This is a genomic window from Haladaptatus sp. CMSO5 (assembly GCF_036689885.1).
GTDB lineage: Archaea > Halobacteriota > Halobacteria > Halobacteriales > Halococcaceae > QDMS2.
In genome coordinates, this window is sequence record NZ_JBAHVW010000001.1 from 2,491,478 (window position 1) to 2,597,515 (window position 106,038).

A 106,038-nucleotide genomic window follows, 5' to 3' on the forward strand; every position below is an offset into this window, starting at 1 on the left:
GGAGGGTGAGCGTGTACGCGCGCATGCCCGCCGAATCCTCTGAGATGCCAACGAGACGGCCGGGAACTTGCCGGAGGAATTTCTCGCGGCAGGCGAAGATGCCGAGACCCATGCCGTAACTCGTTGGGATGCCGAGCGTCGAAGCGTCGCCCACCACGACGTCTGCGCCGACAGCGGACGGCTTTTCGAGCAGGGAGAGCGCGACTGGGTCGCTGCCGAGGGTGAAAATCGCGTCGTGATCGTGGGCGAGTTTGCCAAGTTTTGTGAGGCCTTCTTCGATGGTTCCCCGGACGGTTGGATTCTCCGCGTAAATCATGACCACGTCGTCATCGATAATCTCTGCGAGGGCGTCTAGGTCTGCGTTGCCGTCTGCCATCGCGTAGGATTCGACGACCATCTCAGAGCCGCCGACGTAGTTTTCGAGCACGTCGCGGCGTCCCGCAGCGATGACCTCGGGGACGAGCACGCGGTGGCCAGAGGTCTGGCGCAGGCGGTTTGCGAGGGTGGCCGCCTCACCGAGCGCGGTGGCCGCGTCGTACATCGAACAGTTGGCGATTTCGAGGCCCGTGAGTTCAACCAGCATCGACTGGTATTCGAACAGCACCTGCAGGAAGCCCTGTGCGACTTCGGGTTGGTACTGGGTGTACGAGGTCAGGAACTCAGAGCGAATCGAGAGGTTGTCGACGAGCGACGGGATGTAGTGGCTGTAGTGACCCCGGCCGAGGAACTCGGTGAGCGAGGCGTTGCGATTTAGCATCTTTTCTGCGCGTGCGCGAACGTTCTGTTCACTGCGCTGTTGGATGCCAAAGTTGCCGTCGAATTTGATGTCGTCTGGAATGTCGAACAGTTCCTCTTCGCTCGCGACGGAGAGTACGTCGAGCATCGCCTGCGTCTCTGCTGGCGTATGCGGAGCGAACGGACTGCCTGGGGTTGCTGAGTCACTCATAGTTTGCAAAGAAACGCTGTTGTCCGGTTTGTGGCCGCACGATGGTTGGGTGTTACAGACAATGGCATATGATTGCGTCGATTATCACGACAGTGTGTATCGACTGTGAGCGAGCGCGTCCGCGATACATGTCTGTGCATTGGGTCACGGCACCGGGCCACACGAAAAAGCGGTCGCGTCGTTACGCGATTTGGTCTGCGTACGCTTCGGGGGTGAGCAGGGAGTCGAGTTCGCTCTCGTCTGCGAGTTCGAGTTCGAGCATCCAGCCGTCGCCGTACGGGTCGTCGTTTACGAGTTCAGGCGCGTCGAACACCTGCTCGTTGACGGCCGTGACCGTGCCCGAAACCGGAGCATAGAGGTCGGAGACGGCTTTGATGGATTCGACCACGCCGAACTCCGCGCCCTGACTCACGTCGTCGCCAACGGCGGGGAGTTCAACGAACACGATGTCGCCGAGTTCGTCCTGAGCGAAGTCGGTGATGCCGATTTTTGCGGTGCTACCGGCTTGGCGCACCCACTCGTGTGATTCCTGATACTTGAGGTCGTCTGGGATTTCGAATGTCATTGGTTGAAGGGGAGTGATTTGATGACTGCTTTCTTTGGTTTGCCGCGGACGAGGACGTGAATCGTCGTCTCTGGCTCTGCGTATGAAACGGGAACGTACCCAAGCCCGATGGGTTCGCCCAGCGTTGGGCTCATCGTCCCGCTCGTCACTGTGCCGATATGCTCCTCATCCGTGTTAGTAATATCGTAGCCGTGTCGGGGCACGCCGCGTTCGACGAGCTGGAAGCCAACGAACTTCTCGGCTACGCCCTCTGCCTGTTGGGCTTCGAGCGTGTCGCGGCCGATGAAGTCCGTATCGAGTTTGACGGTGAAGCTGAGGCCGGTTTCGTACGGCGTCCGTGGGTTTTCGTCGGGATGGAAGTCCTGTCCCGAGAGGAGAAAGCCCATCTCCATGCGGAGGGTGTCGCGGGCGCCAAGTCCGCAGGGTTGGACATCGAACAGCGACCACACCGCTTCGGCGTCGTCCCACGGCGCGAGAATTTCGAAGCCGTCTTCGCCCGTGTAGCCGGTGCGCGCGACGATGCACTGTGCGCCGTCCAACTCGACGGTCGCCGCCGTGAACTTCCGGAGGTCCTGGACGACGGTTGGCTCTGCTGGCGCATGGTCATCGACCGCGGCCATGAGCAGGTCTTCTGCCTCTGGGCCTTGTAGGGCGAACATCGCCCAGTCGGTCGTGACGTTTTCGACGGCGGCATCGAGGTCCCACTCGTCGCGGTACTGCTTCCAACGCCGTTCCATCTGTTCGTCGTGGCCCGCGTTCGGGATGAACAGATAGTCACCGTCTACGTCCTCGGGCAGGCGGTAGACGACGGTGTCGTCTAAGATGATGCCGTCGTCGTTCGTAATCATCGAATACTGTGCGTCGCCCGGAGAGAGCGCCGTCACATCGTTCGAGGTGAGCCGTTGCATGAGCGTCTCGGCGTCGGGGCCGGAGACGGTGATTTCGCCCATGTGACTCACGTCGAAGATGCCGGCGGCCTCCCGAACGCTGTCGTGTTCGGTTCGAATGGAGTCGAACTCGACGGGCATATCCCAGCCGCCGAACTCGGTAAACTTCGCACCGCGGGCGTCGTGGACGCCGTGCAGTGGTGGTTGCAGAAGGCCCATACCTGTCCGGTCGCACCGCCGCCAAGTAACGTTTTGGAGTTGCGTGTGCGGGCTGTTGCCACGGCACCGAACTGTTGAAGTTGTGTACTTTTCACAATACTGGTGTTTTGAACGGTTACGCCGATGATTTCGATCACCGGCAAAATCACATGCATGAGAGTCGCACACACCATTATGGACGGGGTAAGTTTCCAGTTTCACGGCCTTACTCAGCCTATAATAATGGGGGTTGTCTTTGTACGGCGAAACTGACGATGACGAACCGAAACACGACCCGCCGACGCTTCATTCAAGTGTCTGGTGTGGCCGCGCTCGCCGGACTCGCTGGCTGTTCGAGCAGCGGCAACTCAGACACGACGACAGCAGCGGGTACGACCGAGAACGAGACGACGACCACGGCACAGACCACCACCGAGCAGGCGAAGGTGACGGTCGAAACCGACGCCGATGGTCGCCTCGCGTTCGATGGGCCGACCAACGAGATGGAGCTTCCGGAAGACTCCACTCCAGAAGACGGCTACCCACCCGAATTCGACATGCAGCTCGAAGACGTCGAAATCGACGACTCGCGGTGGGAGTTAAATACCATCGACGGCACCGAAATTACGCTCGTTCCGTTCGACGTTGCGTACTACTGGTACGTCCGCGGCGAGGCACGGTTCTTAGACGCCCGCAGTCAGTCTGAGTACAACGTTTCGCACATCTACGGCGCGGTCGTCAGCCCCGCAAAGAGCGACATGGAGAACGACCCGGTCGCAAGCTGGCCAAAGGAAGACAAAATCGTCGCCTACTGTGACTGCCCACACCACCTCTCCTCGATTCGCGCCGCCGCGCTGAAAGAGGAAGGCTACGAAAACGTGTACGTCGTCTACGAGGGCTACGGCGCGTGGCGCTCTGCGGGCTACCCGATGAAAGGGAGCAGCCCAAAGGACGCACCGAAGACGTGGACGGTCACCGGCAAAGTTGACGCCGAGTACGCCGGTGAGGCCGCGTGGGCCTACTACCAAGACCAGAAAGAAGCGACCGAAATCGCAGACGACGGCAGCTACGAGCTCAACATCCGGTTCGTCAACGTCTCCGCCGACACCGAAGTGACCATCGAGACGCCCGCCTACGAACTGCAGGCGACGCTCGGTGCGCTCACCGAAGGCTCCGTCACCACCGACGGAACCGTCGAATAACGCAGTCGCATCCCGACTGCACCGGCCTGCCACACCCCATGGCTCGCCACAGCTCACATGTGTCTGTCATCCACCGGCACGTGTCTGTCATCCCGTCCTCGTGGGACCAAATCCCACGCGGGACACCCGCTCCTCGTCCCCGTCGCCCCCACCGGCGTGGGACACCCCTCACGGGCTGCTCCCGTGCGGAATCCACACTCACCGTGTCCGCGCGACCCCCCTTCGCGGGACACGCCGTTTTACCCCAAATTCAGCATACCTGACGGGTTTGGCAATCGCCACCACTTTTAATCTACCGGCCGTAGCAGAGCCATGTCCGGTCTGACAGAAGACGCGTTCGGTGACCGTGACGAACCCAAAGTGGGGTTGTTCGTCGATGGACCGAACATGCTGCGCGACGAGTTTAGTGTTGACTTAGACGATGTCCGTGAGGCGGGAATGGAGGCGGGGTGGCTTGCGACGCGACGACTCTATCTCGACGAACACGCGACGCCTGCGCTCATTCAAGCCGCAGAAGCCCGCGGCTTCGAGGTCATCATCACGAGCGGCGACGTGGACGTGAAACTCGCCGTCGACGCGACCGAGTTCATCGTCACCGAATCGATTGACGTCCTCGCAATCGCCTCTCGGGATACGGATTTCAAACCATTGCTCGAAATGGCCTCGCGCCACGGCGTGCGCACACTCGCCATCGCACCGGGCGAACACGGTCGCTCTGACGCGTTGCGCAACGCCGCCCACGATTCCGTCACCATCGAGTAAGACCTTTTTTCGTGCGCGCCCCGCACTCAGCTATGCCCGACACCCCGATTCTCGACAATCATATGCACCTTGACCCGGTGTACGGTCGAAACGAGGAAGCCGTCAAAGACTTCGCGCGCGCCGGTGGCACCCACCTGCTCGTCGTCAACAAGCCGTCGTGGCACCTGCTCGACCGCGAGGTCGATGGCCCAGCCGATTTCCGCGAGGTGTTCGAGTTGACCGTCGGCGCGGTCGAGCAGGCGACGGAACTTCTGGATGGGCGCGCGTGGGCCGTCCTCGGCGTCCACCCGGCGCTCATCTCGCGGCTGGTTGGCGAACGCGACTGCTCCCCTGCAGAAGCGCGCGACTTGATGCAGACCGGCCTCGACGTGGCAGCCGAGTTCGTCGACGACGGGCGTGCGCTCGCGCTCAAGTCCGGGCGGCCGCACTACGAGGTTGCAGATGCTGTGTGGGAGGCGTCGAACGACGTGATGAAACACGCATTCGCGCTCGGCGCGGAGCACGACTGCGCGGTGCAACTCCACACCGAGACGAGCGAGGATTTGTCTGAAGTGGCGGAGTGGGCCGAAGCCCGGGGGCTTCCCGAACACAAGGTTGTCAAGCACTATTCAGGAGGCAAACTCGCCGGTCCAACGCCGAGCGTGCTTGCCGATAAAGACCGGCTCGAACTCGCGCTCACCGAAGACAAGCCGTTCTTGATGGAGACGGATTTCATCGACGACCCCGACCGGCCGGGTGCGGTGTTGGGGCCGAAAACGGTTCCACGGCGGGTGAACTGGCTGCTCGAATCGGGCCACGAAGAGGCCGTGCGGGTCGCACACGTCGAGACGCCGAAGGCCGTGTATGACATTGACACGATAGATTACTGAACACAGGGCTTATCACGTATCACCCGTTTCTCCACGGTATGAGCACGCCCCCTGGAGAGTTCTACACTGAGGATCGGTGGCAGAACTGGTTAGACCGGATTCAACAAGAAGAAATCGACCCAGAAGACGAAGACTCAGCGCGCCTGTTGCTCAACTTGCAGGACGATACGGCCATCGCGATTGTGAAGGTCGTCACTAGCCACTCAGACGGTGACATCGACACGGAAGCCGCCCAAGAAGAGCTTGCGAAGATTCGAGAAATCGTCCTCGCGGACGTCGAGTTCGAAGACGAGGAGAAAGCAATGCTCGTTGACGGCGTCCAGACCTCGCTGCTGTGTGTGTTCTACGCCGCAGAACAATACATCCTCGATGGGGTGGCCGAGGATGCGAGCGTCGAAGAGTACATCGTCGCCGCGGGGGACGCGGAAGCAGAGGACGACTTAGACGCCGCGCTTGGCTACTGCGTGCAGGCCGGGACGCGCATCATCGGCGGCAACGACTTAGACCTCGCCGTCGCAGAGGAACTCGAATATGGACTCGTCACCGAGTGGGTGAACGGCCTCGACAGCCTCCACAACGCGATGAGCGACCCCGAAGTCGTCGAAGAAGACGACGAATAAGCCACAATACAGGATAGTCAGTTGGCAGAGACTTTTTATTGACTCCCTGCTGATATAGCCCATGCGACTGTGGGGCGACAAACGGGGGCAAGCAATCCAGATTGGAGCCGTGCTCCTGTTTGCAACGTTGATTATCGCACTGTCATTATATCAGGCGACTGTCGTTCCACAGAACAACAAGGAAGTCGAATTTAACCACAACCTTCAGGTGCAAGACCAGCTGGTGGACATGCGAAACGCCATCATCAGAACCGCGGGCACGGGGACAGAGCAGCCCGCGTCGGTCACGCTTGGCACCCAATATGCAGAGCGCGTGTTCAGCGTGAATCCGGGTCGCCCCGGCGGGACGCTCGAAACCGTATCTCTCGGGACGATTTCGATAGAAAATGCGGCTACAGTCGGGGATAATCCGTACTGGGAAACGGTCGCCAGCCACGAGTTCGAGACGAAGGGCCTCCAGTACCGCCCGAACTACAACGAGTACCGGAACGCTCCGACGACCAGCTACGAACACTCGATTCTGTTCAATCAGTTCGAGGATTCGTCGAACCGAGTCCTCGCAGACCAGAGCATCGTCAACGGACGGCAGATAACCCTCATCACGCTCGATGGGAAGTACCAAGAATCGACCACCGGGAGTGTTACGCTAAATGCGCGACCCGTGAGCGTCTCCGCTGAGACGGTTGCGATTACGAACACTTCGACCGGACCGGTTCGCATCACGCTCCCGACGCGGATGAGCGAAGAACAGTGGCTCGAAACTCTCGAAGATCAGTCGGTGGCCGATGGCGGTTTCGTTGATCTCGACGAGACTACCTACACCCCGGGCAGTCCAAACACGATTACCCTCGTCTTGAAAGGCGACGAAACGTACAACCTCAGGCTAGCAAAAGTCGGCGTCGGCACACAAGTCGAATCGGAGCGCGCGACGTACATCACGACGGACAAACCCAATCAGACGGTCACTCCTGGTGCGAGCGAACGGTTTACAGTGACAGTCAAAGACCGGTACAACAACCCGGTGAGTGGGGTCGTCGTAAATTCGTCCAATGAAACGAAATTCGTCCCGATATCAAACACAACCGACCAGAACGGGAAGTTCGAGTTTAGGTACACGGCCCCGACTTCGGAGCAATCGGACACGGTGGTTGCCTCCATCCTGGGCAATTCGACTAACTACGAACGAGTGGATTTCACCATTGAAGTGAGTGAAGAGTCCGGAAACGGTGACGAGGGGAATGAGATTAATCCGGCAGAGGTGGGAGATATTCGGTTGACGAATTCAAGCATTGCTGGTGGCAGTGGAAAAAATGGTCAGACGGTTTCCTTCGTTTTAGAAAATACCGGAGATCAAGCAAATATAACATCTGCACGTATCAGTTTCTATTACGAAGCAGGAACTGGGAGTGGTTCGGCTGACAATGCCGTCATCCGTGAAACTGGGACGTCTAATTCAGCCACTCTCGATATTGGAGGAGAATTCAAGACACTGAACCCAGAAATTACCTTACCTGGAAGTGGGGCAACGACGACAGTAGATCTTGAGTTCTGGAAAAATGCGAAGCAGGGAACAAATGATGATTTCCAAGTCAAGAGTGGGGATTTCGTGGTCATTACAGTCACATTTGATAGCGGTGAATCAGCAACATACTTTATCGCACCGTAATGTCTCGTGCCACTAAAATTTGAAAGGAAACACCTAATTCTCGTAATGATCCCCAACCAGTCAGGGCGCGACGCCATGCCACTGGGTGGCGTAATTTTCGACACCTGTCGATAGTCCAGACGACAAACACATATACTTGGTCTACACAGGATACAGCCATGACAAAAGTCGGAATTGACGCCGTTGAGATTCATACAGGGAAGCTCAAAATGGACCTCGCAGAGGTGTTCGCCCCGGAGATGGGCGACGACCCAGAGAAGTATACGAAAGGCCTCGGCCTCCACGCGAGTTCTTTCCCAGACGTGTACGAAGACATCGTGACGATGGGCGCGAACGCCGCCTACAAGCTGATGGAGCGAAAGGGCCTCACGCCAGAGGACATCGGCCGTATCGACGTAGCCACAGAGAGCGCGTTCGACAACTCAAAGCCCGTCTCGACGTACATCGCCGGTTGTCTCGAACAGGTGTACGACGGCGACTTCCACCACGCCAACAAAGGCGAGCGCAAGTTCGCCTGTGTCGCGGGCACGCAGTCGATTGACGACGCCTACAACTGGATACGTGCAGGACGGCATCGTGGCCGCGCCGCGCTCGTGATTGCGACGGACACCGCCCTCTACGCCCGTGGCGACCCCGGAGAGGCGACCCAAGGGGCCGGTGCGGTTGCCATGCTCATCAGCGAAGACCCATCGCTCGTCACGCTCAGCACCGAACAGGGCTTTGGCAGCGCAGACGAGACGGACTTCCTCAAGCCAAACCAGCAGTTCCCAAGCGTCGACGGCAAGCGCTCAGTGCAGGTGTACCTCGCCCGGATGCGCGAGGCGCTCGAAGACTACGAATCGGTCGCGGGCAAGGTCGAACTCGACGACGTAAACCTCGCGCCGTTCCACACGCCGTTCCCCGGCATGGTTCGCAAGGCCGCACTCCTCGGCTTCCGTCACATCATCCGCGACACCGACGTCGAAGACGAACTCGAACCGGAGATTGGCCGCCAGCCACGCGAAGCCGAGTTCGACTCAGAGGAGAACTACACCGAAGCCATCCGCGCGTACATGGACGACCTCAAACGCACCGATGCCTACCAAGAGTGGTACGCGAACACGGTCGACCCGACGCTCTATCTCGCACGCCACGTCGGCAACTGGTACACCGGCTCCGTCCACGTCGCCCGCGTGAGCGGCCTCATCAAGGCGTACGAAGCAGGCGAGGACATGACCGGCGAGCAGCTCCTCGTTGGCTCCTACGGCAGTGGTGCACAGGCGGAAGTCCACTCGGAAATCGTCCAGGAAGGCTGGAAAGAGGAGATTGAGGCCATCGACATCCTTGACCACCTCGACGACCGCTACGAGATTAGCTTCGACGACTACGAGCACATCCACGACGTACACAACCACGAGAAAGACGTGGACGTAGAGGAGTTCACGGTCCCGCAAAGCGAGTTCGTCTTCGACGGCTGGGGCCGCATGGACGAACGCAAGTACCGGTTCGTCGAGTAAGGCAAAGTTCCGACTTTTTCCTGTTTTGGTGCAGATTTTGTGAGCGGAGCGAACAATAGGTGCGAGTGCAAGTACCGGTTCGTCGAGTAAGGCAAAGTTCCGGCTTTTGCGGTCGTTTTGGTGGATTGAACGGCGTTTGTGGTCTCTCACGCTGAGAATCGTCCGGATAGTTAACTATCTGCCCCCCGTAGAGACAGGTGTGACGGGTGGTCAGCAATGCCAGCGCCGTCAATTGAGGGTACTACGATGAACAAACACGTCAAAATCGGTGGGAAGGATTTCGTAACGGTCAGAAAAGACACACTCGTCGCGCGAGTCGAGGAGTTAATGGACCAGTTCGACGTCGACCAAGCGATTGTCATGGAAGGTGACGACGCGATCGGAACCATCACCTACGAGACAATCGTGAACGCACCCGACCATCCAGACGAGACGGCGATGACGAGCCACGAACTCATCGCAGAGGACGTGATGGTCGAAATCGAAGAGATAAGCGAGGAGATGCAACGGCTCATCGACCAGGGGTTGGACGCCGCGCCGTAAGTCAGGGTAGCTGTCGAAGCGCGTCTAGCATCTCTTCTAAGTCTTTGTTCGTCACCGCGAGCGAGAAGCCATCAATGCGAGCGAGCGCCGGGGCGTGCTCCCAGAGGTCGTCTTCGGTGAGGCCGTGGAGGACGACGGCGTTCGGCGTGGGCGTGACGACGCGCATGGCGACGAGCGGCGATTCGCCGCGAGTGACGTGCGTGAACACGAGCGCACGGTTTGTACTCTGTCCATAAAGGCGGTAGAACTCCTCACTCGATAAGCGCGTGATGGCTTCGATGCTGTTTACGACGGTGTGCCCGGCGATGGTAGACTGGTTTCCGGAGGCGACTTCGGTGGCGTCGATGGCGTCGTAGAACCGAGAGAGGGGGATGGTCGTCGAATACTCGCGGAGGTCTTGGACGATGTCGCTTTCGAACCCCGCAGAGAGGACGCGGGCGTACTGGCGAATCCGGCCGCCACCGCGGTGTTCGTCGATGGCGAGCAGGGCTTCGACAATGCGTCGGATGACGCCGATACCCGGACTCTTTCGGCGCCCGCTTTCGTAGTCTGAGATGACGGACGACGAGACGTCGAGTTGGGTTGCGAGGTCGGTCTGTGAGATGTCGAAGTCGGTGCGCCACTTTCTGAGCGTCGCCCCGGGGTCTGTGCTGAGCGTAATCTCGCCCGCGATTTTCTCTGCGAGGTCACGACGTGCGCCGCGGTCGGTCATTGCGCAAGGGTTCGTCGTTCATCGTAAAATGGTTTCGACGTTTTTCCCGAAATGCTCAGGGCGACACATGTGGTAGATGTTGGCATGCCCTCAACCGTTGTCCACGTCGCGCTCGCCGGGCTGCTCGCCGCGGGGTTGCTCGGTGACGCCTTCGACAAGCGGTCGCTCGCCCTCGTTCTCGGGGTGACCATCATCCCCGACCTCGACGTGTTTGCTGGTTTTTTCATCGCCGGTGGCCACCGCTCTGTGTTGCACACGTTGCTCATCCCACTTCTCGCTGCCGTGCTGGTGTACGCAGATAGCCACAGAGAGCCGTCGTGGCTCCGGGAGCGATGGGGCACACGCGGCCTACGGATTGCGTGGGTGAGCATCGTCGCTTTCGCCGTCGCGGGCATCGGACTTGACCTCTTTACGGCGGGCGCGAACGTGTTCTATCCCATCCACGACCAGTTCTACCGCGTTTCTGGTGAACTGCTCTACTCCACGAATCGTGGTATCGTCCAGACGTTCGTTGACTTCTCGACGGGCAGTAGCCCAAACCTCGGTGCAATTGGCTCCTCACAAGAGGTGCACATCAACAGTGGCATCGACCCGAATCCGGGGAGGGAACCACCGGAAGTGGACAGAATCTTCCCCGTTGCCCAATCGGGCTGGCAACTGCTGCTCATCCTGACGAGCCTTGTGGTCATCTGGGGACGACTCCGTGTGACACGCAAACCTTGACTTTCCGGGTGTGAAAGCACACGCATGATTCGACCGTACGACCCGGAGACAGACCGCGAAGGGCTGTGGGAACTGAAAACGCGATTTGAATTGGGCCTCGGCAGTGAGACCGGCGGCGATGAAAAACAGGAGAAGTACGAGGCGAAACTCACCGACGACTACCGCGAGCGGTATCTGGCGTGGGTGGCGCGGTGTGGTGACTCTGACGAACGCTGCATGACGGTGGCCGTAGAGGAGGGCGAACTGGTCGGCTACGTGTTCGTGCTGCCAGAAACCATGTCGATGATTTGGGATGCGGCCGTGTTAAACGAGATTTTCGTCGCAGCAGAGTATCGCGGCACCGGCGTCGCAGACGAGTTGATGGAGGGTGCGCTCGAGCTCGCCCGTGACCAGAACCTCCCGCTCGACCGTATTGTCCTCGACGTGGACGGCGACAACGCGCGGGCGATGGCGTTCTACGACCGCCACGAGTTCGCTCACTGGGGCGAACTCGTCTGTCGGGAGCTGTAGAACGAGACGAGCACGCCGCCGAGCGCCCCGAAAATCAGCGGGTAGAGCAGTCCTGCGACGAGAATTGCGGTGATGAAATCTGGGCCAGCCGTCGAGTTGCCGAGGTCAAGACGGAACAGCTGTGCGCCAACCAGTGCAGGGAGGACGTAGCCGAGGACGACGGTGGCTCCGGCTTTTGCCGACGACGACGTGCTCGTGTCTGACTGGCTGCGCGCGGCGAGTGCGCCCGCACCGACGAGCAAGAGAACGGGAAGGAAGAACAGCAGCGTTGCACTGCCGTCGTCGCTTTCTACGAGAAAGTTCACCATGTCAGACCCCGTGAGACGTGGGACGATTGTGGAGACGAAATGCTCGTTGTAGAACAACCAGCCGGTGAGCTTCCAGACGGGATTTTCACCCGTGAAGAACTCGAACGCTTGCACCGCAAACAAGTCGTCAATCCGGGGAGCGGCCAAGAGGTAGGTGACGAGATAGCCGAAAAGGTACGCCGCGAGTCCGGCGAGTGTGCCGCGAACGACGGGAATCGAATTTTGCTGTGCCATATGCACCTCGAAGCAATGAAGGTAATATGAATATTCTGGCTATTTGACTATCCGAATCGTTGCCAGTTCGTCGCTGACGTTCTCGCGCCACTGGGCCTGCGAGATGCTGTAGGTGTCTAAATCGCGCGGCCCGCCTTCGTCACCGGGCGGCAGCCAGTTTCTGAGCGTGGCATCCCGCCTGCCGCCGTACGCCTCGACGTACTTCTCGATGGCGCGTTTTGACTGCTCGTTGTCGGGTTCGTGGCCGACGTTCACGTACTCGAGGTCAAGGTAATCGAACGCGATGGCGAGCATCACCCCGGCGCGCTCGCCCGAGTAGCCATGCCCCCAGTGTGGTTCTCGAATCCACGTCCCGAACGATGTCACGCGCTTTTCCCACTCCATCCACAGTTCTGCGACGCCGACGAACTCGTCGGCGTCGCGTCGGGTGATGGCGTAGGTCGCCCGCGAACCCGATTCCCACCCCTTTTTCGCCGCTTCCATCTCGTCCATCGACTTCTTTGGCGTGGCGTGGGGCTTCTCGCCAAGCGGTTGCATCACGGCATCCATCTCGCCGGTTCGGTGGTACTCGTACAGGTCGAGGGCGTCCAGCACCTCGTGGAGTGGTTCATAGCGCAGGCGCTCGCTCTCGACGCGCTCGGGGAACAGACTACTCGGCATGGTCGATAACCTCCGTGAACGCAGCCTTCGGTCTGCCGTCCACAGCTTCGCGCCACTGGGACTGGCTCACCGAGTGGTAGACTTGGTCTGAAACGTGGTTTTCGTAGGGCAACCAGTTTCTGAGCGTGGCGTCGCGCTGGCCGCCATGAGCCTCGATGTACTTCTCGATAGCCCGTTTCGATTTCTCGTTCTCGGTGTGGTGGGTGACTTTGACGTACTCCAAGTCAAGGCGATCGAAGGCGAGTTGCATGAGCGCAGCGGCGCGTTCGCCCGAGTAGCCCCGCCCCCAGTAGGCTTTGCGAAGCCACGTCCCGAGGCCGCCAACGCGGTGTTCCCAGTCGCAGTGGAGCGTGGCAGTGCCTGCAAACTCGCCCGCACCGCTCTCGCCAGCTTTTGGAACCATGAAATACGCGGCTTCCTCACCGTCGTCCCACAGCTTTTCGCGGTGTTCGAAGAACTCCTGAGTTGGCTTCATCGTCGCGTGCGGCTTCCACGGCATGTACTTCGTGACCTCCTCCATCTCCGGCGAGGGTTTGCAGATGTCGTAGAACTCACGCACAGAGAGGTTCTCCGTCGAGAGTCGTCTGAGCACCAGTCGGTCGGTCTCGATTTGTTCGGGGAACAGGTCACTCATTTACTCGACTCCCACTCGGCCTGTGAGATGGTGTAGCGGAGCGCGTCGTGTGGCTCGTCGTCGATGACGATGTGGTTGCGGATGATGCCGTCGAGACGGCCGCCGTGGGCGTCTACGTACTTCTCGATGGCGCGTTTCGACTGCTCGTTTTCGACGACATGTTCGACGGCGACGAGTTCCAAGTCGAGGCGCTCGAAGGCGATTTCCATGAGTTTGGCCGCACGCTCACCCGAGTAGCCCCGCCCCCAGAATTTTTTCCGAAGCCAAATCCCGAAACGGGCGGTGCGCTTGTCCCAGTCACAATGCAGGCCAGTCGTGCCCGCGAACTCGCCTGCGCCCGGTTCGCCGTCTTTCGGGTAGATGGCGTAGACTGCGCCGTTGCCGGCTTCAACCGCCTCGCCCACCTGTTTGACGAAGTCCCACGTGTCTTTGAGCGTCCGGTGGGGGTTCCACGACATATACTGCGTCGCCTCCTCGATACCCGCTTCAGACGAGTGATAGGGATAGACTGAAACCGGGTCGAGCGTGTCGAGTGACACCTGCTCGAAGCGCAGGCGGCCGGTCTCGAATTCCTCGGGGAACATATGCTGAGAGGCGCGGAGTAATGCGAAAAAGGTGTCGCTGAGCTACGGAACCGATCTACCCTCGACGGAGTATCGTTGGGTGAGAGAGCATCAAATCGAACCCAACCGCCGGACTGGAAATCGTCTCCCAGTCGCCAGTACGAGTGAGACACTCGAATCCATCTTCGGTAACGAGCCACGTATCCTCGCTTTTCGCACCCTGTACAGTCGGGTTCCACGCGAACGCCATCGGTAGTTTCACTTCAGTATCGAGGGTTGGCGTGGCAATCCACGTTCTCCCTGCATACCCCGCGGCCCCACCCTGGTGGTGACGTTCCCATTCGTCTGGATACCCCATCTCGGCGTAAGCACTTTGAATTGCGGAAAACACGTCACTTGCGGTGCCGTCGGCCCGGCCAGTAGCCTGGGTTGCAGCCAGCGCAGTCGACTGTATCTGTGAGGCAACGCGATGGCGTTTGGCCAGCCATTCCGGTTCGGCAAAAGAAACAGTTCGAGTCATACTCGCGTACAACCCGTCTCGGGTTGCAGTCACAGAAACGAGTGCATATCTGCCGAGTTCCGTTTCCGTTGGTGTATAGTGACGGTGGTCGGTCACGCGTGCGTCACTCCCGACGAGAACGACCGACGTGTCGATGCCGTGGGCGGCGAGTTTATGGCGCAGTCGCGCAGCAACGACTCGTTCGCTCTCACTCGGAGTCGCTTCGAAACACACCGTCTCTACCGCTTTCGCAACGAGAGACCCCAATTCACGGTACTGTTCGACGCTGGATTCGCTGAGAGGATGGTACCGTAGATTCTGTTCGATCGATTTGAGTCCAGGAACCGAGAAATCTGCTGCAGCAGGCGTGTCTGTCGTAGCTGCAACCATCTGCGCGAGCGACCCCTCGTACCACGGGAATTCGATTAGTTGAACGTCGGCACTCAATTCTTCGGTCGCCAATCGATCTGCCTCAATGTTGTCGGTGACGACCGCAACTCGGTCACCGTCGTATCCTGCAGCAGCGACGCCGATAGGTGCATGCCTGTCAACGAAGTTGTCACCACCAGTCAACCACGCAAACGAGGTGGGTCGGGCGAACCAAACGGCAGCGAGGCCCCGGTCTTCGAGATAGGTATCCAATCGTGCACGGGGTTCCATACGAAAGCCGACCAGAGTCACTCCCTTCAATGATGGGGCCATCTCAAGAAATATAGCACCATCAAATATTTAATTAATGAATTTGCCTGTAGTAACTATAGTGCACATGCGATAATAAATAATAGTAGTAGCCGTGGTAAGCGCGATTATAATTTTTTTACAACTATTGTAGTAAACGGTCATAAATTATATATCGGGTTGTCACATTTTGCCTAACGACCATGGCAAAAGATAGCGAAAAGCAGTGGCGAAATCCATTCTCACGACGTCAGTTCGTGAAGCTCACGGGTGCAGCCGCAGCGACCACCGGTCTCGCAGGGTGTATCACGAGCAGTCCAAGTGGTAGTTCAGACGGAAGCAGTTCGAAAGGTAGCGACACGGCCACCCCAATCGCCAGCGAGGCACCCTCAGAAGAAATGACGATTCAGTGGGCAGCCGATTCGCGAATGAAAGAGAGCGCGGCCGAGGTGAAAGAAGCCTTGCATAACGCCGGGCTTCCGGACAATATCTCGGTCGAAATTCTCGCAGGTTCGCAGGTCACAGACCAGCGCCAATCACAATATCAACAGTGGCTAAGCTCCGAACAGCCGGAGCCGGACCTGCTCATGATGGACAGTGGCTGGACGATTCCATTCATCGCTCGGGGGCAACTACAGAACCTCTCTGCATCTCTTCCAGCCGAGATGATAGACCCCGTCGAAAACGAATACCTCCCGCGAATGGTCGAATCCGCCAAGATGGACGGCGACATTTACGGTATACCACTGTTCCCCGACGTTGCGACCATTCTGTACCGGAAAGACCTCGTTGAGCAAGCTGGCTTCGACCCCGAAAGTGAGAACTGGGCAACGGAAGGGATGACGTGGAAGAAGTTCTCCGAAGTCATCGCAAAAACGAAAGCAGAGACTGGAAAGAGTTACGGCTTCACCTTCCAAGGTGACGTCTACGAAGGCCTCGCTTGCTGTACGTTCCCCGAGTTCATGCACAGTTGGGGCGGGTCGTACTTTGGTGGGACGGACAATCTCTTTGGGCCGGTAAACGACCGCCCGATTACAATCGACGAACAACCAGTCCAAGACGCGCTCTCGATGGTTCGTACGTTCATCCACGGGAGCGAGGACGAATACGCACTCGACGGCTACAAAGGCGGTATTGCGCCGAACGCCATCCTGCAGTGGACCGAGGAACCGTCTCGCAAACCGTTCACCAACGGAAAAGCGATCGCACACCGGAATTGGTCATACGCGATCGACATCAACGGTGCAGAGGACGTATTCGGTGAGGATCTCGGAGTGATGCCAGTCCCTTACAGCGTCACCGAGGAAGAGTCCGAGTACGAGAATATCGGCGGTATCAGCTCAGCACTCGGTGGCTGGCACGTCTCGATGAACCCCCACTCGAAGAAGAAGGCGGGCTCACTACAGGTGTTGAAGGCGCTCATGTCTGAGGAGTTCAGGTTAAACTTACTGGAAATCATGGGCCTGCTCCCTCCGATCCCATCGCTGTTCAACTCAGAGAAGGCAAAGCAAGTGCCGGTGATGGGGCGATATATGGAGACGCTCAAAATCGCCGCCGAGAATTCGATTCCTCGTCCGACGACCGTCGTCTGGCCACAGCAAAAGGGGAAGATTGCAGATTCGGTGAACGCGTGTCTGGCCGGCGATGTGTCGCCAAAAGATGCTACATCCTCCATCAAAAGCGCCCTCGAACAGACCGAATCGAAGGGCAAGAGTGCCTGAGGAGAGCGAAGTATTCATTTGCTCATGGCTACAGGACACGATTCACACGACACCCCGCGTGACAGCTCCCGGAGCGGCCCGTACGTCGCGTTCATTCGGTGGATGGAGGGACTTAGCGAAACGCAGTTTGCCTACCTGCTGCTCACGCCAGCATTGCTCTTGCTCGGAGTTATCGCACTTTGGCCACTGCTCAGTACCTTCAGGATGTCACTGTTCGCAGACAGTCTGACTGGTACCTCGGGACTCGGAAACTTCGTTGGCATACAGAACTACGTCGAACTGTTCACTGGGCAAAAGACGTACGCGATGCCCGCTCCGTTCGTTCCGCAGTTCGACGGAACGCTCAACAGCATCGTCGCAAGTGCTCTCGGCGCGACGCTCGTCTTCACCGTCGTCAGTGTCTTCTTTGAAACCGTCATCGGCTTCGGACAGGCGTTGGTGTTAGACCAAGAGTTCTACGGCCGACGGTGGGTGCGCGTCGCGATCATCATCCCGTGGGCCGTTCCGGTGGTCATCCAGGGTATGATATTCTTCCTGCTGTTCCAACCAAACGTCGGTTTCTTGGTCGGCAGTGAGAATCCGACGATTCTCCAACAGCTCGGTATCTTCAGCGAAACGCCGCTTGCGAGCGCCACCGAGTCAATGCTCATCATCATCGTCGCAGACATCTGGAAAACGTCTGCGTTCATGGCATTACTCATCCTCGCAGGCTTACAGAGTATCGACCGGAACCTGTACGACGTCGCACGAGTCGCTGGCGCGTCAAAATGGCAGCAGTTCAAGATGATTACGCTTCCATTGGTCTTACCGACCGTACTCATTGCGATGCTGTTTCGGACCATCGCCGCGATGCGGGTGTACGGCATCATCGATACCGTATCGAGCTGTCAGACAGTGCCGTCACTTTCCTGTATGGTAGTTTCCGGTTTCAGTCAGCGGCAGTTCGGGACTGCCGCGACGGTTGCATTCGTCACCGCCGCAATCATCGGTGTCGTCGTGTCGGTGTACATCGCGAAGTTTGCGAGCAGTTCGATGGGAGGCGATAGCTGATGAGTCAGGAATCAAACGCCGAGACCGAGACTGCAGAACTGAAACGAGGGCCGATCGAGAGTTGGGCCAAAGCGTGGATTGCGAATCCTGAACGCGCCTATAAGGCGATGTTCTACGTCGTGACGGTGTTTTTCGTCGTGACGACACTGTTCCCGTTCTACTGGCTCGTCGTTCTCGCACTTACGCCGAACAACCAGATTTACGACATGGGATTGCTTCCGAAAGGGTTCAACCCGGCCGCCTTCATCGAGGTGTTCACGAAGATACCGTTCCATCGGTACATGCTGAACAGCCTGATTATCGCCACCATCACGACGATCATCGTCCTGGTACTGGCGAGTCTGGCAGGATACGTGTTCGGTCGCCTCGAATTCCCCGGCAAGAAACCGCTCATGCTCGGCATTCTCGCCATCTCGTATTTCCCCCCGGCAGCATTCTTGCTCCCGCTTTTCGACTTGCTCACCGGAAATAAGGTGTTCAATTTCCTGTTCTTCGGGGTGCAAAGTCCGGATCTGTTCAACACACCGTGGCCGATGGTAATGCCGTTCAGCGCGCTGTTTTTGCCGCTGTCGATCTTCATCCTCACGACGTTTTACGGACAGATTCCAGATGGGCTTGAAGACGCTGCTCGCGTCGAAGGAACGACGCGGCTTGGCGCTCTCTTCCGCGTCATCATGCCGCTTTCGGCACCAGGCGTTGCGACGGCTGGAGTGCTCACGTTCATCGCGGTGTACAACGAGTACTTCTTCTCGTCCATCATGAACAACGGGGCGTGGCAGAACTGGGCACCCATCGTGAAGGGGATTCTCGCCTATCAAGGCCACCACCTGACGCCGTTCAACCTTATGGCAGCGGCGAGCATTTTCGGGGTGCTACCGGTCGCCATTCTCGTCGTTATCGCACAGGAAAAAATCGTCAGCGGACTCACCGCGGGTGCGCTAAAGGAGTGATTCAACAATGGGTAATGTCAAACTCGAAAACGTAGAGAAGCGGTATAGCGACGTCGTCGCTGTCGATGATATGAATCTGGACATCAAAGACGGCGAGTTCGTCACACTCGTCGGTCCGTCCGGGTGTGGAAAATCGACGACGTTAGAGACAATTTCTGGACTTACGATGCCCACCGATGGGACGATCTCCATCGCCGGTCACGAAGTCACGAACCTCCCGCCGAAAGACCGGGGCATCGCGATGGTGTTCCAGAACATCGCGTTGTTCCCGCACATGGACGTGTACGACAACATCTCGTTCGGACTTCGGTTGCGAAAATACGACGATGCAGAGATCGACCGTCGAGTCGAACACGCAGCAGAGGTCGTCCAACTCGAAGGGATGCTAGACCGAATGCCGGACGAGATGTCCGGCGGTCAGCGCCAGCGGGTGGCCATCGCCCGCGCCATCGTGCGTGAGCCGTCCGTCTTCCTGATGGACGAACCGCTTGCAAACCTGGACGCGAAGCTGCGAGTTCACATGCGAACGGAGCTCCAGCGGTTGCACAAGGAACTCGATACCACCATCATCTACGTCACCCACGACCAGGCAGAAGCGATGACGATGTCAGACCGCATCGCGGTGATAAACGATGGGGAGCTTCAACAGTGTGCACCGCCTCTCGAATGCTACAACCGACCGGCAAATCGGTTCGTCGCCGGCTTCATCGGGTCGCCGAGCATGAACTTTTTCGAAGGGACGGTCGAAGCAGGGACGCTCAAGACGGGCGTCTTCGATATCGACGTCAGTACGGTGTCAGAGACTGTAAGTGACGGAGACCGGCTCACCTTTGGTGTCCGTCCCGAAGACGTCTATCTCGCCGAGACGGCAGACGACATCACACACGCGACAGCTCCCGTTCGAATGCAGACAGACGTACTCGAACCGATGGGTGACGAAATATTCGTCTATCTTACGCCGGAAGGTGATTCGGTAGAGGGGATGGAGGCAGACACACAGCTCTTGATGAGCGTCGACCCGGACACGACCCTCTCACAAGACGAGTATGTAGATGTCGTCATCGACCGGACGCGCGCACACTTGTTCGAAGTCGGATCCGGTGACGCCATCATCCACGGATTGGACGGCGAAGAAAGCGAGTGGTTCAGGAATCAACAGGAGGAACACTGACCATGGTGACGACCGCTGGCTGGGTCTACCTTGCTGGAGGGACGCTTCTGTTTTTCTTCTGGGCGTACGGTTTCGTCTCGTTCGCCAGCGACGTGAAAAACCGGTTCCTCCCCGCGCTTCGTCAACTTCGTGCTCGCAGAAAGCAACAGCGGGACGCAGAAGAGGAAGCAGCACAGCGAGAGGACCGAAAACAGCAGCTGTACTGAGACGACTAACCACACCGAAATTTATCGAAAATCATCAATGAGCGAACACACAAACCCTCCCGTCAACGTCGGTATCGTCGGGCTCGGCGGCATCGGAAATCACCACGCGGAACGGATCGTCGACCTCGGCCACACTGTCGTCGCAGGTATCGATGTAAATGAGACCGCAAGAGCCGCGTTCGCAGAGGAGTACGACGCCGAAGTCGGCACGAGTTTCGACGACCTCGTCGAAGCCGACGTGGATGCAGTCATCATCACGACGCCGAACAAATATCACGAACAGACTGCGATTGCAGCGCTCGATGCCGGCTACGACGTGTTGCTCGAAAAGCCACTCGCTCACACGCTCGAGAGCGCAGAACGAATTGCTGGGGCGGCGGCCCGAGCAGATGGGTTCTGCATGGTCGGGTTCAACAACCGTTTTGCACCCGGTGTAGAGGTGTTCAAATCGTACCAACGGGCCGGCCGATTTGGCGAGGTTACCCACGTTGAAGCGAATTACGTTCGAAGACGCGGTGTGCCCGGTCGCGGGTCGTGGTTCACGACCAAAGCAGTAGCGGGCGGCGGTGCGCTCATCGATATCGGCGTCCACGCAATCGACCTCGCCATGTACTTCCTCGACTTCCCCGAGGTGGTCGAAGTGGCCGGGACGACTCATTCGACGTTCGGGTCACGAGACGACTACGCCTACCTCGAAATGTGGGGCGACGACGCCGGACCGAGCGGCTTCGATGTCGAAGACGCCGCCACCGCCTTCATTCGCTGTGCCGACGGCAAGACCGTCTCGCTCGAAGTCGCGTGGGCGACGAATCGACGGCCGAATCACGGATTCCACATCGACGGAACGGGCGCTGGCGCCCATTTCGATCGAGAATCTGGCGACCTGGAACTCTTCGAGACTGGGCACGATGGCGTCGATCACTTCTCTGACTCAACCATTGAAACGCGGGACATCGACCTCCACAAAGCAGAAGACCGGAGCTTCCTCGAAGCGGTGCAGAGCGGTGATCCGCCGCAGCGAAACACCGTCGAGCAGGCACTCGCAGTTCAGCGAATCATCGACGCCATTTATCGCTCGGACGAGGAGGGGCGAGCGATCCGCCTCGACTGACGAACCGACAGACGACCACCCACATCTCACAATCATGGACATCGGCGTACTCACCGTTCCATTCGGTAACGAATCACTCGCAAAGACTCTCGAATACTTAGACGGAATCGGCGTGCAAGCCGTAGAACTCGGCTGTGGTGGCAATCCCGGCGACGACCACCTAAACCGCGCGACGTACCTCGATGACGAGGATATGCAGGCCGAACTCCACAGCCTGCTCGAAGCATACGACATGCGAGTGAGCGCACTCGCCACACACAACAATCCACTTCACCCCGACGATGCGCACGCAGCGAAGTCGGACGACGAACTCCGCGAAGCAATCGACCTCGCCGCCCAATTCGGTGTCGAGACCGTCACGTGTTTCTCCGGCCTGCCCGCCGGTGGCCCGAACGACGAGGTTCCGAACTGGGTGACGGCACCGTGGCCGACCGACCATACTGAAGCCCACGAGTATCAGTGGGATGTCGCCATCGACTACTGGAGCGACCTCGCAGACTACGCAGACGACAAGGGCGTCGACGTGGCAATCGAGATGCACCCAAACATGCTCGTCTACGAGCCCCACGGGATGCGGAAACTCCGCGATGCGACCAACGAACGCATCGGTGCGAACTTCGACCCATCGCATCTCTACTGGCAGGGTATCGACGTTACAGAGGCCATCCGCTACCTCGGCGAAGACGACGCGATCCACCACTTCCACGCGAAGGACACCAAAGTTTACGAGGCGAACGCCCGGACGAAGGGCGTCTTCGACATGACGCCGTACGACGAGCAGACAGAACGTTCGTGGCTGTTTCGATCGGTCGGCTACGGCCACGGCGAAGAACACTGGAAAGATGTCGTGAGCACGCTCCGAATGGTCGGCTACGACGGCGCGCTCAGTATCGAACACGAAGACGCGCTCACGAGTTCCCGTGAAGGGCTCGAGAAGGCCGTCGATCTACTCCAGCGTGCCGTCTTCCAGACGCAACCCGGTGAGGCATACTGGGCAGAATAATGACGCTCAAAGTCGGCATCCTCGGTTATCGGTTCATGGGCAAGGCCCACGCGAACGCCCTCGCCCGCCTGCCGATGTTCTTCCCGGACGCCCCCGACATCGAACGCGACGCCCTCGTTGGGCGTGACAAGCAGGCCCTCGCGGAAGCCGCAGACCGCTTCGGGTTCGCCCGCACCGCCACCGATTGGCGCAACGTGGTCGAGGACGTAGACGTGTTCTACAACCTCGGGCCGAACCACCTACACGCAGAACCGTCGATTGCCGCGCTCGAAGCGGGGACGCACGTGTTCTGTGAGAAGCCACTCGCCGCGACGACGGCGGCCGCGAAGTCGATGGCGACAGCCGCCTCCGACAGCGACGCCCTCGCTGGGTGTGCGTTCAACTACCGGTTCGTCCCCGCCATCAAGTACGCGAAACGGCTCATCGAGGCGGGTGAACTCGGCGAAATCCACCACTTCCGGGGGACGTACCTGCAAGACTGGCTCGCAGACCCAGAGGCTCCGTGGTCGTGGCGCAACGACGCGGAACTCGCCGGAAGCGGCGCGCTCGGTGACCTCGGCGCGCACACGGTGGACCTCGCGCACTTCCTCGTCGGCGAAGTCGAATCGGTGAGCGGGCAGTTGAAGACCTTCGTCGGAGAGCGGCCCGTCGACGGAAGCGACGAGACCCGTCCCGTCACCGTAGACGACGCCTACACCGCACACGCAAGGTTCGAAAATGGGGCAATGGGAACGTTCGAAGCCTCCCGATTCGCGACTGGACACAAGAATGACCACAGTATCGAGATTCACGGTTCGGACGGCAGCCTCCGCTTCTCGCTCGAACGGTTGAACGAACTCGAAGTCTTCCGCGAGGGTAATCGTGGCTACGAAACCATGCTCGTCACCGACGAATCCGACCCCTACATCGACGCCTGGTGGCCACCGGGTCACGTCATCGGCTGGGAACACACCTTCGTCCACGAGAACTACGAATTCCTCTCTGCGGTGGCCAACGATGGCGAGTTTGCCCCGAGTTTCGCAGACGGGTTCGCCGTCCAGCGCGTTCTCGACGCCATCGAACAGAGTGATGCGCGTGGCGAACGAGTGACCCTCTAAACAGATGGTCGCTCCAGAGATCCTCATCGCAGGCGAGACGCTCATCGACTTCATCCCCGACCGACCGGGGCCGCTCGGCACAGTCGAGTCGTTCAGCCGTCGAGCTGGCGGTGCGCCGGCGAACGTCGCCATCGCGCTGTCGAGACTCGACGAGACGCCGTACTTCCTCACGAACCTCTCGACAGACCCATTTGGGGAGTTTTTGGCCCAGACGCTCACAAAGAACGGCGTTCCAGAGCAGTTCGTCACGCGCGATGAGGAACGAAAGACCACGCTCGCGTTCGTCAGTCACGACGCGGACGCAGACCGGAGCTTCTCCTTCTACCGGGAGAACACCGCAGACACCGTCCTCCACGAGGGGTGCGTTCCTGACGATGTGCTGGCGGCAGTCTCATGGGTGTACGTCGGGGGCGTGTTGCTGTCGAAAGAGCCCGCTCGGTCTGCCACCTTCGCGTTGGTCGAACGGGCACGCGAACACGGCTGTTCCATCGCCCTTGATCCGAACTACCGCCCAGAACTCTGGGAGCGTGACGAAGAGTTCGCAGCGACAATTGAGCGGGTGGTGTCGCTCGCAGACGTGGTGAACGCGTCAATCGAGGACTTCGCCGTGACCGAGTTCGCAGACGAAAATCCAGAGAGACTGGCTGAAAATCTCCTCGAAGCAGGTCCTCACACAGTGTTTCTGACGCTCGGGGACGCAGGTTCCCACGTCGTCGCTTCCGCGGACGCGCCGTGGGGAACTACACAGGAAACGCACCCCGGTTTTCCTGTCGAACCAACTGATACAACCGGTGCGGGCGACGCGTTCGTCGCGGGCGTCTTGGCACAGATTGCGAGCGGGAACCAGTCACCAACTGAAGCCCTCGCCTTCGCAAACGCTGTCGCCGCGGTCACGACGACGGCACCCGGCGCGATAACGTCGTTACCGACGCGTTCGGAGGTCCGCACCTTCCGCGGTCGACACGCCTGACGACCCGGCCCATAATTTTTACTCGTTTGAGAGTTGTATAATTTGTATGCCTGCGATGGAGTACACGACGCTCGGCAACACTGGCCTCGAAGTCTCGAAACTGTGTCTTGGCTGTATGAACTTCGGCTCTGGTCAGCCGTGGATGATAAACGACCACGAACAGAGCCACGAGGTCATCGATCGGGCACTCGACTGCGGCATCAATTTCCTCGACACGGCGAACGTCTACTCCCACGGCGAGAGCGAAGAAATCGTTGGCGAGGCGCTCTCCGGGCGTCGTGACGAGGTGGTGCTCGCGACGAAAGTGTTCGGGAAGATGGCCGACAGGCCGAACGGACATGGCCTCTCGCGACGCCACATCTTAGAACAGGTAGAGGCCAGTCTCGACCGCCTCGGAACCGACTATATCGACCTCTACCAGATTCACCGCTGGGACGACGAGACGCCAATCACGGAGACGCTTTCGGCGCTCGATACGCTCGTCAACCAAGGGAAGGTCAGGTACGTCGGCGCGAGTACGATGCCCGCTTGGAAGTTCACGAAAGCACTCTACGAGAGCGACCTGAACAACGTAGAACGATTCGTCTCGATGCAGGCAGAGTACAATCTCGTGGACCGCCACGAGGAGTCGAACGTCCTCCCGGCCTGTCGCAGTGAAGGCGTCGGCGTCATCCCGTGGTCACCGCTTGCCGGCGGATTCCTCACTGGAAAGTACGAACGAGGCGAGACGGTCACCGAAGGACGGGCCGCTGGCGACGAGTTCATGCAAAAGCGATTCACCGAGGAAAACTGGAACGTGTTAGACGAGGTGCGAACCGTCGCAGACGAAAAGGACGTTACACCTGCACAGGTCAGTCTCGCGTGGCTGCTGCACAAGGACGTCGTCGACGCGCCAATCATCGGGCCGCGAACCGTCCAGCACTTAGAAGAGAGCGTCGGCGCACTCGACGTCTCCCTGAGCGACGAGGAAGTAGAACGACTCGAAGCCCCGAAAACTCCCGTCTGGAACCCCGAAATCGGCGACGTCTGAGTCAACGAGCGATGTCGGTCGAACCGGATTCAATGACTCGTTGCACTTCTTCGCGCCTGATGGTCGCGAGATCTCCCGCAATCGTTCGCTTGAGCGCCGCGGCCGCCGCGCCGAACGCGAGTGCGTCGGCGAGCGGGCCACCCTCGACGAGCCGAGTCAAGAGGCCGCCAACGAATGCATCGCCCGTCCCGATTGGGTCATGCGTGTCTGCGTCGTAGGCTGATTGTGTGACGGTTTCGCCGTTCGCGCGGGCCAGTGCGCCCTGTTCGCCACGGGTCACGACAACCGTCTCGAAGTCGAACGAGTCGTGCAGTTCTTGTGCGATTGCTTCTGCGTCCCCATCCATGTCGAGAACCGTCTTCGCGTCGCGCTTGGCGACGATGAGAACGTCCACGAGTGCGAGGAGATCCGTAATCGTTTCCCGTGCTTCGGCCGGCGACCAGAGTTTCGACCGGTAGTTGCAGTCGAAGGCTGTCGTCGTGCCCGCCGCGTGGGCCGTTTCGAGCAGTTCTTGGGTGGTCTCTCGAAGCGTCTCCGAGAGCGCGGGTGTGATGCCGCTCGTGTAGAACACGGTCGCATCGCGGATTCGATTCAAGTCAAGGTCGTTCGCGGTCACACGAGTCACGGCGGCGTCTTCGCGGTCGTAGATGACGTCCGTTCCCCGGGGCGACCCGCCGGGTTCTGTGAAGTAGAGGCCCTGTCTCCTGTTTTTGTCCCAGACCACGTCCACGGAGACGCCATGTTGTCGAAGGGCTGTGACGACACGCCGACCCAGTGGCGAGTCGGGAAGTGCTGACAGCCACGTTGCCTCGAGACCGAGTCGCTGGGCGGTCACGGCGACGTTGCTCTCCGCACCGCCCACCCGAAGGTCGAGGGAGTGGGTGGTTTCGAGGCGGTCACCGGGAGCAGACGACAGGCGGAGCATCGTCTCGCCGAACGTCACGAGGTCGCTCATGCTTCGTCGAACAGCGTCTCACCCTCAACCATGTGCTTCTCGACGGCGTCCATGTCGAGGGTGAGGCCGAGCCCGGGACGTTCTGGAATCTCGATGCGGCCGTTCTCGATGACCGTCTCCTCTACGAGGTCCGACCACCAGCCGAGTTGGTAGGAGTGGAACTCAACGGCCAGTGAGTTCGGAATAGCTGCGCCGACGTGGGCGCTCGCCATCGTCGCGACGGGCGAGGCGACATTGTGCATGGCGACGGGGACGTAGTAGGTGTCGGCCATGTCCGCAATCTTCCGGGTTTCACGCATCCCGCCGACTTTCGGCAGGTCGGGTGCGATGATGTCGACGGCCTGATTCTCGAGGAGGCGACGCTGGCCGTGTTTGCGGTAGACGTTCTCACCGACGGCGATTGGCGTGGTCGTAGATTGGGTGACCTCGCGCTGGACGTCGTGGTTCTCCGGTGGGACGGGGTCTTCGAGCCACCACACGTCGTAGTCCTCGATGGCTCGAGCGAGGCGTTTTGCGCTCCCGCCGGAGAAGGTCCAGTGGCAGTCGAACGCCACGTCAGCACGGTCACCGACGCGCTCGGTTACAGCGCGGACGATTTCGGCCTTGTGCTCGATTTCCGGCCCTCGGAGGTGGCGGTTCGCACGGTCTTTCTCGTGGCCGCTTTCGACGTCTAAGTCGAACTTGAGGGCGTCGTAACCGAGTTCATCTACCACGCGCTCGGCTTCGTCTGCGTTACTCTCAGGTTCACTCTCGTCGCCCGCGTGGCAGTCACAGTAGACGCGCACTTCGTCGCGGTACTTGCCGCCGAGCAGTTGGTAGGCGGGCAGGCTGAGAATTTTTCCGGCGAGGTCGTGGAGAGCGATTTCGATTCCGGAGATGGCCGTCACGGTGACGCCGCCGAGCGAGCCTTCACCGGACATTCGCTGGACGAGGTGTTCGTAAAGTCGGTCGATGTCGAGTGGGTTCTCGCCGACGACGAACGGTTTCATCCGCTCTATAAGTTCTGGGACGCCCGCACCCCAGTAGGCTTCACCCGTGCCCACGATGCCGGCGTCGGTGTAAACGCGAACGAGCGTCCACGGGAAGTTGCCGTCCACCATCGTCGTCTGGACGTCGGTGATTTTCAGGTCGCGAGGACCGCGTGAATTGTCGAGACCCATCGTCTCAGCAGAGAGGTCTCGCATCGTGTATTCGGCGTTCGGGTCGTGCAGTGTCGCGTAGTTTCGTGGCATTGGATTAGTGAAGTTCGAGCGAGGAGAGGGTGTTTTCGAGCGTTGCCTGTTGGTCTGCGTCCATGCGTCTCAGCGGCGAGCGAAGCGGTCCGGCGTCGAAGTCACGCAGTTCGAGTGCGGATTTCACCCCAGCCATGTACGGCCCTTCTTTGAGTGCCCCGCGCACGCGGAACACCGTACTCTGGAGGTCCTTCGCGCGGTCTCGGTCGCCTGCCTCGAAGGCGTCGTACAGGTCCACTACGAGTTCGGGATAGACGTTCGCCACCGCGCTCACCATGCCCCGACAGCCAACCGAGAGCCCCGAGAACAGTAGCGAGTCAGAGCCGACGAGGAAGGTCAGGTCGGGCTGGGCGTCTACGGCCTGTGAGAGCCACGGGACGTCCTTACTGGAATCTTTGAGTCCGACGACGTTGTCGATGGCGGCGAGATCGGAGAGGGTGTCGAGTGAGAGCGCGTTGCCGGTTCGACTCGGGATGTGGTAGATGTACACCGGGAGGTCAACGGCCTCTGCGACGCGCGTGTAGTGGGTCACCGCGCTCTCGTGGTCTAGGGGGAAGTAAAATGGCGTGACGACGACGAGGCCATCGACGCCGATGTCCTGTGCTGTGGCCGCATTTCGGATGGTTTCACGCGTACTCGGCGCACCGACCCCGGCGATGACCGGCACCTCGCCGCCGACTTCGGCGACGACAGCTTCGAGAACCTCTTCGCGTTCTTCGCTGGTGAGCAACGGAAACTCGCCGTTCGTGCCGAGCGGGAACACACCGTGGACGCCGCGGTCGACGACGAAGCGGGCGTGGGCGGCGGTCGTTTCGAGGTCGAGTGATTCGTCCTCGTGGAAGGCCGTCACCGTCGGTGGGACGACACCGTGGAGGTCGAGCGGATCGATCGAAGCGGGGGTTGTTTCGTCTGTCATTGGTTGTGAGTCGTCTCTGCAAGTCGGTTGAGTGCGTGGACGATCCAAAGAATATCTCCTGCGACACCTTCTGTAAACACGAAGTCGTCGGTTCTGCGAACGTGATCGAGGACACGCTTCGAGGCGTGTTCCGGAGCTGCTGCGATGCCACAGTCGTTCTCACGGACCCACTCCATGACGCGCAGGTCGCTTTTGCTGTCGCCCATCACGAGGGCGAACGGCTCATCGAGCCCAAGAACGTCCAGGGCAGCGCGTACACCAGTCACTTTATTCAACTCGCGACTCGCAATTTCGACTGCGTCCCCTTCATAGTAGCCAACGTCGATGCGTTCGAGGACATCGCAGAGGGCCGCTGGTGCTTGCTCTGGGTCGTTCGTTGGGAGGGCATCGCGGGCTGCTAAGACCTCGCGAATTTCAGGGTCTGCATCGGCGTAGAAGGCTCGCGTCCACGCCGCGCCATCCTCGCAATCAATCGCATCGCCCAACAGGTCGAGGAGGTAGACGAGTGCCTTGTCGATAATCTCAACTGCAGGGTCGCTCCCGATGTCGTAGTTCGGTTTCAGTGTGACGTTGAACTCGTTACCCTGGAGGTGACAGCCACGACGGAGTGCTGGTGGTGCTTCGGGGAGCACTCTCGAAAGTACCTCGTCGAAGATGCTCCTGATGGACTCATCTAGCTCCTCGTAGAGCAATTGTTTCGTATCCGCACCGTGGCCCGGTGTGAACACACCCGTCCCACCTTCGTAGACGATGCTGAAGTCACCTGAGTGGACGAGTTCGTTGCCGAGCCCTTGAATCATGAACCCCTTTACGTTCTCTAAGGTTTGGCCAGTACATATGATGATGGGGACGCCTCGTTCGTGGAACTCGGTCAGGACGTGGAGCGTCTCACGAGGGATTTCGTTGTCCGTCTCACCAGCACTTCGAAGCGTCTCATCTACGTCGAGTACGAGGACGTTCACGCCGCGTTCGTACTTGTTGTACAGGTCGAGCGCGGTGAAGGCTTGTTCTCGTTTCGCGTAGGCGGCAATCTCTGCGAGAATGTCCCCCTCGACAAACGAGGAGCGAATCGAATTCTTTCGTTCGGTGAGTTCCTCCTGGGCTTCTTCCCAGTACTCTAATGCGACCATGGAATCGACCATCGGAAATAAGTCGACAAATTCCTGATACGACCGCAAAGAATCTGTATCGACGCGTTCGTAGAGGCTGTATAACCGGTCGTAGCGATCCATGTATGAATCTGATGTGTTGGGTCGGGAGTCAGTCATAGTGCGAACCGTGATGACGAACGACGGCACTGGTCACCTTTGTGGCGTGCCGTAAATAACTTACTCAGAACAGAATAAATATTTTATCCCGGGCGGTCTTACGCGTTGGTATGCAGGCGATCGCCGTACGAAAAGGCGAGGAACAACCGAGGTTGGTGGAGCTCCCGAAACCGGAAGTAGAACCCGGTGAGGCGCTCGTCAGAACCCTACGGGTGGGGGTCGACGGAACCGACCACGAAGTACTCTCAGGCGGTCATGGAGGGTTCCCAGAGGGGGAGGAGCAACTCGTACTTGGCCACGAAGCGGTTGGTGTCGTCGAATCTGCGCCAACAGAGTCGTCCCTCTCACGTGGTGACGTCGTCGTCCCGACGGTTCGGCGGCCACCAGAAGGGGTGACGAACGACTACTTCGAGCGGAAAGAGCCCGACATGGCCCCACCAGGACAGTACGTAGAGCGGGGTATCGACGGCGGGCACGGGTTCATGGCCGAGTACTTTACCAGCCCGGTCGAATACCTCGTTCCAATCCCAGACAATCTCGCAGAGATTGGTTTTCTCGTAGAGCCGATCAGCATCACCGAGAAGGCACTCGAACTCGCATACGCGTCCCGGTCGTCGTTCGACTGGACCCCGACGCGTGCGCTCGTTCTTGGCAACGGTTCGCTCGGATTGTTGACCCTCGCGATGCTCGATGGATACGAAGAAGTGTACTGTCTCGGCCGCCGTGACCGGCCAGATCCGTCGATAGATATCATCGAGAAATTAGGGGCGACGTACATCGATTCGCGCGAAACACCAGTTTCAGAGATTCCACACGCGTACGAACCGATGGATCTCGTATACGAAGCGACTGGCTACGCGAAACACGCCTTCGAGAGCATCGAGGCACTCGCGCCAAACGGGGTCGCCGCGCTCCTTGGCGTCCCCGCGCGAGGATGGCGTTTCGAGGTGGCTGGCAGCGACCTCCACCGCGAGTTCGTCCTCAACAACAAGGCACTCGTGGGGAGCGTAAACTCCGGACACGAGCATTTTGAAGCCGCAATCGACACACTGTCTGCACTCGACGAGTCTTTTCTTGATGCGCTCGTGACCGGCGTGTACGACCTCGACTCGTTCGGAACGGCGTTCGAGACCGACGACCGAACCATCAAAACCGCAATCGAATTCCACAGTCTATGAAAAATATCGACGACCTCATCGAAAGCGCTGCAGAACTGACCGCAAGCGGACAATCGAAAGGAGAGATTGCAGACGAGCTAAACGTCTCGAAGCGAACCGCGAGCTGGCTCGTGAGTCGGAGCCAAGAGGCGAATGGTAACTCACCGACTGCGACCGACACGAGTGACATACACGTCGATTGGAGTACGATTGGGAAGAGCCACACTAGTTTGTTTCACGTGGGCAAGGCAATGGCAGGCGTCTTGGAAGAGACCACAGACGACGTTACTGTCACTGTCGGAATCGAGAAAGCGGGCGTTCCACTCGCAACCAACGTGGCCCAGCAACTTGAAACGAGTCTCGCTGCCTATGCCCCGGCCAAACATCAGTGGAATGACGAGGGTGGCGACGCAACCGCCGGTGCGTTTTCACGGAACTTCGGGTCCATCGCAGACGAGCCTTGCGTCATCGTAGACGATACGATTACGAGCGGGACGACGATGCGCGAGACCGTAGAAGCGATTCGCAATGAAGGTGGAAACCCAGTCGCTGGAATCGTTCTCGTGGACAAAGAGGGTGTAGACGAGATCGAAGGTGTGCCGGTGTATTCGCTCGTAGAGGTGATTCCCGTTGGTGAGCGCTGAGAAGCAGCGGCTGGTTTCACAGGTATGAACACACTGATTTGCCAGAAAATGGAACTGAAAATCACATGACCTCGGATCTTTATCGATCACTCGAGTCCCTTTCCTCGCGCTTCGCTCTTGGTGAGTACGAGACGAAAGCCTACCTCACCATCCTCGAACACGGTGAAGTCACGGCTTCTGAGATCTCCGAGTACACGGACATTCCCCAGCCTCGAGTGTACGACACCGTCCGCACGTTGGGTGACCACGGTTTGGTCGAGTTACAAGAGACCAGACCGCTTCGCGTCCTCGCCATCGACCCAGAGGAGGCGTTTACTGACTTTCGCAAATCACTCGACGACGTTGTGACCGACTTAGAACAGTTGTACACCGCTCCAACCAGACAAACTGAGGCTGCGTCGCTCGTCAAATCGAGTGCGACCATCAACCGATATCTGGCCGACGTCATCGACACCGCAGAGTACGAACTGATTCTCTCGCTCACTCCCGAGCTACTCGCGGAATTCGAGGATTCGCTCGCTGCGAAAGTCGAAGCCGGCGTGACTATCGACTTGCTCCTCTCGCCTGCAGTAGACCTTCCCAGCGTCGAGGAGTACGACTATCTCTCGGTCGGGACGACGGTTCGCTCACGGCGTGGTATCACAACACCGATAATCGCCGTCGCGGATGGTAACTACTCTGTGTACGCGCCCCGAGAAGCAATCGCTGAAAAACAAGGAACAGACCGGTTCGGCGTTATCTTCAATCGGTCTGCGCTTGGCTTTCTGGTATCGGGCTTTTTCAACACACTCCTCTGGACGACCTCGACCGACGTTGCGACCCGTGAGGATGACCGTCCGTTCCCCCGCCGATATGCGACCATTCGTCGCTGTGTAAGCGATTTACAGGGGCGCGAGGAGACGTTCTTTGCTACGATTCGTGGTCGGGATATCACCACCGGACAGAGCCGACTCGTTGAAGGACGGATCGTGAATACATCCGTTGGCAACGGCCGGAAAACAGCACGCGTGTCGGTGGAAACAACAGACGGAGTCGTCGAAGTCGGCGGTCAGGTCGCCGCACTCGAAGACGTAGAAGCCCACGAGATTCACATCGACCAAGAACAACCGCCACGCGCGTAATCGCAAAGACACGATCGATTTACTGAGGAGACACGAAACGGGCGGAAACGAGTTAGAGTGGGTCAGTGTCGATTTCGAATCGCGGCGGCTGGCGTCCGTCCGTATCCGTGAACCCGTACTCGCGGGCGAGGTCGCCAACCGCGAATATGCCGCCCGTTTTCTCGAACACGTCCGAATCTGTCGCCAACGCGACGACCGCACGCCCGACGTACTCGGGTGAGTGCGTTTCCTCGGGTGGGTCCTCGCCCATCTCATCGAACGCCTGTTCCACGCGCTCGGTGCGGGTGAATCCCGGGTAGAGGATGAGTGAGGAAATTTCGTCGTCTCTCAATTCGTGGGCCATCGCCTTCCCGAGCCTATCGACCGCGGTTTTCGCCACGTCGTAGGGCGTACTGCCGCGGAACTTCTCGCCGTCACCCCACGAAATGCCAACGATGAGGCCGTGTCCCTGCTCGCGCATCATCGGTGCGGCGAGGCGGCTGGCCGTGAAATGGGCGCGAGCGCCCACGTCGAACATCCGGTCCCACCGGTCGAGCGGCTGTTCCCAAAATGGGTCGTCGAACGTGTCGTCGTACTCCTCGTAGCCGCCCCAGACGTTGTTTACGAGCAGGTCGAGGCGACCGTGGTCGCGTTCGATTTGTTCGAACAGGGCTTCGACGTCCGCATCGACAGCGTGGTCACAGCGAACCGCGATGCCGGTGCCGCCCGCCTCGTCCACAAGCGTGGCCGTCTCTGTGACGGTTCCGGGCAGGTCTTCGGTTACGTCTCCCGCGACGCTTCTCCCGGTGACGTAGACGGTCGCGCCCGTCGCGCCGAGTTCGCGGGCGATACCCCGACCAACGCCCCGGCTCGCGCCGGTGACGAGTGCGACAGTGTCTGTGAGGGTGGGCATTGAGAGAGCTACGGAGGGCGCAAAGAAAATCCCGCGTATCACGACGGCTCCGCAACCACTAAACGCCGCTCGCGCCTACCGTGTGCCAATGGATTGGACGGAGAAGTACCGCCCGACGACGCTTTCTGAGGTACGCGGCAACGACAAGGCCCGCACCGCCCTCAAAGAGTGGGCACAGAGCTGGGATTCCCATCGAAAAGCCGCCATCGTCCACGGCAGTCCCGGCGTCGGCAAGACGTCCGCCGTCCACGCGTTGGCGAACGATTTTGGCTGGAACACCATCGAACTCAACGCCTCAGACCAGCGCACCGCGAGCGTCATCGAGCGCGTGGCGGGCGAGGCAGCCAAAAGCGGTACGCTGACCCAAACGGGCACGGCAGAGCGACGGCTCATCATCTTAGACGAGGCGGACAACATCCACGGCAACGCAGACCGCGGCGGCTCGCGGGCGCTCACGCGACTCGTGAAGGAAGCGAGTCAGCCAATGGTGCTCATCGCAAACGAGTTCTACGACATGTCGAACTCGCTGCGCAACGCGTGTGAGGCAATCGAGTTTCGCGACGTTCGGATGCGTTCGATTGTCCCCGTGCTCCGCGACCTCTGTCGGAAAGAGGGCGTCGAGTACGAGGAAGACGCCTTAGAGAAAATCGCGGAAGCCAACAAGGGCGACCTTCGAGGGGCGGTAAACGACCTCCAAGCGCTCGCCGAATCGACCGACCGACTGACCGCAGACCACGTCATCACGGGCGAGCGCGACCGCTCGACCGGCATCTTCGACTACCTCGATGATGTCATCAAGAAACTCGACGCAGAGGAAGCGCTCAAACAGTCCTACGACGTAGACGAGACGCCCGACGACCTCATCAACTGGATAGAGGACAACATGCCCAAAGACTTCGAGGGCGAGGAGTTGGCCGACGCCTACGACCACCTTGGGAAGGCTGACATCTGGCTCGGGCGCGTGCGCAAGACGCAGAACTACTCCTACTGGCGGTATGCGGGCGACAACATGACCGCAGGTGTGGCCGCCTCGCGCAACGGCACGAAAGGCGGGTGGACGCGCTACGGGCCGCCGAGCTACTGGTCGAAACTCGGGCGCTCGAAGGCAACCCGCAACAAGCGCGACTACATTGCCCAGAAAATCGCAGAGGCAAGCGGCGTGTCGATGGGAAGCGCACGACGCGACATCCTCCCGTATCTCGCCGGGATGACCTACCACTGCAAGAATCGTGACCTGACGGTGGCGGTGGCCGCCCGCTACGACTTAGACGCAGACCACCTCGCGTTTCTCACGGGCAGCGGGAAGGACACAAACAAGGTACAGCGCATCGTCGAAGACGCAGACGAGTTAAAGGAGAAAGCGGCCGTCGAGCACTCGGGCGGTGCGTTCGAGGGCGCACACCGCACGTCGATGGACGTTGACGACGAGGCTGACGAGTCAGAAGCGAGCGATGACGCAGAAGCCGCGTCGGACGAATCGAACGAAGAGACGGAAAGCGGCGATTCGCAATCTGGCCTCAGCGACTTCATGTGACGCGGTTTTCTGATTGCTAAAAAAGAGGGTTGTCAGTGGGTTCTGCCGGTTACGTGCCCGAGGCCGGGGATGGAGACGGCCTGCTCGATGCGGTTCATGAGCTTCGAAGCAGAGAGCACGAGCGCGAGATAGATGAGCGCCGCGAGGGTGTACACCACGGTAATCTGATAGCCCACGGTAGCGAGTTCCTGTGAGGTGAAAAACAGCTCGGGGACGGTGATGAACGCCGCGAGTGAGGAGTACTTGATGAGGTAGACGAACTCGTTTGACCAGCCGGGAATCGCGTAGCGCAGCCCCTGTGGGAGCACGACGTAGCGAATCGCCTCGAGTTTCGAGAGGCCGACTGCGCGCGCGGCGGTGAGCTGTCCCTCTTCTACGGACAACAGCGCAGAGCGGATGTATTCGGCTTGATACGCCGCGCTGTTGATCGTGAAACCGATGATGGCCACCCAGATGAACTGGTCTGGAATGATGCTCTGGCCAACACCGGGGAACTCGCGGATGAACGAGGAGAGACCCGTCCCGAAGTGTAGGACGAACAGCTGGGCGAGCAACGGCGTCCCGCGAATGAGTTCGATGTAGCCGAGTGCGATGCTCCGGGAGACGGTGCCACCGTACACCCGCGCAACCGAGAGCGGAACGGCGATAATGAGCCCGAGGCCGAGGCCGAGTACGGTGAGCACGATGGTGAGCCAAACGGCTCCGGCAAGCTGTGGAAGCCCATTTGGGGTCTGTGCGGCGTAGAGGAACAAATCGCCAGTCAGGTTTACCGGCCCGCCAAGCGGCCCGAGGAGGGACGCGGTTGCGGTGAGCGTCTCTGCGATACCGCCGAAAATCGATGGGGAGACGAACGGCTCGTTTGGCCCGATACCGGTTATTCCGGAGAACAGCCACGCATTCAGCCACCGGGCGATGAGCCACCCCCAGAAGAGCAGGCCAACGAGGAGGCCAACGAGCGCGCCGGTACGACCGAGCAATGCCCGACGGTCTCGACTGGTGGCCGTCTCGCTCATCCGTGGTTCTCCGTGGTCGAAAGGCGGCTCAAGAACTGTCGCGTCCGGTCGTGTTGTGGGTTCGTGAACAGTTGCTCAGGCGGGCCGCGTTCGACGAGCGACCCGTCTGCGAGAAACGAGATGCCCGAGGCGACTTCCCGCGCGAAGCTCATCTCGTGGGTGACGACGAGCATCGTCATGCCGTCGTCTGCGAGGGCGCGCATCACCGAGAGCACCTCTCCGATGAGTTCGGGGTCCAGCGCGCTCGTTGGCTCGTCGAACAGCATGAGCTTCGGGTCCATCGCAAGCGCACGAGCGATGCCGACGCGCTGTTTTTGCCCGCCAGACAGCTCTGCGGGGTAGGAGTCAGCCTGGTCTGCGAGGCCGACCTGTTCGAGGTGTTCCATCGCCCGCTCGTTCGCCTCGGCTTTGCCCATGCCGCGAACCTTTCGCAGGCCGAGCGTGATGTTCTCGCGGGCTTTGAGGTGGGCGAACAGGTTGAAGTCCTGGAACACCATGCCGACCTCACGGCGGAGGTCGTTTACGTCGTAGCTCGGCGCGGTGACGTTCTCGCCATCGAGATAGATGGCACCCGAGTCGATTTCAGTGAGGCGGTTCACGCAACGAAGCATCGTGGACTTCCCGCTGCCAGAGGGGCCGATGAGCACTTCGACGTCACCGGGTTCCATCTCGAAACTGATGTCGTGGAGCACCTCTTCTGCGCCGTAGGACTTTGAGACGTTCTCGACGCGGAGCAGCGGGTCAGTCATGTGTCGTTTCCTCCGGGAATAGCATAGTAATCGTTGAGTAAGTCGAGGCTGCGGTTGGTCACGAACGTGAGCACGAAGTAGATGGCGCTGATGAGCAAGAACACTTCGAGGACGGCCGAGCCGCCCCGTGGCTGTAAGTAGAGGTCGTTGCCTCTCGTGAGCAACTCAGAGAGGCCGACGACGAGCGCCACACTCGTGTCTTTCAGCACGATAGTGAACTCGTTTTGAAAGCCCGGCACACTGCGCCGAAGTGCCTGTGGCACGCTCACGTAGCGAATCGCCTGCAAGCGCGTGAGGCCAATCGAGCGTGCGGCTTCCATCTGCCCGCCGGAGACACTCTGGAACGCCCCACGGAAAATCTGTGACTGATAGGCGCCCCCGCGAAGTCCGAGGCCGAGCGTTGCCGCCCAGAACGGGTCGTTCGTCACCGAGAGGACGAAAAAGACGTACACGAGGATGACGACGATGGGGATGCCGCGAATGATGACTCCCGCCGTCTCGACGGCCCACTTCACGGGGCCGCGCCCGTACACTTCGATTGCGCCCGCCGGGAAGCCGATGAAAAATCCGAGCAGGATGCTCGCTATCGTGAGTTTAATCGTGACCCACAGCCCGGCGACGAGGAACTCAGCGTTCTCTGCGATAAACGCCCAGTCACCCGCCTGTATGATTGGGGCTGAGAGGGTCATTTACGTGTTTATTCTTGGCCGAACCACTTGTTAACGATTTCCTCGTACGTGCCGTCTTCTTTGACGGCGGCGAGGCCCTCGTTGAGCGCGTCGATGAACTCCGAATCCTGACGCATGCCGAGGCCGTACTTCTCGCCCGTCTCTTCGACGAACGCGACTTCGACAGCACTCTGTGAGGCGAAGTTTTCGGCGACCGGCTTGTCGAGCACGACGGCATCGACGTTGCCGTTCTCAAGGTCGCGCACGGCGAGGACGTAGTTGTCGTAGGCGCGGTAGGTCGCGTCCGGGACTTGTTCTTGGACAATCGACTCGCCCGTCGTCCCCTTCTGTGCCCCGACCGGGTGGCCGTTCAGATCATCGAGCGACCCCGGCGAGAACTCGCCGTCCGTGCGGACGAGGACGGACTGGTCTGCCTCGTAGTAGGGGTCTGAAAACGAGATGGTCTGCTTGCGTTCGTCGTTGATGGTCATCGCCGCAGCGATGAGGTCGATGTTCTCGCTCGTGAGCGCCGGGATGAGCGAGGAGAACTCGAACTCCTTCCACTCGCCGAGTTCGTAGCCCTCCATGTTCTCGACGACCGCGGTGGTCAGGTCGATGTCGAAGCCGACGAGTTCGTCGCCTTCTTTGAACTCGAACGGCGCGAAGCCGGGCGCGGTACCGGGGACGATTTCGGTGACTTCCATGTCGGTGGTCTCCCCACCTTCGGTGCCGGTCTCTCCGCCTTCGGTCGTGGTCGTTTCGCCGTCACCGCCATCGCCGCCTCCGAGGCAGCCTGCGGTTCCCATCATTCCGACTGCGCCACCGGCTCCAACGAGCTTCAGGTAGGAGCGGCGGTCTATGTCACTCTCGAACTTGCGATCCATGCCCTAAAAAGGACACGTCAGAGGTAATAACGTTTCGTCATGTGTTAGTCGTCCGCAGGCGTCGAACTGTGAGACCGGGAAGTCGTGGCCTCACTCCGCGCGGCCGAATACGCCCACGCCGTCGTGGCAACCGTTGCCGCGAAGATAATCATGGCCGTCGCGTGGTGAGCCAGCACGACGAGGTGCTGGATGCTCCCGAACCAGATGTAGCCCTTCACGGTGACCGCGCCGAGCAGAATCTGGGTTGGGAGGAACACGGCCGCGATGGCCGTCGCCTTCTTCAGGCGCGGGTCACGGTTGTGTTTCCACGCGCCGTAGGCCGTTCCGAGGATGAAAAAGCCGGTTATCATCGCAACGAGGCGGTGGGTCCATTCAATCCAGCCAGCCGCCGTCTGCGGCAGAACGCCGCCGTCACAGAGCGGCCACTGTAGGCTACACGATGCTCCTGCGCCCATCAAACTCGTGTACACACCGAGCAGGATGAGGATGTACGTCAGCCCCGCGGTTACGGCGGCAAGGTGCCGGTAACGGAGGTTCATTGGTCGGAACTCAGTCCCGATGGTATTTAGATGTGTCCGAGTTGGATGCTGTCCGTTTGAGGGGTACCTTCTTACCTGTGGCCGTCGCATGGTCTAGTTGACATGTCGTGGTATGCAATAGAAGACATCGAGGATGCGTTGACCGCGACGCGACAGTTCCTCTTTCCGTTTGACATGCGAAAATGGCTGAAACTCGCCATCATCGTCTTTTTCATCGGTGGTGTCGGCGGCGGCGGCGGTGGTACCAACTTCACAGTGCCGTCGGGTGACACACCAAGCGACTTCCCGCCGATTCAAGAGCCAGCCAACGTCGTTGTGCTCATACTGGTCGTGGTCGCCGTCTTGCTCCTCATCGGGCTGTTGTTCGCCATCGCGAGTTCCGTCTTCCAGTTCGTGTTCGTAGACGCGGTGCGCAGCGAGGAAGTGCACATCCGCGCTCCGTTCCGCCGCTGGTTTGGCAAAGGCGTACGCCTGTTCGTGTTCAGCTTCTTGCTGTTCTTGCTCATCCTCGCGCCGATTTTCGGGGTTGGTGCCGTCTTCCTCTTCGCAGTCACGCCGCTACTCTTGCTCTTTTTATTGCCCTTCCTGTTCATCGTGGCGATTTTACTAGCAATTACGCTCAGCCTGACCACCGACTTCGTCGTCCCAGTGATGATGCACGAAAACCTCGGCGTCCTTGCCGGGTGGCGACGGTTCTGGCCAGTGCTCCGCGAGCAATGGAAACAGTACGGCGTCTATGTCGTGCTTCGCTGGCTGCTCGGCATCGCCGGAGGCATCCTCGTCGCAATCGCCCTTGCGGTCGTGTTCGTGCCAGTGCTCGGCATCGGAGCCCTGTTGGGCTTCGGGCTGTTCGCAGGCGCAGGCGGGGTGACGAACGCCGTCATTGCCTTCCTCGTCGTGCTCGCCATTCCGATTGGCCTGCTCTTGCTCATCTACGCGCTGTTCGTGCAAGTGCCGGTGGCGACGTTCTTCCGGTACTACGCGCTATTCGTCCTCGGTGACTCAGCGCCAGAGTTCGACCTCATCCCCGACCAACGCCGAACGGTGCGCGCAGACGGCGAGGGCGACCCAACGGAACTGAGCGAGGACGCAGCCGAAGACACAGACGAACCGACAGACGACGACCGGTAATCGTTGCCGGAGAACCACAGATTTTCGACGTGTGTCGAATTGTGACTTCGCATATCTTTTTACGGAACCCTGTGGGAGTACACCCATGGGACTTGATGAAGATTCTCTCGCATACCACAAGCGCGACCCGCCCGGCAAAATTGAGATTTCGACGACGAAACCGACAAACACCCAGCGCGACCTGAGTCTGGCGTACTCGCCGGGCGTGGCCGCGCCGTGTCTCGCAATCGAAGAAAACCCGGACGACGCCTACACCTACACCGCGAAAGGCAACATGGTGGGCGTCATCTCGAATGGGTCTGCGGTGCTCGGCCTCGGCGACATCGGCGCACAGGCCTCGAAACCCGTGATGGAAGGAAAGGGCGTCCTGTTCAAACGCTTTGCCGACATCGACGTCTTCGACATCGAACTCGACCTCGACGACCCGGAAGCCATCATCGCGTCGGTGAAGGCCATGGAACCAACCTTCGGGGGCATCAACTTAGAGGACATCAAGGCCCCCGAGTGTTTCACCATCGAAGAGCGACTCCGAGAGCAGATGAACATCCCCGTGTTCCACGACGACCAACACGGCACCGCCATCATCTCCGGGGCCGCCCTGCTCAATGCCTCAGACGTCGTTGACAAAGACCTCGACGAACTCGACATCGTGTTCTCGGGTGCCGGGGCAAGCGCCATCGCAACCGCCCGCTTTTACGTCTCGCTCGGCGCGAAACGCGAGAACATCACGATGTGTGACTCCTCGGGCATCATCACGAAACAGCGCGCAGACGAAGGCGACGTCAACAAATACAAACAGCAGTTCGCCCGCGACGTGCCGGAAGGCGACCTCGCAGACGCGATGGAAGGCGCGGACGTGTTCGCAGGCCTCTCCATCGGCGGTATCGTGAGCCAGGAGATGGTTCAGTCGATGGCGTCAGACCCGGTCATCTTCGCCATGGCGAACCCCGACCCCGAAATCACCTACGAAGACGCGAAAAGCGCCCGCGACGACATGGTTATCATGGCGACGGGGCGCTCTGACTACCCGAATCAGGTGAACAACGTCCTCGGCTTCCCGTTCATCTTCCGGGGCGCACTCGACGTGCGCGCAAGCGAGATTAACGAGGAGATGAAGATTGCCGCCGCAAAGGCGCTCGCCCGTCTCGCGCGCCAAGACGTGCCTGATGCGGTTGTCAAAGCGTACGGAGACCAGCCGATTCAGTTCGGTCCCGACTATATCATCCCGAAACCGGTCGACCCGCGCGTCCTGTTCGAAGTCGCCCCGGCCGTTGCGAAGGCAGCCATCGACTCCGGTGCCTCGCGTATCGAACTCGACATCGACCACTACGTCGAAAAGCTCGAAGCGCGCCTCGGGAAATCCCGCGAGATGATGCGCGTCGTCCTCAACAAGGCAAAGCTCGACCCAAAGCGCGTCGTGCTCGCAGAAGGCGACGACGAGAAGATGGTGCGCGCGGCCTACCAACTCATAGAACAGGGCATCGCAGAGCCCATCTTGATTGGCGACCGCGACCGTATCTGGGAGACCTCCCAGCGCCTCGGCCTCGAATTCGAGCCGGAAATCGTCGACCCAAACAAGAGCAACTTAGACGCCTACGCAGACCGGCTGTACGAACTCAGACGGCGCAAAGGCGTCACCCGCCGCGAGGCTGACGAACTCATCACCGACGGCAACTACCTCGGCAGCGTGCTCGTGGAGATGGGTGACGCAGACGCGATGCTCACGGGCCTCACGCACCACTATCCCTCGGCCCTGCGCCCGCCCCTGCAGGTCATCGGCACCGCAGAGGACGCGAACTACGCTGCGGGTGTGTACATGCTCACCTTCAAAAACCGCGTCATCTTCTGCGTGGACACGACGGTGAATCTCGACCCGACCGAGGAGGTGCTCGCAGAGATTACGAAACACACCGCGACCCTCGCCCGCCGGTTCAACGTCGAGCCACGCGCCGCGTTGCTCTCCTACTCGAACTTCGGGTCGGTGGACAACGAAGGAACCGCGAAGGTTCGACGTGCCGCCCGCACGTTGCGGACTGACCCGGCTGCGGACTTCCCCGTTGACGGCGAGATGCAGGCGGACACCGCCGTCGTCAAGAGCATCCTCGACGGCACCTACGAGTTCTCCGACCTGAAGAAATCGGCGAACGTGCTCGTGTTCCCGAACCTTGAGGCGGGGAACATCGCGTACAAACTCCTCCAGCGCCTCGGCGGCGCAGAGGCGATTGGGCCGATGCTCGTTGGCATGGACAAACCCGTCCACGTCCTCCAGCGCGGCGACGAGGTCAAGGACATCGTGAATCTTGCGTCCGTCGCGGTCGTCGACGCCCAAGAGAACAACTAATTCGGCTCGTAGTTCTTTTCGCCCGCTTCGATGGGCACCTGGAGCCAGTTTTCACCCGGCGGCAGCGGGCATTCGTAGGCTTCTGAGTACGCACAGTACGGGTTGTACGCGAGGTTGAAATCGAGTATCCACGCCTCGCCCTCGCGGTCTGTCTCCTCTAAGTCGAGATAGCGGCCGCCGCCGTAAGTTTCAGACCCGCTGGTTCGGTCGCGGAAGGGGATGAACAGCCGCAGCTCGTGTTCGTCGGCGCGGTACGCCTGAATTACGACTTGCTCGCTGTCGATTTCGATGCGGAACTCGCCCCACCGGAGATACTGCCGAACCCCTTCGGTACTCGTTTCGAGGAGGAGCTCCTCCTTCTCCGCGTGTTCGGAAAGCGGGATGACAAACCGCAAGTCGGGGTTCGGGTCGTAGTACGACAGACCACGAAACCCCTCGCGTTGGTCGTAGGGAATCGGCGAATGCGGATGGTTCTTGAAAAACTCGTCTTTGCGGGTGCGCTGTTCGGCGAGGTCTTCTACGGTACTCATTGGTTAGTCACCAGCGTGGCGGTCTGCACGCGACGGCGGCGGGACGCCCGTCTCGCTCGGTGACTGTGGCACGTCGAACGGTTGTGGAAGCACACACCGCGCCCGCTCGCGGTTTACGTGACTGTACTGGTCTGGCGCGTTCGCAAGCGAGTGAGCCGGATTCTCTCCCGAGGAAATCTGTGCAGCTCTGAGCTCTGCGAACCCGCAGATACGGGCGCGAATCCCGCGCCAGTGGTGTTCTGCGTTCGCCGGAATAGTGAACTGATGGTTCGGGAGCCAGTCTGTATCCTGCGCCAGAATGGTCGCCGTGTTCACGTTCGCCGCGAGGTTCTCGTGGTCGATGAGGACGCCAACGCGCGCGGTCGGTGGTGCGCGTGCGGCGAGCACGTCGAGACCGAGGTGTAACGCCCGGTACTCTGCGACGTTGTTATCGGGTGGCGAATCCGGCACTGAAAGCCGAGCCACGCGTTCACCGTCGTGCGTTTCAATGACGACGCCCAACCCGCCACCGGACTCCCGGTACGACCCATCCGTCGCTACGTAAAAATGGCGATGGTGAGTGCGAGGGGGGTGTGCGATGTGCGGGGTGGGCGAATCGTCGAACAGGTTACGAAGGGTGCGTCGGCCGTACACGGCCATGTAACCCGATATGTTCCCAGATGATTTAAATGTGTGTCTTAGTATAGCAAACTGGAACGTCTGGGCACCGTAACCACTACCCCCTCGGATGACGTGTGGTCAGCTATGGCACTCCTCGCGCGCGATATCATGACCACGCCCGTCGAAACCGTCTCACCCGACGACGAGGTGAGCGACGTACTGACCCGACTGGCGCGGGCTTCATTCAACGGCTTTCCCGTCGTCGATGACGAGAATCACGTCGTGGGCATCGTCACTCAAGGCGACCTCGTTCACATCTTCCAGCCGTCGGACAGGACGCTCTGGATTCCGATTGGCCTGCCGCCGTTTATCGAAAGCCAGACCTACGGCTTCGACCTCTCGTGGAAAGACGTGGACGTGAACATTGACCTCGCAAAGAACGCGCGAAAACCCATCAAAGACGTGATGACCAAAGACGTGGTGACGGTCACCCCGGACGACGACTTGGCCACGATTCTTGACCTCGTGACCGACGAGGAGCGCGACATCAATCGCTTACCCGTCGTCGAAGCCGACGTGCTCGTCGGCATCATCACCCGCGACGACATCCTCGCTGCGCTTCGCGGCGAACGCGTTGCCTAACGAAAGGTTGAGGCTCGCTGACACGCCATTCCCGATGTGCGCTATCGGAATCTACTCCTGTTCGTGTTCCTCGCCGCCATCTGGGGGTCTGCGTTCATGGCCATCAAAGCAGGGCTGGAATTCTTCCCGCCCGTGCTGTTCGCCGCCCTCCGCTACGACATCGCGGCGGTGTTCATGCTCGCCTACGCCGTCTACGTGACCGACCACTGGCTGCCCCGCACGCGAAGCGAATGGTGGCTCGTCACCGTCGGGGCTGTCTTGATGATTGCTGGCTACCATATCTTCCTGTTCGTCGGTGAAACCCAGACGACGAGCGCGGCGGCCGCCGTCATCATCAGCCTCTCGCCAATTTTGACCACGACGTTCGCCCGCGCGCTGTTGCCCAGCCAACGACTCACCGCCGCCGGCGTCGCGGGCATGGTCATCGCCCTCCTCGGCGTCGCCATCCTCGCCCGCCCCGACCCCGCGAACCTCCTCACCGAAGACGTGGTCGCAAAGGGACTGGTATTCCTCGCCGCGCTCTCGTTTTCGTTCGGGAGCGTGCTCACCCGCCGCATCGACGCCCGCCTGCCAATCGAAACGATGGAGGCGTGGTCGATGCTCGGCGGGGCGGTGCTCATGCACGGCGTGAGCCTCGCCCTCCCGAACGAGTCGCTCGGAGACATCGTCTGGACGAACGAGGGGCTGCTCGCGCTTGCCTACCTCTCGGTCGTGGCGAGTGCGATTGGCTTTCTCATCTACTTCGACCTGCTAGAACGCCTCGGCCCCGTCGAAATCAACCTCGTCTCCTACGTCGCGCCCATCTTCGCGGCGCTCAGCGGCTTCCTGTTCTTACAGGAAGGGCTTGACCAGTACACCGTCGCTGGCTTCCTCGTCATCTTCACCGGCTTTCTCCTGCTCAAAGGCCGTGACATTCGCACGGAACTGTTGGGGACTGCCCAGAGCGACGGCTCGCCTGATTAATCGCGCCGTCGCAGAGTGCGGCTGAGCAGCAGTCCAATGGCAATCCCGAGAAGAATGGTTCTCGCGGTGTGTTTTCGGTCGCTGAATCGAATGAATCGCGTGTCCGTGTCGGTGATTTCGACGACGCCAATGGGCATCGCCGCGACGCCCCCGCCAAATCCAGCACCTTCGCCATCTGCCTCGCTTGCTGTGGTCTCCGTACTGGTCGCTCCGTCCGTTCTCCCCTCGCTGTCTATTGACGCTTCGTCGTCTCCCGCTCTTATGTCACTGTCAATCGCTCCGGTCGCACTGTCGCTCTGCCCGTACCCGCCACCGAAGCCGTAGGCGATGCGCGCGACCGGAATCACCGTCTTATCCGCGTGTTCGACTGGGTCGCCGTAGACGGCGGTCACGCTCGCAGACGAGCGCAGTTGCTCGACCAGTGTTTGAATCGGTTGTGCGTCCATTTTCTCGCAGAACAGTTGGGTGGGAAACAGGATAACCGTTATTTCGCGTTCGCCAGCCGCTCGAACTGGTCGCGCGACAGCGCAAGGTCGGTTGCGGCGAGGTTCTCTTCTAGCTGTTCGACCGTCCGCGCGCCGATAATCGGAGCCGTCACCGCGTCGTGGTGGAGCAGCCACGAGAGGCTCACGGCGGCGGGCGACGCGCCGACTTCGCGGGAGACCTCCTCTACCTCCTCCATCACGTCGAAGTTCGCGCTGGTGAGGTAGGTGTCTGCGAACTGCGAATCGGTCGCACCGCGCGTTCCCGCAGGCGGTTCCTCGGTGCGTTTGTACTTCCCCGAGAGGAAGCCACCGGCGAGGGGACTCCACGGCACGACGGCGAGGTCGTAGTGACTCGCCATCTCCAGATAGTTGCCTTCGATTTCGCGGTTGACGAGGTTGTAGCGTGGCTGGGCGACGGTGAACGGTTCGTAGCCGCGACGGTCTGCAATCTCGTTCGCGCGGGTGACTTTCCACGCGTTCGGCTCGAACGTCGAGGTGCCGAGGTGGTTCACCTTCCCGGCCTCGACGAGGCCGTTCAGGGTTCGCATGAACTGCTCTGGCGGGGTGTCGTCGTCCCAGCGGTGGATGTACAGAATGTCGACGAAACTGGTGCCGAGTCGTTCTAAGATGCGGTCGATTTCCTTCCTGAGGTGCTTGCGGTTCAGTCCGCGGCCGTTCGGGTCGTCGCGCGTTGGCCAGTACACCTTCGAAGCGATGACGAACTCCTCGCGGTCGCGCCCGGCGAGCCAGTCACCGATGTACTCCTCTGCGCGGCCGTCGCCGTAGATGTCTGCAGTGTCGATGAAGCGACCGCCGTGTGCTTCGTAGGCGTCTAAAAGTTCGTGTGCACGGTCTGCGTCAACTTCGATGTCGCCCTGGTCGTTCTCGCGGCCGAACCGCCAGGTGCCAAAGGCGAGTTCAGAGACTTGGAGACCAGTGCGGCCAAGCGGGACGAAATCGAGAGCCATATCCGAACTAGCTCCCGAAACAGAATAAATCCTCAGCGTTCGCTCTCGTGGTGGGAGTGACCCACGACGAGGGCGATCACGTTGAGTGCGAGCAGTGAGACGAACGCGACCTGTTCTGCGGTCGTGGTGAGGCCGGCGAGGAGCAATGGCACATGGAGGAAGGGCAGTGCGATTGCAGACCAGAAGGCAGCGGCTTCAAACGAGCGGACAAGCTCGTCTCGGTAGTTCGCAGCGACGGTTGCGAGCGATGCAGTCGGGTCTCCAGAGTCGCCCGCATCGCGGCGGGCGGCGAGAGAGGACCTGTTTTCATTCATGGCGGATTCGTTCATGGCGGACACCCCATTTACCTCACACATCTCTACGACAGGGGATAGCATATAATGGGTGGAGCGTTTGGACAGTTTTCGCCCATTTCACGATTCAAGAACAATCTGAAAACGTTTCATGAGTGCCTAAAATCTGGCCTTATTCTTCAAAGCCCGCGCAAAAGTCGTCATTTCGAAAGTCCAGATTCACCTCCAAGAACTTTCACATCGACCGTGTGCTGGCCGTGCCTACCAACGAGCGTGACTGTCTCTTTGAGCCGACTCAAGACGTCCGTGCGCCACGCATCAACGGCTGCGCGATGGCGCTCGTAGTGTTCTTCGACCGTGTACTGTGTCTCGCTTTCTGCCCGAAGTGTCGTTTCCGTATCTTCTGCGTGCGGGTACGGCGGGGCGGCGTCGATGAGCGCCTCCGGATCGATGTGAAGGGGTGCTGGTTCGGGTGGTTGGTAGGCATCGCCTTCCCGGACGAGATGCAGTCTTGCACGCATCCGCCCGTTGAACGGCGGGGTGAGCCGAATCACCGCTCGCTGGTCGCGGCGTGATTGGTTTGCCTCGTGGGCCATCACGACATCGCTCGCGGTCACGGCAATCGACCGGACGACGCGATAATCGTCAGGGTGCGAGGGCATGAACGAGGGTACGGCGAGGAGACTAAAGAGCGTGCCGCGCTTTCGAGGGGCTTAGGTTAGTCACCCCCTATGCAGCGCTATGAGCTGGGCAGAAGGCACACCGATTGGCGACAAACGCGAATGGCGACGCGATGACGACTACGCGACCATCAGTCTGCGCCAGACGCGGGGTGGCAACTGGGCCGTCTCGTTCGACCGACTGATTCAGGCCCCAGAAGGCGAGGCGTACAAACACGAACTCGTCGAAACGGAACGCGAGGCGCTCGAACTCGTCGGTCAGTGGCAATCGATGTACGATGTATAAGAGTAAACGCGGGAGAAGGGGGGGGAAGGGTTGTTAGTGGGGTAAGTATAACAAGTGAATCTCCCGCGCCAAGTTTCTAATCAGTACATAGCGTAATAAAGATATCCAGAGCTGTAACACAATCATCATTAATTCTACGGCCGACATGTGGTGGTTAGCGGCGAAATAGTATCGGTAGTGTGCAGGTCGTGACTGCGCGACAGCGACGCACCGCACCTAAGCGGGCCAGCTTACGACGCAAGTGCGCGTTTCAGGTCAGCTGCCGGAAGCTGGTCGAGCGAGCGCGGGGGTTCCGGGGTGTCGCTCGGTTCGCTGAGTCTGAGCTTCCACCATTCAACGTCGTTCCAGCGACCGTGTTTGTAGCCCGCCTCCGTGATGACGCCAACGCGCTCGAAGCCGAACGCCTCGTGGAGGGCGACGCTCGGCTCGTTCGGGACGGTGATGATGGCGAACGCAGAGATGAATCCTTGCTCGTGGAGAACGGCAAACAGCGCCTCGTAGAGCCTGCGGCCAAGCCCCTGACCGCGAACGTCCTTGTGGATATAGACGGAGACGTTCACCGTCCACTGATAGGCGTCGCGGTAGTTGTGCGTACCCGCGTAGGCGTAGCCGAGAATAGAGCCGTCTTCGCCCTCACAGACGAGCCACGGATGGCTCGGCAGTGTCTCCTCGATTCGGTCGCTGAGTTCTGCTTCCGTGGGCGGCTCCGTCTCGAACGAGACCGTCGTCTCGCGTACCATGGGCGCGTAGATGGCGCGAATCCCCGGCGCGTCATCCGGCGTGGCGAGGCGTATGTGCATGCTCTCAAGGGACACGTGCGAGGTAGAAAAATCGCGGGTTTCGGCGAGTGTTTCTCAGAACCTCCGTTCAGGGAGGGTGCACGGATTTAGAGTTTTCCTGACTCATTCGAATTCCTCGGCTCGTTTGACGAGATTGCCACACAGATTGGTTCGAACAAGAGTCAATCATCTGTCAATTTTCGCAGAATATTCCCTTAAAATCCCACTTGAGTGGCTACAAAACCCCACTAATGTAAATCACAAAGATAAGTCCAACAATCAGTCCTGCAAAGGCAACTCTTTCGCCCGTTTTTCCGTATCCAGCCTCTGAGATTCCGCTAACAAACGTACTCGTTGTTTGAATACCCATACACAAGAAGAAAATAGTGAGAAAGTTGATTGGTTTGCTTATTCCAATATTGTTGCCCAAAGCGATAGATGTAGAGGTTGTAAATGCACCAAATATTGAAAAGAAGGAGATCCCTACAAGCAGAGGGTGTATTAGGATGGTAAAATGCTCGTCACGTTGGGTAGTAGTCACATCATCGCGTGTCCACTCGATATCTGATTTAACATAACGAAGTGTTGCCAACCACAATGGAAGAACGACTAAACTGGCTTGCATTATCGAAACTGCAACTGCACTGTCGTCCATACAACTTCCTCAATCCCATTATATGTAAAACTATCTGACTTTTCAAAGAGTATAGGCGCGTGAATAGCCGTGATTACAATAGGAACCACGGGTTCGCTTCGCTCACAGAGTGAGCGACGGAATCAAAATGTATGCCCGTGGAGAGCTGCCGAACCACGGTCACTTCCGCTCCCTGCATCACGTTCGCTTCGCTCACGTGATACCTACGGGTTCTCCGCGTCTACCGGCCAGCTTTTCACGGAGTTGCGACTCACGGGAGTGAGTCGCGTAAGTGAAAAATGCCCGGGGAGGGCTCCGAACCCTCGATCTCCGCATGTCCCAGGTTAGAGGCTCGGCAAAGCCTCCGGAACATGTCGGGAGCTTCCAAGGCTCCGCACCGAATCTCGTAACCCTATGAGTGCGGCGCTATGTCCAGCTAAGCCACCCGGGCTCATTTTTTGGTAGCAGGAGGGACTTCTTTAAGCTTCTCATCTTCACCCGAGTCATCATGCGGTTTTATACTTGTTCCGTGGAATGAAGTACCATGAATCTGCCAGACCTCGTCAACCAACACCTCGGGGACGAGCAGGCCGCGGCCAGCGTTCACCTCGGTGGTGACGACCGCGTCTACATCACCCCGACCCGGACGCTCGTCTACCGCGCGGAGGGGCTTTTGAGCGACGAAACGGTCGAGGAGTTCAGCCACAACGTCGAACGGCTCTCGATTGCGAGCGGCCGGCGCAAGGATAAGTTCGAACTGGAGTACATCGACGGCAAGGAGACGTTCACCGTCCCGGGCAAACGCACGGACGACATTTTGCAGTCGCTCATGGCGGGCATCCTCTCGGTCTCGGGCGTCATGGACGGCGACGAGACGCTCGCGGCGGTGTATCGCTTCAGCGAACTCACCTTCGTCGTCACGAGCAAGCGCGTGGTGAAACACGTCGGGCAGGCCGTCTGGGACGCCGATTTCGAGGAGTATCCCTTTGCCGACATCACCGGCCTCTCGTTTGAGGACGGCAGCGTCGCCACGTCCATCGTCATCGAGCGAAACGGGCGACCAGAGCGCATCAAGTGCCCGAACGAGCAAGCCCGCGTGGTCCGACAGACGCTTGAAAAAGAGCTGTTCGACTTCTACGACGTGGCTTCGCTCGCGGAGTTCAACACGGTCGTCGCCCCCGACGAGGAGGAGGATGCAGAGACGGAACGCGCAGATACCAACTTCGAGCAGAGCGGGCTGAAACCGCTCGGAAGTGGGAGCGCGAGCCAGTCTCCGCCAGACCCGACTCCCGACCCGACGCCCGAGGAATCACAGGCGACGAACGGCACAACGGCCACGTCGATGTTCGAAGAGACGGAAGCAGAGCCGATTCAGGAGCCAGCCGCCGCGCCCACGGAGGTGGCAAGCGCAGACAGTGCGGATGTTCAGGCCCAACTCGCAGACTTGACGGCTGTCGTCGAACAGCAAAGCGCGCTCTTAGAACAACAACAGGTGCTCTTAGAACAGCTCATCGACGAACTCAGTCGCGGCCGGTAACCTTCCGGATACACGAGGAGCCAAACGGCCCCAGTTCGCCGGAATCCATCTTGATGAAGTAGCCCGTTGTGATTGCCGCGTTACAGCGCCGACAGGTGAACTCGCCTTCTTTCGTGATGACTTCGCTCTCGAATTTGATGTAGTCGCCACCTTGGGGTTTGAGCAGCGTTCCCTCGCGCTCGATGACGCCGCGTTTCTCTGCGACGTCGAGAATTTCGCGGGTGGTCGCCGGATTCGTCGTGATGGTCTCGATACGGTCGAGTGCTTCGGCCAGCGTCAGCTCCTCGAATTCGAGTTTCGAGAGGAGTTCGACGCCGAGTTCGACCGTATCGCGTTCTGGCACAGTTGCAGTTCGAGAGAGAGGCTGAAAAAGAAAACGGTGAGCCGCAACTGGTTTACGCGACTCCGGCGGAGAACGGCACATGGAGCGGGCGACGCGACGACAACTGGTGGGACTCGCCCTCGTGGGGAGCTTTTTCGTCGTCGTCTCGCTCGTGATTTCGCCGCGCGAGGTGTTCGCCCGCTTCCAGCACCTCGCTGCAGACCCCGTCGCCTTCGGGGGCGTGCTCGCGCTCGTCTACCTCCTGCGGCCGCTCGTCGCGTGGCCAGTCACGCCCATCTCCGTCGTGGTTGGCTACGTCTACGGCATCAAAGTCGGCCTGCCCATCGCGCTCGTCGGCATCGTCGTCACGGCGATTCCGCCCTTCTTGCTCGCCCGTCACTTCCCCGACAGCGGCCTGTTCGGGAAAGCCCGCGATGTCGGCTCGCGGTTTTTCACTGCCACGGGCGAGACGCGCGGGGTCATCGCCTCGCGGCTGGTGCCCATTCCAACGGATGTCATCTCCTACAGCGCCGGGCTTTCGGGCGTGCGTCTCTGGCCGTTCGCCGTCGGGACGCTCGTCGGAGAGTTGCCGTGGACGGTCGCAGGGGTCGTTGCGGGGAGTTCGATGGAGTCGCTTGCCACAGAGGGTGTGGCGGGCATCGGGCTTCCCCTACTCCTCGGCGCGGTTGCGGTCGCCGCGGCGCTCCTCGTGGGGCCACTCTATCGCCAGTTCGTCGCAAAACAGTAACGCAGTCACCAGAAGGTGTCCGCGCAGTCGTAGATGACGCCGTGGTTCGGGCAGACGTACTTACAGTGGCGGTGGTACATCGGCTCCTCACAGAGCGGGCACGGCCGACCACCTGCGTTTGCCATATAGGTCGTCTTGTTGCCAGTTGGTTTGAGCCTTGTGCCACGAACCTTGGCCCAATTCTAGAATAACTTTGTCCGGAGTTTGAAAAATTGGTATTTTATCCCGAGGACTTTGCTCACCTGAATCATGCGAAAACTCGTAGCTTCAGTGGCAGTTGTCCTCGTTGCCCTCGCGCTCGCAATCGGCGCGGGTGCGGCGGCCCCGGACGCTGGGTTCGCCCAAGAAGACAACATGACTGACGACAACATGACCGACGACGGCATGGACGATGGAATGGACGACGGCATGTCGGACGACAACATGAGCGACGACTCAATGTCAGATGACAATATGTCCGACGACGATATGTCGGATGATGACATGTCTGATGACAACATGAGCGATGACCAGATGACCGACGAGGAGATGGCAGACGACTCTTCGGGTGACGACATGGGCGAGGAATCCGGCGCACTCGGTGGCCTGCTCTCGCCAACGGCGGCAATCGGCGTCGCCATCGTCGCCCTCATCGGCATTGCCTTAGTCATCGCTCGGGTACGGAGCTAAGCGATGAACCTGCTCCCACAATCTCAGCGCGTTCGCGTCGGTGCTGTCAGAGCGGTACTCGCAGGCGTCGCAGCCATCGCTGGCTCCTACGCCGCCGCCGGGTTCACGACTGGATTCGTGGGAGCGCCCCTCGAAGCGATGCTCTCACGAGCGGCCCCCGCGTCGCTCGTGACGTTCGCCATCGTCGTCCTCGGTGACATCGGCCAGAAACTGAACCTGCTCGCCGCCATAACCCTCGCAGTCCTCCTCATTGCGTGCCTCTCAGCCGCAGCACTGGCGACTGGGTGGCGACAGCGAAGCGGGCTCGTCTCGGTGACGGTGGCGCTCGGACTGACGTGGGCGGCCGTGACCCTCCTCACCGGCGAACCCGTGTTGGCCCTCGCCGCGGCGGTTCCCGCGAGCGCCGTCATTGCTCTCACCGGCCCTGGCGTCCCACCGAGTGAAGTGGACGCTACCGCACGTCGTCGCGTGCTCACGGCCATCGCAGGCGTCGCGGGCTTCTCGGTGCTCTCGTACATCGTTGGTGGCAACCGCGGCGACGACACGAGCGACCAACCGCTCGGCCTCACCGCAGCACAGCACCAAGAAATCGAGACGATGCTGGCAGAAGCAGAAGCGAAATCGCTTCCCGTGTCGGGACTCGAACCCCTCGTCAGCACGTCGTTTTACGAGGTTGACATCGCCGCGGTGAACCCGAACACGGCCCCTGAAAACTGGACGCTCTCGCTTACGGGAGCCGTCTCCGAGGACGCAACGTTCACCTACGACGACATCCGCGCGCTCCCGGTAGAACAGCGCTTCATCACGCTCCGGTGTGTCGGTGACTCGCTCAACGGCACGAAGATGGACAACGCACTCTGGACGGGGACGCCCCTCGCCCCACTGCTCGACGAGGTCACCACCGATTCGGGCTGTGAGTGTGCCATGCTCCGGGCGGGCGACGGCTACTACGTCCAGTTCCCCATCGCGGCGCTCAGACGCGGCTTCCTCGCCTACGGGATGAACGGCAGACCGCTGCCCCGCTCGCACGGCGCGCCCGTCCGGGTGCTCATTCCGGGCCACTGGGGCGAAATCAACGTCAAATGGCTCACCGAAATCGAGTTCCTCGATGAGGCAGTCGATGGCTACTGGGAAGAGCGCGGCTGGCACGGCACCGGCCCCGTCAACATCGTCGCAAAGCTCTGGGTGGAAACCCAGAACGATGACGGCACAGTGACGGTCGCTGGCCACGCCTACGCTGGACTCATGGACGTCTCTGCGGTCGAGGTCAATACTGGAGATGGCTGGCAGGAAGCCACGCTCTCAGAGCCGCTTCCGGGCGAGGACGTGTGGCGACAGTGGTCGTACACCTACGAGCACCCCGGTTCCCAACACCGGGTGCGAGTGCGCGCCATCACGGGCGACGGGACGGTGCAGGCAAATGAAGAACTGCCCGCGTTCCCGAACGGACCAAGTGGCTGGGTTTCGAGAACCGTCCAATGAGAGAGACTTTTGCCGTTGCCGACAAGTGAACTCGATACAGACAACCGATGGAAAAGGTGTTGTGGTACTTGTTCGTGGGCATGCGAGGGGGCGCAAACCGCGTCCGCATCATCAGAGCCCTCGCTGAGCGCCCGCACAACGCGAATCAGCTCTCGACGGAGCTTGACGTGGACTACAACACTATCCGTCATCATCTCGATATGCTCATCGAACACGGGATTGTCGAGCCGGGCGGCGAGGGTTACGGCGCACTGTACTTCCTCACCGACCAATTCGAACACCACTGGGATGCGTTCGAGCGCATCACCGACCAAATGGAGTGACTCACAATGGCAATGGGAACTGAACTACTAATCGCAAGCACCCTCGCGGGACTCAACATCATCCTGCTCGCGGCGCTCACCTTCGTCTGGGCGCGCAACTACCGGACGTTCCGGACGAACACCATCCTCGGCCTCATCGCCTTCGGCACGGTGATGCTCGTAGAGAACGCTGTCGCGCTCTATTTTTTCTTTACCATGCAGATGTTCTACGGCTCAGACCCGACCGTCCAAGGCGCAGTCGCCGTCCTGCGCGCGCTGCAGTTCGTCGCGCTCGTGTTCCTGACGTGGGTCACGGTGAAGTGAGGTCCCTGTTTTCCGCAGTTCCCACTTGCGAGCAATTCTAGAACAACTCGGTGTGAATCTTGAAAAATCGCTATCCCCCCGTTCTGCGTCGAGTCGTAGTGAGGTGATGAAATGACCACACAGACACCGCTACCGACTGTGACCCGCAGACGCATCCTCAGAACGACGGCCCTCCTCAGCGCTAGCCTCGCACTCAGTGCGGGAAGCGCGGCGGCCAACCCCGGCAAACCGAACTTCGGCCCATCGCTCTACGGCGACGGCAAGACCTGGGGCACGAAAGGCGCGGCCGCGATTCCCGGCCCGAACGGCAAGAATGACCACTCCTTCGACAAGCTGTTCGCCTTCACGAACGGCGCGACCGGCCAGCTTCCCGTCGCGGAGGCCGCGCCCGGCAACCCCGCGTTCAACGGCGGGCGCTGGTACACCCACACTGCCACGTGGACGGCTGCCGGGCTGGCCGCACACAATCCGCTCCCGGTGTTGACATCCTCCGACGACGTTCACGCGGAGTACGAGGCTGGACACCTGTCCATCACGCCCGGGTCACCGAACCCCGGCGACCCGCCGAACTTCTTCGAATGCCCGCTCTTGCCAGTCAAGCAGTGAGAAAAAATCGAAAATCGCTAGTTTTTGTTTAGCTGCACTCAGACCAGCCACAGGACTCGCAGGTCTTGCAGCCTTCAGAGAAGTAGAGCGTCATCGACCCGCAGTCGGGACACTCTGGGCTCTCGCCCGCGTCGATGAGCGACTGGGTTGCGTCGTCGTCGCTTTCTGCGTCCACCTCATCTGCGTCCGCTGCAGGCGCGCTCTCCTCTGCAATCTCCGCGAGGTTGCGCTGTTGTGGGTAGGCCTTGTCGATTTCGCCGTCGAGATACCGGCGCATCGCCGTGCCGATTGCGTCCGGGATGGACTGAATCTGCTCGCCCTTGTCCCACGCAATCTTCGGTGAGCGGATGCCTTTCAGTTCGCCCGCAATCTCCTCTGGGTCGACACCCGACCGGAGCGCGGTCGAGACGGTCTTTGCGAGCGACTCGGTGAAGCTCGCGGTGAACCCACCGGAGTTACCGATGTTCGCGAACAGCTCGAATGGCCGGCCCTGCTCGTCTTCGTTGATGTTGACGTACAGCTTGCCGTAGCCCGTCGAGATGCGCTGGGTGACGCCGTAGAGCACGTCCGGTCGCGCGCGCTTCTCGGCGTAGAGGTTGCCGTTCGCCGCGGCCGTGGCGATGGAGTCGAGTTGCGCGTTGAGCGCCGCCTTGACTTCCTCGTGGTCTAGGAACTCGTCCATCGAGCCGAACACGTCGGTGATCTGCTCGACGATGGCTTCTGCGGCCTCGTCGTCGTCGGCGAAGTCTGCGTTCTTCGCACGCGTCGTGAGCACCTGCTTGCTGCGGGTGCCGTCGCGGTAGACGGTGACGCCCTTCCCGCCGTGGTCGTAGATGTAGCGGTACACCTCGTCCATGTCCGCTTTGCTCGCGGAGTTCGGGAAGTTGCAGGTCTTCGAGATGGCGGAGTCCACGCCGGCCTGTGCGGCGCACTGGACGCCCGCGTGGTCGAGGCCTGCGAGGTCTGCGGTGACGACGAACAGTTCGCCAATCGCGTCAGGCACCGTCGAGAGCGACGTGACGCCCTCGAAGGCGTTGTTCTGCATCTGTTCTACGGCTTCGGCTTGGACGGCGTCTACGTCGATGTCGTTCGCCTCAAGCACGCGCAGGAAGTAGTCGTCGAACTCAACGAGCATCTCGTCGCCCTGCACGTCATCTGAGACGTTCTTGAAGTAGGCGACGTTGTAGATTGGCTCGATGCCGCCCGTGGTGTTGCCGACCATCGAGGTCGTGCCCGTTGGCGCGACGGTCGTCGTGTTGTGGTTGCGAATCGAGAAACCGTCGGCCCACTCGTCGGCCGAGAGGCCGGTGTGGTGCTCGAACCAGTCGCGGTATTCGACGGGGTCTGCGTACTTTGAGTCGCCCCAGTCGTTGAACGCGCCACGGTCCTCGGCGAGTTCGTGGGAAGCCCACTTCGACCCGTGGTTGATGTGCATCATGAGCTGGCGGACGAGTTCGTTGCCCTCCTCAGAGCCGTAGCGGATGCCGAGCTGGATGTAGAGTTGCGCGAGGCCCATGACGCCGAGGCCGATTTTGCGCATGTTGCGGACTTTCTCCTCGATTTTCGGCACCGGGAAGTCCGACATGGTGACGACGTTCTCTAAGAAGCGTGTCCCCCACTCGATGCGGTGGTCGAACTCGTCCCAGTCGATAGCGTCCGCGAGGAACGCGTCCATGGCTTCCTCGGTCGAGTCGAAGTTCTCGCCGTTTGCTTCGTGCCAGACGCGCCAGTCGGGGGCGTCGAACTCGGCAATCGTAGAGAGGTTGATGTGGCCGAGGTTGCACGCTTCGTACTCCTCCAGTGGCTGTTCGCCACACGGGTTGGTGGCGAGAATCCGGTGGTCTGGGTGCTTGTCGACGTCGAAGGAGTGCTCCTTGTTGACCCGTTCGAGATAGATGACTCCGGGTTCGCCGTTCTCCCACGAGCCGTCGATGATGTGGTCCCAGATTTCGACCGCGGGAATCTTGAGCACTTCGCCGGGGGTGACGTAGTGACCGAGGTCGTAGCGGTCGTACATCTCCTTGGTCTCCTCGGTGGCGATGTGTGGCTCTTCTGTGCGTGGGTTCGTGAAGACAAAGTCCTCCTCGTTGTAGAGGGCCTCCATGAAGCCGTCCGTGACGCCCACGGAGATATTGAAGTTAGAGAGGTGGCCCTCGACGGCGTTGCGGAGGTGCTTTGGCACGCGGCCTTCCTCGTCGATGAGCGAGCGGGCCTCTTCGAGCGCCTCGTTGAAGCTCGTGTACGTGTAGTCGTCCGGGTCGTTCAGGCGGAGCGTGACCGCGAGCGAGACGTCCTTGTTCTTCGCGTGGAGGAACTCGATGACGTCCGGGTGCGAGACGCGCATGACGCCCATCTGGGCACCGCGACGGGTGCCACCCTGCGCGATGGTCTCGCACATCTGGTCGAACGTGCGCATGAACGTGATTGGCCCGGAGGCGATTCCTCCCGTGGAGCCAACCGCGTCACCGTACGGACGAAGCTGCCAGAAGGCGTAGCCCATGCCACCGCCCGACTGGAAGACCTCTGCGGCCTCCATGGCGGTTTTGTGGATGTCGGTGAGGTCGTCTGCGGGCGAGTCGACGAAACACGCAGAGAGCTGCTGGAGTTCGTCGCCCGCGTTCATGAGCGTCGGGGAGTTCGGGATGAAGCTGAGTTGCTCCATCAGGTCTTGGAACTCGGCGCGTACCGACTCTACTTTCTCCTGTACGCCTGCTGGAAGTTCGGGGACGACGGTGTCGTAGTCGAACTTGTTGACGTTGAACTCGGTGAGTTGCGTTTCGACGTCGTCGTCGGCGGTGGTTCCCTCGCCGAACACTTCTGCGGCGAGTTCGTCGCGGCGTGGGTGGCGTGGTTTCAGTTGCTCGGGGCGAACCGTCAGTTCGAGGCCGAGGTTGTCTGCCTCGTAGACGGCTTCTGCGAGCGCGATGTTCTTCGCAACGCGGACGAACAGGTCTTCTTGGGTCTCGATAAGCTCCCCGTTCGCGTCTTTGCGGAGATATCGAGCCGGAAGAATGTTGTTATACGCGTTTGTGGTCATCCGGTCTGCGAGGGTCTCCCCATCCGTGCGCTTGATGGGCAGGGTAATCTCGTCGGCGGAGAGGTTCGCGCGGCTCATAGTTCCCCTCGACAGCCGGCAGGCGTTCTCTGCCGGGCGATACGACTTTCAGAGTGTGGCGTCATACACGACATTTGTAACGGCGATTTTGTACTGAGTCCACCCAAATAACCCTTTGGCATTCGCGATTTTCAGGCTACCTGGAAAGTTGTAACTCAGCTGTTTAGTTTACATCCCCAGCAAGGGCGATGTTGCTGATTCTACGGTCAAATACTGGTAAGCGAGAGAGACTAATAACACTGTCCAGACCGGAGTGAAAGTGGAAGCGATGCAGAAAAACCGGCCGAGTGAGGCGGCGGTTCAGCAGAAACAATGGGGGGTTCAGGCCGGGTTCCTCGAGGTGTCACATCGCGCTGAGCGAGCGACCGCCACATCGCGGCGTCGCCCAATACGATTAACCGTCGCCATCTCATAATTCACGATATGCAACCGTTCCTCGTCGAAGGACTCACCTCGCCGCCGGCGATTCTAATAACGCTTGTCTTGCTCGCGGCAATCGTTCTCGTCGGGCGCATCCTGCTCCACGTCGCGTGGAAACTCATTCTCATCGCAATCGCCATCATCGGCGCGCTCTGGATTGTCGGTATCTTCCTCTAAATCGCGGCGAGAAAGTTCCGGATAACGTCGTGGCCGTGTTCGGTGAGCACGCTTTCTGGGTGAAATTGGACGCATTCGAGCGGGTAGTCTTCGTGGCGCACGCCCATGACCAGATCGTCGTCTGAGCGGGCGGTCACCGTCAAACAGTCAGGCACTGACGTGGCCACGAGCGAGTGGTAGCGGCCAGCGCGAAACGCCTGTGGCAGTCCCGAGAACACGCCCTGTCCGTCGTGAGTGATGGCAGAGGCTTTGCCGTGGACGGGGAACGGCGCGCGGCCAATCTCACCGCCGTATTCGTACACCGCGGCTTCGAGGCCGAGACAGACGCCGAGCGTCGGTATGTCGGGACTCATCTCACGGAGTACGTCGCGGGTCACGCCCACGTCGCGGTCGTTTTTCGGGTGACCCGGCCCCGGACTCAAGACGATTGCGTCGGGGTCTGCGGCGCGAATCTCCGCAAGCGACGCGGTGTTTTTCACGACTTTGGTGTCCGCGTTCGTGCTCACATACTCGACTAAATTGTAGGTAAAGGAATCGAAGTTATCGACGAACAGTACGTCGGTCATGGCTTCACCTCCGCGGGTTCGAGCCGCTCTATCGCGGCGAGGACGCCACCCATCTTCTTTTCGGTCTCCTCGAACTCGCTTGCGGGGTCTGAGTCAGCGACGATACCCGCACCGGCCTGAATCGTCAACCGGTCTGTGTCGCCGTGTTCGATGGTCGCAGTCCGGATGACGATGGCGAAGTCGGTGTCGCCCGTCCACGAGTAGTAGCCGACGCCGCCGCCGTAGAGGCCGCGTGGCCCGGCTTCTAAGTCGTGGATAATCTCCATCGCTCGCACCTTCGGCGCGCCAGACAGTGTTCCGGCGGGGAATGACGTGCGCGTCGCGTCGAAGGCGTCGAACTCGGGCGCGAGCGTCCCCGTGACCGTGCTCTCGATGTGCTGGACGTGGGAGTACTTGAGGACGTTCATGAACTCTTCTACGCGAACCGAGCCGGGTTCTGCGACTCGGCGAACGTCGTTGCGCGCCAAATCGACGAGCATCGTGTGTTCGGCGCGTTCCTTGTCGTCTGCGAGCATCTCACCGGCGAGCCGGCGGTCTTCGCCGGGGCTGCCCCCGCGCCCGCACGTCCCCGCGATGGGGTTGCTCACGACGGTGTCGCCGCTCACCGAGACGAGGGTTTCTGGGCTCGCACCGACGATGCTCAGGTCGTCTGCGCGCAAGAGGTACATGTACGGCGACGGGTTGACCTCGCGCAACGAGGCGTAGAGCGTCTTCGGGTCGAACTCGCCTTCGAGTTCGCGCTTTCGCGAGATGACGCCCTGGTAGATGTCGCCATCGAGGACGTGCTCTTTTGCCTTGGCGACGGCGGCCTCGTACTCATCGCGCGGGCCAGCGTGCTCTGCGCGGCAGACGAAGTTGCCCGTCTCGACCGGGGTTGCGTTTTGCAGGCGCGATTCTACGGCACTCGCTTCGGCGGCGAGCGCGTCGTAGAGGTCTCCGGCGTCGGCGTCGGGAGTAACAACCGGCGTGAACACAAGTGACACGGAGTCGTCTGCGTGGTCGAATACGACCGTTTTCGTCGTCAAGACGAACTGTGCGTCCGGAAGCGAGCTTTCGGGGCGGGAGACGCCCACCTCGTCCAGCCAGAGGTCATACACCGCATCATACGATAGAAAACCGACGAGACCGCCCTGCAGGTGTTGGCGTCCCGCTTTCGGGAACCCCTTGAGCGGGAGGTCTGGAAGCGTCTCGCGCAGCGAATCGAGCACGTCGCCCTCACCGGGGGCTGCGAGCGTTGCGAGCGCGTTTTCGAACTGTTCGACCTCGGCTCCCTCCGGGCCAATCGACACGACGCCGTCGGGGTCATAGCCGACGAACGAATACCGTGCGTGGCGGTCGCCTGTCTCGGGCGAGAACGCCCCGGCCGGGTCGCTTGAGGCGACCTTCTCTGCGCTTTCGAGCAAGAACGAATGGGAGCCGTCTGCGAGTTCCGCGTAGGCAGCGAGCGGGTCGAGCGAACAGTCGAGGGAGACCGCAAGCCGGAGGACAGCCGGGCGGTCGTCTTCGGCGAGTTCGATGAACTCGTCACGGGTGAGCGAACGCGTCACTGGACGGTCACCTTCCGGTGGGTTGCGCGGACGAAGGCGTCCAACTTCTCGTGATCTTTCACGCCGCCTGTTTTCTCGACGCCGCTCGCTACATCGACGGCGAAGGGGCGAACCTCGTCGATTGCGCGGGCGACGTTCTCGGGCGAGAGGCCCCCCGCGAGGATGACTGGCGCGTCGATGTCTGCGACGAGGGCGCTCGTTTTGCTCCAATCTGCGGTGGTTCCGGTTCCGCCAGCACCGGCGGCATCGACCGAATCGACGAGGAGGGCGTCTGCGACGGCGGCGTACTCGGGCACGCGCGCGTCGTCTGCTTCGATGCGCTGGATGACCGTGACGTTGGTTCGCTCGCGGATTTCTGAGACAGCATCGGGCGAGAGCAACGTGTGCAGTTGCACTGCGTCGGGTTCGACGCGCGCGACGAGCGTGCAGACTCGTTCGACGGAGTCGGCCATGGTGACGAGCACGCTCGTGACGAACGGTGGCGTGGCGGCCGCGAGGTTACCGGCCTCAGTGGTCGAAACTTCGCGCGGCGTCTCGACGGGCACGTCCGAGATGAACCCAACGGCGTCCGCACCCGCCTCGACCGCGGCGCGAAGGTCGGCTTCGGTCGTAAGCCCGCAGATTTTCACCCGCGTCATGCCACCACGGTCTGTCGCAGCGCGTTCAGTTTTTCCAGCGCGGCACCCGAGTCAATGGACTCGCGAGCAAGGGCCACGCCGTCTTTGAGGGTCTCTGCCGCGCCGGCGATATAGATGGCCGCGCCCGCATTTGCGAGAATGATGTCGCGTTTCGCGCCGGTGAGTTCACCGGAGACGATGGCTTCGAAGTCCGCGGCGTTTGCTTCTGGCGTGCTTCCGGCGACGGCCTCGATTGGGTATGAGTCAAGTCCAAGGTCGGCAGGTGTGAGCGTGTACTCCTCGATTTCGGTGCCCGTGACTTCGGCGACGACAGTTTCGCCGTGGATGGCGATTTCGTCGAGGCCGGAGCCGTGGACGACGAGGGCGCGTTCCACGTTCATGCGCGAGAGGGCGCGCGCGATGACGGGAACGAGGTCGGGGTCGTAGACGCCGATGACCTGTGCGTCGGCTCCGGCGGGGTTGGTGAGCGGGCCGAGCACGTTGAAGATGGTGCGCATGCCGAGTTCCCGGCGTGGGCCGATGACGGCCTTCATCGCCGGGTGGAACACCGGCGCGAGCATGAAGCCAATCCCGTTTTCTTCGATGGCCTTCTCGACATCCGCTGGTTCCGCCTCGACGTTCACGCCGAGGGTTTCGAGTACGTCCGCGCTCCCCGACGACGAGGAGACGGAGTAGTTGCCGTGCTTTGCGATAGCGACACCTGCACCCGAGGCCACGACCGCGCTCGTCGTGGAGACGTTGATGGTGTTGTAGTCGTCGCCGCCAGTCCCACACGTATCGACGAGCGGTTTGCCGTTTCGCTCGGGGTCGATGGTCAACGCCGCGTCGCGCATCCCCTGTGCGAAGCCCGCGATTTCGTCTTCGGTCTCGCCTTTGGCCCGGAGCGCCGCGAGCAGTGCGCCCATCTGCGCCTCCGTCGCGCCGTTAAAGACGGCCGTCGCCGCCTCTCTGGCCTGGTCGATGGTCAAATTCTCACCCTCCGTCACACGCTCGATAAATTCCCTCATTATATCACCAATGTACTTCTTTGTCTTGCAATGTACAAATTCGTACATCCACTTAACAGTGTCGCCATTTCGAGCGTGCGGGGAGCACAATCACGATTGGAGAACCGCTCCGTCGAGACGCCCGAAACCCGTTGGTTCACCGGGTGGGAGAAAAACGCATCCCGGCGGCGGTGTTTTCGTTCCCGATTCGAAACCTTCAATTACCCCGGCGGGTTACGAAGGAATGCAGACAGAAGCACACCAGCAAGGGTTCGTGGTCTAGGCTGGTTATGACACCTCCTTGACATGGAGGAGATCGGCAGTTCAAATCTGCCCGAACCCACTACTTTCTGACGGCGCTCAACCTTCGAGCGCCGTCTGTAATCGTAACGTGAGGGCGATTTGAACCAGGGAGTGAGCAGCGACGGTGGTTCAAATCTGCCATGTTTTTTGATGTCGGGAATAGCTCACGGAACCAAGCCAAATAATACAAGCAGTACGTCTGGTGAGCCAGTCATTTGTGTAGGTAGAGTGAAATTGTGAATAGTGATTGAACGGTTTCCTACAGCAAACGAGAATGTGGCATATAGTGTGGTTCAGCGACTCCAGCAATTCATTCGAGAATTTTCAACAAGATCTACAGATCCAGGACGGTTAGATACTCTAATTAGAGGGGGAGATTTTCGAGGAGGAATCGTTCGACAGAAGCCGGAATTTTTCACAGAACAATATCTGATTGTGCCAATACTTGAGGGGTTAGGATTCGAAAGTATTCGATGGAGGCCGGTGAATCTCATTAAGAACGAACGAAAACAACCTGACTTTGAGATTGATGACCCTCCAACTAACTCTGTTTGTATTGTAGAAGCAAAGAGACTCGGACTAGAGCAATCCAAGGGCATCGCAGAGCAGCAAGTGAAAAAATACCTGGCTAGCGATACTTTCGTCAAATATGGAACTGACCTCAATTGTGAATATTTGGTCGGTATAGGAACTGATGGCATTGATTGGACAGTATATGCCAAAGAGGTTGGCCAATCAAAACAGAAATGCCTAGCCACTGCAAGTATCAAAGAAGAATTGCGGAAACTAGCATTGGCAGATCGGCATGAAACGGAGTCACCAAAGAGACTCGTTCAAAAAACCCGAAATAGCATTGAAGAGAGTCTAGTCGCAGGATTTGCGAAGCATAACATCTCTCGGAGATTAGTTGAAGAATTTTAAAGAAAAGATCCTATGAGGATTCACAATACGGAGCGAAAAATGCCAAACTGATCCTCAAACCAATAGTGGATCATTTCCCACCCGGCATCAACCGACGAAACAGCGGTAAAAACACCGGAAAGAGCAGTGCGCCGGTTACGATGAACACGTAAACGGCCATGTTGGTTGGCACGCCAAGCTCGTGGAGAACAAGCGTGATGCCGAATACGACGGCGACGTATGCCCAGAACGCGAGGGTAATGCGGGCAAACCCGTACGGTGGGACGTTAACGTCGAACATCTTGGTAGCGAGATTGACACGAACCAGTAAGTGTTTTTGGGTGCGTTTGACATGCTCGAAATCACCAGCCCTGAATTTCACTTTCACTCCGCGCTAGGCGCACGAATAACCCCCATTCCAGCGTACCAATTACGTGGAGGAAAACAACCCATGAGCAAGACCCAAGCAAGCCACATTTCTGCACTCACACACGTCTCGTTAGTCGTCGCTGACCAGCAAGCCGCCCTCGAGTTTTACACCGAGAAACTCGGCTTCGAGAAGAAGATGGACATGCCAATGATGGACGACGACAGCGACGACCGGTGGATTACGGTCGGCGTGCCCGGCCAAGACGTCGAAATCGCGCTGCAGGCCATTGACTGGTTCGACGGCCGCGACGAGGAGAAACTCCGCCCGCTCGTCGGCAACAACGCGATGCTGGCGTTCGCGGTTGATGACTGTCAGGCGACCTACGAGGACCTGAAAGAACGCGGCGTCGAGTTCGTCTCGGAGCCGACGGAACAAGACTACGGCACGGAAGCCATCGCGAGCGATATGGAGGGCAACGAGCTGTTGTTCTTCCAGCCGCCCGAATCGCAGTAAGGCAAACGCCACGCACCACCCGCTACCTGAATCGATTCACAAACCACCATGATTCACGAACACGTTTTTGTCGCCCTCGAAATCGAACGCGACAGACTGGCCACAGCCCCGCCCCCAGCCCAGCACACGCCTAACGATGACGCGGTGAGTGTGTCGGGTGTGCAAGCCGAATAAAACAGTGTGGCGGTGAACTCCCCCGTGTCTACATCTCGTGGTGGACCGGGAAGGCAATCTCGACGGTTGCCTTGTAGTTCACAATCTCTCCGTTTTCTACGTCTGCCGTCCAGTCTTCGACTTCGACGCCGTGGATGTCATCGACCGACGCGGCGGCCTGTTTGACGGCTTCTTTGACGGCGGCTTCCCACGATTCGCTCGATGTGCCAAGCACTTTGATGATTTTAACAGCGGTCATCGCCCGTTCTAGTTCGACCGAAACGGAGATAAAATGTGTTAACAGAAATTGATAAATCGGGCGGTATTACGGACGTCGTGGTCTCAGAATGTGAGATTCACCAAAGAGTGCTCATTCGTTGGTGACCTTAGTACTAGTATGGACGCACGACAATCGACCTCGACACGCCGACGCTACCTCAAAGCGGCCGGTGCGGTCGTCACTGTTGGTCTCGCAGGTTGTGTTTCGACTCCGGGCGAACCCGGAGGAACCACGACCACGGATGTAACCGGCGATGACCTCGGCGATGAGCACATGGACGACGACCACATGGATGGCGACCACATGGACGACGACCATATGGACGACGAGGGCGACGAGGATACATACGCCCACGGCGACATCCAGATTGGCGAGCCAATGGCGAGTGTGACCGTTGAAATGGTCGGAGAAAACGGCTTCCACTTCCTGCCCCACGTCGTCCACATCGTCCCCGGCGGAACGGTGACGTGGGAACTGGTCAACAGCGTCCACGACACGGTGGCGTACCACCCGGACAACGGCAAGCCAGCGCGAATCCCGGCGGGTACAGCCCCGTGGCGAAGCCCACTCATCAGCGACCCCGGTGAGACGTTCGCGGTAACCTTCGAGCAAGAGGGCGTCTACGACTACTTCTGCACGCCACACGAGACGTTCGGGATGGTCGGACGCGTCATCGTTGGCACGCCCGACCTCGACGCTGAGCCAGCGATGGCCCCACCACAAGACGACCTCCCGGCGGGCGCCCGCGAGGAGTTCGAACGGTACAACGAACTGACCCGTGAGGCGTTCGACCAGCACGAATAGCGGTGGCCAACCTTACGTGATGGTGTAGCGGTCGAAACGGCGAATTGCACTTTTGTACCCGAAGGCGGCGAGCAGCGAGATGACGAGAAGCGACCCGCCGTACCCACCCGAGAATCCCAGCCGGGAGGAGGGCATTTGCGATATGGTAGCGTTGTCTGTTTATCCACTTGACAGTATTGGATGAGCTATCAACTTCACTACATCCTTATACTCGACTCGCACAAGTCACGGGTAGGTGTATGAGTCGAGACCACCCGCTCGCCACGGTTGAGGCCCTGGCGCTCATCGCGCTCGGTGGCTTCGCCGGGGCGAACCTGCGCTATGCGACGAGTACGGTGCTGCCGGGGCTTCCGGGCACCCTCGTCGTGAACGTGGTGGGGAGTTTGTTGCTCGGCTTTTTCGTCTACGAACAGCGGTTTCTTGGTGTCTTCTCCGGGCCGATGCGTTTGGCCATCACGACCGGCTTTCTCTCCTCGCTCACGACGTACTCGACATTCGCGGTGCAGACGGCGCTGTCGCCCGAACTCGCGCTCGTGAACGTCGTGGCGAACTATGCGCTCGGCTTCGCGGCGGTGTTCGTGGGACGGCTGGTCGCAAAATCACTGCCCGGCGCGCGCATCGGAACGAAGGAGGTCGAAATGTGAATCCCGCGTATCTCGTCGGGATTGGCGGCGCATTCGGGGCGATGGCGCGCTTTCTCGTCGCCGGGCGCGTGCCCGAAGGTCGACTCCCATACGGCACGCTCACCGTGAACGTCATCGGGAGTTTCGTCCTCGGGACGCTCACGTTCGTCGGCGTGTCTGACGACGCGATGCTCCTCGTCGGAACCGGCGCGTGTGGGGCGTTTACGACGTTTTCGTCGTTCTCGGTCGAGACAAGCTTATTGTGGGAGCGCGGCCACCGGCTGCGGGCAGCGATGAACGCCGGAGGGAACCTTCTCGCCTGCCTCGCAGCGATTGGCCTCGGCTGGCTCGTCGCCTCACTCCTCTGAGCTGTCGAAGCGTTTTTTGAGCGTTTCGTGTGCTCCGACGACCATCGCGGGGACGACGAGCATGAAGATGTGTTCTTCGACGGGAATGCCAAGCAGGTCGATGCCGGTTCTGAGTGGAATCGAAAACACACCCACGGTGAGCGTATACCAGTCCCAGACGTACGCAAACGGATAGAGAACCGCGATGGTTCGCGCGGCGTCGCGCCACGCATTGGCATACCAGAGAAGCGCGAGTGCGACCACGCCCCAGAGCAGTTCTGTGAGAAGATATGTATACGGCCCGAACACACCAATGTTCGGCATCATCCGGTGTGATAGGTACTCGCACGATAAAGGTCTTGTCGCCGGATTAGCCCTAGTTTTCATTAGGGCTGCGCCCCTCTACCATACTGGGGACAATTGATGGATATTGCTGACATTGCCACTAACGATTTTGTCGAGGTCGACGTCGACCAGCGACTGAGTAAAGTGCGGTCAATTTTCGAACGGGAGAACCCAAAGGGTATCATCGTCACGGACGGCGACGAATACGCCGGTCTTGTGACCCAGCGCGAGTTGCTCCAGTCACACGTCGAAGACTCGACGAAAGTGGCCGCGCTGATGAAATCTGCCCCGAAAGTCGAACGAACGACCAACATCCGCGATGTCGCGCGGATGCTCGTCGAAGGCGGGACGAAAGTCGCCCCCGTCTTCGAAGACGACGCTCTCTGGGGCATCGTCACCGCGGATGCTATCTTAGAAGCCGTCCTCGAAAATCTGGACGTGCTTACTGTTGACCAGATTTACACCGACGACACCGTCACCGTCCACGAGTCAGACCGTGTTGGGCAGGCCATCAACCTCCTGCGCGAACACGGCGTCTCGCGTCTCCCCGTGGTCGATGACGACGGTCATCTCACTGGGATGGTGACGACCCACGACATCGTCGATTTCGTCGTCCGCGACATGAACAAAGCCACCCTTGGCGAGCGCTCTGGCGACATAGAGCGCATGCTCGACCTCCCCGTCTACGACATCATGAACAGCCCGGTGCGGACGATTACGCTCGGCGCGTCGGTTCGTGACGCCGTCTCTGGAATGCTCGAAAACAACTACGCAGGCCTCGTGGTCACGCCAGAAGAGAACGACCGCCTCATCGCTGGCGTCCTGACCAAAACCGACGTGCTCCGCGCACTCTCCTACACGGAGGAAGAACACTTAGACGTCCAAATCACCAACATCAACCTGCTCGAAACGCTGAGCCGCGACGAAATCCGCGAAAGCATCGAAGCCGTCATCCAGAAGTACCAGCGGATGACCGTCCATCACGCCCACGTTCGCTTCCACGAGCACAAGGAGAAACTCCGCGGCACGCCGCTCATCCAGTGCCAGATTCGGATTCGGTCAGATCGTGGGCAGGTCGCTGGCTCCGGCGAAGGCTACGGTGCAGAGAACGCCTTCTACGTCGCCCTCGACAAGCTCGAACGCAACGTCATCGAGATGAAAGACATGCGTTCTGACGAAATCTACAAAGGACAGTTGCTCCGGAAGTTAGGCGAACTCTAGGCAGCACCTTTTTACAACTCGGGTGCGCCTTCGGCGAACCTCTCGTTGCAAAAACGCGCTCAAGCGAATCGAAGATTCGCGGAGACTGCGAGACGCTCTGCGTCTCGCCCGTCCCAAAAAAGGCCGCTCGTTCGTTTCACTCACTCGCGGTAGAATAATTGGACAGCGACCGCTTTATTCAGTGACCGTAAACGTCGCTGTCTGGCGTTCGAGTCCCCAATCAAATATCGCGGTTGCCCGTCCGGATTCAGAATTGACTGCCCGACCAGAGAGGTCACGCGAGACAGTCTCTCCGACGGAAACGGGAAACGTGAATTCCGAGACGAGCGGAAGGCTCCCTGCGCCTTGGTCTAACACGATTCCAAGAAATCTGCCGTCTCTGTTTCCTGTGTTGGTCACTTCGACGCTCGCGGCGAACGGCTCCCCGCGCGGAATCGACTCGGGGACGGCGAACTCGGTTTCAAACTCCGGTGATTTTGCAAGCTTTGTCCACACTGCATCAGGGAGCGTCCAGCGGTAGTGCTCGTCCGGTGAGACCGCCCACTCAATCGCCCCGCTTTCCACCGCCTGCACGGGAACGAGCAGGTTCAGCCGAGTCGAGTGTCCCGGGACGAAGTCGGTGCGATAGACCTTGCTCTCGGTGGGAATCCCGTCGAGAACTGCGGTGAATTCCAGTGATGAAATCTCAGTTTCGGCAGTCTCGACATCGAACCCGAGAAACTGCGCGTCGGGTTCGCTTGCGGGACGTTTGTGGGTGCCACCACCAACATCCGGCGTGAAGATAATTTTCCGTACTGCGGCTTCAGCAATCGTCACGCTCACGCCGTCGCTGCTTGTGGCCGTTTCCCCAAGTGAGAGTGTTGCCTCACGTTTTGTTGGCGTCTTAGCTGTCGTGGGTGGGGACTGAGCGGTTTCAGTGTTGGTTGGCGTGCCGGGCGACTGACCACTCATACATCCACCAACAACCGGTGTGAACCCGACAGCGAGCGTAGAGAGGAGAGTACGTCGGGAGGGCTGTTCCATGCTTCAAAAATATAGCTGATTGACAAATACTTTGTGCTGAGTAGAAGTCCAATCCGTCTCTTCGAAAAAATCAAATCAAAATCAGCAGTAAGCAGTTGTACCGCGGAGACGCGAAGCGTCGGAGCGGCCTTTTTCATGAAAGTTTTTGCCAGCGGGGGTTGCGAAGCAACCCTCCGCCGGAAAAAGTTTCACTGGAAGCCGATTCTCGAATGCCGACCCGCCGTTGGCTCTGCTGCGCCGCCCTTGAACTCGTCTTTGATGCGCTCGAAGTACTCCATCATGTCGTCGGTGATGGTCGGGCGGACGTTCTCCATCGCCTTGCGGAAGTGGCGCATCTCCACCACATCTGCGTCCGAATCCTCGCGCAGTGCTTGGATGGCGGCTTCGCGCGCGATGGATTCGAGGTCGGAGCCGACGTAACCCTCGGTGATTTCTGCAATTTCTTTTAGGCTCACATCGGCGGCGAGTGGCATGTTCTTCGTGTGAATCTCTAAGATTTCCTCGCGGCCGTCCTCGCTTGGCTCGCCGATGAGCACGAGACGGTCGAACCGACCAGAGCGAATGAGCGCGGGGTCGATCATGTCCGGGCGGTTGGTCGCGGCGATGACCATGACGTTGCCGCGGTCTTCGAGCCCGTCGAGTTCCGTGAGCAGCTGGTTCACGACGCGCTCTGAGACGTTCGAGCCCGTGTCGCGGCCACGGCTTGGTGCAAGGCTGTCGAGTTCGTCGAAGAAGATGACCGTCGGAGCCACCTGCCGCGCCTTGCGGAAGGTTTGCCGGATGGCCTTCTCCGACTCACCGACCCACTTCGAGAGCAGTTGCGGGCCGCGCACCGAGATGAAGTTCGCGTTCGTTTCGTTTGCGACGGCCTTGGCGATGAGCGTCTTGCCCGTGCCCGGAGGCCCGTAGAGGAGCACGCCCGCCGGTGGGTCGATACCCATGCGGGTGAACTTCTCAGGGGAGTTCATCGGCCACTCGACCGACTCCTGCACGTTCTGCTTTGCGTCCTCTAAGCCGCCGACGTCCTTCCAGTTGACCTTCGGTAGCTCGACGAGGACTTCGCGCATCGCGGAGGGGTCGACCTCTGCGAGCGCACCGCGGAAGTCAGACCGCTTGATAATCATGCGGTCGATGAGCGACGGCGGGATGTCCTCTTCGTCTAAGTCAATCTCCGGCAGGTAACGCCGGAGGGCTTTCATCGCGGATTCCTTCGTGAGCGATTCGATGTCCGCGCCGACGAAGCCGTGGGTCTCCTCTGCGAGGTCATCAAGGCTCACGTCGTCTGCGAGCGGCATGCCGCGGGTGTGGACCTGCAGAATCTCCTTACGGCCTTCCTCGTCGGGGACGCCGATCTCGATTTCGCGGTCGAAGCGACCGGGACGGCGGAGTGCTGGGTCAACCGAGTCAACGCGGTTGGTCGCGGCGATGACGATGACGTTGCCCCGCGCCTCTAGCCCGTCCATCATGGTGAGCAACTGGGCGACGACGCGGCGTTCGACTTCGCCGGTCACGTCTTCGCGCTTTGGGGCGATGGAGTCGAGTTCGTCGATGAAGATGATAGAGGGTGACTCCTCTGCGGCGTCTTCGAAGATTTCGCGCAGTTGCTGCTCGGATTCACCGTAGTACTTCGAGATAATCTCGGGACCAGCGATAGAGAAGAAGCTGGCGCTGGTCTCGTTTGCGACGGCCTTTGCGAGCAGCGTTTTCCCCGTGCCCGGTGGGCCGTGGAGGAGGACACCCTGTGGCGGCTCGATGCCCAGTTTCTTGAAAATCTGGGGGTGTTTCATCGGCAACTCGACCATCTCGCGGACGCGCTGAATCTCCTGTTGGAGGCCACCGATGTCCTCGTAGGTGATGCCGCCGCCGGTCTTCTCGAAGCCGCTGATCGGTTCCTCGCGGAGTTCGACCTCCGTGTCCTCAGTGATGAGGACGACGCCCTCAGGCTCTGTCTCGACGGCGATGAGCGGGATTGCCTGTCCAGGCGAGCGCATGAACGGGTGGTTCGTGCTCGACATGACGGGCACGATGTCGCGTTCGACGACCGGACGCTTCAGAATCTGGCGTTTGACCATGCCAGCGGCGTCAGAGCCGAACTGCACGCTCGCGTCTTCTGGCGGGGCAAGCACCAGTTTCTCTGCTTTTTTCGCCTCGGCTTTGCGGATGGTGACCCGTTCGCCAATCCCCACGTCTGCGTTCTGCCGAGTGAACCCGTCGATGCGAACCGTGTCGGTGTTCCAGTCCTGTCGGTCCGCCCGCCACACCTTCGCCGCCGTCACGTCGCCACCCTCAATCTGGATGATGTCGCCCGGGCTGAGCTTTAGATGCAACAGCGTGTCCGGGTCGAGGCGGGCGATGCCCCGGCCGGAGTCATTTGGGTACGCTTTCGCGACCTCAAGTTGAACTTCATTCATATTATTTTCACGTTCAGGGAGATGCGTATACTCTGTCGTGGATGGCGATATGCTTTTTGCTCCCAGCACTCACGGCGTATCACGTTTTCGCCTGATGGCGAAAGGATGCGCGACGGGTCTGACATGCGTCTGACATCGGGCCGAGACCGGGTGTTTTTCTCCGTGCCCTTCGTCCTCTCGCATATGCGAACAGTTGCGTTCGACGGACGAATGGGCGCGAGCGGCGATATGCTCCTCGGAGCGTTGCTCGCCGCGGGCGCAAACGAGGCTTCCCTCGCCCCCGTCACCGAGACGCTCGACACCCGCTATGACAGCCACATCGTCGATAAAAACGGTATCGCGGCGACGAAGGTGGACGTGTTGCTCACAGACGAGGACGCACGCCGCGCCCACGAGGACGCAGAGGGCTACGACCACGGCGAGGGGCACAGCCACGATCACACGCACGCGCACGACCACGGGCACACGCATGACCACAGCCACCCTCACGACCACAGCGACGACCACACGCACGCAGAAGGCGCAGGCCCGAACCGAACCTACGCCGAGGTCATCGACATTGTCGAGAGCATGAACCTCTCCGCGCCCGTCGAGGCGGACGCGAAAGCCGTCTTCCGCATCCTCGGCGAGGCAGAGGCAACCGTCCACGACGCCCCGCTCGAAGACACCCATTTCCACGAAGTCGGCGCGGACGACGCCATCGCGGACGTGGTCGGCGCGTGTCTTCTCTTTGCCGACCTCGCCCCTGACCAAGTGCTGACGACGCCGCTCGCTGTGGGCGGCGGTGAAGCCGACATGGCCCACGGCACCTACCCCATTCCAACGCCCGCCGTGGTCGAAATCGCCGCGCAAGCCGACTGGGAACTGCAAGGCGGCCCCGTCGAAGCCGAACTGCTCACGCCGACCGGCGCGGCGATTCTCGCCCACTTCGCCCGCGGAATCGATTCCTTGCCCGCGATGAATCTCGAACAGTCGGGTTACGGCGCGGGCGGTTGGACGTTCCCAGAGCGCCCGAACGTCCTGCGCGCGCTCGTCGGTGAGGCTCGCGGTGGCCTCGTCCCCGAAGCCATCACCGTCCTCGAAACGAACCTCGACGACGCCCCGCCCGAGGTGCTCGGTGGCCTCCAAGAGACGCTCACCGCCGTCGGCGCACGCGACGTGAGTATCGTTCCCGTCACGATGAAGAAGGCTCGGCCCGGCCACCTCGTGAAGGTCATCGTTCGCGCCGAGGACGCCGCCCGCGTCGCCCAGAAACTCGCAGAAGAGACGGGAACGCTGGGTATCCGAGAGATGGTCGCTCGCCACCGCTGGACGGCAAAACGCCGCTTCGAAACCGCCACGCTCGACATCGAGGGCCACTCCTACGAAGTCTCGGTCAAACTCGCAAGCGACGCAGACGACACGCTCTACGACGTGAGCGCGGAGTACGACGACGCGGCCCTCGTTGCGGAGAAAACGGGTCTCCCAATCCGCGAAATCATGCGCCGGGCAGAGGCTGCGGTCAGAGACGCCTAATCCCGGTCGTTCAGCTGCTGGCGGTGTTCTTCAAGGGCTTCTTCGATGGTCAGTTCGCCCGCCGCGACCCGTCGGGCGAGTTCCTCGCCTATCGCGCGATTCTCGGGTGACTGTTCGCGCGACCGCGTTTTGATGACCTGCAACTCGCCAGCCGTCGGCTCGATGGTTCGTTCGGTGATGCGTTCGCCCGAGAGGTGGGCGATGTTGATGGCGGCGATGACGTCGCCCATCCCGCGCGCGCCCGTCCCGAGATACGGCGTCGTCCCGGTTTCGTCAACGAGTTCGATGGGAATGCCATCGAGGTCGTCAATGAGTCGTGTACCCTGCAGCCGAGCACCGTCACCGATTCTGACGAGCGGGTCTACGGCTCCCTCAAGTTCCGCCAAAATAATCGCCGCCGCTTGGGCGAGCGGGACGTGGAACGTGGCGATAACCATATCGCCGTTCAACACCGCGATACCGGGGCGTTCACCGGGGTCAATCCCAACAATCGTCCGTCCGCCGCCGCTTCGCATGAGGGCGAGAGCTTCTTCGACGGCGTGCCGGCACTCGTCTGGTTTCGCGCGGACGACGGTCACGGGCGTCTCGATTTCGTCGTCTGCGCCCGTAATGACGACGTTCGTGTTCTCGGGGAACTCGTCGCCGGGTTCGATGGTGGTAAACTGCACCCCGCGCTCGCGCAGTTCTGCGACTGCCTCGTGATACACTTCGAAGTCAGTTGTGGCGACGACTATCACTCCCTCCTTCTCCGCGCCGCAGGTGACTAAATCCTTCGGCAGACCGGACCCTTTTTGCTGAAGACGGCGAAAGGATGGGTGTGTCAAACGCGCCCGTTCCGACCGGCTGTGGCCCCGTCGATACTCTCCTCGGCGGCGGCTTCGAGCGCGGCACCGTCACGCAACTGTACGGCCCGCCGGCCGCCGGGAAGACCAATCTGGCGCTCGCCGCGGCCGTCGAAACAGCCGCCGCCGGACGGACGGTGCTCTACATCGATACGGAAGGCCTTTCCATCGACCGATTCCAACAACTGGCGAAAGCCAAGGGCGAAGACGTTTCTGACCTCGCCTCGCGCATCATCATCTCAGAAGCCCACGACTTCGCAGAACAGGAAGCCGCCGTCAGAGACGCGACCGACCTCGCCTCGCGTGCAGACCTCATTGTCCTCGACAGCGCGACCGGCTTCTACCGCTTAGAACGGACGACCGAAGAAGAAGGTGAGTCGCTGAGAAAAGTCGCGCGCCAGATGACGCACCTACTCTCGCTCGCCCGTAAACACGACCTTGCCGTCGTCATCACGAATCAGGTGTTCACCGACCCGGACGGCGACTCGGCGCGCCCGCTCGGCGGCCACACACTCGCCCACTGGACGGGCACGGTGCTCCGCCTTGACCGATTCCGTGGCGGCAATCGCCGGGTCACCATCGAGAAACACCGCGCGAAACCGACCGGTGAAACGGCGCGCTTCCAGATTACCCAAGACGGGCTTGTCGGCGTAGACGAGTTGTAAAAAGCGGGTCGCGGTTCAATTGTGATGCGATTTAGTTGTTCTCCCGCGAGTGAAGCGAGCGGCCTTTTTTGGGACGGGCGAGACGCAGAGCGTCTCGCAGTCTCCGCGAATCGAAGATTCGCTTGAGCGCGTTTTTGGCCTGAGTGGTGCGCGCGGCGTACCCGAAGGTTAAAAAGGTGCGTTAGTAGATCAGCGTATCGTCGTTCTCGACCATATACAAGGTTCGCGCCGAGATGTTGACGGCGTGGTCGCCAACGCGCTCTAAGTCGCGGATGGTGAGCAGGAGACGCGAGACGTCCTGCATGAGCGTCTCGACTTCTTTCTCGCTCGTCGTGTCGTCGATTTCGGTCTCGATGAGGTCGCGCACCACGAGACTGGAGGCGCGTTCACAGAGGGCGTCTAGGTCGTCGTCGCGCTCTGAGATTTCGTAGGTCGCTTCCGCGTCATTCTCCGCGTAGGCGTCCATGGCGTCTTCGACCATGTCGAGGGTAAGCGAGCCAATCTCTTGGATGTCCACTTCAGGGAACATGTCTCGCGAGGCGGTGAGCGTGTAGTTCCCGAGGTTGGTTGCGAGGTCTGCGATGCGTTCTAAGTCGGTGATAATCTTGAACGAAGAGGCGATAAAGCGCAGGTCTGAGGCGACCGGTTGCTGGAGGGCAATCAGGTCGATACAGTCCTGTTCTAAGTCGAGATAGAGCTGGTTGACCTCGTCGTCGCCGTCGATGACTTCGTGGGCGAGGTCGTGGTCTTTCTGTTCGAGCGCGTCGAGCCCCATGCGGAGGCGTTCGAGGACGACTTCGCTCATGTAGAGGACGTCTTCGCGCAGTTCGCCTAGTTGTTCTTGAAACGTTTCCCGTGCCATGTGTATTATCCGAACTTGCCCGTGATGTAATCTTCGACCCGCTGACTCTCTGGGTTTTCGAAGATTTTGTTCGTGTCATCGAATTCGACGAGTTCGCCACCGGTCAGGAACACCGCCGTTTTATCGGAGATGCGGGCGGCCTGCTGCATGTTGTGGGTGACGATGATGACGGTGTACTTCTCTGAGAGCTCTTCGATGAGGTCTTCGATTTGCGAGGTTGCGACCGGGTCGAGCGCGCTTGCGGGCTCGTCCATCAGGATGACCTCGGGGTCAACCGCGATGGCGCGAGCGATACACAGGCGCTGTTGTTGCCCGCCCGAGAGTTCGAGGCCGGACTCATCGAGTCGGTCTTTGACCTCCTCCCAGAGCGCGGCGGCCTTGAGGGCGTTCTCGACTTTCTCGTCCATGTTGTCTGTTTTGCCCTGAATCTTCAGGCCGTAGGCGACGTTGTCGTAGATGCTCTTTGGAAACGGGTTCGGGTGCTGGAACACCATGCCGACGCGCCGGCGGAGCGCGACGGGGTCGACATCGTTGTCGTAGACGTTCTTGCCGTCGAGCAACAGCTCGCCTTCGACGCGAGCGGCGTCGATGAGGTCGTTCATCCGGTTGATACAGCGCAGGAAGGTTGACTTCCCACAGCCGGAGGGGCCAATGAGCGCCGTGACCTGCTTTTCGGGGATGGCGAGGTCGATGTTCTGGAGCGCTTGGTCGTCGTTGTAGAACACGTTCACGTCGCGTGCTTCGACGACGGCGCGGGCGTCTCCAGCCGTGGAGCCTGAGAGCCCGGCGGTGACGTCGGTCTCCAACAACATCTCGTCGTTGGTGGGGTCGTCTGTCTCTACCTCTTCGTTCGAAGTCATATTCTCTTGTGACATGGTTAGTTCTCGCTCTGATACCTGTTGCGGAGGACAATCGCGATGGAGTTCATCGTCAAGAGGACGATGAGCACCGTCACGACACCTGCCGCGAGCACACCATACTGGAAGTCGGGTTGCGGACGATCCGCCCAGTTGAAGATCATGAGCGGCATCGCGCTGGCCGCATCAGAGAGCTTCGTCGGCACCGAATAGGTCACCGTCGGCGCGGCGATCATGATGAGGGGTGCGGTCTCACCGAGTGCCCGACCGATGGCGAGAATCGTCCCGGTGAGGATGCCCGGAATCGACCGGGGAAGGACGACCTCGCGGATGGTCTGCCACTTCGTCGCACCCATCCCGTAGGACGCTTGGCGCAGCGAATCGGGAACGGCGCGAATCGCCTCCTGCGAGGAGATGATGACGATGGGCAAGATAAGCAACGAGAGCGTCACGCCGCCGACGAGAACGGACCCGATTCCCATGTTCAGGAAGTTGATGAACAGGCCGAGTCCGAGCAGCCCGTACACGACCGACGGAACGCCCGCGAGGTTTGCGATGTTGAGCTGGATGAACCGAGTGTAGCGGTTGTCGGGAGCGTACTCCTCTAAGTACACCGCCGCGCCGACGCCGATTGGGAACGCGAGGACGATGACGACGGCCATCAGCATCACGGACCCGACGAGCGCCGGGTAAATCCCTGCCTGCTCTGCCTCGGGGTGCGGCAGGCTCGTGAGGAACTGCCAGTCAATCCACGCCGTCGGACCGGCGAAGCCGAGTATGCCGACGACCGTCTCGACGAGCAAAAGGCCGCCGAGGACGACGACAGGGATAAGCAGACCAGAGCGCGAACCAACGGTATCAGGGTCAGTGTAGAGGTGTTCGACGTAGAGTGCCGTCGGGACGCCAACGGTGAGTGCGAAGATAGTTCCAATGCTCGGGTCAAGGCCAGCGAACATGAACGCGAAGGTGCTCACGAGCGAAGCCCCGAACACGAGTGCTCCGGCGAGGAGTCCCGTTCGCTGGCTCTCGTACTTTCGGGCAATGTAGTGACCCGTGAGAACCGCCGCCGCGAGGCTGAACGTCGTGAGCAGAGAGAACCATCGGACGGGTTTGAACGGCGAGAACTGGAGCAGGATTTCCGGGATGCTGTAGAAATAGCCCGGGATGCCGAGCATCACGTAGCCGAAGACGACGAGGCCGACGAACAGGCGCTCGTAGGCGGTCGCCGAGGAGCGCAGCGTTCGGTGGGCGTAGACGAGTGCTCCGGCGAGCGCGAACCCGACCATGTAATAGAACCACACGTCGTCGTCGAGGACGTCCACGAAGATGACGAGAATCGCTGCGCCGAGCATGACGCCGGCGAGAGGGAGTCCGGTTGCGGAGAACCCGACCTGCAGTCCCTCTCTGTTTCGAAGTGAGAAGTAGCCGACCGTTCCGAGCACGACGAGGACGAACAGGAGGTAGGTGATAGACCACTCCGTGCTCGCAGTTTCTGGCCGGACGGCGTCTAAGGTGACGTACACGAGCAGCGTGGCGAGCGAGACGATGCCGACGAGGGCGGACGCGAGGAGCGCGTTCTTGAAGATGATGCCTTTCGTGCGGCTGACCTGTCCGAAGCCGGTCTCTTGTTGGGTACCAGTCTGCGTCGCCATTATTCGTAGCTCTCCCGGTAGTGTTGTGCGATGAGGTTACTGATGAAGTTCATAGCGAGGGTGATGACGAACAGCGTGAGGCCGATTGCGAACAGACTGCGGTAGGCAGGCCCTTGAGCAGCGATGTCACCGACACCGAGTTGAATCATCGCTGCGGTCATCGTCTGAATCGATTCGAGATAGGCACCTGGCAGGAGCGGGTTCACGAGCTTTGGAGTTGCGCCAGCGGCGACAACCACGATCATCGTCTCTCCGATCGCGCGAGAGAGGGCGAGAATGAACGAGGAGGCGATACCCGAAATCGCCGCCGGGATGACGATGCCAGTCGAGACGTCGAACTTGGTGGCTCCGAGACCGTAGCCGGCCTGTCGGAGCGAGTCTGGAACGGCGCTCATGGCGTCTTCGCTGATAGAGGAGACCATCGGGATGATCATGATACCGACCATGAGCGAAGCCGAGAGGGCGTTGAACGTGCCGAGTTGAGGGATGAACGTTTTGAGGGCGGGGGTGATGTAGATGAGCGCAAAAATGCCGTAGACGACGGTTGGAACTCCGGCGAGGACTTCGAGGAGCGGTTTGAGCACCGAACGGACGGAGGGGCTCGCGTACTCGCTCAGGTATATTGCCGTGGCGAGTCCGAGCGGGAGAGCGACGATTGCGGACCCAATCATCACAGTGAGCGTGCCAGCGATGAGCGGCAGTACACCGAACTGAATCGGTGTGATTGCCGGTGCCCACGTTTCACCGAGGAAGAACTGCGTGAACGTAACGGTCTGTTCCGGTGCGATGCCCATCAACGTCGTGCCCGTAATTCGGAAAAATCTCGCTGCGTCGCCCACGAGCGCGAGGATAATTCCGAGCGTCGTCAACACCGATACGGTTGCGCACGCGAAGAAGAACCACCGAATCAGCCGCTCTCTTGGCGAATTCGCGACACGCGTAGTCATATCGGATGATTGATAATCAGTGCTCATTTACGTGGAGGTAATTTTTGGGGTTTGAAAAAAAGCGCTTCGTTTCGAACGGGTGCGCTTAGCCCTGAACTTCTTCGATTGCGGCGGTCAGCTGGTCGAGCTGTTCTTGCATGTCCTCTTCGGTGTTCGGCACGTAGCCGACTTGGTTTGCGACGATCTCCTGGTCTGCGCTCTTCTCGACGAAGAACTTCGCGAACTCTGCGACGTGCGGTTCTTTGAGCGCGCTCTTCTTCGGATAGGTGAACAGCGGACGGGCGAGTGGCGTGTACTTCCCACTCTTTGCCGTTTCGAGCGATGGCTCGATACAGCCGTCGCCGTTATCGATTTTGACCGCTTTCACGGCCTCTGGGTTGTTGTAGTAGTACGAGAATCCGAAGTAGCCCATCGCGTTCTTGCTACCGGTTACACCCTGGACGATGGAGCGATCCTTCTCGGTCGCCGTGTAGTCCTGGCGGTGGGAGCCCGCTTCACCGATGACTGCCTCGGTGAAGTAGTCGAACGTCCCGGACGTGGATGCTGCGCCGTAGAGTTCGAACTCTTCGTCCGGCCAGTCGTCGCGCACGTCGCTCCATTTCGTCGCGCCGTTTGGCTCCCAAATCTGTTTGAGTTCGTCGATGGTTACGCAGTCGACCCAGTCTGCCTCGTTATTGACGACGACGGTGAGCGCGTCGGTTGCCACGTTGAGTTCGAGCCACTCGACACCGGCGTCTTCACAGAGCTGCTTTTCGCTCTCTTTCATCGGACGCGAGGCGTTGTTGAAGTGCGTCTTGTCCTGACAGAAGAAGTCACTGAAACCGCCACCTGACCCGGTCGAGCGGATGTTGAACTCGACGTTCGGGTGCTCTTTGCGGAATTCAACGGAGACTGCCTCCGCGAGCGGGAAGACGGTCGAAGACCCTGCGATTTCGACCGTGCCGGAGAGTTCTCCGGAGCCACCGTTACCGCCGTCTGTGTTGGTTCCGTCTCCTCCTTCGCCACCCGAGCCACTTTCACTCACACAGCCCGCAATGCCCAGTGCGGACGCCCCTGCAGCAGCCGTGATGAACTTGCGACGCGAAACGAAGTCAGGTTTGTCTGTCATCACTTGTGGAAATCGGTGAAAGGGGTAAATAACCTCCTATGATAACTATATAGCACTCCTTATGGGACAAGTGGCCAAAGAAGATATTTGCACAGAGTGTCTGAACAGACAACACAAATACCCCCATACACTGGCGGGTTTCAAGAGATACAGGGCTTGGGCGAGAGCGGGACAGCACCAGCTAGAACTACAATTTTCATCGGCATTTAGTGTGAAAATAGTGTCGGGATATGAGCGCATTTGTTGAATAACGGAGATGAGTGGTGAAGTATGTAGATATAGGACAGTTTATTGTGGATGAGAGGCGAACGGGGAGTATATGGAAACGCGGAAGGTCCAAATCACGGGTGGTTCGACGTTCACCGTCTCCCTCCCGAAAACCTGGGCGACGGACAACGGAATCAAAGCCGGAAGCGAGGTTGCCTTTTTCAAAGAAGACGACTCGCTCGTCCTCACGCCAAACGACGAATCGACGCACGTAGAGGGCACCCTCGACATCGTCGGGCTCAAAGGCGACGAGTTGATGCGCGCCATCGTCACGATGTACGTAAGCGGCTTCGACATCATCACGCTCGAAACCTCACGCGTCACCGCAGAACAGCGCCGAGCGATTCGCAAAGCCACCCAAGGGCTCGTCGGCCTCGAAGTCATCGAAGAGACCTCAGACCGCGTTGTCTTACAGGACCTCCTCGACTCGGCTGAACTCTCCGTGTTGAACGCCATCACGCGCATGCGCCTCGTCGCGCTCTCGATGCTCAAAGACGCGGTAACCGCCCTCGCGGACAACGACGACGACCTCGCGCGCGACGTGATGGAGCGCGACGACGACGTAGACCGCCTCTGGTTTATGATCTCACGCGTGTTCCGCTCTGCGCTGCGCAACCCAACGGCCGCAACTGAAGTCGGCCTCCCGCGCGAGACGACGTTCGACTACCACTCCAGTGCGCGCCAGTTAGAACGCATCGCAGACCACGCGACGAAAATCGCGAGCATCACGCTCGAACTCGGGGCCATCCCCGACGAAGCCACAACGGCCATCGAGGAACTCTACACCGACGCCGCGACCATCGTCGAGATGGCGATGGACGCGCTGTTAGAAGACGACCCCGAGCGCGCAACCCGGCTCGCAAACGACGCGAGCGAGAAGATTGCAGGCATCGACAAACAGACGCGGAACGTGGACAACCTCATCCGCGATCTGAATCCACACCGCGCCCAACTGCTCGGCCTCATCGTGGACTCGCTCTCACGGAGTGCTGACTACGGCGGGAACATCGCAGAGACGGCGCTCCAGAAGGCAGCCCCCCGCCCGTAGCGCCGGTTCGCCCACTTCTCCCGTGAGTTCGGCGGCGGACGAGCGGAGTTCGTAGTCGTCGTTCGCGTAGGACATGCTATGGTCGACACCGAACTCAATCGCGGCTTAGAAGGAATCGCCGTCGCGGAGACACGACTGAGTTACATCGACGGGGAGGCGGGGACGCTCATCATCGGCGGGTTTCCCGTCTCCGAACTGGCGGCCAACGCAACGTTCGAGGAGAGCGTCTTCCTCCTGTTGAACGACCGGCTGCCAACCGCAGACGAACTCGTGGCGTTTCGCACCTCACTCGCGAGCAGCCGGGAACTCACAGACGAGACGCGAGCCGTGCTCAAACGCGCCGCATCGGAGGGTGTCGACCCGATGGACGCCCTTCGGATGGGTGTCGCGGCCGCAAATCTCGGGGCGGAAATGGCGTCAGCCCAACAGGCAGTCAAGCGAACCATCGCGGTGTTTCCGACAGTTGTGGCCGCCTACTGGCGCTACCGACAGGGTGAAGCCCCGGTATCGCCGCGAGACGACCTGCGACACGCCGCGAACTACCACAACATGCTAACCGGGACGGAACCGAGCGACGCGGCGACCGCGGGGCTCGAAACCTACCTGAATACAGTCATCGACCACGGGTTGAACGCGTCTACGTTCAGCGCCCGCGTCGTCGTCTCCACCGAGTCGGACGTCGTGTCGGCGGCGACGGCGGCGGTAGGGTCGATCAAAGGGCCACTCCACGGCGGCGCGCCCGGTCCCGTCCTCGAAATGCTCATGGAGGTACACGAGTCGGGCGATGCGGAGGGGTACGTTCGCCGGAAACTCGCGGCGGGCGAGCGGCTGATGGGATTCGGTCACCGGGTGTACCGGGTTCGAGACCCCCGCGCTGCGGTGTTGTCTGCGGCCGCCGAACGTTTCTACGAAGCCGGTGGCGACGCAGACTTTTTCGAGACCGTGAGCGCGTTCGAAGCGACGGCGGTGGAGCTGCTCGCAGCACAAAAGCCAGACCGGCGGCTCGATACGAACGTCGAGTACTACACCGCTGCCCTCCTGTTCGGCGTCGGCATTCCTCGCGACCTCTTCACGACGACGTTCGCCGTGGCGCGTGTCGGTGGATGGATGGCACACTGCCTCGAACAGGCCGCCGATAACCGAATCATCCGCCCGCGCAGTCGCTACGTCGGCGCAACCGACAGGACGTGGACCCCCATCGACGACCGATAGGTGTCCCGTTCACTCAGTCGAGAAAAAAGCGGTGGACGGCCACCGCGCGGTGAGACAGCTTATTCGACGAGAACGCCGTTGACCTGTCCGTCCTGACCGGGACGGGAGGTGACGCGGACGACGCCCTCGTTCGTGGTGAGGAGTGCGCCCTTCGTGATGATGTTCCGGCGGGCGTAGTTCGGGTTCGAGTTGTTCTCTTTTACGCCCTCAATCGTCGCCGTGACGGACGTGCCGTCGCCCTTGGCGATGGTCACGGAGTCCGTGGAGATGGCGCGGAGCTTTTTCGTGTTGCCGCGGCCTTCGACGACGCGGAACTTCGCGTCACCGACGTGCGTTTCGGTTGGTTGACGGCCGAGTTCGTGCTTCTTTTTGTTGCGAAGCGAACGGCGTCGCCCACCCGTGCGTTTGCGCATGGAGCGTCCCTGGTCTTTCATACCCCATCAAAGGCAAACGGACTACTTGAATCGCACGACTCGTACCGCTCTCCTCCCGCTCCGCTCGCCACAGGCCCCAAACACGGAGACACCGGCACACTTACGCCGGCACAGAAAATCAATGGAGACGATGAGTATTCGGGTCGCCGCCGCCGCACCGTTTCGCACGAAAGGCAAGCGAAAACTCGCAGAAAGCGAGTTCGTCGTTGCCCTCTCGCTCGACCGCGACTGGTTTTCTCCAGACCAAGCGAAACGACTCGTCGATATCGCCGTGAGCCAAGGCCTGCTCCGACGCGAAGACGACGCGCTGCACTGCGCGTTCGACCCCGACGACGTGACCATCCCCGATGATTTTTCGCCCGACGCAAGCCTGCTCAACGAGCGCTCGACGTTCGAGAAAATCTTAGACCGCCTCATCGCCGACGGCCACAGCAAACAGGAGGCCGTCGCGGGCGTAAACGAACTCCAGCGCGGCCTCGGGGTGACCATTGAGGCGGCGGCGGTCCTCTACGCCCACCGGCGGGGGGTCGCCGTGGGCGACGAAGCCGCGGCGGCGCTGGCCGAACTCTGAAGCCATAAACCACCGCGCGCCAAAGCAGGGGTATGGTCACAAAACGCGAGACAGACGGCGTCCGCCTCGCGCAGCTGCTCGCTTCTGAACTCGATGGTTTCAAAGACGGGCCGCTTGGCCCGCTTTCCGTGACGAACGCAGTCGATGCAGACGGGTTGCGGCCGGTCGAAGCCGTCGCCCGCGCCTACGATGTTGCACACGATGGTGAGCGTATCGCTCGTGTGTTTGTTCACGCCGACCGTGCCCACGTCGAGTTCGACGTGAGCCTCGACGACGTCGCAGAAACAGCCGAGAAAACGGGCCTCCGAACCCGGCCGAAGGCGAGCGACCCGCCGAAGACACTCGTGTTCATCGAAGACGGCGCGCAAGTGAAGTGGATTCTCGACGTGTTCGTCGCCGCAACGTCGAATTAGAGCGTTTTCAGCACGTCTGGGAGCCGAGCGACCAGTTCATCTCGTGTGAGCACCGCGTCTGCGAGGGGAGAGGGGTCGTCGTCGGGGCCGATGACGTGGATGGCGTGCATGTTCATGTCCGTTGCCCCCCGGATGTCGAGGTCTGCGTGGTCACCGATGTAGACCGACTCTTCTGGTACCGTATCGAGTTCTGCGAGCAGCGACCTGAAGGCGCGGTGGTCGGGTTTCCCCGCCGGGAGCGAGCCGCTGATGAGGACGGTGTCAAAGAGGTCTTGCCAGCCGAGGCGTTCGAGTTTCGCCTGCTGGGCTTCGATGGGGCCGTCGGTGAGCAAACCGACACGATACTCGTTGCGGAGGTCGGTGACGAGTTGTGCTGCCCCCTCTAAGGCGATGAGCGAATTGTTAATGGCGTGTTGATACGCGTCAGAGAGTTCTGCAGGTGAGACGGGCGTTTCGTGGTCTTCGAGGAGGTCTTTGAAGATGGGTTCGCGCGTCTCGTTCGAGAGGTTGCGGCGGTGGGCGTCGAGGTAGGCCTGCCGGTCAAACAGTGGGGCATCGACGGCCTTTGAGGCCTCATGCAACAGCGTTTGACGGTCGCGTTCTGGGACGACGAGTGTATAGTCGAGGTCAAACCCGACCGCTCGTATCATGGTAGCTACAATGGGAGCCAGCTAATTGAATCTGCCGTGCACAGGCGCGAAATACCGACAGACGTGACGGTCTGGCGACCTGATTTTGGAGCGACCACATCCGACAGAATAGTTAGGATACCCCAGAGAGTGACAGGTATGCCAGCAGCGTTCTTCGACTGGGTTGCCCGCAATATCGAACGGAAAGAGAGCGTCGTCTGTGTCGGCCTCGACGCCGACGCAGACCGCATTCCTGCACACTTACAGGAGTACGACCTGCCGCGCTGGGCGTTCAACCGCCGCATCATCGACGCCACCCACGAACACGCCGTCGCGTACAAACCAAACGCCGCCTTCTACGAAGACCGCGACGGGTGGCTCGCGCTCAGAGAAACCATCGCGTACGCACACGGGAAAGACGTGCCCGTCATCTTAGACGCCAAACGCGGCGACATTGGCAACACGGCGCGCAAGTACGCGAAACTCCTCGACGACGCAGACGCCATCACAGTGAATCCGTACATGGGCCGCGACACGCTCGAACCGTTCCTCTCACAGGAAGAAAAAGGTGTGTTCGTCCTTTGTCGCACGTCGAATCCGGGTGGTGCAGACCTCCAAGACCTCACGCTCGAATCCGGCGAAAAGCTGTACGAACGGGTGGCCGCGCTCGCAGACCTCTGGAACGGTAACGGCAACGTCGGTCTCGTAGTGGGCGCGACGACGACCGAAGAACTCGAAACCGTCCGCGAACAGGTACCAGACATTCCGTTTTTGGTTCCGGGCATCGGCGCACAGGGCGGCGACGCGGAGGCTGCAGTCGAGTTCGGCCTCGCAAACGGTGTGGGGCTCGTCAACTCCTCGCGGGGCATCATCTTCGCGGGCGAAGGCGAGCAGTTCGACAAGGCCGCAGGTGAGGCGGCAAAGCGGCTGAAAAAGCGACTGAACCAGTACCGCGACTAGCTGCGGAAGGTATCGACGCCATCGGGGAATTCGTCGCGATCTGTGTCTGGAGGTTTCTCTGTTGTCCCGCGAACTTCGGTGGCGCACTCCGTACAGTATCCTAACTCCTTGGCGTAGTGCGTGGCACAGACAAGCTTCCCACAGCGGTCACAGTCGTCTGTAATCTCGCGGGTCCCACAGATTTGGCAGGTGCCGGAGACGGACATGTGTCACCGTAGCACAGGAACCCACTTGAGGGTGCTGGGCGAGAAGTTTAGGGTCGTGTGGGTCAAAGCCACACGCGTGAACCAGTCGCGGCTCCTCCTCTCGCTGACCGCCGTGTTCGCGGGCATGACAGTGCTGTTTCTCGTCTTGAGTTTCGTCTTCACGCCCGCGATGCTCGTGGCGACGGCGCTGTTCGGCGCGACGACGTACGCTCTCTGGTTTCATGCGACGGGAAAGCTCCAACAGCAAGTTTATCGACAAGCACGCACCGCGCGCAGGCCACCACGGCAAGAACGCGGTGGGTTCGGCGCGGGACCGCGCCAGCAGTGGCGTGGGCCGCGCCAAGAACGACGCCAACGGCAGGTTCGGCAGCCGTCTCGGCCCAATCAGTCGGTGACGGAGGCCTACCAGATACTCGGCCTCACTCCCGATGCGGACGCAGACGCGGTCAGGAAAGCCTATCGGAAACGTGTCAAAGAGACACATCCCGACACCGAGCGCGGAAGTGAAGAAGCGTTCAAACGCGTGACGGCAGCTTATGAACGCATCTCTAATCGGTGAAATTAAAAACAATCCGCCATTACCAATTAATATGTATAAATTTCGGAGAATGAATAGTTATTTAGTAACTGCAGTTGAGTGACAGATATGGCATCTCGACGAAATTTTCTGAAAGCGAGCGGGGCGACATTCGCACTTGCGTCTCTCGGTTCTCTTGCTGGATGTACGCAACTTGAAACCATCACTGGCCCGAGCGCACCGGCGTATTCGAGCTGGCTGTACGACCCGGAAACGGTGCTCAACGTGGACAACCACCTCTTTGCATCGGTTAACATCCAGAGCTACTACGAGCACGAAGACCAACTGCCAGAAGAGCTGTTCGACTCGCTCGACCAACTCGACGAAGAGATTGATTCCGTCGAGTTAGACGAACTCCAACACATGACGATGCTCGCCTACGGTGAGACCGACTTCAGCCGTGCGGGAATGTCGTGGGTCGTCTCGGGGTCGTTCGACAGCAAGGAGATTAGCGAAGAAATCGAGAACGAACTCGAAAAGAGCCAGAGCGGCGAGAACGTAGAGAAAGGCGAGTACGAGGGGTACACGCTCTACAGCATCGAACAACCCTACGGCTACAGCATGTCGGGTGAATCTGACTCCACGATGTCCATGACCTTCGCCATCGGGGACGAAAACGCGCTACTTGGCATGGTCGTGGACGCAGACGCGAGAGCGAAAGCGGCCGTCGAACAGATGATTGAGTCTGATGCGGGCACCGTCGAACGCTACTACGACACCAACGAAAATGCGAAGACGATGATGCAGGAACTCGGGGACGCCACGGTGGCGATGGGCCTGAACCTCGAAGTCAGCATCCTGAAAGACTGGGTGCCAGACGAGGAGACCGAGATAAAAGCCGTCCTCGACGACTTGGAGGCGATGGGCATGGGCGCGACCATCAACGGGGAGACGACGGAGAACAAAATCATCCTCGTCTACGAGGACGAAGACGCCGCGAGCGCGGAGAACGTCGAAGCGCTCATCGAACGCCTCAAAGAGGAATCCGAGGAGTTCGAAGAGAACACCACAGAGATTACCGTGAGCGCGGACGGGCGCGCCGTCGTCGTCACCTCTGAAGTCGATACCGACGAACTCTGGAGCGATTATCAGGACAGCAGCGGTGGTCTGATGGGCACCGGTACTGGGAGTTCCTCTACCAGTTTCTCCAGTGACGCAAGCGCCGAAGCACCGCAGGTGTCGCTCAGCTTCGAGCAGAACACCGACGGCACGGTCACCATCACCCACCGAGGCGGCGACCACGTCACCGACACGCTCTACATCGAGTACGTGGACGACGAAGGCTACGACCAGTTCGAGTTCTGGGTGCCAGAAGGCGGCGCAATCGCCGCGGGCGACTCCTACACGACGACGTACGCCCTGAGTGCGGACACCCGACTCTCCGTGCTCTGGACCGGGCCAAACGGCAGCAGCTTCGAGACGCTCGGCGCCTTCAGCGCGTACTAACCCGGTCACAGTTTTTCAAAGCGGAACGCAATAAGTCCCGGAGCACGGATACGACGTATGGTTCCGCCGCTCGTCCTCGACATCGACGGCACGTTGAGTCGCGCAGACCGTTCTCTCGACGAACGGGTGTTTCCCGTCATTCGAAACTGGGAGGCGCCCGTCGTTATCGCCACCGGAAAGGCCCTTCCCTACCCGGTCGGCCTCTGTGATTTCATCGGCATCCCGATTCGCGTCATCGCAGAAAACGGCGGCGTCGTTACCGTAGACGACCAGATAGACTACCTCGGTGACCGTGCAGGCGCACAGGCGGTCGCGGACGAGTACGTCGAAGCGGGTTACGACCTTGGCTGGGGTGAGGCTGACTTCGTGAACCGCTGGCGCGAGACGGAAGTCGCGGTGTCGCTCGACTCTCCGAAAGAGCCGCTCTACGAAATCGCCGAACGCCACGGCCTCGAAGTGGTTGACACGGGCTTTGCCTACCACGTCAAAGACACGGCCATGAGCAAGGGAAAGGCGCTCACAGTCGCCGCGAATCACCTCGATATCTCCCCCGAAGCGTTCGTCGCGCTCGGTGACTCAGAGAACGACGTGTCCACGTTTTCGGTCGTCGGGCGGTCGTTTGCAATGGCGAACGCGGACGAAAAAGCGAAGCAGGCGGCCGATTCCGTGACTGAAGGGTCCTACGGCGACGGCTTCTTAGAGGCGATAGACCAGATTACTGGGTAGCGGTTTGCGTGTCAATTGATAACACACCTGACAACACTTTTCTTCGGTGGTGAACTATGAAGAACCATGAGCCCCGACCGGGCTATCCTCGAGAAAGCGCTCCAACGCGGCGAACAAGAGGATGGTAACGTCGAGTTCAAAGAACGGCTCAGCAAGGACCTGCATCTGGCAGGTGGCCGGCTCGAAAGCCTCGCGGCGCAACTGCGCCACCGCGTTCTCTCCGGAGACGGCGAGGCACTGTACGTCGTTGGTGTCACCGACGACGGCGGGCTGGCGGGCCTCGAACCCGACGCATTTGCGGAATCGATGGACGTCCTCTCATTTCTCGCAGACGAAGCCAGTGCCCACATCGAAGCGGTACAGACGTGGGGCATAAACGACGGCATCGTCGGCGTCGCCACCATCAGAGAGGGTGGCGTCCTCGAAACCGACGACGAACACATCGTGGTGGGCACCGCGGGCCACGTAGACCACGGCAAGAGCACGCTCGTTGGCTCGCTCGTCACCGGGCAGGCAGACAACGGCGAAGGCGGGACGCGAACCTATCTCGACGTGCAACCCCACGAGGTCGAACGCGGCCTCTCGGCTGACCTTTCGTATGGGGTGTACGGCTTCACCGAGGAGGGGCCACTGCGCATGCACAACCCCTTCCGGAAAGAAGAGCGCGCCCACATCGTCGAGCAGGCAGACCGCCTCGTTTCGTTCGTCGATACCGTTGGTCACGAGCCGTGGCTACGGACGACGATTCGCGGGCTGGTTGGCCAGAAACTCGACTATGGCCTGCTCGTCGTCGCCGCAGACGACGGCCCGACCAAGACGACGAAAGAGCACCTCGGCGTGTTGCTCGCGATGGACCTGCCGACCATCGTCGCCATCACAAAAATCGATGCCGTCACCGAAGACCGCGTCGTGGCGGTCGAACACGAAATAGAGCGCATGCTTCGGCTGGCCGGAAAGACGCCGCTCTCGATTGCCCGCCACGGCGTCGATGCGGCAATCGAGGAGATTAGCCCGCGGGTCATCCCCATCCTCCGGACGAGTTCGGTCACGATGGAGGGCCTCGACGTGCTCGACACCTTCTTCGAGCGCCTTCCGAAAACCGCCTACGGTGAAGGCGACTTCTCGATGTACGTAGACCGCTCGTACAACGTCGTCGGGGTCGGCCCCGTCGCCTCGGGCACCATCCGGTCTGGAACGGTCGATGCGGGCGACGAACTCCTGCTCGGGCCGATGCAAGACGGCACCTTCCGCGAAGTCGAGGTGCGCTCTATCGAGATGCACTACCATCGCGTCGACCACGCGAAGGCGGGGCGCATCGTCGGCATCGCACTCAAAGGCGTCAAAGAAGGTGACATCCAGCGCGGGATGGTGCTCGTGCGCCGCGACGCAGAACCCACCGCCGTCCGCGAGTTCGAAGCCGACGTGATGGTTCTCAATCACCCGACTCGCATCGGCAACGGCTACGAACCGGTCATTCACTTAGAGACCATCAGTGAAACGGTGCGATTCACCCCGAACGAGGGGCAACTGCTCCCCGGCGACACCGGGCGCACCCGCGTCCGCTTCAAGTTCCGCCCCTACCACGTCGAAGTCGGTCAGCGATTCGTCTTCCGTGAGGGGCGAAGCAAGGGCGTTGGCACGGTCACCGACGTTGTCGAATAGTCACTGACTGTCGTCGAGTTCCTCTCGAAGAAGTGTCCGGTGACACCGCTTTTTTGCCGTGTTCTCGAAGCAGACGAGCGCGATGTTCTCACCCGATTCAAGCCGGGAGCGCAGCTCCTGCATCGCAGCCGATGGCTCGTCGGTCGTCAAGTACTCTCGGTATCGTGACTCAAACGCACACGCCTCCCACGCGGCGTTGTGCGCTTCCTCGTCACAAAACCCCTGTAGCTTCAAGTCCTCCTGTCGTGTTTTGGTTTCAGAGAGGAGGGCTGTGGGTGGGCCGAGGGCAGGGACGTTCTCATCGACTGCACCTGAGAACCACCGAGTTGGCTTGCGGACGACGCCGACGAGCGTGGTGGACGCCGGTAACTCTACGAGGTCGTGTTGGATGGCGGCGAGGTACGTATCGGAAAGCGTTCCCTCGGATGTCATGGGGTGACTTTTCACGGTGTGAAGCGAAAGGTTTGATGCTTATTCCGTCCGCAGATACATCCCCTTCGACGCCGGGGCCGTGTGCGCGAAGCCCCACCGCTCGTAAAAGCCGTCTACGTCGGCCATGAGATTCACATAGGCGAGCGGCGGGGCCGTCTCCTCGATGTAGTCCATGAGCGCGTCCATGATGCGCGTGCCGATACCCTGTCCTTGAAACTCGGGGCGGACGGCCATGTCGCAGATGTGGTAGACCGAGCCATCATCGCCGACGATGCGACCCATGCCAACCACATCACCGGTCTGGTCGTGAACCGCAAGGACGCCAAACACCGAATTCGGCAGACCCTGTTCGACGGCCTCCCGCGAGCGCGGAGCCATTCCGGCAGCCTCACGAAGGGCGAGAAACAGGGCTGCGGTCGGCACCTGGTTTTCAATAGATATCGTCGCGGTCATCTCAGGCCGACCACGGCTTGTCGAGGAGGTCGTGAAGTGTCTCGACGGTGTAGTCTGGCTGGTGTTTGTCCGGAGTTGCGCCGGTGTGGTCTGGCACCCACACCGCGCCGACACCGGCGGCTTGTGCCCCCGGTACGTCTGCTTCGAGGGAGTTGCCGACGTGCACCGCTTGGTCTGGCGCAGAATCGAGTGCGTCGAGTGCGAGATGGAAGGGGTCCGGTGCGGGTTTCGCCGGGCCGTCGTAGCCGGCGTGGACGACCACGTCGAAGTGGTCGCGGATGCCGAGACTGTCGAGTTTCGGCGCTTGCATCTCGGGGCTTCCGTTGGTCACAATGCCGAGGTGATGGTCCGAAAGTGCCGCCAAGGCCTCTTTCGCACCGGGGAGGAACTTTACGTCGCCGTGGTCGCGCTCTGCGGCGAACGCCTCGGCGACTGTTCTGCCCACGGACGCGTCGTAGCCGCCGTCGGTTGCAAGCGCGGCGAAACAGTTCGCGCGCAGTTCGTCGATGGTGTCCGCATCGGTGAACTCGTGAAAGCGCGCGAAGTAGTCGCGCACGGTGAAAAACGGCTCGACGCCGGTGACTTCGAACGAGTAATCGAGGATGTCTGTGGCGGGGCGGCGGTAGGTACAGAGGGTGTCGTCAATGTCGAAAAGAATCGTATCGACAGCGGTCATTATCCGAGCAAACGCGCCCAACGGACAAAAGGCTCAGGCTCGGTAGCCGTCGCCAGTTCGGTCTACGAGGTTCAACAGCACCGCCCACTCGAGCAGCCGATGGACGCGCTCTGTCCAGATGTCCTCCCACGTCTCGGGGTTGCGGTGGCGCTCCCAGTTCGGGACGTGGTCCTCGAAGCGCTCGAAAACCTCGGCTGACGTGAGCGGTTCGTCTGCGGCCTCGAGGAGGGTGAGGAGGTCGTCCGCGCCGAAGACGCGTTCGCGGAACGCGGCGGCGAGGTCTGCGGTATCGTACTCTTTCCGGATGCGCGAAAAGCCGGAGTCGCCCTCGGTTGCGAGGCCGAGCGCCTGCAGAAAGGTGAGCCACTCGCGGGCTTGGTCGCGGGCAGGCACGTTCGCCTTCGCCATCATCCGCGCACAGCAGTCGTCCACAGAGCCGGCGACGAGCGGGACGGCGCGGTGGGCTGTCTCGATGTACTCGAGCGACTCGGGCGGGGTGGGGACGACTTTGAACTTCACAGTTCGAAACTCTCCGCGAGTAGGTCTTCGTGGGTGTCACCGAACACGTGGGTTGGCCCGCCGACCACGTCGATGGTGACCTGTGCCGGGGCGAACAGCGTTTCTGGAATATCGTAGAACTCCCAGTCAACCGACTCGAAAATCTCGGCGAACGGCGTGCCGAAGTCGTCGGTCGCCGTCGAGACGACTTCGTCGAAGCGGTCGAATTCGTCTTCGACCACGAGGTGTACCCGGCCGCCGTAGGCGAGCGCGTCGTTGGTGCGGGCGATGGCGGCTTCCTCGCTTCCCGCGACTGGCGCGACGGGCGCGCTTGCGCTCACCGAGAGCACCGAGAGTGGGTCGTAGCCGAGTTCCGAGAGTCGGAAGACGGCGAGTTCTGCGGCGCGGGCGGCGATGGTGACGCTTCCCGTGATGCTTGCTGTCGAAAAAGCGGGGAGGAAAACGGCGTTTGGCGACACGTCGGTGAGCTCTGCGACGTGTTCTGCGACGGCTTCGGTGGGAAGACTCTCCGATTCGACGGCGAGGGTGGCGAAGTCGAAGTCGTCTTTGTAGCCAACGCGGTCGAACTCAGACTCCTCTGCGACGAGCGCGCGTGCCGGGCCGCTGCCGAGGCCTTCGAAGTCATCGACAGTGAGTTCCCAGCCAGCTTTTTGCGAGCACAGCAGGGCAAAGGCGGGGTGGTCGGTGGACAGTTCGACATGGGGCATCGGCGCGCCAGCGACCTCATCCATGCGCGTCTGGATGGTGGCAAGCCCGGCTGTTTGGATTTCTGCGAGCAACAGTCCGGCCTCGATGCCGCCGAGCGCTTCGACGCCGAAGTCGAGGACGGTCGCTTCGTTGTCCAGGGCGAACGCCTCGATTGCGAGTTCGTCGGCGAAGTCGAGCGCTTCATCGACGAGTTCGAGCGTCATCCGGTTGAGACTCTCCATGTCCACGGATTGCAGGCCGCCGGATAAACCGTTTTTCAGTTCGAGACTACCGGTTGCTTCGCGCTTCGTGGCCGAGGACGCGTTCGACGGCCTCGACCTTCTCGCGGGCGGTCTGCGTTTTCGTCCGCTTGTCGTCGATTTTGAGGAACGTGCTCACGCGGTCGCCGTCTACGGCTTCGTGGGCGGCTTGCACCGCGGCGAACAGTTCGTTGATGTCGTCGGTTTCGATGACGGTTCCCATCGGGTTCGTTTCGTATTCGACGGCGAAGTCATCGAGCGCGGCGACGGCCTTTGCCACTTCGCCTGCCATGCTGCCTTCGCGGACAGGTGCAACGCTGAGGAGTGCGACGACGGTCATGGCAGAGAGCGCACCCGCCAGCCGCAAAACCGTTGTCCTCGCCATCGTGTTTTTCCGGGATGGTGACGTGATAGGTGTATGAACGCGCGCCTCGACCGGCCGGTCACCGTGGCCCGCGCCGTCGTCCACGAGATTCGGACGGAGAACATCACGTTCATGGCAGGCTCGATTGCCTACCACGCTTTCGTGTCGCTGTTGCCGCTCCTCTTGCTCGTCACCGCCGTCATCTCGACGGTCGGAAACCAAACCTTACAGGAAGGATTCAGCCGCCTGATGCAGGCCGTCCTGACCGAAGATGCGGGTGATATTCTCATCACCGAACTCCAGACCGGCGGGAGTTCGGCGGGGCTGTCCATAATCGGTATTGTCGTACTCATCTGGGGGACGCTCCGCATCTTCCGCGGCCTCGACACGGCCTTTTCGGACATCTACGAAACCGAAGCCGAGAACACGTTCTTCGACTCGCTCGGCGACGGCCTCATCGTGCTCGTTGCAGTGGCCGTTGCGCTGCTCGTGGGTGGCTGGGTCGAGACGAGCCTTCCCGCGTTCGGGTCGCCCGCTGTTCGCTGGCTTGTCCAGCGTGCCATCCTCGTGGTGGGCCTCTCACTCGCCTTCTTCCCCATGTACTACATCTTCCCCGATACGGACGTGTCGGTGCGCGAAGTGCTCCCCGGCGTCGGGTTCGCCGCCGTGGGCCTCGTCATTTTTGAGTCGCTGTTTCGCCTCTACACCAGCGGCAACGAGAGCAGCGTCATCGGCGGCATCATCATCCTCCTGACGTGGCTCTACTTCAGCGGCCTCGTCATCCTCGTCGGCGCAGCCATCAACGCCGTCCTCTCGAATCGGAGCAAAGATGTGAACATCGAACCCGTCATCGGCGGCGTGCGCCCCGTCGAGAAACAGACAGACATCGACCGCACCCACCTGACCGAACGGCTCACCGAACTCGAAACCCTCCTCAAACGCGAGGACATAGACGAGTTAATCGTCACCGCAGACGGGACGAAAATCACCCTTCCACGCCCGCTCAACGTGAACGCGGACACGACAACGTCACCGCTCCATATCGGCGACGGAACCGTCGGCTTCGAGATTCGCTGGTCGCCACGAGAAGACGAGTGATTCGTGACAGATAGCCAGTAGTATTTTATCTGCCTAGTCCTTGCCGACGGATATACAGAAATGATACTACAGGTAGGGGTTCCAACGACCGTAGAGGGAATTATCGCCGCGTACGCAGGCCTGCTTGGCAAGGTTGCAGCCTTCATCCTTGCCTTCGTCGTCGTTTACCTCATCGGGCGCGTCATCCTCGCGCCACTCGCCAGCCGCGCCATGGACAGGCGCGGGTTCGACGAAACGATTGCAAACCTCGCAGAGAAGGTGGTCGGCGTACTCACCTTCTTTTTCGCGCTCGCGGTTGCGTTCACCGTCGCGGGGTTCGGTGCGTTCCTTGCCGCCTTTGCAACCCTCGGCGGCGCACTGGCCCTCGCATTTGGCTTCGCCGCCCAAGACCTGCTCAGCAACTTCGTCGCCGGGCTGTTCATCCTCAAAGACAAGCCGTTCGAAATCGGTGATTGGATCGAGTGGGACGGCTATGCCGGGCGCGTCCAAGACATCGACCTCCGGGTCACTCGCGTCAAGACGTTCGACAACCAGCTCATCACCGTCCCGAACGCAGACCTCGCGAACAACCCGCTCATCAACCCCGTCGCCTTCGACACGCTCCGCCAGAAGTTCGTCTTCGGCATCGGCTACGACGACGACATTAATCAGGCGACGGACATCATCGTCGAAGAAGCAGAGAAACACGCAGACATTCTGGACGACCCACCCACGTCGGTGCGCGTCACCGAACTCGGCGACAGCGCCGTCGGCCTCCAGTCACGGTTCTGGATAAAGGACCCTAACCGCGCCGACTTCGTACGCACGCGGTCTGAATATGTCCAAGCCGTCAAAGAGCGCTTCGACGCAGAAGGCATCGACATGCCGTACCCGTACCGCCAACTCACCGGCGGCGTCACCGTTGATGGCGTGCCACAGGAAGTCGCACTCGAAGCGGACGACGATTGAGGACCGGTGGTTTCACGTTTGATACATTAGTTTCGCACGCGGACGGCCACGCACGCGTGCGAGTGGAAATAGTGTCACCCGGATAACTTCTTAGTGCCACACGTTCAACGAGGAGTATGGACTGGCTCACTGCGGGGAATGGCGCGGTACTCCGCATTGGCCTGTATCTGCTCATCTTCTGGCCAACCGTGGGCTACTACGTCTATAGTGAGTCGACGCGTCGTGAACTGTCGAACCCGAAAGTGAGAGGAGTTGTGTACGGGTTTTTCGGGATACTCGGCGTCATCGTGTTTCTGGTGCAGTATGGGGCGAAAGAGCGGAGTGAGTGAAAGCTGTGCTTTCACGAACGTCGGCGAGAAGTGGAATGGAGACGACCAGCTGGGATTTGAACCGAGCCGAGACGGTCGCCTCATTTCACTCGGCGCTGCGACTCGTCGGGTTCAAAATCCCAGTGTACCGCACACACCCTCGAACGACGTGTGAGCGACGCAAGCGTCGCTCACGGATTTGTTCTCGGTAGAAGTGCGCTGACTGGGAGTGAGCAATTCCTTCGGAATTGCGAGCCTTGGAGAGCCTCCGGCTCTCCTGCGTTTGAACCACCTGAACTTCGTTCGCTTCGCTCACTCGTTCCGTGCTTCAAATCCCAGTATAACGAGCCTCTCAAATTCAGTTGTAGCGACGCGATAAAACGCGTCGCTGAAATATTTGAATTTGAAAAAGTGCGCTGACTGGGATTTGAACCCAGGTTGTGACCATGGCAAGGTCACGTGATACCACTACACTATCAGCGCGTGCCTGTTTCGGCGTTCGACTGCATTCGAATAGAGGTGGAGGATGGAATAAAAGAGTTGCGAATCAGGGGCGAAAATCGTGTGAGGGCGGGGCGAACCAAACTGTGCCAAAACTCACGGAAACGTGAGTGTCAGGCCCTCACACGCCCGCAGACGAAGCGAGGGCTTTTTAACACCGGATACGGTACAATCGCCACAGTCTAGTGTCGAGGCGCGAATGCGGACAGTATGACTGTCAGCATCCTCGTCCCCTCGTCTCTCGTCAGAGAGGCCGAGGACAAACGCGAGGCAACTCGAAAAATCGGCTACGTCGCCCGCGCGGCTACCGTGTTCAACGTGGACCGCGTGACCATCTTCCCCGACGAAGCAGGGGAGAATCGATGGGGAGGCGACTTCGTCGAGACCGTACTCCGGTACGCTGCGACGCCCCCCTATCTCCGCAAGGAGGCGTGGGGCAAGCGCGACGAGTTGCAGTATGCGGGCATTCTCCCCCCGCTTCGCACCGCGACACAGACCGGCTCCGAATCAGACGATTCGGAGTCGATAAGACAGGGAATCGTGACCGAGGTCGGACCTGACGGGCGCGTTCGGGTCAATTGCGGCTTGCAACACCCGATCTCCCTCATCGTGCCTCCATCTTTGGAGACGCCCGATGTGGGGGAGCGCGTGACCATCAGGATCTCTTCGCGACGTCCGGTCCGTGCGAAAATCGTGGACGAAACCCCTCCCGGGTTTGCCGTCTCTCGCATGGACCTCCCAGAAGCACTCGGCCGTGAGGACGCCGGACTCTGCATTGCAACCTCGCGCCACGGGGAAGAACTCTCCGTGGGGCGACTCGGAGTCCTGGCCGGACGCCTCCAAACCGATGGAGCGACCATCGTGTTCGGAGCGCCCGATAGAGGGCTTGTGGAAATCTTCGGCGTTGAGGAAGCTGAGATCGCCGCTCACCGGAGCGGGATCTGGGACACAGACGCGGACTCTCCGCGTGTCGAATCAGGCGCACCCAGCCGGTTCGACCTTTGGCTCAATGCGATCCCGAATCAAGGCAGTAAGACCGTGCGAACGGAAGAAGCTCTGTTCGCCGTGCTTGCCTGCCTGACACTCAAAGAGTGATACGATGCCACAACCAAGCAGACCACGCAAAGGTTCGCTGGGCTACGGGCCGCGAAAACGCGCGGCAAGTGAAGTCCCGCGGTTCGGCTCCTGGCCAGCAGACGACGGTCAGCCCGCACTGCAAGGCTTCGCAGGCTACAAGGCCGGCATGACCCACGTGGTGATGATTAACGACGAGGCAGAGTCGCCTCGAAATGGGATGGAAGAAACCGTCCCCGTCACCATCGTGGAAACGCCGCCAATGCGCGCCGTCGCGCTCCGTGCCTACGAACAAACGCCGTATGGAAAGCGTCCGCTGACGGAGGTCTGGACCGATGAGTTCCACCCGGAACTCTCCCGTGTCCTTGACGTCCCAGGCGAGCAAGATGAAAGCGCCAAAGAAGAGCTGCAGGAAGCCCTCGATGCCGGAAACGTCGCGGACCTGCGTGTCATCACGCACACCGTTCCGTCCGACATCAACGGCGTCCCCAAAAAGCGCCCTGACGTGATGGAATCCCGCATCGGCGGCGGTTCCATCGAAGAGCGCGCCGAGTACGGACTCGAACTCATCGCAGAAGGCGGCGTCCACGAGATGTCCGACGTCTTCCGCGCCGGTGAGTACCTCGACGTTGGCGGGATCACCAAGGGGAAAGGTACCCAAGGGCCCGTCAAGCGCTGGGGCGTCCAGAAACGCAAGGGCAAGCACGCCCGCCAGGGATGGCGGCGTCGCATTGGTAACCTCGGCCCATGGAACCCGAGCCGCGTTCGCTCGACCGTTCCACAGCAAGGCCAGATGGGCTACCACCAGCGCACCGAGCTGAACAAGCGTCTCATCGCCCTCGGCGATGGCGACGATGCCAGCGTCGATGGCGGCTTCGTCGGCTACGGCGAAGTCAACGGCCAGTACGCGCTCGTCAAAGGCTCGCTTCCGGGCCCAGACAAGCGCCTCCTGCGCTTTAGACCAGCCGTCCGACCGAACGACCAACCGCGCCTCGACCCTGAGGTGCGCTACGTCTCCACCGCATCGAACCAAGGATAATGAAGGCAACAATTCGCAGTCTGGACGGCTCTGAGGCCGGTTCGCTTGACCTTCCTGAGGTGTTCGAGACGGAGTTCCGTCCCGACCTCATCAAGCGCGCTGTCCTCGCCGCTCAGGCAAACCGGAAACAGGACTACGGTTCCGACCGATACGCCGGGCTCCGAACGCCCGCGGAATCGATGGGTAGTGGCCGTGGTATGGCTCACGTCCCACGCCAGAACGGCGTCGGGCGTCGCGTTCCACAGGCCGTCGGTGGTCGCCCAGCGCACCCACCGAAACCCGAAAAGGACCGCTCGCTCAACATCAACGACAAAGAGCGCCAACTCGCCGTCCGCAGCGCAATCGCCGCGACGGTTGACGCAGAACTCGTGGCCGAGCGCGGTCACCAGTTCGACGAGGATGTCGCGCTCCCGCTCGTCGTCTCTGACGAGTTCGAAGACCTGCTCAAGACGAAGGAAGTCGTCTCACTGCTCGAGGCACTCGGCGTCGACGCCGACATCGAGCGCGCAGAGAACCGCAAGGTTCGCGCAGGCAAAGGGAAGATGCGCGGTCGCAAGTACCGCCGTCCAACGTCCATCCTCTTCGTCACCGCAGGCGAGCCGTCGAAGGCCGCCCGCAATCTCGCAGGCGCAGACGTCGCAACCGCGGCGAACGTGTCCGCAGAGGACTTAGCGCCCGGCACGCAGGCCGGTCGCCTCACCATCTGGACGGAAAGCGCCATCGAGGAGGTCGCAAACCGATGAGCCTCATCAAGTACCCGTACGTGACTGAGAAGGCGATGAACGCCATGGACTTCGACAACAAGCTCCAGTTCATCGTGGACTTAGACGCGAACAAGGACGAGATCAAAGCAGAGATTTCAGAGCGCTTCGACGTGTCCGTCACCTCCGTCAACACGCAGGTGACCCCGAAGGGCACGAAGAAAGCGACGGTGTCGCTGTCTGACGACGACGACGCCCAAGAAGTCGCCTCACGAATTGGGGTGTTCTAACCATGGGACGCAGAATTCTTGGCCAACGTCGCGGTCGCGGGACGCCCACGTTCCGGGCACCATCGCACCGATACAAAGCAGAGCTCTCTCACCGTAAAACCGAGGACAAAGACGTCATCTCCGGCACGGTCGTCGACATCGAGCACGACCCAGCACGGAGTGCGCCGGTCGCCGCCGTCGAATTCGAAGACGGTGACCAGCGTCTCATCCTCGTCGCAGAAGGCGTCGGTGTGGGCGACACCGTTCAAGTCGGCATCACCGCCGAAATCAAGCCCGGCAACACGCTCCCGCTCGCCGAAGTCCCTGAGGGGATTCCGGTGTGCAACGTAGAGCGCCAGCCCGGCGACGGTGGCAAGTTCGCTCGCGCCTCTGGTGTGAGCGCGCTGCTCATCACCCACAACCGCCAGAACGCAGTCGTGAAACTGCCAAGTGGCGAAATCAAGCGGCTTGACCCACAGTGTCGCGCCACGATTGGCGTGGTCGCTGGTGGTGGCCGCACCGAGAAACCGGTCGTCAAAGCCGGGAAGAAGTACCACAAGATGAAGGCACGCGGGTCGAAGTGGCCACGCGTCCGTGGTGTTGCGATGAACGCCGTCGACCACCCATTCGGTGGCGGTGGCCGCCAGCACCCAGGACGGCCAAAGTCCGTCTCGCGTAACGCACCACCGGGCCGCAAGGTCGGTGACATCGCGTCCAAACGCACTGGCAGAAAGCGAGGTTCCAAATGAGTTCTGACTACCGTACCGGCCGTGAGGGTGAGTTCACCTACCGCGGTCACACGCTCGAAGAGCTGCAGGACATGGAGCTCGACGAAGTTGCGGAACTGCTCCCCGCACGGATGCGGCGAAGTATCAAACGCGGCCTGTCCATCGAGCAGGAGAAGCTCATGGAAAAGGCAGCTAACCGAGACGCGCAAGAGTCGGCCAACAACCCGATTCGCACGCACCTGCGCAACATGCCTGTCCTCCCCGAGTTCGTCAACAAGACGTTCTCGGTCTACACGGGACAGTCGTTCGAGCGCGTGCGCATTGAGCCGGAAATGATCGGCCACTATCTGGGCGAGTTCCAGCTCACGCGCAAGTCGGTTACCCACGGACAGGCTGGTATCGGGGCAACCCGTTCCTCGAAGTTCGTGCCCCTCAAGTAAACCATGGGAATCAGCTACAGCGTGGACGCAGACCCGGACACCACGGCGAAAGCGATGCTTCGGGAGCGTCACATGAGTCACAAGCACAGCAAGGAGATTGCCCGCGAAATCAAGGGCATGACCGTCGGCGCAGCCATCGAGTACCTCGAAGAGGTCGTCGAAGGCAAGCGCTCGGTGCCGTTTAAGTCCCACAACTCGGGCGTCGGCCACCGGTCGGACATCGACGGTTGGGACGCAGGTCGCTACCCAGAGAAGGCCTCGAAGGCCTTCCTCGACCTGCTCGAAAACGTCTCCGCGAACGCAGGCAACCAGGGCTTCGACGGCGAGACGATGGAGATCATCCACATCGCCGCCCACAAGGTTGGCGAAGTGCCCGGCCGCAAACCGCGTGCCATGGGCCGCGCCACCGCGTGGAACACCCCACAGGTTGACGTCGAAATCATCGTCGAGGAGGTTGAAAACTGATGGCAGACGAACACCAATTCATCGAAGACGGTCTCCAGCGTACCGCCATCGACGAGTTCTTCGGCGAAGAGCTCGCTCGCGCAGGCTACGGCGGCATGGAAGTCGCCAAGACGCCGATGGGCACCCAGATCATCCTCAAGGCTGAGAAGCCCGGGATGGTCATCGGGAAAGGCGGGAAGAACATCCGTAAGGTCACCCGCCAGCTCGAAGACCGCTTCAACTTAGACGACCCACAGATCGACGTTCAGGAAGTCGAAGAACCAGACCTGAACGCCCAAATCGTCGCAGACCGCCTCGCCAACGCGCTCGAACGTGGTTGGTACTTCCGGAAAGCCGGTCACACGACCATCGACCGCATCATGGACGCAGGCGCACTCGGCGCAGAAATCGTCCTCTCCGGGAAGGTCACCGGCGCACGCTCACGCGTGGAGAAGTTCAACCGTGGCTACATCAAGCACAACGGTGAACCCGCAGAAGCAATCGTCGACGAGGGTCAGGGCGTCGCCGTCATGAAACTCGGCACGATTGGCGTCACGGTGAAGATCATCCCACCAGAGGCCCGACTGCCAGACGACTTCAAAATCTACGACGACGTGGATGTCGAAGACGCACCTGAAGTCGAGTCTGACGACGACGGCGTCGAAGACCTGCTCGCAGAGTCCGAGGAGGACGAGCAAGCAGAACTCGAAGACGAAGCAGAGACGCCTGCGGAGGCCGCCGAGGTCGCCGAGGAAGAAATCGTCGAAGAGAATGTCGAAGCCGAAGAAGGCGCTGCCCCGACCTCGCCAGACGGTGAGGACGCGGACGCCGAAGAAGAGCTCGACGAACTCGACGAAGCCGTCGAAGAGGAAGCAGAAGAACTGCTCTCTGAGATGGAAGACGATGACGAAGAGGAGGACGAGGAATAATGGCGATTCTCTACACGGACGAGATTCGCGACATGACGCCCGCAGAGCGCGAGGCGGAACTCGAAGAACTCGAAACCGAACTACTGAACGACCGCGCAATCCAGGCCGCCGGTGGCGCGCCTGAAAACCCCGGTCGAACTTCAGAACTTCGCCGAACCATCGCCCGAATCAAGACGATTCAGGCGGAGGAAGGCGACGCAGACGAGGAATAAGGAATGCTGACCCCCGAGACACTCCCACGACACGAACTCATCGGCCTGCACGTGCGGGTCGCTGCTGCCCCAAACCCCGACGTAGTCGGGATAGCGGGGCGTGTGGTGGGCGAAACCACCCAGATGCTCAGCATCGACGTGGGGTCTCGGACGAAGCACGTGCCAAAGCAGGCCTCGACACTCGAGTTTGGACCCATAGATGAAGCTGCGGCCGACCGCAAGGAGGCCGGGACTGCATTCAAACCAGCCGGCGAGAATGTGGCCTACGTTACGGTGGATGGGGACCGACTGCTCTCACACCCTGCTCTTCGCACAGAAACTACAGGAGATTCCAAATGGCGTTAGGACTGAACGTACCAGAACCGGAGGCCACTTGCGCCGACGAGAACTGCCCGTTCCACGGCTCGCTTGCCGTACGCGGACAGCTGCTCGAAGGCAAAGTCGCCTCGACGGATATGGAGAAAACCGTGATCGTCGAACGAGAGTACGACGTGAAAGTACCAAAGTACGACCGGTACATGAAACGACGCTCTCGCATCCCGGCCCACGCACCAGAGTGCCTGGGTCTGGAAGTCGGTGACACGGTTCGTATAGCAGAGACACGACCGCTTTCGAAGACGAAAGCACACGTCGTGGTCGAAACAACAGGAGGCGATGCCTGATGAAAGCTCTCAAGGCAGACATCACGCAAGGACTCGAGAAGGGTTCGATTATCACGTGTGCCGACAACACCGGCGCACGCGAACTCAAAGTCATCAGCGTGTCCGGCTACTCGGGCACCATCAACCGCCACCCCAAAGCGGGGCTCGCGGACAAGGTGACCGTCTCCGTGACGAAGGGGACCCCGGAAATGCGCCGGCAGGTCCTCGAGGCCGTCATTATCCGCCAGCGGAAACCGATTCGCCGCCCAGACGGGCAGCGCGTCAAGTTCCAGGATAATGCCGCCGTCATCGTTGATGAGAACGAAGACCCACGCGGGACCGAGATTAAAGGTCCAATCGGGCGTGAGGTCGCCGAACGCTTCGGAAGCATCGCTTCCACAGCTACGATGATAGTATGACTCGACAACCAACCAAACAGCGTAACCAGACCGAGCGCGCACCGCTGCACAAGCGTCAGCGCCAGGTTCGTGCCACGCTCTCGGACGACCTCCGCGAGCAATACGGCAAGCGAAACGTCCGCGTGAACGTGAGCGACACCGTCGAGGTTATGCGCGGCGACTTCGCAGGCGTTGAAGGCGAAGTCATGGAAGTTGACCTCAAAAAGACCGTCATCTACGTCGAGGGCGTAACCCTCGAAAAGGCAGACGGCGAAGAGGTCCCCCGTGCACTCGACACCAGCAACGTCCGCGTGACCGAGCTGAACCTGGAAGACGACGTCCGCGAGGCGCGCCTGGAGGAAGACAATGAGTAATCACCAGAAGCGACTCTCAGTGCCAAAATCCTGGCCGGTCGAGCGTAAGACCGCCACCTTCACCGTGAAAGCGGGCGCAGGCCCCCACGGCGAAGAGGGTGTGCCGCTGCTCATCATCCTTCGCGACGTTCTCGGCTACGTCGATTCGAAGAAAGAAGCACGCTACGCGCTCAACCAGGGAACGGTACTGGTCAATGGCAAGCAAGTAACCGACGAGCGTCGCCCAATCGGTATGTTCGACATCCTGTCGTTCACCGAGCGCGACGAATACTACCGCGTCTTCCCCGACCAGGGAGGTCGCCTCGCACTCTCCGCGATTCCCGAGGAGTCTGCCGGCTCGAAGCTCGGCAAAATCACGGGCAAGCGCAACGTGCAGGGTGGCAAGACGCAGCTGTCACTTCACAACGGCCAGACGCTCCTCTTCGACGAGGACCCCGGCTACACCCGCGGCGACTCGCTCGTCGTGGACAGTGACGCAGCAGTCGTCGCCCACTTCGTCTACGAAGAGGGTGCACTCGTGACGGCAATCAAGGGCCAGCACGCTGGCGAAATCGGAACCATCGAGGAGATCCATATTTCCCCATCGTCTGCGCCGAACCGTATCGTCGTCGACCAAGAAGACGGCTCCTTCGAAACAATCGAAGACTACGTCGTCGTTATCGACGAGAACTTCACCGGAGGTGACGACGAATGAGCGAGGCTGATTTCCACGCAATGCGACAGCCACGCGTCGAAAAAGTCGTCGTCCACATGGGTGTCGGCCGCGGTGGGCGCGAGCTCGCCAACGCAGAGGACATCCTAGAAAGCGTGACCGGCCAGCAGAGCGTTCGAACGCTCGCAAAGCGCACGGTTCCGGACTTCGGCATCCGCGAGGGTGACCCAATCGGTGCCAAAGTGACGCTCCGCCACGAGGACGCCGCAGAGTTCCTCGAGACGGCACTCACGCTCGTCGATCTCAAACCGAAGCAGTTCGACGACAACGGCAACTTCAGCTTCGGCGTTCCGGAACACACGGAATTCCCGAGCCAGGAGTACGACCCGAACATCGGGATTTACGGGCTTGACGTGACCGTCAACCTCGTTCGTCCCGGCTACCGTGTCGCAAAGCGCGACAAGGTCAACCGACAGATTCCGTCGGCCCACAAGCTGACGGTCGAGGACGCAATCGCGTACCTTGAATCGACGTATGACGTGGAGGTGAACAAATGAGCGAGGAACTCGGCGAGCACGCCACGAAGCGAACGGGCCAGCTCCAACAGTGCCAGCGATGCGGTCGCAAACAAGGCCTTGTTGGCAAGTACGACATCTGGCTCTGCCGGCAGTGCTTCCGTGAGATTGCCCGAAGCATGGGCTTCAAGAAATATAAGTAACATGGCAGATAACGACCCACTCAGCAGCGCACTCTCCGGCATCGACAACGCCGAGAGCGTCGGTCATCTGACCCAGACAGTTGAGCCCGCCTCGAATATCATCGGCAGCGTGCTTGAGGTCTTCTACGACCGCGGGTACATCAACGGCTTCGAGTTCGTCGAAGACGGCAAAGCCGGTCGATTCGAGGTTGAACTAAAAGGCGCGATCAACGAATGTGGTTCGGTCAAGCCCCGCTACTCGGCGGGTGCAGACGACTTCGAGCGATGGGAGAAACGGTTCCTCCCAGCCCGTGACTACGGGACGCTTGTCGTGACTACCAGCCACGGGATCATGAGCCACTACGAGGCCCGCGA

The 106,038-nt window shown here is 60.3% G+C and carries 128 protein-coding genes and 3 tRNA genes (2 of these 131 only partly in view); 74 read left to right on the plus strand and 57 right to left on the minus strand.

Annotated features, from left to right (window positions below; genetic code table 11):
- The 3 genes from gcvPA to gcvT form a co-directional block, all read right to left on the minus strand.
- Window positions 1-946, minus strand: the 5' portion of a protein-coding gene (gene gcvPA / locus V5N12_RS13235) for an aminomethyl-transferring glycine dehydrogenase subunit GcvPA (RefSeq protein WP_332899637.1). Its footprint begins 389 nt before the window's first position; the window shows 946 of its 1,335 coding nt (coding positions 1-946); it begins with the start codon at window positions 944-946; its stop codon lies beyond the left edge, outside the window.
- Window positions 947-1,127: 181 nt separating this feature from the next.
- Window positions 1,128-1,511, minus strand: a complete 384-nt coding sequence (gene gcvH / locus V5N12_RS13240) for a glycine cleavage system protein GcvH (protein ID WP_332899638.1) — start codon at window positions 1,509-1,511, stop codon at window positions 1,128-1,130.
- Window positions 1,508-2,617: a glycine cleavage system aminomethyltransferase GcvT gene (gcvT, locus tag V5N12_RS13245; protein ID WP_332899639.1), complete on the minus strand. Its 1,110-nt coding sequence runs from the start codon at window positions 2,615-2,617 to the stop codon at window positions 1,508-1,510. The genes gcvH and gcvT overlap by 4 nt, the downstream gene beginning before the upstream one ends.
- Window positions 2,618-2,871: 254 nt before the next feature.
- Here gcvT and V5N12_RS13250 point away from each other — a divergent pair, with 254 nt between their 5' ends.
- From V5N12_RS13250 to V5N12_RS13280, 7 genes are all read left to right on the plus strand, one after another.
- Window positions 2,872-3,798 carry a rhodanese-like domain-containing protein gene (locus V5N12_RS13250; RefSeq protein WP_332899640.1) on the plus strand — a complete coding sequence of 309 codons (927 nt, stop codon included), beginning with the start codon at window positions 2,872-2,874 and terminating at the stop codon, window positions 3,796-3,798.
- Window positions 3,799-4,110: 312 nt separating this feature from the next.
- The gene (locus V5N12_RS13255; protein ID WP_332899641.1) at window positions 4,111-4,560 is read left to right on the plus strand and encodes an NYN domain-containing protein; all 450 of its coding nucleotides are present in this window, start codon (window positions 4,111-4,113) and stop codon (window positions 4,558-4,560) included.
- 32 nt (window positions 4,561-4,592) lie between these two features.
- Window positions 4,593-5,429, plus strand: a complete 837-nt coding sequence (locus tag V5N12_RS13260) for a TatD family hydrolase (RefSeq protein WP_332899642.1) — start codon at window positions 4,593-4,595, stop codon at window positions 5,427-5,429.
- 38 nt (window positions 5,430-5,467) lie between these two features.
- Complete coding sequence (locus V5N12_RS13265) at window positions 5,468-6,049, plus strand: DUF2150 family protein (protein ID WP_332899643.1); 582 nt, start codon at window positions 5,468-5,470, stop codon at window positions 6,047-6,049.
- Between the two features lie 61 nt (window positions 6,050-6,110).
- Window positions 6,111-7,715: an Ig-like domain-containing protein gene (locus tag V5N12_RS13270; RefSeq protein ID WP_332899644.1), complete on the plus strand. Its 1,605-nt coding sequence runs from the start codon at window positions 6,111-6,113 to the stop codon at window positions 7,713-7,715.
- 158 nt (window positions 7,716-7,873) lie between these two features.
- Window positions 7,874-9,211, plus strand: coding sequence for a hydroxymethylglutaryl-CoA synthase (gene hmgB / locus V5N12_RS13275; RefSeq protein WP_332899645.1), 1,338 nt, complete (start codon window positions 7,874-7,876; stop codon window positions 9,209-9,211).
- A gap of 246 nt (window positions 9,212-9,457) precedes the next feature.
- The gene (locus V5N12_RS13280) at window positions 9,458-9,754 is read left to right on the plus strand and encodes a hypothetical protein (protein WP_332899646.1); all 297 of its coding nucleotides are present in this window, start codon (window positions 9,458-9,460) and stop codon (window positions 9,752-9,754) included.
- 1 nt (window position 9,755) lies between these two features.
- On the opposite strand, the gene V5N12_RS13285 is transcribed toward V5N12_RS13280, so the two are convergent.
- Window positions 9,756-10,466 (minus strand): helix-turn-helix domain-containing protein, encoded by a 711-nt coding sequence (locus V5N12_RS13285; protein ID WP_332899647.1) that lies wholly within the window; start codon window positions 10,464-10,466, stop codon window positions 9,756-9,758.
- Between the two features lie 84 nt (window positions 10,467-10,550).
- Between V5N12_RS13285 and V5N12_RS13290 the strand changes: the two genes are divergently transcribed.
- Together V5N12_RS13290 and V5N12_RS13295 are read left to right on the plus strand one after the other, a co-directional pair.
- The gene (locus V5N12_RS13290) at window positions 10,551-11,189 is read left to right on the plus strand and encodes a metal-dependent hydrolase (RefSeq protein WP_332899648.1); all 639 of its coding nucleotides are present in this window, start codon (window positions 10,551-10,553) and stop codon (window positions 11,187-11,189) included.
- A 24-nt stretch (window positions 11,190-11,213) separates the two neighbouring features.
- Window positions 11,214-11,699: a GNAT family N-acetyltransferase gene (locus V5N12_RS13295; RefSeq protein WP_332899649.1), complete on the plus strand. Its 486-nt coding sequence runs from the start codon at window positions 11,214-11,216 to the stop codon at window positions 11,697-11,699.
- Here V5N12_RS13295 and V5N12_RS13300 read toward each other — a convergent pair.
- The 5 genes from V5N12_RS13300 to V5N12_RS13320 are packed head-to-tail and all read right to left on the minus strand — an operon-like array spanning window position 11,666 to window position 15,257.
- Window positions 11,666-12,241 (minus strand): transporter, encoded by a 576-nt coding sequence (locus V5N12_RS13300; protein ID WP_332899650.1) that lies wholly within the window; start codon window positions 12,239-12,241, stop codon window positions 11,666-11,668. The genes V5N12_RS13295 and V5N12_RS13300 overlap by 34 nt on opposite strands.
- A gap of 39 nt (window positions 12,242-12,280) precedes the next feature.
- Window positions 12,281-12,901 carry a GNAT family N-acetyltransferase gene (locus V5N12_RS13305; RefSeq protein WP_332899651.1) on the minus strand — a complete coding sequence of 207 codons (621 nt, stop codon included), beginning with the start codon at window positions 12,899-12,901 and terminating at the stop codon, window positions 12,281-12,283.
- Window positions 12,891-13,526 (minus strand): GNAT family N-acetyltransferase, encoded by a 636-nt coding sequence (locus V5N12_RS13310; RefSeq protein ID WP_442904981.1) that lies wholly within the window; start codon window positions 13,524-13,526, stop codon window positions 12,891-12,893. The genes V5N12_RS13305 and V5N12_RS13310 overlap by 11 nt, the downstream gene beginning before the upstream one ends.
- Window positions 13,527-13,531: 5 nt before the next feature.
- Window positions 13,532-14,119 (minus strand): GNAT family N-acetyltransferase, encoded by a 588-nt coding sequence (locus V5N12_RS13315; protein WP_332899653.1) that lies wholly within the window; start codon window positions 14,117-14,119, stop codon window positions 13,532-13,534.
- 55 nt (window positions 14,120-14,174) lie between these two features.
- Window positions 14,175-15,257, minus strand: coding sequence for a M24 family metallopeptidase (locus tag V5N12_RS13320; RefSeq protein ID WP_332899654.1), 1,083 nt, complete (start codon window positions 15,255-15,257; stop codon window positions 14,175-14,177).
- 221 nt (window positions 15,258-15,478) lie between these two features.
- Between V5N12_RS13320 and V5N12_RS13325 the strand changes: the two genes are divergently transcribed.
- The 10 genes from V5N12_RS13325 to V5N12_RS13370 all read left to right on the plus strand — a co-directional run bounded on the left by V5N12_RS13325 (window position 15,479) and on the right by V5N12_RS13370 (window position 25,584).
- Entirely contained in the window at window positions 15,479-16,996 is a 1,518-nt protein-coding gene (locus V5N12_RS13325) for an extracellular solute-binding protein (protein ID WP_332899655.1), read from the plus strand.
- A 102-nt stretch (window positions 16,997-17,098) separates the two neighbouring features.
- A complete protein-coding gene (locus V5N12_RS13330; RefSeq protein ID WP_442904982.1) occupies window positions 17,099-18,046 on the plus strand; it encodes a carbohydrate ABC transporter permease in 948 nt (315 codons plus the stop codon).
- A complete protein-coding gene (locus V5N12_RS13335) occupies window positions 18,046-18,996 on the plus strand; it encodes a carbohydrate ABC transporter permease (RefSeq protein ID WP_332899657.1) in 951 nt (316 codons plus the stop codon). The genes V5N12_RS13330 and V5N12_RS13335 overlap by 1 nt, the downstream gene beginning before the upstream one ends.
- A gap of 7 nt (window positions 18,997-19,003) precedes the next feature.
- Window positions 19,004-20,167, plus strand: coding sequence for an ABC transporter ATP-binding protein (locus V5N12_RS13340; protein WP_332899658.1), 1,164 nt, complete (start codon window positions 19,004-19,006; stop codon window positions 20,165-20,167).
- A gap of 2 nt (window positions 20,168-20,169) precedes the next feature.
- On the plus strand, window positions 20,170-20,373 hold the full coding sequence (locus V5N12_RS13345) for a hypothetical protein (protein ID WP_332899659.1): 204 nt from the start codon (window positions 20,170-20,172) through the stop codon (window positions 20,371-20,373).
- Between the two features lie 37 nt (window positions 20,374-20,410).
- Window positions 20,411-21,484: a Gfo/Idh/MocA family protein gene (locus tag V5N12_RS13350; protein ID WP_332899660.1), complete on the plus strand. Its 1,074-nt coding sequence runs from the start codon at window positions 20,411-20,413 to the stop codon at window positions 21,482-21,484.
- A gap of 34 nt (window positions 21,485-21,518) precedes the next feature.
- A complete protein-coding gene (locus tag V5N12_RS13355) occupies window positions 21,519-22,487 on the plus strand; it encodes a sugar phosphate isomerase/epimerase family protein (RefSeq protein ID WP_332899661.1) in 969 nt (322 codons plus the stop codon).
- On the plus strand, window positions 22,487-23,584 hold the full coding sequence (locus V5N12_RS13360) for a Gfo/Idh/MocA family protein (protein WP_332899662.1): 1,098 nt from the start codon (window positions 22,487-22,489) through the stop codon (window positions 23,582-23,584). The genes V5N12_RS13355 and V5N12_RS13360 overlap by 1 nt, the downstream gene beginning before the upstream one ends.
- A 4-nt stretch (window positions 23,585-23,588) precedes the next feature.
- Entirely contained in the window at window positions 23,589-24,554 is a 966-nt protein-coding gene (locus V5N12_RS13365; protein ID WP_332899663.1) for a carbohydrate kinase family protein, read from the plus strand.
- A 55-nt stretch (window positions 24,555-24,609) separates the two neighbouring features.
- On the plus strand, window positions 24,610-25,584 hold the full coding sequence (locus V5N12_RS13370) for an aldo/keto reductase (RefSeq protein WP_442904983.1): 975 nt from the start codon (window positions 24,610-24,612) through the stop codon (window positions 25,582-25,584).
- A 1-nt stretch (window position 25,585) separates the two neighbouring features.
- Here the strand turns inward: V5N12_RS13370 and kdgK1 are convergent, their stop codons facing one another.
- From kdgK1 to V5N12_RS13390, 4 genes are read right to left on the minus strand one after another with little or no spacing between them, the layout of a single operon-like run.
- Window positions 25,586-26,539 (minus strand): bifunctional 2-dehydro-3-deoxygluconokinase/2-dehydro-3-deoxygalactonokinase, encoded by a 954-nt coding sequence (kdgK1, locus tag V5N12_RS13375; RefSeq protein WP_332899665.1) that lies wholly within the window; start codon window positions 26,537-26,539, stop codon window positions 25,586-25,588.
- Window positions 26,536-27,771, minus strand: coding sequence for a mandelate racemase/muconate lactonizing enzyme family protein (locus V5N12_RS13380; RefSeq protein ID WP_332899666.1), 1,236 nt, complete (start codon window positions 27,769-27,771; stop codon window positions 26,536-26,538). Before V5N12_RS13380 ends, kdgK1 begins: the two co-directional genes overlap by 4 nt.
- 4 nt (window positions 27,772-27,775) lie before the next feature.
- Window positions 27,776-28,687 carry a dihydrodipicolinate synthase family protein gene (locus V5N12_RS13385; RefSeq protein WP_332899667.1) on the minus strand — a complete coding sequence of 304 codons (912 nt, stop codon included), beginning with the start codon at window positions 28,685-28,687 and terminating at the stop codon, window positions 27,776-27,778.
- Window positions 28,684-29,919, minus strand: a complete 1,236-nt coding sequence (locus V5N12_RS13390; RefSeq protein ID WP_332899668.1) for an HAD family hydrolase — start codon at window positions 29,917-29,919, stop codon at window positions 28,684-28,686. Before V5N12_RS13390 ends, V5N12_RS13385 begins: the two co-directional genes overlap by 4 nt.
- A gap of 146 nt (window positions 29,920-30,065) precedes the next feature.
- Here V5N12_RS13390 and V5N12_RS13395 point away from each other — a divergent pair, with 146 nt between their 5' ends.
- From V5N12_RS13395 to trmB, 3 genes are all read left to right on the plus strand, one after another.
- Entirely contained in the window at window positions 30,066-31,133 is a 1,068-nt protein-coding gene (locus V5N12_RS13395) for a glucose 1-dehydrogenase (RefSeq protein ID WP_332899669.1), read from the plus strand.
- Window positions 31,130-31,756, plus strand: a complete 627-nt coding sequence (gene gfcR / locus V5N12_RS13400; RefSeq protein WP_332899670.1) for a transcriptional regulator GfcR — start codon at window positions 31,130-31,132, stop codon at window positions 31,754-31,756. The genes V5N12_RS13395 and gfcR overlap by 4 nt, the downstream gene beginning before the upstream one ends.
- Window positions 31,757-31,821: 65 nt before the next feature.
- Window positions 31,822-32,877: an HTH-type sugar sensing transcriptional regulator TrmB gene (gene trmB / locus V5N12_RS13405; protein ID WP_332899671.1), complete on the plus strand. Its 1,056-nt coding sequence runs from the start codon at window positions 31,822-31,824 to the stop codon at window positions 32,875-32,877.
- A 52-nt stretch (window positions 32,878-32,929) separates the two neighbouring features.
- On the opposite strand, the gene V5N12_RS13410 is transcribed toward trmB, so the two are convergent.
- Window positions 32,930-33,769, minus strand: a complete 840-nt coding sequence (locus V5N12_RS13410; RefSeq protein ID WP_332899672.1) for an SDR family NAD(P)-dependent oxidoreductase — start codon at window positions 33,767-33,769, stop codon at window positions 32,930-32,932.
- Window positions 33,770-33,857: 88 nt separating this feature from the next.
- On the opposite strand from V5N12_RS13410, the gene V5N12_RS13415 reads away from it, so the two are divergent.
- The gene (locus V5N12_RS13415) at window positions 33,858-35,303 is read left to right on the plus strand and encodes a replication factor C large subunit (RefSeq protein ID WP_332899673.1); all 1,446 of its coding nucleotides are present in this window, start codon (window positions 33,858-33,860) and stop codon (window positions 35,301-35,303) included.
- Between the two features lie 32 nt (window positions 35,304-35,335).
- On the opposite strand, the gene V5N12_RS13420 is transcribed toward V5N12_RS13415, so the two are convergent.
- Genes V5N12_RS13420 through V5N12_RS13440 form a run of 5 tightly spaced genes read right to left on the minus strand, consistent with a single transcriptional unit; the run spans window position 35,336 to window position 39,156 of the window.
- Entirely contained in the window at window positions 35,336-36,316 is a 981-nt protein-coding gene (locus V5N12_RS13420; protein WP_332899674.1) for an amino acid ABC transporter permease, read from the minus strand.
- Window positions 36,313-37,065: an amino acid ABC transporter ATP-binding protein gene (locus V5N12_RS13425; protein WP_332899675.1), complete on the minus strand. Its 753-nt coding sequence runs from the start codon at window positions 37,063-37,065 to the stop codon at window positions 36,313-36,315. Before V5N12_RS13425 ends, V5N12_RS13420 begins: the two co-directional genes overlap by 4 nt.
- Complete coding sequence (locus tag V5N12_RS13430; protein ID WP_332899676.1) at window positions 37,062-37,754, minus strand: amino acid ABC transporter permease; 693 nt, start codon at window positions 37,752-37,754, stop codon at window positions 37,062-37,064. The genes V5N12_RS13425 and V5N12_RS13430 overlap by 4 nt, the downstream gene beginning before the upstream one ends.
- 8 nt (window positions 37,755-37,762) lie before the next feature.
- Window positions 37,763-38,617 carry a basic amino acid ABC transporter substrate-binding protein gene (locus V5N12_RS13435; RefSeq protein WP_332899677.1) on the minus strand — a complete coding sequence of 285 codons (855 nt, stop codon included), beginning with the start codon at window positions 38,615-38,617 and terminating at the stop codon, window positions 37,763-37,765.
- Between the two features lie 44 nt (window positions 38,618-38,661).
- Window positions 38,662-39,156: a COX15/CtaA family protein gene (locus V5N12_RS13440; RefSeq protein ID WP_332899678.1), complete on the minus strand. Its 495-nt coding sequence runs from the start codon at window positions 39,154-39,156 to the stop codon at window positions 38,662-38,664.
- Window positions 39,157-39,258: 102 nt separating this feature from the next.
- On the opposite strand from V5N12_RS13440, the gene V5N12_RS13445 reads away from it, so the two are divergent.
- On the plus strand, window positions 39,259-40,287 hold the full coding sequence (locus tag V5N12_RS13445; RefSeq protein WP_332899679.1) for a DUF7544 domain-containing protein: 1,029 nt from the start codon (window positions 39,259-39,261) through the stop codon (window positions 40,285-40,287).
- 85 nt (window positions 40,288-40,372) lie between these two features.
- Window positions 40,373-42,628 carry an NADP-dependent malic enzyme gene (locus V5N12_RS13450; RefSeq protein ID WP_332899680.1) on the plus strand — a complete coding sequence of 752 codons (2,256 nt, stop codon included), beginning with the start codon at window positions 40,373-40,375 and terminating at the stop codon, window positions 42,626-42,628.
- Here the strand turns inward: V5N12_RS13450 and V5N12_RS13455 are convergent.
- Window positions 42,625-43,158, minus strand: a complete 534-nt coding sequence (locus V5N12_RS13455; protein ID WP_332899681.1) for a DUF1684 domain-containing protein — start codon at window positions 43,156-43,158, stop codon at window positions 42,625-42,627. The two genes, V5N12_RS13450 and V5N12_RS13455, sit on opposite strands and share 4 nt — an antisense overlap.
- A 3-nt stretch (window positions 43,159-43,161) precedes the next feature.
- A complete protein-coding gene (locus V5N12_RS13460) occupies window positions 43,162-43,797 on the minus strand; it encodes a ribonuclease H (protein ID WP_332899682.1) in 636 nt (211 codons plus the stop codon).
- Between the two features lie 105 nt (window positions 43,798-43,902).
- Between V5N12_RS13460 and V5N12_RS13465 the strand changes: the two genes are divergently transcribed.
- Together V5N12_RS13465 and V5N12_RS13470 are read left to right on the plus strand one after the other, a co-directional pair.
- Window positions 43,903-44,400, plus strand: a complete 498-nt coding sequence (locus V5N12_RS13465; RefSeq protein ID WP_332899683.1) for a CBS domain-containing protein — start codon at window positions 43,903-43,905, stop codon at window positions 44,398-44,400.
- A gap of 36 nt (window positions 44,401-44,436) precedes the next feature.
- The gene (locus tag V5N12_RS13470) at window positions 44,437-45,363 is read left to right on the plus strand and encodes a DMT family transporter (protein WP_332899684.1); all 927 of its coding nucleotides are present in this window, start codon (window positions 44,437-44,439) and stop codon (window positions 45,361-45,363) included.
- Here the strand turns inward: V5N12_RS13470 and V5N12_RS13475 are convergent.
- From V5N12_RS13475 to V5N12_RS13490, 4 genes are all read right to left on the minus strand, one after another.
- Window positions 45,360-45,809 (minus strand): GerW family sporulation protein, encoded by a 450-nt coding sequence (locus V5N12_RS13475; RefSeq protein ID WP_332899685.1) that lies wholly within the window; start codon window positions 45,807-45,809, stop codon window positions 45,360-45,362. The two genes, V5N12_RS13470 and V5N12_RS13475, sit on opposite strands and share 4 nt — an antisense overlap.
- 38 nt (window positions 45,810-45,847) lie before the next feature.
- Complete coding sequence (locus V5N12_RS13480; RefSeq protein WP_332899686.1) at window positions 45,848-46,816, minus strand: aldo/keto reductase; 969 nt, start codon at window positions 46,814-46,816, stop codon at window positions 45,848-45,850.
- 32 nt (window positions 46,817-46,848) lie between these two features.
- Window positions 46,849-47,130 carry a hypothetical protein gene (locus V5N12_RS13485; protein WP_332899687.1) on the minus strand — a complete coding sequence of 94 codons (282 nt, stop codon included), beginning with the start codon at window positions 47,128-47,130 and terminating at the stop codon, window positions 46,849-46,851.
- A gap of 179 nt (window positions 47,131-47,309) precedes the next feature.
- Window positions 47,310-47,771, minus strand: a complete 462-nt coding sequence (locus V5N12_RS13490; RefSeq protein WP_332899688.1) for a hypothetical protein — start codon at window positions 47,769-47,771, stop codon at window positions 47,310-47,312.
- A gap of 79 nt (window positions 47,772-47,850) precedes the next feature.
- Between V5N12_RS13490 and V5N12_RS13495 the strand changes: the two genes are divergently transcribed.
- The gene (locus tag V5N12_RS13495; RefSeq protein ID WP_332899689.1) at window positions 47,851-48,075 is read left to right on the plus strand and encodes a DUF7543 family protein; all 225 of its coding nucleotides are present in this window, start codon (window positions 47,851-47,853) and stop codon (window positions 48,073-48,075) included.
- A 230-nt stretch (window positions 48,076-48,305) separates the two neighbouring features.
- Here V5N12_RS13495 and V5N12_RS13500 read toward each other — a convergent pair whose 3' ends face one another.
- From V5N12_RS13500 to V5N12_RS13510, 3 genes are all read right to left on the minus strand, one after another.
- Complete coding sequence (locus tag V5N12_RS13500) at window positions 48,306-48,875, minus strand: arsinothricin resistance N-acetyltransferase ArsN1 family B (RefSeq protein ID WP_332899690.1); 570 nt, start codon at window positions 48,873-48,875, stop codon at window positions 48,306-48,308.
- Between the two features lie 214 nt (window positions 48,876-49,089).
- The gene (locus V5N12_RS13505) at window positions 49,090-49,509 is read right to left on the minus strand and encodes a hypothetical protein (RefSeq protein WP_332899691.1); all 420 of its coding nucleotides are present in this window, start codon (window positions 49,507-49,509) and stop codon (window positions 49,090-49,092) included.
- A 279-nt stretch (window positions 49,510-49,788) separates the two neighbouring features.
- A tRNA-Met gene (locus tag V5N12_RS13510) sits at window positions 49,789-49,939 on the minus strand.
- Between the two features lie 93 nt (window positions 49,940-50,032).
- Here V5N12_RS13510 and V5N12_RS13515 point away from each other — a divergent pair.
- On the plus strand, window positions 50,033-51,025 hold the full coding sequence (locus V5N12_RS13515) for a DUF7115 domain-containing protein (protein WP_332899692.1): 993 nt from the start codon (window positions 50,033-50,035) through the stop codon (window positions 51,023-51,025).
- Here the strand turns inward: V5N12_RS13515 and V5N12_RS13520 are convergent.
- Window positions 51,009-51,368, minus strand: coding sequence for a DUF5830 family protein (locus tag V5N12_RS13520; protein ID WP_332899693.1), 360 nt, complete (start codon window positions 51,366-51,368; stop codon window positions 51,009-51,011). The genes V5N12_RS13515 and V5N12_RS13520 overlap by 17 nt on opposite strands.
- Before the next feature lie 79 nt (window positions 51,369-51,447).
- Between V5N12_RS13520 and V5N12_RS13525 the strand changes: the two genes are divergently transcribed.
- Complete coding sequence (locus tag V5N12_RS13525) at window positions 51,448-52,095, plus strand: TVP38/TMEM64 family protein (RefSeq protein ID WP_332899694.1); 648 nt, start codon at window positions 51,448-51,450, stop codon at window positions 52,093-52,095.
- 5 nt (window positions 52,096-52,100) lie between these two features.
- On the opposite strand, the gene V5N12_RS13530 is transcribed toward V5N12_RS13525, so the two are convergent.
- A complete protein-coding gene (locus V5N12_RS13530) occupies window positions 52,101-52,220 on the minus strand; it encodes an HVO_2523 family zinc finger protein (RefSeq protein WP_332899695.1) in 120 nt (39 codons plus the stop codon).
- Window positions 52,221-52,344: 124 nt separating this feature from the next.
- Here V5N12_RS13530 and V5N12_RS13535 point away from each other — a divergent pair, with 124 nt between their 5' ends.
- The 5 genes from V5N12_RS13535 (at window position 52,345) to V5N12_RS13555 (ending at window position 55,478) form a co-directional block, all read left to right on the plus strand.
- On the plus strand, window positions 52,345-52,764 hold the full coding sequence (locus V5N12_RS13535) for a hypothetical protein (protein WP_332899696.1): 420 nt from the start codon (window positions 52,345-52,347) through the stop codon (window positions 52,762-52,764).
- Between the two features lie 3 nt (window positions 52,765-52,767).
- Window positions 52,768-54,246, plus strand: a complete 1,479-nt coding sequence (locus V5N12_RS13540) for a molybdopterin-dependent oxidoreductase (RefSeq protein ID WP_332899697.1) — start codon at window positions 52,768-52,770, stop codon at window positions 54,244-54,246.
- 47 nt (window positions 54,247-54,293) lie between these two features.
- Window positions 54,294-54,569 carry an ArsR/SmtB family transcription factor gene (locus tag V5N12_RS13545; protein ID WP_332899698.1) on the plus strand — a complete coding sequence of 92 codons (276 nt, stop codon included), beginning with the start codon at window positions 54,294-54,296 and terminating at the stop codon, window positions 54,567-54,569.
- 6 nt (window positions 54,570-54,575) lie between these two features.
- Window positions 54,576-54,872, plus strand: coding sequence for a hypothetical protein (locus V5N12_RS13550; protein ID WP_332899699.1), 297 nt, complete (start codon window positions 54,576-54,578; stop codon window positions 54,870-54,872).
- Window positions 54,873-54,983: 111 nt separating this feature from the next.
- Complete coding sequence (locus tag V5N12_RS13555; protein WP_332899700.1) at window positions 54,984-55,478, plus strand: hypothetical protein; 495 nt, start codon at window positions 54,984-54,986, stop codon at window positions 55,476-55,478.
- 28 nt (window positions 55,479-55,506) lie between these two features.
- Here the strand turns inward: V5N12_RS13555 and V5N12_RS13560 are convergent, their stop codons facing one another.
- A complete protein-coding gene (locus V5N12_RS13560; RefSeq protein ID WP_332899701.1) occupies window positions 55,507-58,593 on the minus strand; it encodes an adenosylcobalamin-dependent ribonucleoside-diphosphate reductase in 3,087 nt (1,028 codons plus the stop codon).
- A 423-nt stretch (window positions 58,594-59,016) separates the two neighbouring features.
- On the opposite strand from V5N12_RS13560, the gene V5N12_RS13565 reads away from it, so the two are divergent.
- The gene (locus V5N12_RS13565) at window positions 59,017-59,190 is read left to right on the plus strand and encodes a hypothetical protein (protein ID WP_332899702.1); all 174 of its coding nucleotides are present in this window, start codon (window positions 59,017-59,019) and stop codon (window positions 59,188-59,190) included.
- On the opposite strand, the gene trpG is transcribed toward V5N12_RS13565, so the two are convergent.
- The 4 genes from trpG to trpD are packed head-to-tail and all read right to left on the minus strand — an operon-like array spanning window position 59,187 to window position 62,948.
- Window positions 59,187-59,756, minus strand: a complete 570-nt coding sequence (gene trpG, locus V5N12_RS13570) for an anthranilate synthase component II (RefSeq protein WP_332899703.1) — start codon at window positions 59,754-59,756, stop codon at window positions 59,187-59,189. The genes V5N12_RS13565 and trpG overlap by 4 nt on opposite strands.
- Window positions 59,753-61,303 carry an anthranilate synthase component I gene (gene trpE, locus V5N12_RS13575; RefSeq protein WP_332899704.1) on the minus strand — a complete coding sequence of 517 codons (1,551 nt, stop codon included), beginning with the start codon at window positions 61,301-61,303 and terminating at the stop codon, window positions 59,753-59,755. The genes trpG and trpE overlap by 4 nt, the downstream gene beginning before the upstream one ends.
- On the minus strand, window positions 61,300-61,941 hold the full coding sequence (locus V5N12_RS13580; RefSeq protein WP_332899705.1) for a phosphoribosylanthranilate isomerase: 642 nt from the start codon (window positions 61,939-61,941) through the stop codon (window positions 61,300-61,302). The genes trpE and V5N12_RS13580 overlap by 4 nt, the downstream gene beginning before the upstream one ends.
- The gene (gene trpD, locus V5N12_RS13585) at window positions 61,938-62,948 is read right to left on the minus strand and encodes an anthranilate phosphoribosyltransferase (RefSeq protein ID WP_332899706.1); all 1,011 of its coding nucleotides are present in this window, start codon (window positions 62,946-62,948) and stop codon (window positions 61,938-61,940) included. The genes V5N12_RS13580 and trpD overlap by 4 nt, the downstream gene beginning before the upstream one ends.
- A gap of 247 nt (window positions 62,949-63,195) precedes the next feature.
- Here trpD and V5N12_RS13590 point away from each other — a divergent pair.
- Together V5N12_RS13590 and V5N12_RS13595 are read left to right on the plus strand one after the other, a co-directional pair.
- Window positions 63,196-63,270: transfer RNA gene (locus V5N12_RS13590), tRNA-Val, on the plus strand.
- A gap of 203 nt (window positions 63,271-63,473) precedes the next feature.
- Window positions 63,474-64,151: a hypothetical protein gene (locus V5N12_RS13595; RefSeq protein WP_332899707.1), complete on the plus strand. Its 678-nt coding sequence runs from the start codon at window positions 63,474-63,476 to the stop codon at window positions 64,149-64,151.
- A gap of 70 nt (window positions 64,152-64,221) precedes the next feature.
- Here V5N12_RS13595 and V5N12_RS13600 read toward each other — a convergent pair whose 3' ends face one another.
- Window positions 64,222-64,431: a hypothetical protein gene (locus V5N12_RS13600; protein ID WP_332899708.1), complete on the minus strand. Its 210-nt coding sequence runs from the start codon at window positions 64,429-64,431 to the stop codon at window positions 64,222-64,224.
- A 150-nt stretch (window positions 64,432-64,581) separates the two neighbouring features.
- On the opposite strand from V5N12_RS13600, the gene V5N12_RS13605 reads away from it, so the two are divergent.
- Window positions 64,582-65,013, plus strand: a complete 432-nt coding sequence (locus V5N12_RS13605) for a VOC family protein (RefSeq protein ID WP_332899709.1) — start codon at window positions 64,582-64,584, stop codon at window positions 65,011-65,013.
- Between the two features lie 202 nt (window positions 65,014-65,215).
- Here V5N12_RS13605 and V5N12_RS13610 read toward each other — a convergent pair whose 3' ends face one another.
- On the minus strand, window positions 65,216-65,425 hold the full coding sequence (locus tag V5N12_RS13610) for a dodecin family protein (protein ID WP_332899710.1): 210 nt from the start codon (window positions 65,423-65,425) through the stop codon (window positions 65,216-65,218).
- Window positions 65,426-65,563: 138 nt separating this feature from the next.
- Between V5N12_RS13610 and V5N12_RS13615 the strand changes: the two genes are divergently transcribed.
- On the plus strand, window positions 65,564-66,250 hold the full coding sequence (locus tag V5N12_RS13615) for a cupredoxin domain-containing protein (RefSeq protein WP_332899711.1): 687 nt from the start codon (window positions 65,564-65,566) through the stop codon (window positions 66,248-66,250).
- A 12-nt stretch (window positions 66,251-66,262) separates the two neighbouring features.
- Here the strand turns inward: V5N12_RS13615 and V5N12_RS13620 are convergent, their stop codons facing one another.
- Window positions 66,263-66,385, minus strand: a complete 123-nt coding sequence (locus tag V5N12_RS13620) for a hypothetical protein (RefSeq protein WP_332899712.1) — start codon at window positions 66,383-66,385, stop codon at window positions 66,263-66,265.
- A gap of 104 nt (window positions 66,386-66,489) precedes the next feature.
- Between V5N12_RS13620 and V5N12_RS13625 the strand changes: the two genes are divergently transcribed.
- A complete protein-coding gene (locus V5N12_RS13625; protein ID WP_332899713.1) occupies window positions 66,490-66,894 on the plus strand; it encodes a CrcB family protein in 405 nt (134 codons plus the stop codon).
- Window positions 66,891-67,241, plus strand: coding sequence for a fluoride efflux transporter CrcB (crcB, locus tag V5N12_RS13630; RefSeq protein ID WP_332899714.1), 351 nt, complete (start codon window positions 66,891-66,893; stop codon window positions 67,239-67,241). Before V5N12_RS13625 ends, crcB begins: the two co-directional genes overlap by 4 nt.
- Here the strand turns inward: crcB and V5N12_RS13635 are convergent.
- Window positions 67,230-67,547: a lycopene cyclase domain-containing protein gene (locus V5N12_RS13635; protein ID WP_332899715.1), complete on the minus strand. Its 318-nt coding sequence runs from the start codon at window positions 67,545-67,547 to the stop codon at window positions 67,230-67,232. The genes crcB and V5N12_RS13635 overlap by 12 nt on opposite strands.
- 96 nt (window positions 67,548-67,643) lie before the next feature.
- Here V5N12_RS13635 and V5N12_RS13640 point away from each other — a divergent pair, with 96 nt between their 5' ends.
- On the plus strand, window positions 67,644-68,786 hold the full coding sequence (locus tag V5N12_RS13640; protein WP_332899716.1) for a CBS domain-containing protein: 1,143 nt from the start codon (window positions 67,644-67,646) through the stop codon (window positions 68,784-68,786).
- 174 nt (window positions 68,787-68,960) lie between these two features.
- Here the strand turns inward: V5N12_RS13640 and V5N12_RS13645 are convergent, their stop codons facing one another.
- Entirely contained in the window at window positions 68,961-69,737 is a 777-nt protein-coding gene (locus V5N12_RS13645) for a hypothetical protein (RefSeq protein WP_332899717.1), read from the minus strand.
- 260 nt (window positions 69,738-69,997) lie between these two features.
- On the minus strand, window positions 69,998-72,220 hold the full coding sequence (locus tag V5N12_RS13650) for a CDC48 family AAA ATPase (protein ID WP_332899718.1): 2,223 nt from the start codon (window positions 72,218-72,220) through the stop codon (window positions 69,998-70,000).
- A gap of 183 nt (window positions 72,221-72,403) precedes the next feature.
- Here V5N12_RS13650 and larC point away from each other — a divergent pair, with 183 nt between their 5' ends.
- A complete protein-coding gene (gene larC / locus V5N12_RS13655) occupies window positions 72,404-73,735 on the plus strand; it encodes a nickel pincer cofactor biosynthesis protein LarC (RefSeq protein ID WP_332899719.1) in 1,332 nt (443 codons plus the stop codon).
- Here the strand turns inward: larC and V5N12_RS13660 are convergent.
- On the minus strand, window positions 73,732-74,472 hold the full coding sequence (locus V5N12_RS13660; RefSeq protein WP_332899720.1) for a hypothetical protein: 741 nt from the start codon (window positions 74,470-74,472) through the stop codon (window positions 73,732-73,734). The genes larC and V5N12_RS13660 overlap by 4 nt on opposite strands.
- A 74-nt stretch (window positions 74,473-74,546) precedes the next feature.
- On the opposite strand from V5N12_RS13660, the gene radB reads away from it, so the two are divergent.
- Window positions 74,547-75,242: a DNA repair and recombination protein RadB gene (gene radB, locus V5N12_RS13665; protein WP_332899721.1), complete on the plus strand. Its 696-nt coding sequence runs from the start codon at window positions 74,547-74,549 to the stop codon at window positions 75,240-75,242.
- A gap of 181 nt (window positions 75,243-75,423) precedes the next feature.
- Here the strand turns inward: radB and phoU are convergent, their stop codons facing one another.
- The 5 genes from phoU to V5N12_RS13690 are packed head-to-tail and all read right to left on the minus strand — an operon-like array spanning window position 75,424 to window position 80,668.
- Window positions 75,424-76,104: a phosphate signaling complex protein PhoU gene (gene phoU, locus V5N12_RS13670; protein WP_332899722.1), complete on the minus strand. Its 681-nt coding sequence runs from the start codon at window positions 76,102-76,104 to the stop codon at window positions 75,424-75,426.
- Window positions 76,105-76,109: 5 nt separating this feature from the next.
- Window positions 76,110-76,979, minus strand: a complete 870-nt coding sequence (gene pstB / locus V5N12_RS13675) for a phosphate ABC transporter ATP-binding protein PstB (RefSeq protein WP_332899723.1) — start codon at window positions 76,977-76,979, stop codon at window positions 76,110-76,112.
- A gap of 2 nt (window positions 76,980-76,981) precedes the next feature.
- Window positions 76,982-78,613: a phosphate ABC transporter permease PstA gene (gene pstA, locus V5N12_RS13680; protein ID WP_332899724.1), complete on the minus strand. Its 1,632-nt coding sequence runs from the start codon at window positions 78,611-78,613 to the stop codon at window positions 76,982-76,984.
- Window positions 78,613-79,587 (minus strand): phosphate ABC transporter permease subunit PstC, encoded by a 975-nt coding sequence (gene pstC / locus V5N12_RS13685; protein WP_442904946.1) that lies wholly within the window; start codon window positions 79,585-79,587, stop codon window positions 78,613-78,615. The genes pstA and pstC overlap by 1 nt, the downstream gene beginning before the upstream one ends.
- Window positions 79,588-79,645: 58 nt before the next feature.
- Window positions 79,646-80,668, minus strand: coding sequence for a PstS family phosphate ABC transporter substrate-binding protein (locus V5N12_RS13690; protein ID WP_332899726.1), 1,023 nt, complete (start codon window positions 80,666-80,668; stop codon window positions 79,646-79,648).
- 319 nt (window positions 80,669-80,987) lie between these two features.
- On the opposite strand from V5N12_RS13690, the gene V5N12_RS13695 reads away from it, so the two are divergent.
- Window positions 80,988-81,983: a PhoU domain-containing protein gene (locus V5N12_RS13695; protein WP_332899727.1), complete on the plus strand. Its 996-nt coding sequence runs from the start codon at window positions 80,988-80,990 to the stop codon at window positions 81,981-81,983.
- A 78-nt stretch (window positions 81,984-82,061) separates the two neighbouring features.
- On the plus strand, window positions 82,062-83,195 hold the full coding sequence (locus V5N12_RS13700; protein WP_332899728.1) for a citrate synthase: 1,134 nt from the start codon (window positions 82,062-82,064) through the stop codon (window positions 83,193-83,195).
- A 59-nt stretch (window positions 83,196-83,254) separates the two neighbouring features.
- Here V5N12_RS13700 and V5N12_RS13705 read toward each other — a convergent pair whose 3' ends face one another.
- Complete coding sequence (locus tag V5N12_RS13705) at window positions 83,255-83,629, minus strand: 30S ribosomal protein S8e (RefSeq protein ID WP_332899729.1); 375 nt, start codon at window positions 83,627-83,629, stop codon at window positions 83,255-83,257.
- Window positions 83,630-83,759: 130 nt separating this feature from the next.
- Here V5N12_RS13705 and V5N12_RS13710 point away from each other — a divergent pair, with 130 nt between their 5' ends.
- Complete coding sequence (locus V5N12_RS13710; protein ID WP_332899730.1) at window positions 83,760-84,200, plus strand: DUF2240 family protein; 441 nt, start codon at window positions 83,760-83,762, stop codon at window positions 84,198-84,200.
- A gap of 32 nt (window positions 84,201-84,232) precedes the next feature.
- Window positions 84,233-84,613 carry a hypothetical protein gene (locus V5N12_RS13715; RefSeq protein WP_332899731.1) on the plus strand — a complete coding sequence of 127 codons (381 nt, stop codon included), beginning with the start codon at window positions 84,233-84,235 and terminating at the stop codon, window positions 84,611-84,613.
- On the opposite strand, the gene V5N12_RS13720 is transcribed toward V5N12_RS13715, so the two are convergent.
- Window positions 84,610-85,263 carry an HAD family hydrolase gene (locus tag V5N12_RS13720; protein ID WP_332899732.1) on the minus strand — a complete coding sequence of 218 codons (654 nt, stop codon included), beginning with the start codon at window positions 85,261-85,263 and terminating at the stop codon, window positions 84,610-84,612. The genes V5N12_RS13715 and V5N12_RS13720 overlap by 4 nt on opposite strands.
- Before the next feature lie 138 nt (window positions 85,264-85,401).
- On the opposite strand from V5N12_RS13720, the gene pyrF reads away from it, so the two are divergent.
- Complete coding sequence (pyrF, locus tag V5N12_RS13725) at window positions 85,402-86,202, plus strand: orotidine-5'-phosphate decarboxylase (protein ID WP_332899733.1); 801 nt, start codon at window positions 85,402-85,404, stop codon at window positions 86,200-86,202.
- Here the strand turns inward: pyrF and V5N12_RS13730 are convergent.
- Window positions 86,199-86,408 (minus strand): hypothetical protein, encoded by a 210-nt coding sequence (locus V5N12_RS13730; protein WP_332899734.1) that lies wholly within the window; start codon window positions 86,406-86,408, stop codon window positions 86,199-86,201. The genes pyrF and V5N12_RS13730 overlap by 4 nt on opposite strands.
- Before the next feature lie 76 nt (window positions 86,409-86,484).
- On the opposite strand from V5N12_RS13730, the gene V5N12_RS13735 reads away from it, so the two are divergent.
- From V5N12_RS13735 to V5N12_RS13750, 4 genes are all read left to right on the plus strand, one after another.
- Window positions 86,485-86,967 (plus strand): J domain-containing protein, encoded by a 483-nt coding sequence (locus tag V5N12_RS13735; RefSeq protein ID WP_332899735.1) that lies wholly within the window; start codon window positions 86,485-86,487, stop codon window positions 86,965-86,967.
- Between the two features lie 87 nt (window positions 86,968-87,054).
- Window positions 87,055-88,431, plus strand: a complete 1,377-nt coding sequence (locus V5N12_RS13740; protein ID WP_332899736.1) for a twin-arginine translocation signal domain-containing protein — start codon at window positions 87,055-87,057, stop codon at window positions 88,429-88,431.
- Window positions 88,432-88,488: 57 nt separating this feature from the next.
- The gene (locus V5N12_RS13745) at window positions 88,489-89,157 is read left to right on the plus strand and encodes a phosphoglycolate phosphatase (RefSeq protein WP_332899737.1); all 669 of its coding nucleotides are present in this window, start codon (window positions 88,489-88,491) and stop codon (window positions 89,155-89,157) included.
- 66 nt (window positions 89,158-89,223) lie between these two features.
- A complete protein-coding gene (locus tag V5N12_RS13750) occupies window positions 89,224-90,819 on the plus strand; it encodes a GTPBP1 family GTP-binding protein (RefSeq protein ID WP_332899738.1) in 1,596 nt (531 codons plus the stop codon).
- Here the strand turns inward: V5N12_RS13750 and V5N12_RS13755 are convergent, their stop codons facing one another.
- From V5N12_RS13755 to V5N12_RS13780, 6 genes are read right to left on the minus strand one after another with little or no spacing between them, the layout of a single operon-like run.
- Entirely contained in the window at window positions 90,820-91,251 is a 432-nt protein-coding gene (locus V5N12_RS13755; RefSeq protein WP_332899739.1) for a DUF488 family protein, N3 subclade, read from the minus strand.
- Window positions 91,252-91,290: 39 nt separating this feature from the next.
- Window positions 91,291-91,704, minus strand: coding sequence for a GNAT family N-acetyltransferase (locus V5N12_RS13760; protein WP_332899740.1), 414 nt, complete (start codon window positions 91,702-91,704; stop codon window positions 91,291-91,293).
- 1 nt (window position 91,705) lies between these two features.
- Window positions 91,706-92,380 carry an HAD family hydrolase gene (locus V5N12_RS13765; RefSeq protein ID WP_332899741.1) on the minus strand — a complete coding sequence of 225 codons (675 nt, stop codon included), beginning with the start codon at window positions 92,378-92,380 and terminating at the stop codon, window positions 91,706-91,708.
- 33 nt (window positions 92,381-92,413) lie between these two features.
- Window positions 92,414-92,899, minus strand: a complete 486-nt coding sequence (locus tag V5N12_RS13770; RefSeq protein ID WP_332899742.1) for a hypothetical protein — start codon at window positions 92,897-92,899, stop codon at window positions 92,414-92,416.
- Window positions 92,896-93,828, minus strand: a complete 933-nt coding sequence (mch, locus tag V5N12_RS13775) for a methenyltetrahydromethanopterin cyclohydrolase (protein WP_332899743.1) — start codon at window positions 93,826-93,828, stop codon at window positions 92,896-92,898. Before mch ends, V5N12_RS13770 begins: the two co-directional genes overlap by 4 nt.
- Before the next feature lie 46 nt (window positions 93,829-93,874).
- Entirely contained in the window at window positions 93,875-94,186 is a 312-nt protein-coding gene (locus V5N12_RS13780) for an MTH1187 family thiamine-binding protein (protein ID WP_332899744.1), read from the minus strand.
- 78 nt (window positions 94,187-94,264) lie between these two features.
- Between V5N12_RS13780 and V5N12_RS13785 the strand changes: the two genes are divergently transcribed.
- The 3 genes from V5N12_RS13785 (at window position 94,265) to V5N12_RS13795 (ending at window position 96,585) form a co-directional block, all read left to right on the plus strand.
- The gene (locus V5N12_RS13785) at window positions 94,265-95,308 is read left to right on the plus strand and encodes a YihY/virulence factor BrkB family protein (RefSeq protein WP_332899745.1); all 1,044 of its coding nucleotides are present in this window, start codon (window positions 94,265-94,267) and stop codon (window positions 95,306-95,308) included.
- Between the two features lie 60 nt (window positions 95,309-95,368).
- Window positions 95,369-96,256, plus strand: coding sequence for a mechanosensitive ion channel family protein (locus V5N12_RS13790; RefSeq protein ID WP_332899746.1), 888 nt, complete (start codon window positions 95,369-95,371; stop codon window positions 96,254-96,256).
- 116 nt (window positions 96,257-96,372) lie between these two features.
- Entirely contained in the window at window positions 96,373-96,585 is a 213-nt protein-coding gene (locus V5N12_RS13795) for a hypothetical protein (RefSeq protein WP_332899747.1), read from the plus strand.
- A gap of 391 nt (window positions 96,586-96,976) precedes the next feature.
- Here V5N12_RS13795 and V5N12_RS13800 read toward each other — a convergent pair.
- Window positions 96,977-97,047 (minus strand) — tRNA-Gly (locus V5N12_RS13800).
- 228 nt (window positions 97,048-97,275) lie between these two features.
- Here V5N12_RS13800 and V5N12_RS13805 point away from each other — a divergent pair.
- The 17 genes in view from V5N12_RS13805 to V5N12_RS13885 are tightly spaced (at most 4 nt apart) and all read left to right on the plus strand, a layout consistent with a single transcriptional unit that may run on beyond the window.
- Window positions 97,276-98,160, plus strand: a complete 885-nt coding sequence (locus V5N12_RS13805) for an RNA methyltransferase (protein ID WP_332899748.1) — start codon at window positions 97,276-97,278, stop codon at window positions 98,158-98,160.
- A 4-nt stretch (window positions 98,161-98,164) separates the two neighbouring features.
- The gene (locus V5N12_RS13810) at window positions 98,165-99,178 is read left to right on the plus strand and encodes a 50S ribosomal protein L3 (protein ID WP_332899749.1); all 1,014 of its coding nucleotides are present in this window, start codon (window positions 98,165-98,167) and stop codon (window positions 99,176-99,178) included.
- Window positions 99,178-99,921 carry a 50S ribosomal protein L4 gene (rpl4p, locus tag V5N12_RS13815; RefSeq protein WP_332899750.1) on the plus strand — a complete coding sequence of 248 codons (744 nt, stop codon included), beginning with the start codon at window positions 99,178-99,180 and terminating at the stop codon, window positions 99,919-99,921. Before V5N12_RS13810 ends, rpl4p begins: the two co-directional genes overlap by 1 nt.
- A complete protein-coding gene (locus V5N12_RS13820; RefSeq protein ID WP_332899751.1) occupies window positions 99,918-100,169 on the plus strand; it encodes a 50S ribosomal protein L23 in 252 nt (83 codons plus the stop codon). The genes rpl4p and V5N12_RS13820 overlap by 4 nt, the downstream gene beginning before the upstream one ends.
- Before the next feature lie 2 nt (window positions 100,170-100,171).
- Window positions 100,172-100,897, plus strand: a complete 726-nt coding sequence (locus V5N12_RS13825) for a 50S ribosomal protein L2 (protein ID WP_332899752.1) — start codon at window positions 100,172-100,174, stop codon at window positions 100,895-100,897.
- Entirely contained in the window at window positions 100,894-101,316 is a 423-nt protein-coding gene (locus tag V5N12_RS13830; RefSeq protein WP_332899753.1) for a 30S ribosomal protein S19, read from the plus strand. Before V5N12_RS13825 ends, V5N12_RS13830 begins: the two co-directional genes overlap by 4 nt.
- A gap of 3 nt (window positions 101,317-101,319) precedes the next feature.
- On the plus strand, window positions 101,320-101,781 hold the full coding sequence (locus tag V5N12_RS13835; protein WP_332899754.1) for a 50S ribosomal protein L22: 462 nt from the start codon (window positions 101,320-101,322) through the stop codon (window positions 101,779-101,781).
- The gene (locus V5N12_RS13840; protein WP_332899755.1) at window positions 101,781-102,689 is read left to right on the plus strand and encodes a 30S ribosomal protein S3; all 909 of its coding nucleotides are present in this window, start codon (window positions 101,781-101,783) and stop codon (window positions 102,687-102,689) included. The genes V5N12_RS13835 and V5N12_RS13840 overlap by 1 nt, the downstream gene beginning before the upstream one ends.
- The gene (rpmC, locus tag V5N12_RS13845; RefSeq protein ID WP_332899756.1) at window positions 102,689-102,901 is read left to right on the plus strand and encodes a 50S ribosomal protein L29; all 213 of its coding nucleotides are present in this window, start codon (window positions 102,689-102,691) and stop codon (window positions 102,899-102,901) included. The genes V5N12_RS13840 and rpmC overlap by 1 nt, the downstream gene beginning before the upstream one ends.
- Window positions 102,902-102,904: 3 nt before the next feature.
- A complete protein-coding gene (locus V5N12_RS13850; RefSeq protein WP_332899757.1) occupies window positions 102,905-103,246 on the plus strand; it encodes a ribonuclease P protein component 1 in 342 nt (113 codons plus the stop codon).
- The gene (locus tag V5N12_RS13855; protein ID WP_332899758.1) at window positions 103,237-103,563 is read left to right on the plus strand and encodes a 30S ribosomal protein S17; all 327 of its coding nucleotides are present in this window, start codon (window positions 103,237-103,239) and stop codon (window positions 103,561-103,563) included. The genes V5N12_RS13850 and V5N12_RS13855 overlap by 10 nt, the downstream gene beginning before the upstream one ends.
- Entirely contained in the window at window positions 103,563-103,961 is a 399-nt protein-coding gene (locus V5N12_RS13860) for a 50S ribosomal protein L14 (RefSeq protein WP_332899759.1), read from the plus strand. The genes V5N12_RS13855 and V5N12_RS13860 overlap by 1 nt, the downstream gene beginning before the upstream one ends.
- The gene (gene rplX, locus V5N12_RS13865; protein ID WP_332899760.1) at window positions 103,958-104,314 is read left to right on the plus strand and encodes a 50S ribosomal protein L24; all 357 of its coding nucleotides are present in this window, start codon (window positions 103,958-103,960) and stop codon (window positions 104,312-104,314) included. The genes V5N12_RS13860 and rplX overlap by 4 nt, the downstream gene beginning before the upstream one ends.
- A complete protein-coding gene (locus V5N12_RS13870) occupies window positions 104,307-105,008 on the plus strand; it encodes a 30S ribosomal protein S4e (protein WP_332899761.1) in 702 nt (233 codons plus the stop codon). Before rplX ends, V5N12_RS13870 begins: the two co-directional genes overlap by 8 nt.
- Complete coding sequence (locus V5N12_RS13875; RefSeq protein WP_332899762.1) at window positions 105,005-105,523, plus strand: 50S ribosomal protein L5; 519 nt, start codon at window positions 105,005-105,007, stop codon at window positions 105,521-105,523. The genes V5N12_RS13870 and V5N12_RS13875 overlap by 4 nt, the downstream gene beginning before the upstream one ends.
- The gene (locus V5N12_RS13880; RefSeq protein ID WP_332899763.1) at window positions 105,520-105,684 is read left to right on the plus strand and encodes a 30S ribosomal protein S14; all 165 of its coding nucleotides are present in this window, start codon (window positions 105,520-105,522) and stop codon (window positions 105,682-105,684) included. The genes V5N12_RS13875 and V5N12_RS13880 overlap by 4 nt, the downstream gene beginning before the upstream one ends.
- 1 nt (window position 105,685) lies before the next feature.
- On the plus strand, window positions 105,686-106,038 hold the 5' portion of the coding sequence (locus V5N12_RS13885; protein ID WP_332899764.1) for a 30S ribosomal protein S8. 40 nt of this gene lie beyond the right edge of the window; only the first 353 of its 393 coding nucleotides appear in the window; its start codon is at window positions 105,686-105,688; the stop codon falls past the right edge of the window.

Coding starts and splice junctions, on each gene's coding strand:
- gcvH (WP_332899638.1), bottom strand. CDS start 1,511: ATGACATTCGAAATCCCAGACGACCTCAAGTATCAGGAATCACACGAG.
- gcvT (WP_332899639.1), bottom strand. CDS start 2,617: ATGGGCCTTCTGCAACCACCACTGCACGGCGTCCACGACGCCCGCGGT.
- V5N12_RS13250 (WP_332899640.1), top strand. CDS start 2,872: ATGACGAACCGAAACACGACCCGCCGACGCTTCATTCAAGTGTCTGGT.
- V5N12_RS13255 (WP_332899641.1), top strand. CDS start 4,111: ATGTCCGGTCTGACAGAAGACGCGTTCGGTGACCGTGACGAACCCAAA.
- V5N12_RS13260 (WP_332899642.1), top strand. CDS start 4,593: ATGCCCGACACCCCGATTCTCGACAATCATATGCACCTTGACCCGGTG.
- V5N12_RS13265 (WP_332899643.1), top strand. CDS start 5,468: ATGAGCACGCCCCCTGGAGAGTTCTACACTGAGGATCGGTGGCAGAAC.
- V5N12_RS13270 (WP_332899644.1), top strand. CDS start 6,111: ATGCGACTGTGGGGCGACAAACGGGGGCAAGCAATCCAGATTGGAGCC.
- hmgB (WP_332899645.1), top strand. CDS start 7,874: ATGACAAAAGTCGGAATTGACGCCGTTGAGATTCATACAGGGAAGCTC.
- V5N12_RS13280 (WP_332899646.1), top strand. CDS start 9,458: ATGAACAAACACGTCAAAATCGGTGGGAAGGATTTCGTAACGGTCAGA.
- V5N12_RS13285 (WP_332899647.1), bottom strand. CDS start 10,466: ATGACCGACCGCGGCGCACGTCGTGACCTCGCAGAGAAAATCGCGGGC.
- V5N12_RS13290 (WP_332899648.1), top strand. CDS start 10,551: ATGCCCTCAACCGTTGTCCACGTCGCGCTCGCCGGGCTGCTCGCCGCG.
- V5N12_RS13295 (WP_332899649.1), top strand. CDS start 11,214: ATGATTCGACCGTACGACCCGGAGACAGACCGCGAAGGGCTGTGGGAA.
- V5N12_RS13300 (WP_332899650.1), bottom strand. CDS start 12,241: ATGGCACAGCAAAATTCGATTCCCGTCGTTCGCGGCACACTCGCCGGA.
- V5N12_RS13305 (WP_332899651.1), bottom strand. CDS start 12,901: ATGCCGAGTAGTCTGTTCCCCGAGCGCGTCGAGAGCGAGCGCCTGCGC.
- V5N12_RS13315 (WP_332899653.1), bottom strand. CDS start 14,119: ATGTTCCCCGAGGAATTCGAGACCGGCCGCCTGCGCTTCGAGCAGGTG.
- V5N12_RS13320 (WP_332899654.1), bottom strand. CDS start 15,257: ATGGAACCCCGTGCACGATTGGATACCTATCTCGAAGACCGGGGCCTC.
- V5N12_RS13325 (WP_332899655.1), top strand. CDS start 15,479: ATGGCAAAAGATAGCGAAAAGCAGTGGCGAAATCCATTCTCACGACGT.
- V5N12_RS13330 (WP_442904982.1), top strand. CDS start 17,099: ATGGAGGGACTTAGCGAAACGCAGTTTGCCTACCTGCTGCTCACGCCA.
- V5N12_RS13335 (WP_332899657.1), top strand. CDS start 18,046: ATGAGTCAGGAATCAAACGCCGAGACCGAGACTGCAGAACTGAAACGA.
- V5N12_RS13340 (WP_332899658.1), top strand. CDS start 19,004: ATGGGTAATGTCAAACTCGAAAACGTAGAGAAGCGGTATAGCGACGTC.
- V5N12_RS13345 (WP_332899659.1), top strand. CDS start 20,170: ATGGTGACGACCGCTGGCTGGGTCTACCTTGCTGGAGGGACGCTTCTG.
- V5N12_RS13350 (WP_332899660.1), top strand. CDS start 20,411: ATGAGCGAACACACAAACCCTCCCGTCAACGTCGGTATCGTCGGGCTC.
- V5N12_RS13355 (WP_332899661.1), top strand. CDS start 21,519: ATGGACATCGGCGTACTCACCGTTCCATTCGGTAACGAATCACTCGCA.
- V5N12_RS13360 (WP_332899662.1), top strand. CDS start 22,487: ATGACGCTCAAAGTCGGCATCCTCGGTTATCGGTTCATGGGCAAGGCC.
- V5N12_RS13365 (WP_332899663.1), top strand. CDS start 23,589: ATGGTCGCTCCAGAGATCCTCATCGCAGGCGAGACGCTCATCGACTTC.
- V5N12_RS13370 (WP_442904983.1), top strand. CDS start 24,610: ATGGAGTACACGACGCTCGGCAACACTGGCCTCGAAGTCTCGAAACTG.
- kdgK1 (WP_332899665.1), bottom strand. CDS start 26,539: ATGAGCGACCTCGTGACGTTCGGCGAGACGATGCTCCGCCTGTCGTCT.
- V5N12_RS13380 (WP_332899666.1), bottom strand. CDS start 27,771: ATGCCACGAAACTACGCGACACTGCACGACCCGAACGCCGAATACACG.
- V5N12_RS13385 (WP_332899667.1), bottom strand. CDS start 28,687: ATGACAGACGAAACAACCCCCGCTTCGATCGATCCGCTCGACCTCCAC.
- V5N12_RS13390 (WP_332899668.1), bottom strand. CDS start 29,919: ATGGATCGCTACGACCGGTTATACAGCCTCTACGAACGCGTCGATACA.
- V5N12_RS13395 (WP_332899669.1), top strand. CDS start 30,066: ATGCAGGCGATCGCCGTACGAAAAGGCGAGGAACAACCGAGGTTGGTG.
- gfcR (WP_332899670.1), top strand. CDS start 31,130: ATGAAAAATATCGACGACCTCATCGAAAGCGCTGCAGAACTGACCGCA.
- trmB (WP_332899671.1), top strand. CDS start 31,822: ATGACCTCGGATCTTTATCGATCACTCGAGTCCCTTTCCTCGCGCTTC.
- V5N12_RS13410 (WP_332899672.1), bottom strand. CDS start 33,769: ATGCCCACCCTCACAGACACTGTCGCACTCGTCACCGGCGCGAGCCGG.
- V5N12_RS13415 (WP_332899673.1), top strand. CDS start 33,858: ATGGATTGGACGGAGAAGTACCGCCCGACGACGCTTTCTGAGGTACGC.
- V5N12_RS13420 (WP_332899674.1), bottom strand. CDS start 36,316: ATGAGCGAGACGGCCACCAGTCGAGACCGTCGGGCATTGCTCGGTCGT.
- V5N12_RS13425 (WP_332899675.1), bottom strand. CDS start 37,065: ATGACTGACCCGCTGCTCCGCGTCGAGAACGTCTCAAAGTCCTACGGC.
- V5N12_RS13430 (WP_332899676.1), bottom strand. CDS start 37,754: ATGACCCTCTCAGCCCCAATCATACAGGCGGGTGACTGGGCGTTTATC.
- V5N12_RS13435 (WP_332899677.1), bottom strand. CDS start 38,617: ATGGATCGCAAGTTCGAGAGTGACATAGACCGCCGCTCCTACCTGAAG.
- V5N12_RS13440 (WP_332899678.1), bottom strand. CDS start 39,156: ATGAACCTCCGTTACCGGCACCTTGCCGCCGTAACCGCGGGGCTGACG.
- V5N12_RS13445 (WP_332899679.1), top strand. CDS start 39,259: ATGTCGTGGTATGCAATAGAAGACATCGAGGATGCGTTGACCGCGACG.
- V5N12_RS13450 (WP_332899680.1), top strand. CDS start 40,373: ATGGGACTTGATGAAGATTCTCTCGCATACCACAAGCGCGACCCGCCC.
- V5N12_RS13455 (WP_332899681.1), bottom strand. CDS start 43,158: ATGAGTACCGTAGAAGACCTCGCCGAACAGCGCACCCGCAAAGACGAG.
- V5N12_RS13460 (WP_332899682.1), bottom strand. CDS start 43,797: ATGGCCGTGTACGGCCGACGCACCCTTCGTAACCTGTTCGACGATTCG.
- V5N12_RS13465 (WP_332899683.1), top strand. CDS start 43,903: ATGGCACTCCTCGCGCGCGATATCATGACCACGCCCGTCGAAACCGTC.
- V5N12_RS13475 (WP_332899685.1), bottom strand. CDS start 45,809: ATGGACGCACAACCGATTCAAACACTGGTCGAGCAACTGCGCTCGTCT.
- V5N12_RS13480 (WP_332899686.1), bottom strand. CDS start 46,816: ATGGCTCTCGATTTCGTCCCGCTTGGCCGCACTGGTCTCCAAGTCTCT.
- V5N12_RS13485 (WP_332899687.1), bottom strand. CDS start 47,130: ATGAATGAAAACAGGTCCTCTCTCGCCGCCCGCCGCGATGCGGGCGAC.
- V5N12_RS13490 (WP_332899688.1), bottom strand. CDS start 47,771: ATGCCCTCGCACCCTGACGATTATCGCGTCGTCCGGTCGATTGCCGTG.
- V5N12_RS13495 (WP_332899689.1), top strand. CDS start 47,851: ATGAGCTGGGCAGAAGGCACACCGATTGGCGACAAACGCGAATGGCGA.
- V5N12_RS13500 (WP_332899690.1), bottom strand. CDS start 48,875: ATGCACATACGCCTCGCCACGCCGGATGACGCGCCGGGGATTCGCGCC.
- V5N12_RS13505 (WP_332899691.1), bottom strand. CDS start 49,509: ATGGACGACAGTGCAGTTGCAGTTTCGATAATGCAAGCCAGTTTAGTC.
- V5N12_RS13515 (WP_332899692.1), top strand. CDS start 50,033: ATGAATCTGCCAGACCTCGTCAACCAACACCTCGGGGACGAGCAGGCC.
- V5N12_RS13525 (WP_332899694.1), top strand. CDS start 51,448: ATGGAGCGGGCGACGCGACGACAACTGGTGGGACTCGCCCTCGTGGGG.
- V5N12_RS13530 (WP_332899695.1), bottom strand. CDS start 52,220: ATGGCAAACGCAGGTGGTCGGCCGTGCCCGCTCTGTGAGGAGCCGATG.
- V5N12_RS13535 (WP_332899696.1), top strand. CDS start 52,345: ATGCGAAAACTCGTAGCTTCAGTGGCAGTTGTCCTCGTTGCCCTCGCG.
- V5N12_RS13540 (WP_332899697.1), top strand. CDS start 52,768: ATGAACCTGCTCCCACAATCTCAGCGCGTTCGCGTCGGTGCTGTCAGA.
- V5N12_RS13545 (WP_332899698.1), top strand. CDS start 54,294: ATGGAAAAGGTGTTGTGGTACTTGTTCGTGGGCATGCGAGGGGGCGCA.
- V5N12_RS13550 (WP_332899699.1), top strand. CDS start 54,576: ATGGCAATGGGAACTGAACTACTAATCGCAAGCACCCTCGCGGGACTC.
- V5N12_RS13555 (WP_332899700.1), top strand. CDS start 54,984: ATGACCACACAGACACCGCTACCGACTGTGACCCGCAGACGCATCCTC.
- V5N12_RS13560 (WP_332899701.1), bottom strand. CDS start 58,593: ATGAGCCGCGCGAACCTCTCCGCCGACGAGATTACCCTGCCCATCAAG.
- V5N12_RS13565 (WP_332899702.1), top strand. CDS start 59,017: ATGCAACCGTTCCTCGTCGAAGGACTCACCTCGCCGCCGGCGATTCTA.
- trpG (WP_332899703.1), bottom strand. CDS start 59,756: ATGACCGACGTACTGTTCGTCGATAACTTCGATTCCTTTACCTACAAT.
- V5N12_RS13580 (WP_332899705.1), bottom strand. CDS start 61,941: ATGACGCGGGTGAAAATCTGCGGGCTTACGACCGAAGCCGACCTTCGC.
- trpD (WP_332899706.1), bottom strand. CDS start 62,948: ATGAGGGAATTTATCGAGCGTGTGACGGAGGGTGAGAATTTGACCATC.
- V5N12_RS13600 (WP_332899708.1), bottom strand. CDS start 64,431: ATGTTCGACGTTAACGTCCCACCGTACGGGTTTGCCCGCATTACCCTC.
- V5N12_RS13605 (WP_332899709.1), top strand. CDS start 64,582: ATGAGCAAGACCCAAGCAAGCCACATTTCTGCACTCACACACGTCTCG.
- V5N12_RS13610 (WP_332899710.1), bottom strand. CDS start 65,425: ATGACCGCTGTTAAAATCATCAAAGTGCTTGGCACATCGAGCGAATCG.
- V5N12_RS13615 (WP_332899711.1), top strand. CDS start 65,564: ATGGACGCACGACAATCGACCTCGACACGCCGACGCTACCTCAAAGCG.
- V5N12_RS13620 (WP_332899712.1), bottom strand. CDS start 66,385: ATGCCCTCCTCCCGGCTGGGATTCTCGGGTGGGTACGGCGGGTCGCTT.
- V5N12_RS13625 (WP_332899713.1), top strand. CDS start 66,490: ATGAGTCGAGACCACCCGCTCGCCACGGTTGAGGCCCTGGCGCTCATC.
- V5N12_RS13635 (WP_332899715.1), bottom strand. CDS start 67,547: ATGATGCCGAACATTGGTGTGTTCGGGCCGTATACATATCTTCTCACA.
- V5N12_RS13640 (WP_332899716.1), top strand. CDS start 67,644: ATGGATATTGCTGACATTGCCACTAACGATTTTGTCGAGGTCGACGTC.
- V5N12_RS13645 (WP_332899717.1), bottom strand. CDS start 69,737: ATGAGTGGTCAGTCGCCCGGCACGCCAACCAACACTGAAACCGCTCAG.
- V5N12_RS13650 (WP_332899718.1), bottom strand. CDS start 72,220: ATGAATGAAGTTCAACTTGAGGTCGCGAAAGCGTACCCAAATGACTCC.
- larC (WP_332899719.1), top strand. CDS start 72,404: ATGCGAACAGTTGCGTTCGACGGACGAATGGGCGCGAGCGGCGATATG.
- radB (WP_332899721.1), top strand. CDS start 74,547: ATGGGTGTGTCAAACGCGCCCGTTCCGACCGGCTGTGGCCCCGTCGAT.
- phoU (WP_332899722.1), bottom strand. CDS start 76,104: ATGGCACGGGAAACGTTTCAAGAACAACTAGGCGAACTGCGCGAAGAC.
- pstB (WP_332899723.1), bottom strand. CDS start 76,979: ATGTCACAAGAGAATATGACTTCGAACGAAGAGGTAGAGACAGACGAC.
- pstA (WP_332899724.1), bottom strand. CDS start 78,613: ATGGCGACGCAGACTGGTACCCAACAAGAGACCGGCTTCGGACAGGTC.
- pstC (WP_442904946.1), bottom strand. CDS start 79,587: ATGAGCACTGATTATCAATCATCCGATATGACTACGCGTGTCGCGAAT.
- V5N12_RS13690 (WP_332899726.1), bottom strand. CDS start 80,668: ATGACAGACAAACCTGACTTCGTTTCGCGTCGCAAGTTCATCACGGCT.
- V5N12_RS13695 (WP_332899727.1), top strand. CDS start 80,988: ATGGAAACGCGGAAGGTCCAAATCACGGGTGGTTCGACGTTCACCGTC.
- V5N12_RS13700 (WP_332899728.1), top strand. CDS start 82,062: ATGGTCGACACCGAACTCAATCGCGGCTTAGAAGGAATCGCCGTCGCG.
- V5N12_RS13705 (WP_332899729.1), bottom strand. CDS start 83,629: ATGAAAGACCAGGGACGCTCCATGCGCAAACGCACGGGTGGGCGACGC.
- V5N12_RS13710 (WP_332899730.1), top strand. CDS start 83,760: ATGAGTATTCGGGTCGCCGCCGCCGCACCGTTTCGCACGAAAGGCAAG.
- V5N12_RS13715 (WP_332899731.1), top strand. CDS start 84,233: ATGGTCACAAAACGCGAGACAGACGGCGTCCGCCTCGCGCAGCTGCTC.
- V5N12_RS13720 (WP_332899732.1), bottom strand. CDS start 85,263: ATGATACGAGCGGTCGGGTTTGACCTCGACTATACACTCGTCGTCCCA.
- pyrF (WP_332899733.1), top strand. CDS start 85,402: ATGCCAGCAGCGTTCTTCGACTGGGTTGCCCGCAATATCGAACGGAAA.
- V5N12_RS13730 (WP_332899734.1), bottom strand. CDS start 86,408: ATGTCCGTCTCCGGCACCTGCCAAATCTGTGGGACCCGCGAGATTACA.
- V5N12_RS13740 (WP_332899736.1), top strand. CDS start 87,055: ATGGCATCTCGACGAAATTTTCTGAAAGCGAGCGGGGCGACATTCGCA.
- V5N12_RS13745 (WP_332899737.1), top strand. CDS start 88,489: ATGGTTCCGCCGCTCGTCCTCGACATCGACGGCACGTTGAGTCGCGCA.
- V5N12_RS13750 (WP_332899738.1), top strand. CDS start 89,224: ATGAGCCCCGACCGGGCTATCCTCGAGAAAGCGCTCCAACGCGGCGAA.
- V5N12_RS13755 (WP_332899739.1), bottom strand. CDS start 91,251: ATGACATCCGAGGGAACGCTTTCCGATACGTACCTCGCCGCCATCCAA.
- V5N12_RS13760 (WP_332899740.1), bottom strand. CDS start 91,704: ATGACCGCGACGATATCTATTGAAAACCAGGTGCCGACCGCAGCCCTG.
- V5N12_RS13765 (WP_332899741.1), bottom strand. CDS start 92,380: ATGACCGCTGTCGATACGATTCTTTTCGACATTGACGACACCCTCTGT.
- mch (WP_332899743.1), bottom strand. CDS start 93,828: ATGGAGAGTCTCAACCGGATGACGCTCGAACTCGTCGATGAAGCGCTC.
- V5N12_RS13780 (WP_332899744.1), bottom strand. CDS start 94,186: ATGACCGTCGTCGCACTCCTCAGCGTTGCACCTGTCCGCGAAGGCAGC.
- V5N12_RS13785 (WP_332899745.1), top strand. CDS start 94,265: ATGAACGCGCGCCTCGACCGGCCGGTCACCGTGGCCCGCGCCGTCGTC.
- V5N12_RS13790 (WP_332899746.1), top strand. CDS start 95,369: ATGATACTACAGGTAGGGGTTCCAACGACCGTAGAGGGAATTATCGCC.
- V5N12_RS13795 (WP_332899747.1), top strand. CDS start 96,373: ATGGACTGGCTCACTGCGGGGAATGGCGCGGTACTCCGCATTGGCCTG.
- V5N12_RS13805 (WP_332899748.1), top strand. CDS start 97,276: ATGACTGTCAGCATCCTCGTCCCCTCGTCTCTCGTCAGAGAGGCCGAG.
- V5N12_RS13810 (WP_332899749.1), top strand. CDS start 98,165: ATGCCACAACCAAGCAGACCACGCAAAGGTTCGCTGGGCTACGGGCCG.
- rpl4p (WP_332899750.1), top strand. CDS start 99,178: ATGAAGGCAACAATTCGCAGTCTGGACGGCTCTGAGGCCGGTTCGCTT.
- V5N12_RS13820 (WP_332899751.1), top strand. CDS start 99,918: ATGAGCCTCATCAAGTACCCGTACGTGACTGAGAAGGCGATGAACGCC.
- V5N12_RS13825 (WP_332899752.1), top strand. CDS start 100,172: ATGGGACGCAGAATTCTTGGCCAACGTCGCGGTCGCGGGACGCCCACG.
- V5N12_RS13830 (WP_332899753.1), top strand. CDS start 100,894: ATGAGTTCTGACTACCGTACCGGCCGTGAGGGTGAGTTCACCTACCGC.
- V5N12_RS13835 (WP_332899754.1), top strand. CDS start 101,320: ATGGGAATCAGCTACAGCGTGGACGCAGACCCGGACACCACGGCGAAA.
- V5N12_RS13840 (WP_332899755.1), top strand. CDS start 101,781: ATGGCAGACGAACACCAATTCATCGAAGACGGTCTCCAGCGTACCGCC.
- rpmC (WP_332899756.1), top strand. CDS start 102,689: ATGGCGATTCTCTACACGGACGAGATTCGCGACATGACGCCCGCAGAG.
- V5N12_RS13850 (WP_332899757.1), top strand. CDS start 102,905: ATGCTGACCCCCGAGACACTCCCACGACACGAACTCATCGGCCTGCAC.
- V5N12_RS13855 (WP_332899758.1), top strand. CDS start 103,237: ATGGCGTTAGGACTGAACGTACCAGAACCGGAGGCCACTTGCGCCGAC.
- V5N12_RS13860 (WP_332899759.1), top strand. CDS start 103,563: ATGAAAGCTCTCAAGGCAGACATCACGCAAGGACTCGAGAAGGGTTCG.
- rplX (WP_332899760.1), top strand. CDS start 103,958: ATGACTCGACAACCAACCAAACAGCGTAACCAGACCGAGCGCGCACCG.
- V5N12_RS13870 (WP_332899761.1), top strand. CDS start 104,307: ATGAGTAATCACCAGAAGCGACTCTCAGTGCCAAAATCCTGGCCGGTC.
- V5N12_RS13875 (WP_332899762.1), top strand. CDS start 105,005: ATGAGCGAGGCTGATTTCCACGCAATGCGACAGCCACGCGTCGAAAAA.
- V5N12_RS13880 (WP_332899763.1), top strand. CDS start 105,520: ATGAGCGAGGAACTCGGCGAGCACGCCACGAAGCGAACGGGCCAGCTC.